The following is a 110,027-nucleotide window of genomic DNA, read 5'->3' on the forward strand; positions in this document are numbered from 1 at the left end:
TCGTATAACTGAACAGCTCGTTTTGTTTGAGGTCGAGTCCACGCATCGGCTTGGGCTGGCTTCGGCAGAAGAGGATGGCCGCCATTTTGCCAGAGCCACGCGGGCTCTGGCTTTTTTCAACGGCCTGCTAGAGCGGCCAGACCCAGAGGATGGTCGGGATCGCGCAGAGCACCACCAGGATCGACAGCGGCAGGCCCATGCGCCAGTAGTCGCCGAAGCGATAGCCGCCCGGCGCCATCACCAGCGTGTTGGACTGGTGGCCGATGGGGGTGAGGAAGGCGCAGGAGGCGCCGATGGCCACGACCATCAGGAACGGGTCCGCCGATGCGTCCATGCCATGGGCCAGGCTGATCGCGACTGGTGCCGCGAGTACCGCCGCCGCGGCGTTGTTGATCACGTTGGAAATCAGCATCACCGCGGTCATCAGCAGCGCCAGTGTCGCCGCCGGGGGCAGGGCCTGGCCCAGTTGCAGCAGGGCATCGGCGATCAGTTGCGAACCGCCGGTGCTTTCCAGCGCCTGGCCCACCGGCAGCATGGCGGCCACCAGCACGATCACCGGCATGTCGATGCTCTTGTAGATGCCACCCAGCGGAATCAGGCCGACGAGGATCATCACCAGCGCACCGCCCACCAGCGCCGTCGCGGCCGGCACCAGGCCGAAGGCGATCAGCGCCAGGGTGATGGCGAAGATGCTACTGGCCAGCAACACCTTGCGCGGGGTGGTGATGCTCAGCCCGCGGGAGGCCAGCGGCAGGCAGCCAAGCTCGTTCAGCGCCGCCTGCAAGGTGTCTTCGCCGCCCTGTAGCAGGAGGATGTCGCCGGCGGCGAAGCGGATCTTGCCGAGCCGCTGGCGCAGGCGCTGGCCTTGGCGGGCGACCGCGAGGACGTTCACGCCGTGGCGCTCGCGCAGGTCGAGGCCGGTGGCAGTGGTGCCCACCAGTCGCGAACCGGGGCTGACGATGGCCTCGGCAAGCTTCAGCTCGCCGTGCCGGCTCCTGGGCGTCTTCTCGGCCTTGTCGTCCGGCGCGGCCTCTCCGGGTCGCTCCCGCCCGGTCTCGTCCGCGGCTGGCGCCTTCTGTTCCTCGTGCTCGTCGACATTGGCCGCCAGCTCCACGCCGGTCACGTCGAGCAGCGCCTTGAGGCTGTCGGAATCGGCCTCCACCAGCAGGATGTCGTCTTCGCGCAGGACCTCGTAGGTGGACGGCAGGCGTTGGCGCTGCTCGCCGCGCACCAGGGCGATGACCTGGACATCGGCTTCGTCCTTCACCGCGCCGATCAGCGCGTGCAGCGTGCGGCCGGCATACTTGCACCCCCCCGGCACGCGCACTTCGGTCAGGTAGGCGCTGATCTCGAACAGCTCGCCGGCACTGTCCCGCTGCTGCCGTCCGGGCACCAGGCGCCAGCCGATCAGCGCGATGAACGACACGCCGGCGATGGTTATCGCGGCGCCCGCCGGGAGGAACGCGAACATGCCGAACGGTGCCTCGCCGGTCTGCGCGCGGTAGCCGGCGATGATCAGGTTCGGCGGTGTGCCGATCAGCGTCAGGGTGCCGCCGAGCAGCGAACCGAAGGCCAGCGGCATCAGCAGGAAGGAGGGCGGCAAGCCGCTCTGGCGCGACATCCAGATCGCCACCGGCATGAACAGCGCCAAGGCGCCGACGTTGTTCATGAAGCCCGAACTCAGGGCGACGATCCCGGTGAGCGTGGCCACCTGCAGCCACGGCCGGTCGCCCACCCGCATCAGCCGCCGTGCCACCGAGTCCACCACGCCGGCATTGAGCAGGCCGCGGCTGAGCACCAGTACCGCCGCCACCGAGATGACCGCCGGGTGGCCGAGCCCGGCGAATACCGCATCGGCCGGCACCAGCCCGCTGAGCGCGACCACCAGCAGCGCGCCGAGGGCGACCAGGTCATAGCGCCAGCGGTTCCAGACGAACAGCACGAGCGTCGCCGCCAGCACCCCGAATACGATCAACTGCTCGCCGCTCATGGCTTTCACTCCGGTCTGCCCGGCCCGCAACCGGGGTACAGGCCGAACCTTAAGGCAGCCGCCGGCCGGCCTCAACGCCTGGCGCGGCGGGACGGCGGCCGCGTTTCATGAACAGACCGTTTTCGTCGCTGCACGTGCGACTCGCGCTGTACCGGCAACTCGCCGCACGAGTGTTCTGGAAAAAAACACGCCCACCGGGCAAGGTGGCGGGACAATAACGCGAAGGCCTGCCACCCATGCCCGAACATCTCGTCCTGCACTGCCGCGATGGTTATCCGCTGGCCGCCCAGCTCTGGCGCCCGGCCGCGCAGGAGCGCGGCGCCGTCATCATCAGCAGCGCCACCGGCGTGCTGTCGCGCTACTACGCCCGCTACGCCGCCTTCCTCGCCGAACACGGCTATGCCGTGCTGACCTACGACTACCGCGGCATCGGCGGCTCGCGTCCGGCGCGGCTGCGCGAACTGAAGATGCGCTGGCGCGACTGGGGCGATTACGACTTCGATGCCGTTGTCCGCTGGATGCGCCAGCGCGACCCGCAGGGCCTGCTGGTGGCGGTGGGGCACAGTGTCGGCGGCTTCATGCCGGGCTTCGCCGAGGCGGCGCCGCAGGTCGACCGCTATCTCAACGTCGCCGGCCAGTACGCCTACTGGCGCGACTATGCCGCCGCACAGCGCTTGCGCATGCTCGGCAAATGGCACCTGTTCATGCCCGCCGTGACACGCTTGTACGGCTACTTCCCCGGCAGCCGGCTCGGCTGGCTGGAAGACCTGCCGGCCGGCGTCGCGCTGGAATGGGCCGGGCGCCGCGAACGGCTGGAGCACAGCTACCCTGCCCATGAGCGCGACGAATTGCTCCGGCGCTTCGCCGCGATCCGTGCGCCGATCCTGGCGGTGAGCACCAGCGACGACGCGTTCGCCACCCCGGCGGCCATGCGCCGCGGGCTGGGCTACTACCGCAACAGCCTGCGCCAGCGGGTGCAACTCAGCCCGGCCGAGCTGGGCTTCGAGCATGTCGGTCATTTCGACCTGTTCCACGACCGCCACCGCCAAGGCTTCTGGCGCTCGACCCTGGACTGGATCGGCGAAGGCCGCAGCCCCTGGGCGCCGGCCGAAATCGCCGAGCCGGGCATGCCGATGGGCGCGGGAGCGTGCTGAAAGCAGACGCGGCCATTCCCTTCGTCGTGGCGCCGGGCTATAAGCCTGGCCCATGAACAAGAGCGCCATTCGCCAGCAGATCATCGCCACCCTCGAAGCCGACCGCCAGGTCGCCCAAGCTGCCCTGGCCGCCTCGCACGAGGCGGCGACCCATGCCGAGAGCAAGGCCGAGAACAAGTACGACACCCGCGGGCTGGAAGCCGCCTACCTGGCCGACGGCCAGCGGCGGCGCCTGCACGAGATCGAGACGGCGCTCGCCGCCTACCGCAACCTGCCGTCCGGCGCTTGTCCCGATGGGGGCGCCCGGGTCGGCGCGCTGCTCTGCCTGGAACACGACGGCAAAATGCGCTGGTTCTTCCTCGGCCCCGACGCGGCCGGACTCAAGCTGCAGCACGAGGGCCGCGAGATCCTCGTCATCTCGCCCCGCTCGCCCCTCGGCCAGGCGCTGCTGGGGCGCGAGGTGGGCGATGAGGTGGAAATCCGGGTGAACGGCCAACTGCAGTGCTTTGCGGTGCTCGACGTGGAGTGAGCGCCGGGCAGGGCACCGAGCGCAGCGAAGCCCAACGGCGAGGCACCAGGCCACGCATGCGTCACGCCACCGGGTTTTCGAGGGGGCGGCGTTCACCTGGCTCCGGCGTGATGTTGGGCTTCGGCGCTCCGCGCCTCAACCGCAACCTACTGGAGTTCACCTTGGCCCTTGGGAACAGCATCCGACGCAACGCTCACTCCGCCGCCCGCGGTTTCCTCGTGCGCCGGCCGTTGGTCTTGCGCGTGCCACTGCGTTTCTTCTTCCACGGCTTGCCGCCGCGCCCGGCCGGGACGGGCGGGCCGCTGATGGTCAGGCGCAGGCCGGCGCAGCGTTCGACCAGCTTGCTCATCCAGGCCGACTGCTTGGCGACGAATTCCTCCAGCGGCATCTCGCCGTTCTGCACCATGTCCAGCGCCTGCTCCCAGATCGCCGTGGTGCCGGGGTCGGCGATCGGCCGTGGTACGGCGTCGATCAGGCCGAAGGCGGCCGGAGTGGCCGCCAGCGCCTTGCCCTGCTTGACCAGGTAGCCGCGCTCGAGCAGGCCCTGGATGATGCCGGCGCGGGTCGCCTCGGTGCCGATGCCGGTGGTGTCCTTGAGCTTCTGCTTGAGACGCGGGTCGTCCACCAGCTTGGCGACGTTCTTCATCGCCTTGATCAGGTCGCCTTCGGTGAAGGGCTTGGGCGGCTGGGTCCAGAGGTCCTTGAGGAGCAGGTCCCGGACCGCGCATTCCTGTCCCTCGCGTAGTGTCGGCAGGCTCTGTGGTGTGGGCGCTTCGCGGCCGTTGCGGGGTGCGGCGAGCGCCTCGGGCAGCGCGCGCTTCCAGCCCGGTTCGACGATGCGCTTGCCTACCGCGCGCAACGCCTGGCCGGCGCAGTCGAAGTCGGCCTGGGTGCGGTCGTATTCGTGGTTGGGCAGGAACTGCGCCAGGTAGCGCGCGCGGATCAGTGTGTAGACCGCGCGCGGCTTGCCCGCCAGGCGTTCGAAGGCCCGGGTCGCGGCAGTCGGGATGATGCCATGGTGGGCGCCGACCCGGGCGTCGTTCCAGGCGCGGGATCGGCGCCCGGTATCCAGGTGTTCGAGCAGGGCGTTCAGCGCCGGATCGGCCTGCGCCAGCGCCGCGACGATCGCCGGTGCCTCGCCGTGCTGGCTTGCCGGCAGGTAGCCGCAATCGCTGCGCGGGTAGGTGATCAGCTTGTGCGTCTCGTAGAGCGCCTGGGCGATGTCGAGGGTTTCCTGGGCGCCGAGGCCGAGCTTCTTCGAGCAGACTTCCTGCAGCGTGCCGAGATCGAAGGGTAGCGGCGCTGCCTCGCGCTGGCGCTCGGTCTTCAGCTTCACCAGCCGGGCGCTGGCCGCCTGGCGCATGGCCTCGGCCGCTTCTTGCGCACGGGCCTGCTGGAGGCAGCGGCCCTGGTCGTCGCAATGCTCGTCCGGCGCGTGCCACTGCGCGGTGAAGGGGACGCCGTCGGCCAGCAGCGTGACGTCGATGGCCCAGTAGGGCAGCGGGACGAAGTCGGCGATGCTGCGGTCGCGGTCCACCACCAGGCGCAGGGTGGGCGTCTGCACGCGGCCCACCGGCAGCACGCCCTGGTAGCCGGACTGGCGGCCGAGCAGGGTGAACAGCCGGCTCATGTTCATGCCGATCAGCCAGTCGGCGCGCGAGCGGCCGAGCGCGGCGTGGTAGAGGTTGAAGGTCTCGGCGCCGGGCTTGAGCGCCGCCAGCGCCTTGCGGATCGACGCATCGTCCAGCGCCGACAGCCACAGCCGGTGGATCGGCCCGCGGTAGCGGCAATGCTCGACCAGCTCGCGGGCGATCATCTCGCCTTCGCGGTCGGCGTCGGTGGCGATCACCAGCTCGCGACATTCGCCGAGCAGGCGCTTGACCGCCTTGAACTGGCTGGCGGTCTTCGGCTTGACCCGCATCTTCCAGCGCTCCGGCACGATCGGCAGGTCGGCCAGCACCCAGCGCTTGTAGCGCGGGTCATAGGCGTCCGGCGGGGCGGTCTCCAGCAAGTGGCCGATGCACCAGGTTACCGTTACCCCGGCGCCCTGCAGGCAGCCGTCGCCACGCCGGTTGGCGCCGAGCACCCTGGCGATGTCCTTGGCCTGGGAAGGTTTCTCACAGAGGAAGAGCCGCATGCTTGCCGTCGTTCGTTTCGCGATGGCGCAAAGCATGTGCACAAATCTGCGTCCAGGCAACGATTATATGTATATCCATACAGATAATTTGGCCGGGCCGGCGAAACTTGAGCGTGATCAAGTCCGTGCCGGAGCGCATTGCCTAGGCTGTCGCTATCGAAAAACCGGCCCGGGGCACGGCAATGGCCAAGAAGTTTCCACTCAACCCCCCACATCCCGAGCGCGTCTGCTGGGGCTGCGATCGCTACTGCCCGGCGACCTCGCTGGCCTGCGGCAATGGTGCCGACCGCACCATGCACCCGGCGGAGATGTTCGGCGAGGACTGGTACCTGGACGGCTCCGGGGAAATCGAGCCGGAGCTGATCGCCAAGTCCCGGGGCGAGCCGTCGTGATGGTGCCACCCACGGCGCTGCACGGCTTTTCGTAGGGTGATGCTCCGTTCGGCTGCTGATCGCCGGCAAGCTGGTTCCTGCAAGGGCAAGGTGCACACTCCTGTAGGAGCGAGCCATGCTCGCGAACGCAGGCGTTGCGGAACATCGCAGGCAGAGCCCGATGCGAGGTGCCGGCGATGCGCCGTCTGGCCCCGGATCGCCGGAAGCCGGCTCCTGCAAGGTGAGGTTTTTCCCTAGTCGCGGTCGGCGAAACGCTGCACCACCACACTGCCAATGATGTCGCCCTCGACGTTGACCGCCGTGCGCACGGTATCCAGCAAGCGGTCGATCGGCAGCAGGATCGCCACCGCCTCGGCCGGCAGGCCGACCGCCTGCAACACCATCACCATGGTCACCATGCCGGCGCTGGGAATGCCCGGTGCGCCGGTGGATGCGATCATCGCGGTGAAGAACACCACCGCCTGTTGCGCCAGGCTCAGCTCGATACCCATCAGATTGGCGACGAACAGCGCTGCTGCCGCTTCGTAGAGTGCGGTGCCGTCCATGTTCATGGTCGCGCCCAGCGGCAGCACGAAGCCGGCGATGCCGGGGCGCACCTTGAGGTTGTCCTCCGCGCAGCGCAGGGAGATCGGCAACGTCGCCGCGCTGGAGCTGGTGGCGAACGCCGTGATCAGCGCCTCGCGGGTGCCGCGGAAGAACCACAGCGGCGATCTGCCGGTCGTGAGAAAGAGAATGCCTGGCAGCACCACGATGCCGTGGAACAGCGTGGTAGCGAACACCAGCACGATAAAGCCGCCCACCGCACTGAGCAGCGCCACATCCTGCTCGGCCACCAGCTTGATCAGCAGGGCGAGGATGCCCAGCGGCGCCAGGCGCATGATCCAGCCAATGATGCGCATCATCAGCTCGAGAAATTCCTGCAGCACCACGAGGATATTACGGTAGCGGTCGCCGCCGGCCACCAGGGCGATGCCGATGAACATGGCGAACACCACGACGGCCAGGATGCTGCCATTGGCCAGCGCGGCGAAGGGATTCTGGAACAGGTTGGCGAAGAAGTGCAGGAAGAACTCGGGCAGCGTCAGCTGGCGCGCCGCGAAGTCGTTCATTGCCTCGGCGAACAGGTCCAGCGACAGCCCCGCGCCGGGCTTGAACAGGTTCGCCGCGACCAGCGCCACCAGCATCGCCGCACTGGTGGTGAGGGTGAAGTAGACCAGCGCGCCGCCCCACACCCGATGCACCTGGTGATGCGCCTGCAGGTTGGCCACACCGACGACGATGGAGGTGAAGATCAGCGGAATCAGCACCATTTTCAGCAGGCCGATGAAGATGCTGCCAAGCAGGGTGCTGGCGTAGAGCACGCCTTCGCGCACGGGCGCATCGGCCGGCAGCGTGCCGGTCAGCCAGCCGATGGCCACACCCAGGCAGGCCGCGATGAGAATCTGCAGGTTCAGGCTGGGCAAGGCGGGGGCTCCTCGGGTCGATGGCGGTGACGTCAAGCAAGAGAATAGAAAGGTGCGGCGAAAGTTCGCAGCAGCACGGCAGCATCATACAGGCCGAGCCGCCCGGCAGAAGCCGTCTCCTGGCGCTGGCCGGTAGCAGACAAACGCCGGCCGGCGGGTTTTCATGGTCGGGCTGGGACAAGAGAGGCAAGCGAACATGAGCGATCAGGACATCGAGCGGCGCATCGCCCGCGACATCGCCAAATGGCAGCGCGGCGTGCGCGACAAGGGCGAGCCGCTGCAGATCGACGAGGGCTGGCTGCATACCCCGCAGGGGTTGCGGTTGCCGTTCAGCGTGCTGAAGAGTGCCGGCGTGCCGCCGCGCGAGGTGGAACTGCTGGCCCGGCGCGCCGCCTTGCGTGAGCAGCTCGAGGCCTGCAGCGATGCGCAGCAGCGCGAGCGCCTGATGCACGAGCTGAGCGAGCTGGAGCAGAACATCGCCTTTCGCCTGGAGGCGCTGCAGCGCCTGGGGACAGGCAGGCCATAGGGTGGGTTGCCGAAAGCCGAAAGCTTGAAAAGCATCGCTCCGGGGGCGGGGCCACACGAACAGCCAGTGCACGCCGTTCCCCTGTGGGAGGCGCGACCCCGCGGCGATGCAGGCCGCAGGACTGCCTGAAGCCGATTGGGTGTATCGTCTGGGGCGTATTTCTTTCAAGGAGAACAGCATTGACTACAGCACGAATCGGTTTCTTGCCGGCGCTGCTCATCGCCGCGGCGGTGGCCTTCGCCGGCTGGTCGGTGGGGCAGGGCGTGGAACGGTTCCGCATGGGCGTCGCGCGATGTGGCGCTGCGCTTCAACGGCCAGGGGCAGGTGCTGGTCAAGTCCGAGCGCGTCGATGCCGTGGCCAAGGCGGCCAGTGCAGTCGATCCGCTGATCCAGGCCGGCGTGCAGCTGGATACCGAGGTCAATGGCTTCGCCGGGCCGCGCTATCAGCTGCGTGGGTTCAACGAGCTCAAGCCGCAGCTGCTCGAGGCCGCCACCGGCAACGCCCGTGAGCAGGCGACGCGCTTCGCCGAGGATGCCGGCGCCACGCTGGGGCGCTTGAAGAATGCCAACCAGGGGGTGATTCGGGTGATCGATGACGATGGCAGCGATATGGACAGTGGGCGGACCATCGGGAAGCGGTTGCGGGTGGTGAGTACGTTTGAGTACACCCTGGATTGAGAACGGGCTGAGCGCTGGGTGTCATTGCCGGCCTTCGTTCCTCGCTCGGCGTCCTGCCTCGCGTCCCCTTGCGCGCCGACCCTCGGAGCAGCGATGGGATGAGGGAAGTCTCGCGTAGCGAGACCCGGATGGCAGGGGCAAGACTTTTGGTTCATCGCGCTTTCTTGGGGAAGCAAGGATTGACACCGGACTGGCAAGTTTGGGTGTTGCTGCCATTTGGTTTGGGCTTGCGCCTTGGTGATCAGGGCGCTTACCGAGTGTGCTGACGCTTCTGGTTTCGGCCCCCCCGGCCGAGTCACTTTCTTGTTGCTTGCCCAACAAGAAAGTAACCAAAGAAGAAGGGCACCCGACATCCGGGTCTGTCCGCTACGCGGCCAGACTTCCCTCCTTCCGGTGCCGCTCCGGGGGCCGTCACGATGGGACGTCCCTGTCCCATCGCTCCTCGCTCGGCATCCATGCCTCGCGTCCCCCTGCGCGACACCTCCACTCGGCCTCCTGACGGGGGAATGGAGTCCGAGCCGTCTGAAAGGTCGTTGATGTTTGCCTTGAGCTTTTTTTTTGCACGAACCATCAGGCGACGCTCAACGCCCCTTCAGGAGGGTGAGCGGAATCGTTGCGTAGGGGGTTGAGCGGCATGGACGCCGCGAGAGACGCGAAGGGACAGGGACGTCCCTTCGCGGCGTGCCCCTGGAGCGGCGATGGAGAGAACGGACCCGGAGCGAAGCGCAGGGCCGGATGCAGGGGCAAGCGTTTTTGCTTACTTTTTTCGCGACTGAAAAAAGTGAGTCGCCCAGCAGGGCGAAACCAATCTCTCAAGCAACTCGTTAATCGCCAATGAAGGCAAAACTTTCATTCAGCACACCCAAACTTGCCAGTCCGGTGTCAAGCAGCCTGTCCCCATGAAATGCGAAGAACCTTTTTTTGGTTCCTTTTGGCGGGGCCGGTCATCCGGGCGACTACCAAAAGGAACTCGCCCAGCAGGGCGAAACCAAGCTCTCAAGCAACTCGCCAACTGGCCTGGTTCCGCGTAGCCAACCGGCCCGAAAAAAACTCAATGCCCCGGCTGCCAGGGCTGCCCCAGCGACACCGGCGCGTACAACCGCGTGCGGATCGCATCCCGCGACAGCAGCACCAGCACCAGAATGGTCGCCACATACGGCAGCATCGCCAGCAGGTTGCCGGGGATCGCCAGGCCGAGACCCTGGGCCACCAGGTGGAGGATGCTGGCCAGGCCGAACAGGTAGGCGCCGAGCAGGACGCGGCTCACCCGCCAGCTGGCGAACACCACCAGGGCCAGCGCGATCCAGCCACGGCCGGCGGTCATGTTTTCCGCCCACATCGGCGTGTACGCCAGCGACATGTAGCCGCCGGCAAGCCCGGCCATGGCGCCACCGAACATCACCGCCAGGGTGCGCACGCGCAGCACCGGCAGGCCCATGGCGCTGGCGGCGCTGGGGTTTTCGCCGACGGCCTGGATGATCAGGCCGATGCGGCTTTTCAGCAGCACCCAGGCCACCAGGGCGAACAGTGCGAAGGACAGGTACACCAGCAGATCCTGAGCGAACAGCATGCGGCCGATCACGGGGATCTCGCTGAGCAGCGGAATGGCGATCGGCTCGAAACCGGCCAGCGGCTTGCCGACCCAGCTGGCACCGACGAAGGACGACAGGCCGACGCCGAAGATGGTCAGCGCCAGGCCGGTGGCGACCTGATTGGCGTTGAAGCCCAGCGCCACCATGGCGAACAGCAGCGAGAGCAGCACGCCGGCCAGGCAGGCGAACAGCACGCCGAGCCAGAGGTTGCCGCTGGCGAAGGCGACGATGAAGCCGATCACCGCGCCGAACAGCATCATGCCCTCCTGGCCGAGGTTGAGTACGCCGGTTTTCTCGCACACCAGCTCGCCGAGGGCGACCAGCAGCAGCGGCGTACCGGTGCGGATCATGGCGTAGAAGATATTGGTCAGCAGATCCATGTCCATCGGTCAGGCCTCGAACTTCAAGCGGCAGGCAGCGGGTGAAAAGGGAAGTAGCGCAGCGCGGACGATCATGTGGCCGGCTCCTCTTTGGCGCTGACGAGCTGGGGCTTGCGTGCCCACAGCTTCAGGCGCGGGCGGTAGAGGATCAGCACGTCGCAGGCGAGCAGGAAGAACAGCACCATGCCCTGGAACAGCTGGGTGATGGACTGCGGCAGGTTGGCCGCCATCTGCGCGTTCTCGCCGCCGAGGTAGAGCAGCGCCATCAGCAGGCTGGCGAAGACGATGCCGATGGGGTTGAGACGGCCGAGGAAGGCCACGGTGATCGCCGCGTAGCCGTAGCCCGGCGATACCTGCGGCACCAGCTGGCCGATCGGCCCGGTGACTTCGGCGACACCGGCCAGACCGGCCAGGCCGCCGCTGATCAGCAGGGCGATCCACACCAGCTTCTTGTCGCGGAAACCGACAAAGCCGGCGGCGCGCCTGTCCAGGCCGAGCACTTTGATCTGGAAGCCGAGAAAGCTCTTCTGCAGCAGCACCCAGACCACCACCAGCGCCAGCAGGGCGAAGTAGAAGCCGGCATGCACCCGCAGCCCTTCGATCAGCTCGGGCAGCCGGGTGGCGTCGCCGAACATCGCCGACTCGGGGAAGTTGAAGCCTTCCGGGTCTTTCAGCGGGCCGTGCACGGCAAACAGCAGCAGGTTCAGCGCGATGTAGTTGAGCATGATGCTGGTGAGGATCTCGTTGGCGTTGAAGGCCGTCTTCAGCCAGGCGCAGAGTCCGGCCCAGGCAGCGCCGCCCAGCGTGCCGAGCAGCAGCGTCAGCACCAGCGCCCAGCGCGAGTCCCAGTCGATGATGTTGACCGCCAGCGCGCTGCCGGCCAGGGCACCGATGAGCAGCTGGCCTTCGGCGCCGATATTCCAGATGCGTGCGTTGTAGACCACCGCCAGACCCAGCGCGCAGAGCAGGATCGGCAGCGCCTTGACCAGCAGTTCGGAGACGCCGTAGAGATCGCCGAGCGGGTCGACCAGCAGCACCTTGAGGGTTTCCAGTGGTGGATGGCCGAGCAGGGCGAACAGCAGCGCGCCGCTCAGCAGCGTCAGCAGCGCGGCCAGCAGCGGGGAGCACCAGAGCATGGCCCGTGAAGCCTCGCCACGGGGTTGCAGGGATAACAGCATGATGGGTTCTCGTCAGGCGGCAGAGGTGGAAACGGGGGCGTCGCTGGTGTCGAACTGGCCGGCCATCCAGCGGCCGACTTCGACCGGACAGGTGCTGGCGGTGGCGCGCTGTGGCGACAGCCGGCCGTCGCTCAGGGCGGCGATGCGGTCGCTGATCTGGAACAGCTCCTCCAGGTCTTCGGAGACCACCAGAATCGCCGCGCCGGCATCGCGCAGTTCGATCAGCGCGCGATGAATCGCCGCCGCCGCGCCGACATCCACGCCCCAGGTCGGGTGCGCGGCGATCAGGAGTTTCGGCTGCTGCAGGATCTCGCGCCCGAGGATGAATTTCTGCAGGTTGCCACCGGACAGACTTGCCGCCGGGGTCTGTGCGTCCGGTGTCTTCACGGCGAAACGCTGAATGACCTGCTCGGCGAAGGCGCGCACCTTGCCGCGGCGGATCAGGCCGCGCTCGACCATGCCGGTCTGCTGGAAGGCAGTGAGCAGGCCGTTGTCGGCCAGGCTCATGCTCGGCACCGCGCCGTGACCGAGGCGTTCGGCCGGCACGAAGGCCATGCCGTGGCGACGGCGGGCGTCGGGGCGCAGGTGGGCGACATCGTCACCGAGAAAACGAATGCGCATGGCCTGTGCGGCCGGCAGGCGCTGTTCGCCACTGAGCAGGGCGAGCAGTTCGTCCTGGCCGTTGCCGGCGACCCCGGCGATGCCGACGATCTCGCCGGCGCGTACCTCCAGGTCCACCTCTTCGAGGGACACGCCGAACGGATCGGCGTTGTGCCAGGACAGCCGCTCCACGCGCAGGAACGGCGCGCGGCCCTCGCTCTTCGGGTATTCGGCTTCCAGCCCCTCGGCATCGCCGACCATCAGCCGCGCCAGTTCCAGGTCCGAGCATTCGGCGGGGATGCATTCACCGGACACGCGACCGGCGCGCAGCACCGTGGCGCTCTGGCACAGCGCGCGCACTTCATTGAGCTTGTGGCTGATGAACAGGATGCTGCAGCCCTCGGCCGCCAGCCGGCGCAGGGTGACGAAGAGCTCGTCGGCCTCCTGCGGGGTGAGCACCGAGGTCGGTTCGTCGAGAATCAGCAGGCGGATGTCCTGCATCAGGCAGCGGACGATCTCTACCCGCTGGCGCTCGCCGATGGACAGGCTGTGCACCAGCCGTTGCGGCTCCAGCGGCATGCCGTAGCGCTGCGAGACCTCGCGGATCTTCGGCTCCAGCTGCTTCGGCGTACCGGCCTTGGCGCCCAGCGCCAGGGCGATGTTCTCCGCCACCGAGAGCGTCTCGAACAGCGAGAAGTGCTGGAACACCATGCCGATGCCGCGTTCGCGGGCCTGGGCCGGGTCGCGCATGGTCACCCGTTCGCCCTGCCAGTGGATCGCGCCGGCGTCCGGCTGGGTGACGCCGTAGATGATCTTCATCAGGGTGCTCTTGCCGGCGCCGTTCTCGCCGAGCAGGGCGTGGATCTCGCCCGGCTGGATCGACAGGTCGATACGGTCATTGGCCAGGCAGCCTGGGTACTGTTTGGTGATGCCGCAGAGCTGGAGGCGCGCGGTCTGGGATTCGGGCATGGAGGCATCCGCTGGGTTCTTCATGGCCAGGGCTGTAGCAAAAAGCTGGCCAGGTAGTCAGGAAATTGATCGTGGCGCAGGGCGCCGCGGGTCAGCCCGGCAAGCGGTTTACCGGATGAGGGTAGCCGGTGCGTCGCTTTGGTGCTCGCGGCGCCGGATGGCGGGAGCGCGTGCACCCGTTCTGGGCGCCTGGGGCCGTTGGTAGCGAATGGTCGCGCCGGCTCTGCGAGACGGCGCACGGGCTGCTAAGCTGTCGGCCCTCCCTGCAACCTGACGGATCGAGCCATGAACCAGCCAGCTGTCGCCGCCGAGACGATCGCCCAGCGCGCCGCGCTGGCGCGCCTGATCGATGGCCTCGTCCGCGAGGACGGCATGCATCCCACCGCCATCGACGATCTCTTCCTGATCCGCTGCAGCGCGCCGAGCGATCTGGTGCACGGGCTGCACAAGCCGGCGCTGTGCATCATCGTGCAGGGCAGCAAGGAAGTGCGCCTGGGCGACGAACTCTACACCTACGATGCGCTGCACTATCTGGTGGTCTCGGTCACCGTGCCGGTGGCCGGTCGCGTGCTGGAGGCCTCGTCCGGCGAGCCGTACCTCTGTATCCGCCTGGATATCGACCCGGCGATGGTCGCCACCCTGGTGGCCGAAAGCGCGCCGTTGAGCCAGCCCGTGGAAGGGGCTGCACGCGGGGTCTATCTGGACCGCATCGATGCGCCGTTGCTCGACGCCACGCTGCGCCTGGTGCGGCTCTTGGCCAGCCCGCAGGACATCCCTGTGCTGGCACCGCTGGCCATGCGCGAGATCTTCTACCGCCTGCTCTGCGGTCGCCAGGGGCGGCACCTGCACGAGATCGCGGTGCGCGACAGCCAGGGCCATCGCGTCACCCGCGCGATCGAATGGCTGAACCGCAATTACGTCGAGCCGCTGCGCATCGAGGAACTGGCGCAGCGGGTCAACCTCAGCAGCTCGACGCTGCATCACCGTTTCAAGGCGCTTACCGCCATGAGCCCGCTGCAGTACCAGAAGCAGCTGCGCCTGCAGGAGGCGCGGCGGCTGCTGATCGCCGAGGGGCTCGATGTGTCCAGCGCCGGCTACCGGGTCGGCTACGAAAGCCCCTCGCAGTTCAGCCGCGAGTACAGCCGGCTGTTCGGCGCCTCGCCGGTGAAGGATCTTGCGCGGCTGCGCAGCACGGCTTAACTCAGCGTGGCGCCGGGTCCGGCACCTCGCGCAATGCCTGGGCGGCATCGATGGCGCGGGGAAAGCCGGCCGTCACGGTGGTCAGGTAGACCACCTCCTTCAGCTCCGCACGGCTGACGCCCAGGCGCAGCGCGTAGCCGGCGTGGATCTTCATGTAGGGCAGATTGCCCTGGGCGGCGAAGGCGGCGACCGCGGCCAGCTGGCGGGTGCGGTCATCCAGCTCGCTGCGTCCCCAGACATCGCCCAGCGCATAGCCGGTGATCCCCTCGGCGAGAAACGGATAGTCCTCGCGCAGTGCCTCGAGCACCGGTTGCCCGGCACCGCCGGACAGGTGCTCGATGACCGCCATGCCACGCTCGTGGCGCTCGTTGCCGGCGGCTTCCAGCGAGGCGAGGGTAAGCGAGCCGAACACGGCCAGGTACGCAGCGGCCAGGGTGTTGCTGGTATGAAGGCTCATGGCGGCGTCCTCAGTAGGGGCTGGCGGTGGGACGCACCACCAGCTCGCTGACGTCGACATCGGCCGGCTGGTCGATGGCATAGGCGATGGCGCGGGCGATGGCGTCGGCCGGAATGGCGATGCGGCGGAAGTCGTCCATGGCCGAGCGGGCGGTGTCATCGGAAATGCTCTCGGCCAGTTCCGATTCGGTGACGCCGGGCGAAACCAGGGTCACGCGAATATCGCCGCCGACCTCCTGACGCAGGCCCTCGGAGATGGCGCGCACCGCGTACTTGGTGGCGCAGTACACCGCCGCGGTCGGGCTCACCGCGTAGGCGCCGATGGAGGCGATGTTGACGAACTGGCCGGCGCGCTGGCGCTGCATCAGCGGCAGGCCGGCGGCGATGCCGTGCAGCACGCCACGGATGTTCACGTCGATCATGCGGTTCCACTCGTCGACCTTCAGCGCATCCAGCGGCGAAAGCGGCATCACCCCGGCGTTGTTGATGATCACGTCGACGCGGCCGAAGCGCTGTTCGGCGAAGTCGACGAAGGCCTGGGTGTCCTCGCGGCTGGTCACGTCCAGCGCGCGGCAGGCGGCGACGCCACCGCGTTCGCCGATCTCGGCGACCAGCTTTTCCAGCCGTTCGAGACGCCGCGCGCCCAGCACGACGGTTGCGCCCTGGGCCGCCAGCAGGCGGGCCGTGGCATCACCGATGCCGCTGCTGGCGCCGGTGATGAGTACGATTTTGCCGGTGATGTTCGACATGGGTTTGTCCTTCGCAGGTGGGTTCGGGCGACGTCGGTGACGCCGTGGTTCGAATACTGCGATGGCGGACGATGCCGGCGTTATGGCGATCCTGCCGGGCGCTTGCCTGATTCTGGCGCTGCCTACCAGATGCCTTCGTGCAGGGCGGCCGCCTCGTCCTCCAGCAGCGGGCCGAGCACCTCGACCTTGCGCTGGCCGGCGTCGAAGACGATGCGGCACGGCAAATCCAGCGTCGGGTTTTCCGGATGGTTGCCGGTGAGGTCCTTCAGGCTGCGCTCGGAAAGGCCGTAGACCACGCGCCCAAGACCGGCCCAGTAGGCGGCGCCGGCGCACATGGCGCAGGGTTCGGCAGAGGTGTACATGGTGCAGCGCGAGAGGAATTCCGGCGTGTAGCGGGTCGAGGCTCGGGTCATCAGCACCCGCTCGGCATGGCCGGTCATGTCGTGGTCGGGCATGTAGGCGTTGCCCTGTTCCAGCAGCACCTCCCCGTCCGGCCCGACCAGGATGGCGCCGAACGGATGGGTGCCGTTTTCCAGCGCGCGGCGGGCGACGTCGAAGCTTTTGCGCAGCAGGGCGAGATCGTCGAGAGGCATGGCGTTATCCAGACTGAGATGAAGAGGTGGTGGGCTTCAATGCCCGCCCTTGGGCAGGCTCCAGGGAAAGCAGATCTTCTGCAGCAGCCCGATCAGGTGGAACAGCAGCAGGCTGATCACCACCAGCATCATCAACGCGGCGAAGGCCTGCGGCACCTGGAACATCGAGGTGGAGAAGTTGATGAAGTAGCCCAGGCCTTTTTCCGCCGCGACGAACTCGGCGACCACCGCGCCGATCACCGCCAGGGTGATGGAGATGCGCAGCGCCGAGAACAGGTGTGGAATCGCATAGGGCAGGCGGATGTTGCGGTACTCGCGGGCCTTCGACGCGCCCAGCGAGCGCGACAGTTCCACCAGCTCCTCCGGCGTCGCCAGGAGGCCGGTGACGCAGGACACCACGATGGGGAAGAAGGCGATCAGGAAGGTGATGAACACCCGCGGCAGGTCGCCAGCGCCCATCACCACCACGATGATCGGCGCTACCGCGACGATGGGTGTGGACTGCACGATTACCAACAGCGGATAGAGCGTGCGCGACATCAGTCGCGAGGACGCCAGGGCGATGGCCAGCGGGATGCCGATCAGGATCGACAGGCCGTAGCCCATCAGCGTCACCCGCAGGGTGGCGAAGATGTGCTCGGCCCAGGCACCGAGGCCGACCTTCTGCGTCGCCGCGAGAATGGCGCTGGGCGAGGGCAGCACGAAGCTTGGCAGCTTGAGCAGGCGGCAGGCCGCCTCCCAGACCAGCAGCAGGACGATGAAGGCGAGCCAGGGCGCGAGGCGATCGGCCTGCGTCTTCAGGCGATGTGTCCTGGGCTTAATGGTCGGCATGGCGCGAGAAGACCTTGCGGCGGATATGGTTGGCGAGCTCATTGAAACGGGGCTCCGTGAGGGTCTGCATGGACCGCGGACGCGGCAGGTCGACGTCGATGATTTCCTGAACGCGGCCGGGGCGTGCCGACATCACCAGGATGCGGTCGGCCAGCAGCAGCGCTTCGGGAATCGAGTGGGTGATGAACAGCACCGTCTTCGGGCGCTGCGTCCAGATGTTGAGCAGCTCCAGGCTCAGCTCGTCGCGGGTCAGGGCGTCGAGTGCCGAGAACGGCTCGTCCATCAGCAGGATTTCCGGGTCGTGCAGCAACGCCCGGGCAATCGCCGCGCGCTGCTGCATGCCGCCGGAGAGTTCGTCCGGGCGCTTGTTGCCGAATTCCTTGAGCCCCACCAGTTCCAGCAGCTCCTCGCCGCGGGTGATCTCCTGGGCGGTGACGCGGCCGTACTTGTGGCGCATGGGAAAGGTCAGGTTGTCGCGGATGTTCAGCCAGGGCAGCAGCGTCGGCTTCTGGAAGACGATGCCGATCTCGTCGCGCGGGCCGTCCACCGGGCTGCCGTAGATGCTGACCTGGCCGTGGGTCGGTCGCACCAGCCCGGCGAGGATGCGCAACAGCGTGGACTTGCCGCAGCCCGAGGGGCCGAGCACGGCGATGAACTCGTGGCGGCCGATGTCGAAACTGGCGTTGTCCAGCGCCACCACCTCACTGCCATCGGAGGAGGTGAAGACCTGGCTGACCCGGTCGAAGCTGATGTTGGGGCGCGGCGTGGCGGGCAGGACGGCAGCGTTCATGGCTTCACTCGCTCAGGCTGGTGTCGATGGCGCTGGCCGGGTCGAGGGCATCAATCTGCATGCCCTGCGCCTTGGCGACCCATTCCCAGGTGGTGGCCAGCCGCTTGGCGTCGAAGCCCGGGCCCTCGGCATCGCTGATCTCGTTCTGCATCAGCGGCACCGAGGCGACGAACTGCTCTTCGGCCTGCTGCTGGTCGACTTCGGCAACCCTCTTTTTCAGCGCCGCCGCCGCTGCAGCCGGGTCGGCGATGGCGTTCTTCTGCGCCTGCCGGTAGGCCTTGACGAACTTCTTGGCGACCTCGGGATGGCTCTGCACGAAGCGCTGCGACGCTACCAGCGACAGGCCGTAGCCCTCGAAGCCGTATTCCGACCAGGGAATGGTCTTCAGCGTCTTGTCCGCCTCGCCGAGGGCACGGACGAAGCCGGGCGCGACGGTCAGCCAGTTGATGGTGGCGTCCACCTTGCCGGTGGCGAGCATCGGTGCCAGCGCGCCGGGGTCGAGCTTGAGCAGCTTGACGCTGGCCGGGTCGATGCCGTTGCGCTCCAGCAGCAGCGGCCAGACCACGTTGGAGGCGGAGAAGGTCGGGGTGGCGACCGTCTTGCCGACGATGTCCTTGAAGCTATCGATGCCCGAGCCTTCGGTGGTGAAGAAGGCGTCCGGCTGCTTGTTGTAGATCGGCGCCACCGCCACCACTGGCACCTCGCCCTGGGCCTTGGCCTGCAGCAGCGAGGCCAGGCCGGCCGAGCCGAAGTCGGCGCTGTTGGTGGCCAGCTTGGTCACCACGTCGCTGCCACCGCGGGCACTGGCGATCTCCACTTCGATGCCTTCGGCGGCGAACAGGCCCTGTTCGACACCGAGGTAGATCGCCGCCTTGTCGCCGGCCGGCAGCCAGTCGTTGAGCCAGCGCACCTTGTCGGCGGCCAGGGCGGATTGGCTGAACAGGGCCAGCAGGGCACTGGCGAGCAGGGTTTTGTTGAACATGGTGAAGCTCCTTGAAGGTTCGGCGTGATGAGCGCGATGCAATAAACGGGTCAGTGCACGGGATGTGGATGGCGCGCGAAGAAATCCAGCAGGGCGGCGAGCAGCGCGTCGGGGGCGGCCAGTTGCGGCGCATGGCCACAATCGAGCCTTACCCGCTCGGCACCCGGCACCAGCTGCTGCATGCGCTGCTGCACCCGCGGCAGCACCGAGCGGTCCTTCGTGGCTTCGATATACAGCCGCGGCAGGCGACCGAAACGCGCGGCCGTCCACTGTGCGGCGATATCGCGGCCGCCGTCGGGCTGCACCGTCAGGCGGCGCGCGGCAGTGATCGCGGCCTGTGCCGGTGCATCCTGAAAGAACAGGGCGCAGGCGGCATCGCCCGGTACGCGGCTGCCGCCGGGCGCGGCTTGGAGATAGGGTCCGATGCCGCTGACCTCGGGAAAGTCGCGGGCGAGCTCGGCACAGAGTTCGCCGAAGCCCATGCCGCTGGGCAGCATCATCCCGGCGACATAGGCGACCCCGGCGATGCGTTCGGCATAACGTTCGGCCACGGCAGTGGCGGTGATGCCGCCGCCGGAATGCGCGACCAGCTGAATCGGGCCGGGCAGCGTCTCGATCAGTGCGCCGACGTGCTCGACATAGCGCTGCAGCGAGACCTCGGCGAGCGGCGTGGCGTCGCTGCCGTTGCCTGGCAGGTCGACCGCGTGCGGTCGGTGCCCGGCATCGCGCAGGCCATCCTGCAGCGAATCCCAGACCCAGCTACCGGCCCAGGCCCCGTGGATGAGGACGATGTCAGCCATAGGTCCTCCGGTACATCTCGCGGTGGTGTTCTTCCACCGTCACCGCGGGGTAGCGCGGCGCCTCGCCGGGCGCGAGGCAGGTCGGCAGGCACTCGACCACATGGTCCGGGTTGCCGCTGAAGAAGAACGGCACGCTGTAGCGCTCGCGTCCGGACATGTTGACCACCCGGTGCAGCGTCGAACGGTACTGGTCGTTGGTCCAGCGGGCGATCATGTCGCCCAGATTGACCACATAGGTGCCGGGCACGGGCACTGCGTGAATCCAGCTCTTGCTGTGGCGATCCCAGACCTGCAGGCCGGGGTTCTCGTCCTGCAGCAGCAGCGTCAGCCCGCCGAAATCGGTATGCGCGCCACAGCCCTTTTCGCCGGGCGCGGAATTGGCCGGCTGCGGCGGGTAATGCAGCAGGCGCAGGGTGCTCATGGAGTCGCGGCAGAAGCCGGCGAAATGATCCTCCGGCAGTTGCAGCGACAGCGCGATGGCTCCCATCAGCCGATTCGCCAGCGCATTCATCGCGTCGCGATAGCGCTCCATGGTCGGGCGAAACGCCGCGAGCTCGCTCGGCCACTGGTTGGCACCGTGGTTGAAACGCCCGGCCAGTACCCGCGGGTCGTCCTCGGCCAGCTCCTCGCCGATGTAGAAGCCTTCCTTGAGATCGGCTGGCGCGCCGGCTTCCAGCACCTGCCCGCGCAACGGCTCGTAGCCGCGGTTGGCCCTGGAGTTGGCCTTGTCCAGGGTGCGCTTGGTCGTGTCCGGTTGGTCGAAGAAGGCCCGCGCCTGGGCGAATACCGCCTGCTGCAGCGCCGGGTCGACGCCATGGTTGGCGATGCAGAAGAAGCCGACCTCGCGACAGGCCGCGCCGATGCGTTCGGCCACGGCGACGCGCTCGTCGAGATCGGGAGAAAACAGCCCGGCGATATCGATCAGCGGCAGCGCGGCGGCTTCGACATGGCGGGCGGAAAGGGCATCGGTCATTTGCGTGGTTCCTGCTCGAACCGGCTGCGAAATGGCGGCCGGCGGGCGCAGTATCCGGCGCTCCGGCTGTGCGCAAAAGCAGAGAATATCGAGCATGCCGATGCCTTTTCGGCAGCAGTTGGCGCTGCCTTTTCACTGGGCATGAGGTGAGCCCGAATGGTGCGCCGGCAAGGGGGCGCCGTTGCTGGACAGGGAGGTTCGAATTCGCTGGAGGTGGTTTGGTTTTGCACCGTTCTGGCGCGCCGGTGGCGAGCTCCTGGCGTAACGATGCAACGCTGGCGTGGCAGGCTAAGGCGCCAGCGTGGTTCGGATACTCGCGTTATCGCGGCCGGTCGTTGTTGGTGATTGGCTTACCGGCATGGTAAACCGGTGCCTGCGTTGCCCCGCGGGGGTGCCCTCCGCTTACCCGTTCCCTGGATGAGCTCCCGCCGCTTCCAGCGCACGGACGAAACGAACTTTCTTGCCTGCCCGTTCAACGAGAAAAATATCGATGCAAAGCGAAGCCACACAGTTACTGGATGATCCGGATGAGCTTTCCGAGCGCGACCAGCGCGCGAACGTCTGGAGGCTTTCCATCGCACAGGCACTGGCCGGTGCCAACGCGGTGGTCATCTATGCCACCGGGGCCATCATCGGCAACGCGCTGGCCCCGGTGCCGGCGCTGGCGACCTTGCCAATCTCCATCTTCGTGGTCGGCATGGCCGCGTGCATCCTGCCTGCCGGGGCGATCGCCCGGCGCTACGGACGCCGGGCCGCGTTCCTCAGCGGGACCTCGGCGGGTGTGCTCACCGGCTTGCTGGCCATGCTCGCGGTCATCATGGGCTGGTTCTGGCTGTTCTGCCTGGCGACCTTCTTCGGCGGAAGCTATGCCGCCGTGGTGCTGTCGTTCCGTTTCGCCGCGGCCGATGGCGTGGCGCCCGAGCGACGGGCCCGCGCGTTGTCGCTGGTCATGGCGGGGGGCGTGGCCGCCGGGATCATCGGCCCCCAGCTGGTGACCTGGAGCATGCATCTGTGGCAGCCGTATCCGTTCGCTGCCACGTTCCTGGTGCAAGCCTTGGTCGCGGCCCTGTCGGCAGTCGTCCTGCTGGGGGTTCGCCTGCCCATGCCGACCGCGGCGGAAATCGCCGGCGGCCGATCGCTGCCGGCCATCCTGGCGCAGCCGCGCTTCATCGCAGCCGCAACCTGCGGTGCGGTCACCTACATGCTGATGAACTTCCTGATGACGGCCGCGCCGCTGGCGATGCATATGCACGGCCACACGCAGGAATCGTCCAACCTGGGGCTGCAGTGGCACGTGATCGCGATGTATGCGCCCAGTTTCTTCACGGGCGGCCTGATCACGCGCTTTGGCGCCGGCCGGGTTGCCGTCGCCGGCCTGTTGCTGACCGGCCTGTCCGCCGCCGTGGGGCTGGGTGGCGTGGACCTCATGCATTTCTGGTGGGCGCTGATCCTGCTCGGGCTGGGCTGGAACTTCGGTTTTCTCGGCGCCTCCGCACTGGTCCTGGAATGCCATCGGCCGGAGGAAAAGACCCGTGTCCAATCGCTCAACGACTTCATCGTGTTCGGCCTGATGGCCGCAGGTTCCTTCCTCTCCGGCAGCCTGCTGAGCGCGTACGGTTGGGATACGGTGCTCTGGGTGTCCTTCGGGCCGCTGCTCATCGCTGCCGTGGCGCTGCTCATGGCGAAAAGTCGCTACCAGCCGGTCTAGGGTCTGTTGACGTTTCATCGCGAGCCGCGTTGCAGCGTCAGATGGCGCCATGGTCGGGCGGCGTTCCGCAGGCGCCGGCGCGGCCGTGAATGAAACGTCAACAGACCCCGTGGGGGGGCGGGTGCAGCGTGATGCCGCGCCTGCCTAGCGCAGCGGTCGTGTCGCCAGTTCGAGCCCCAACAGCAGCAGGAACGACAGGAAGCAGGTGCGAAACAGCCGTGGGCTGATCCGCGTCCTGATTCGCTGCCCCAGCCACATGCCGGCGAGGGCGGGCACGACGGCCAGCATGGACAGGCCGAGCTGGCCGATGTGGAAGGCATCGTGCAGCGCCAGGCCGGCGGCGAGCGACAGCGTGGAGACCGTGAACGACAGGCCCAGGGCCTGGATCAGCTCTTCCTTGTCCAGCCGCAGGGCCTGCAGGTAAGGCACGGCCGGTATCGCGAACACCCCGGTGGCGCCGGTCACCAGGCCCGTGGCCAGGCCGACCAGCGGCGACAGCCACGGCTCGATGCGTGTCGGGACCTGCAGCGCCGGCGACACCAGCGCGTAACCGGCGTAGACCATCAACGCGATGCCCAGCGCCAGGCCCGACAGCAGCGGGTCTACCCGCGCCAGCAGCGCGGCCCCGGCGACAGTGCCCAGGACGACCCCCGCCATCATCGGCCACAGGCGCCGCAGCAAGGGCAGCAGCGCCGGTCCGGCGACGAGCTGCCATACGTTGGTCACCAGCGAAGGGATGACCAGCATGGCGGCGGCGCTGGCTGGCGCCATCAGCGCACCCAGCAACCCCATGGCCACGGGAGGCAGGCCCATGCCGGTGACGCCCTTGACCAGCCCGGCGGCGAGAAAGGTACCGATGAACAGCGCGAAGAGAAGAGGCGAGAGATCGTTCATGCCGGCATTGGACACGGGCGAGCGCTCGGGCACAATGCGGTTTTCTCCATCGAGCCTTCGGTAAATCCGAAGGCAAGGCGGGCTCATGCGGATCGACCTGACGGACCTGCAGCTGTTTCTCTGCATCGCCGATGCCGGCAGCATCACCCACGGCGCCGCCCGGGCCAACCTGGCACTGGCTTCGGCGAGCGAGCGGTTGCGCAATATCGAGGCCGATGCCGGCGTGCCACTGCTGCAACGCCACGCCCGCGGCGTGGTGACCACCGAAGCTGGCGAGGCCCTGGCGCATCATGCGCGGCTGATGCTGCACCAGCGAAGCCTGCTCCAGGGCGAGTTGCGCGATTTCGCCGCCGGGGCGCGGGGTACGCTGCAGCTGTACGCCAACACGGCGGCGCTTACCGAATACCTGCCACGCAAGCTCGCACCCTGGCTCGCCAGCCGCCCGCAGCTGCACGTGGACCTGAAGGAGCGCACCAGCGTGGAAATCGTCCGCGCGATCACTGCCGGGCTGGCCGAAGCCGGCATCGTCTCCGACGCCGTCGAGGCCCCGGGCTTGATCCGGCAAGCGGTTGCCGAGGACCACTTGGTACTGATCGTCCCCACCACTCACCCCCTGGCGAGCCGCCGCAGCGTCGCCTTCGCCGATGTCCTCGGCGAGCCTTTCGTCGGGCTCGCCGCGAACAGCGCCCTGCACGCCCACCTCGACGACCACGCCCGCGCCGCCGGCCGCGCGCTCACCCCGCGCATTAGCATGCATACCTACGAAGGCATCTGCGAGATGGTGGCGCACGGCATCGGCGTGAGCATCCTTCCACGGGGCGTCGCCAGGCGCCTGCGAGGCCGCCACGCCTACCGTATACGACCGCTCATGGACGGCTGGGCGCGTCGCCGGCTGTGTCTGTGTTATCGGGACTGGTCGGCACTGTCGGCTCCGATGCAGAGTCTGTTGCTGCATCTGGGGCAGGCGCAGGAGGCCTAGTCGATTCGACGCGGTCCTGACCTGCTGATAACACTGGCCAGAAGGGTGCGCTGCCGCGGCCTTCAGAGCGAAATCGAACCATCGATACAGGTAACGGCTTGCCCGCCGACCTTTATCGCATCGTCACTTATGCTGAGGTGGATGAAGCCCGCGCGGCCAACTTCGGCTCCCTGGCTGGCCAGAAGTGTCTTTCCAAAATGCCCGGTTTGCCCGGTGCGCCTGATGAACGCTGCCATGGCGCCGTTACCGCTGCCACACACTGGATCTTCGTTTACTCCACAGGCTGGAGCATACGCCCTGACTTCCACCCTGGCCGAGCCACCCTCCAGGTGTTCGCCGAAGATCACCACGCCGGTCGCCTTGGCGCGAATATTCCGGGTTTTCATGAGCTGCAGATCGGGACGGTTGGCCAATACGGTTCGTGCGTCAGGCAACTGGGCGACTATCCAGCGGGGGCCGACGTCTACCAGGCTGGGAGGAAAATCCCGAACGACAGGCGTGCCCAGGACGCCTTCCAGTTCATCGACCTCGGTATCGTTCAGCGGATGGATGGCAGCTTCTGGCAGTTCGAAAGCGATCCGTTGCGAGCCGGTATCGTCGGTCGACAGCTCCAGCCTGACGAGGCCTGCGCCACATTCCTGCACGAGCACGCCATCGGTTGGCTGGACGATGCCTGCTTCCACCAGGGCATGTGCGGTTCCTATGGTCGGATGGCCTGCGAAGGGCAGCTCCGAGAGGGGGGTGAAGATCCGCACCCGGTAGTCGGCCGCTGCGCTGGTCTTGCGGACGACGAAGGTGGTCTCGGACAGGTTCGTCCAATTGGCGATCCGCTGCATCTGCGCGTCCGTAAGCCCATCCGCCTCCAGCACCACGGCAACGGGATTACCCTTGAATCGCTCGGCGGTGAAAACGTCTACCTGCTTGAAGCTGACCTGTCTCATTTGCTGTCCTCGATCGGCGTTGACGAACCCTGAGCTTACAGGCGGCCTGTCAGGGCAAGACAGATTCAGTTGCCGGGCTCGCTCACAGGTACAGTTCCACCTGGGGGCGAAAATCCTTGCCGGCGATCATGTGGCCGGCCGGCGAGCGCTGGGGTCAGCTGCGATCGCAGGGTTGCGGATGCTCCGCGCTCTGACCGTACTGGCGCACATAGCGCTCGCGCAACAGGTCGTATGCCCAGTTGAAGCACAGGGTATAGGGCAGGAAGAACAGGATCAGGCTGATGTCCAGCAGGAAGGCTTCGAGCAGGCCGATCGACAGCCACCAGGCGGCCAGGGGCACCAGCAGCACGATCAGGCCGAACTCGAACAGGGACGCATGCAACAGGCGTGCGGCCAGCCCACGTTGGAACCCGATACGGGCCTGGGCCCTGTCGAAGAGCATGTTGAAGACCATGTTCCAGAGCATGGCAATGGCCGAGAACATCACAGTCAGCGCACCGACATGGGCGAGCGGCCGTTCCATCGCCCAGGCCAGCACGGGGGCGCAGATCACGACGGCGATGATTTCGAAGGCGGCGGCGTGGCCGGTGCGTTCGACAAGGCTGCGTTTGGCGGGAGTGCTGCTCATGACGGATTGGCCGATCGATGGGGTGGCGATATAGTCATCGCAATCTCCGGAACAAACCAATTAGCTGCCATCGGTTTCCCCGATATGAACCTTTCCCCGGAAGCACTCGAATCCTTCGTCCAGGCTGCCGCGTGCGGCTCCTTCAGTGCGGCAGCGCGACGCCTGGGCAAGAGCCAGTCCACCGTCAGCGAGGCGGTCGCACGGCTCGAGATCGATCTCGGCGTCGAGCTGTTCGTCCGCGGTGCCCGCCAGTTGCTGCCCACCGAGGCGGGGCGGATGCTGCTGAGCCACGCCCATGAGGTGTTGGCCGCCGCCGAACGCCTGCAGCGCCATGCCGCGATGCTCGCTGGTGGCCAGGAAACCCGGTTGACCCTGGCGCTCTCGGATGCCTATCAGCAGAGCCAGTACGAGGCGCGCCTGTGCGAACTGGATCAGCGCTATCCGGACCTCGAGTTCGAGTGCCTGATCGCCGAGCAGGCAGACGTACTGGACCTGGTCAACCAGGGCCGCGCGCACCTCGGGCTGCTCGCGGCCCAACCGCGCTATGAGCTGGAAATCGCTTATGCGCGCTTGCCCCACGGGACGGAGTTCGGTCTTTTCGTTCGCTGCGACCATCCGCTGGCCGGTAGACGGACGGTCGATGCGCAGGCGCTTGCACAGTGGCGCCGGTTGCGTTTGAAGACCGTGGTCGGCAGCGATACGAACGACGATGAGATGACCATCCTTGGCTCGCGCTGCTGGACCGCTCCGGACTACATGCTGTTGATGGAAATGGCCGCGCTGGGCTTCGGCTGGGCGATCCTGCCCAAGCCACTGGTACTGGCCTACGCGCTCGGGCGACTGGAAGAACTCTCGGTGGGTGGCTGGCCCAAGCAGGTGGCCGTCGATGCCGTCTGGTCTCGCCAGCGCCCGCTGGGGCCGGCCGCCGCCTGGCTGCTGGATCGTCTCATCCAGTGTTGATCGCGCGCCGCTCCAGTCGTGCGGCGGGCTCCGTCATCCGTCGGTGAGTGGCATTGGCCGGGCCGGTAGCGAGGCGGCGATTTCCGGATGGGTCTGCCCACGCAGGTCGACGTCCATCGCCAGGCGCGGGCGAGGCGGCAACAGGCTGCAACCATTGGCCCTTGGATCGCTGGCCGGGCTGCTCCATGATCGGCCTTTGCCTGCTGTGAGTGGTCTGCATGCCCCGATTCTCACGACCCTCGGCGTCGGCGCTGGGCCGCTTCCTGCAGTTGGGCGGCACCGGCGCGCGGATCGCCGGCAACCTGCTGGTGCAACGCATCACGCCGGGCAAGGTGCGCATCGACTGGCAACCGGTGGGCGAGCTGTTGGGTGATGCGCTGGGGCAGATGAAGGGGCCGGTGCTCAAGCTCGGGCAGCAGGCCTCACAATGGCAGGACCTGTTGCCCGAGCCGATCAGCAAGGCCCTGGCGCGCCTGCAGAACCAGGTGCCGTCGCTGCCGTTCGCGGCGCTGGAAGCCAACCTGCAGCGGCTCTATGACGGCCGCCTCTATGAGCTGTTCGAATCCATCGAGCCGACGCCCGCCGCGGCCGCTTCCCTGGGCCAGGTGCACCGTGCGCGGGACCGCCAGGGCCGGGCGCTGATCATGAAAGTCCAGTACCCCGGCATCCACGCCATCTGCGCGGCGGACCTGCGCCAGCTGCGCCGGCTGATGCCACTCGGGCGGCTGTTCGGTACGCCACCGGCGCGGCTGGAGGCGGTCTACACCGAGCTGCAGCGGGCCATCGGCGAGGAACTCGACTACGCCGCCGAACGCGACAACCTCGAAGCTTTCCGCGCGCACTTCGGCGACTGGCCCGGCATCGACATTCCCTTCGCCGCCAGCGAGCTCTGCCGCCCCGGCGTACTGGTGCTGGAAGACCGCCCCGGGCGCTCCATGGCCGAGGTTGAACAGGCACCCGCCGAAATCCGCCAGCGCCTGGCCGAAAGCCTCTGCCAGTGGCTCGCCGAGCAGGCGTTCGGCCTGCAGCGGCTGCACACCGATCCGCATCCGGGCAACCTGGCCTGGACCGAGCGCGGCGAACTGGTGGTCTACGATTTTGGCAGCGTGCTGCGCCTGGAACCGCGCCTGCTGGCCGGCTACGTGCAGATCTTCGAGGCGCTGCGCGGCACCTCCAGCGAGGCGCTGGAGGCGGGCTTCCAGATGCTCGGCGGGCGCCAGCCGGGCAGCATGCCGCCGCACGGGCTGTACCGGCGCATCCACCTGATGCTGCACCCTCTGCTGCAACCCGGCGCAAAGTGGGACTTCCGCGAAGCCGCGCTGCACCAGCAACTGACCGAACTCTTCCCCTTGCTGATGTCCGCCCTCGGCAGCCTGCAACCGGCGTCCGGCACACTGCTGATCAACCGCACCCTGGAGGGCCACTACTGGAACCTCTACCGCCTCGGCGCCCGCCTGCCCATCGCCGATATGCTTGCCGGGCATATCGAGCGCTGGCGCGGCGGGGCCGGCTAATGGGCGTCCCCTTTTCCATGTAGAACGTAGCCGTTCGGTTTCTGCGGATATAAGCGGGTTCGTTTCTATAGCGATGAACAGTTGCATCATCGGACATTCGAAAAAGGATGCTACACATTACTTCTACGATTCTGGGCGCTGGCAGCTGTTTGCAGTCTAAACATCGCGAACGGCGTTCAATCCGTCGGACGCCCAGTTCTTCGCTAAGGAGCATGGTCATGTCCTTCTCAAGCAAAAGCCAAACCACCAGCCGCGCGATCTTTATGGCGCGCGAAGCGCTCCATCGTTTCGCCCTGACGCTGTGCGTGACAGCGATGGCGCTGTTCACGACGCAGGCCTTCGCTCACCACGGCTGGGCCTGGGCGGAAGAAGAACAATCGGAATTGAGGGGTACGATTGCCGAAATCTCGATGGCTCCGCCTCATCCGACCTTGCGCGTAAAGGCAGAAGACGGCCGCATATGGCAGGTCGATCTGGGAAATCCGAACCAGACGAAACGTTCCGGCTTCACTGGCGATACCGCCAAGGTGGGAGATGAGATCACCGTACTCGGCAATCGCACCAAAGAGCCGAACGAAGCGCATATGAAAGCCGTACGCATCACCGTCGGCGGCAAGCAGTACGACATGTATCCGGAACGTATTGGGCAATGACGACACGGTGATGACGGTTTTCCTGCAGTCGCTTGCGGGCTGGCCCGGTGCCGTGTTCCTGCAGGAATACTGGGTCGCCTATCTCGTCGTCAACGCCGCTCACATCCTTGGCATAGGGCTACTCCTGGGCTCGATACTGCCGTTGGATGTGCTCCTTTTGCGGTCTGCGCACGGCCGGGATCTGTCGGTCCTCGGCCCCTTCCTTGTCCGAGCGGCGGCAACGGGCGTCACGCTGGCGGTGATGACGGGGCTCTGGTTGTTCTCGGTTAACCCCGTGGAGTATGCGGACAATCCAGCCTTCCTCTGCAAGGTCGCACTGCTCCTGCTGGCCATCTGCAACATTGCACTTCAGCATCGCGGCGAACACTTTCATGCCGCGCTGCGCGGCGGTCCGCCGGCGGTACGCGTTCGTGCTCTGGCCGCCACATCCGCCATTCTGTGGCTTTCCATACTGATCGCTGGCCGTTGGATTGGCTTTGTCTGAAACCCGGATAGCGCTGCAGTCGGTCGTAAGGCGTTCAAGAAGACCGCTGCGCCTGCTAACCGGTTTCCAACACCGGTATGACCCGCTCCAACCACGGACAAGCCCACTCCACGAACGCCCGCACCCGTGGCGACAGTTGCAGGCTGTGCGGGTAGACGAGCTGGATCGGCAGGTCCTTCGGTTCGTAATCCTTCAGTAGCCTGACCAGGCGGCCATCGGCCAGTTCGTCGGCGATCTGGTAGTGCATCAGCCGGGTGATGCCCAGGCCCTGGACGCAGGCGAGGCTGGCGCTGCGGATCTGGTTGCAGGTCAGGCGCGGGGTGATCTCTTCGGCCTGCTCCTTGTCGCCGTCGCGGTAGTACCAGTGCCGGCCCTGGGCGGCGAAGAGGATGCAGGCGTGCTCCTTGAGCGCGGCCGGGGTGTCGATCGGCGGGCTGCTGGCGAGGTAGTCCGGGCTGGCGCAGGTGACCAGCCGGGTGGTGCCGAGCGGGCGCGCGACGAGGGTCGAGTCGGGCAGGTGGCCGATGCGCAGGGCGAGGTCGAGGCGTTCGTCCAGCAGCGGGACGATCTGGTCGTTCAGGTTCAGCTCCACCTGTACCTGCGGGTGTTCCTTGAGAAAGGCATTCACCAGCGGCGCCAGGTAGCGCTGGCCGAACTCCACCGGGGCGGTGAGGCGCAGCAGGCCGCGAACGCTGCCGTCCTGCGCGTCCAGGCGCTGCTCGATGTCGGCGAACTCGGCCAGCATGCGCCGGCTCCAGGCCAGGTATTGCGCGCCTTCATCGGTGAGGGCCATGCGCCGGGTGCTGCGGTTGAGCAGGCGCACACCCAGGTGGCGCTCCAGCGCGGCCAGCGAGCGCACCACCGATGCCACGGACTGGCCGCTGGCGTCGGCCGCCGAGCTCAGGCTGCCGTTGTCGACGATCCTCACGAAATTGGCCATCGCCTTGAGCTTGTCCATTGCCACCTTCGATCTGTGCGATTGCTGCAGGGGTGTTGTCAGGTCCGCGGCATAGCTGGGATGCGCAGGGCGACGGACACTGTGCCGGACCGATGACTTCCGGAGTTTCGCACATGAACCCATCATCCAGCCCCGCTCGCATCCTCGCCTATGACCACATCGGCATCCGCGTCAGCGACCGCCGCCGCGCCATGGCCTTCTACCAGGCGCTGGGCTTCGTCGAGAGCGCCAGCTTCCCGCTGTTCGAGGCCAACGAGATGCTCAGCCCGGACGGCGTGCGCATCAACCTGATCTTCAACGGCGCACGCACCCGCGACGCGCACAACGTACTGCTGGACGCACCGGTCAAGCGCCCGGGCATGACCCATCCGGCGTTTATCGTCGATGACCTCCAGGCGCTGCAGCGCTGGCTGGGCGAGGAGGGCATCGTCATCACCGAGGGGCCGCATCCCATCGGCCCGCGGCGGATCGCGCTGTTCATCCGGGACCCGGACGGCAACGTTCTCGAATTCAATCAGCTCGTCGAAGGAGATGCGCAATGAAACTGTACGACCTGGAAGCTTCCGGCAACTGCTACAAGGTGCGCTTGTTCGCGGCGCTGGCCGGCATTGAACTGCAGCGGGTGCCGGTGGACCTCGCCAATGGCGCGCACAAGCAGCCGCCACTGTCCGACATGAACCCGCTGCGGCAGGTGCCGGTGCTCGAGGATGACGGCCATGTGGTACGCGATTCCCAGGCGATCCTGGTCTATCTCGCCGGGACCTACGGCGGCCTGGCCTGGTGGCCGGACCATGCCCGCGGGCAGGCCGAGATCGTGCAGTGGCTGTCCTTCGCGGCCAACGAGGTGCAGCACAGCCTGAGCGCCGCGCGGCTGGTGGAAAAGTTCGGCTACCCGCTGGACAAGGAAGCGGCGCTGGCCAAGGCGCCGGCGGTGCTCGCGCTGCTCGATGCGCATCTGGAAACGAACGACTGGCTGGCGATGGGGCGACCTACCATCGCCGATTGCGCGGTCTACCCTTACGTGGTGCTGGCGCCGGAGGGCAGCGTCGACCTCGGCCCGTATGGCAACGTGGCGCGCTGGATGACCCGGCTGGAAAGCCTGCCGGGCTACCTGCCGCGGCCCTGACCTGCCCTCAGGCTGGCTCTCGCCCCTCGGCCTTGAGGAAGTCGACGAAGGCCCGCAGCGGCGAGGGCATGTGGCGGCGGCCGTGGTAGTAGAGGAAGGGGCCGTCGAAGGACTGCCACCAGTCCTCGAGGATGGGCGTCAGGCGCCCATCGGCCAGCGGCTCGCGGATGAAGTCCTCGAAGGTGTAGATGATCCCGAGGCCGTTGATCGCCGCACTGGTCTTCAAATCATGCGAGGAAGTGGCCAGCTGGCCTTGCGGCGGGACACGCAAGGTCCGGCCGTCCTTCTCGAACTCGAACACGCCCAGCTTGCCGCTCTCGAAGCGATGGCCGAGCAGCTGATGCCCGGTCAGCTCGCCGGGGTGGCGTGGCGTGCCGTGGGCGGCGAGGTAGGCCGGTGCGGCGGCGGCCACGAAGCGTTGCCGGCGCGGGCCGATGGGGATGGCGATCATGTCCTTGGCCAGGCTTTCTTCGTAACGCACACCGGCGTCGTAGCCCGCCGCGATGACGTCGATGAAGGTGTTCTCCATCACCACCTCGACGTTCACCGCGGGGTAAAGCTTGAGGAAGCGGCTCAGCAGGTCCGGCAGCACGAAGCGCGCCACCGGGACCGGCACGTTCAGCTTGAGGGTGCCGACCGGGCGCTGGGATTCGTCGTCGAGGTCGTTGAACGCGGCGTGGATTTCTTCCAGCGCCGGGCGCAGGCGCTCGAGCAGGCGTTCGCCGGCTGTGGTCGGGGTGACGCTGCGGGTGGTGCGGTTGAGCAGGCGCAGGCCGAGGTCGCCCTCCAGCCGGCGCACGCAGTCGCTCAGCGACGAGGCCGACATGCCGCGGGTCTGCGCGGCAGCACGAAAGCCGCCGGCCTCGACCACGGCAGCGAACAGCGCGACGTCACTCAGATTGGGTTGGCGCATGGGTACTCCGCAAGCCATTTGGCTGTACGGATGATCGTACAGCCTGTCCATGTTTTCCCGGATTATCACTGGATTTCCGTACGCTGATAATCCTCGCGTCGGCCACCTCCATCGCAGGTCGGCCTGTTTGCAACGACGACGAGGACAGGATCATGACGCACAGAACCCCAACCGAGCCGGGCGGCCATGCCCGGCATCTGCTGAAGCTGGGCGGGACGCTGATCGCCGGGGTGGCAGTGGCTGGCGCGCTGACGGCCGAGGCGGCCAACCGTACCGCACCGAAGCCGGACTGGAGTCTGGCCGACATGCCGGACCAGGCTGGCCGCATCGTGCTGGTTACCGGCGGCACCAGTGGCATGGGCTACGAAGATGCGCTGGCGCTGTCGCGCGCCGGCGCCGAGGTGATCATCGCTGCGCGCAATGCCGAGCGCGGGCAGGAGGCGATCGAACGGATACGTGAGCAGGTGCCGGATGCCCGCGTGCAGTTCGAGGCGGTCGACCTGGCCAGCCGGGCCTCGGTGCGCGGCCTCGCTGAGCGCCTTCAGGAACGCTTGCCGCGCCTGGACGTACTGATCAACAATGCCGCGATCATGGCGCCGCCTGAGCGCGGCACCTCGGCCGATGGCCATGAGCTGCAGCTGGCGACCAACTACCTCGGCCCGTTCGCCCTGACCGCGTTGCTGATGCCGCTGCTGCTGGAAAGCGACGACGCCCGGGTGGTCAGCCTCTCCAGCATCGCGGCGGGGCGTGGCCAGTTGGACTTCGCGGACCTGCAGGCCGAGCAGCGCTACAACCCCTACGCCACCTATGCGCAGTCCAAGCTCGCGGTGCTGATGTGGGCCATGGAGCTGCAACGCCACAGTGACGCATCCGGCTGGGGCCTTCTCAGCATCGCCGCGCACCCGGGGGTCGCCGTCACCGAGCTGGTCGAGCGCGGACCCGGGTTGGACAGTGAGTTCGCCGCCAACTGGGCCAAGGACCGCGACAACTACCACTCCGCCGCCCAGGGCGCGCTGCCGACGCTGTATGCCGCCACTGCGCCTGACGCCATTGGCGGTGCCTACTACGGGCCGACCGGCGAGGAAGAAAAACGCGGGCCGCTGGGCTTTGCCAGAGTTCCCGACGCCGCCGCGAACCAAGCGGATGCCGCCCGGCTGTGGCAGCTGTCGGAACGCCTGACCGGCGTGCGTTACCCCTGAATCCTCGGGCGCGGCCTTGAGCTCGCGCCCTGTTCTCACTTCATTCTTCAGGAGCGCGCCTATGAGCACGCCATCCGTTGTGCATCGCCTGAGTGCCGTGATCAATGCCGAAGCGCATGAGCTGCGTCCGGCACTGAGTGGTTTCCTGCTGTTTTTCTGTCTGTTCGCCGGCTATTTCATGCTGCGCCCGATCCGCGAGTCGATGGGCATCGCCGCCGGCGTGGAGAACCTGCAATGGCTGTTCACCGCGACCTTCTTCGTCATGCTGGTGGCCGTACCGCTGTTTGCCTGGCTCAGTTCTCACGTACCGCGCCTGCATTTCGTCGATTGGGTGTACGGCTTCTTCTGCCTGAACCTGCTGGGCTTCTCCGTGCTGTTTCTGCTGCGGGGTGACAGCGCCTGGCTGGCGCGGGTGTTCTACGTGTGGATCTCGGTCTACAACCTGTTCGTCGTGTCCGTGGCCTGGAGCCTGATGGCGGATGTGTTCGACAGCGCCCAGGCCAAGCGGCTGTTCGCCTTCATTGCTGCCGGCGCGAGCGTCGGCGGGCTGGTCGGGCCGGCGCTCAGCGCGCTGTTGGTCGGCAGCCTGGGCGAGTCGGGGCTGATGCTGCTGGCCGCCTTGTTGCTGGGCGCGGCGCTGGCGCTCAAGTTCTCGCTGATGCGCTGGCGCGAAATCGGCGGAGCAGGGCGCCCCGGCGCGGCTCCGGCGGAGAGTACGCGTCGGCCGGTGCCCGGCAACCCCTTCAGCGGCCTGACCCGGGTGATGCAGTCGCCCTATCTGCTCGGCATCGCCGGTTTCGTGGTGCTGCTGGCTACCGTGACCACCTTTCTCTACTTCGAGCAGGCGCGCCTGGTGGCCGAGCTGTTCCCCGACCGCGCCGCCCAGGTTCGCGTGTTCGGCATCATCGATGTGGTCGTCCAGGCGGGCGCGCTGCTGTCGCAACTGTTCATCACCGGGCGCCTGGCGCAGAAACTCGGCGTACGTGTGCTGCTGGCCATCGTGCCGCTGCTGGTCGGCGTCGGCTTTATCGGCCTCGCGTTGATGCCCAGCTTCGCCGTGCTCGCGGCGCTGATGATCGTGCGCCGCATCGGCGAGTACGCGTTCGTCCGGCCCGGCCGCGAAATGCTCTTCGCGCCGCTGGATGCGGAGAGCAAGTACAAAGCGAAGAACGTCATCGACACCGTCGTCTACCGCGCCGGCGATGCCGTCAGCGGTTGGGGGAAGACGGCGCTGGACATGTTCGGGCAGGGTGCCGGCCTGGTCGCCGTGGCCGGCGCAATCTGCGCGCTGCTATGGGGCTACCTCGGCTGGCAGCTCGGCAAGCAGGCGGACAGGCGAACGGAGGTGGCTGGAGTGGTAGAAGCCACCTGTTGAGACGGCGGCGAGCGAAGCGCATCGCGATCGAGGGCTGGCGTCATGTCCAAACGGGCGAGCCGGCTAGTGAGCACCTCGATGCGACGCTAGCCGGCTCGCTTGTTCCAGATGCGCTTACTTTTCAACGAACGCCCGCTCGATGACGTAATCACCCGGTACGCCCTGGCTGGGCGAGGCCTGGAAGCCCAGGGCGTCGAGCTGGCCGGTGAGGGTGTCGAGCATCGCCGGGCTGCCACAGAGCATCACGCGATCGCTCTCGGGGTTCAGCCGCGGCAGGCCGAGATCGCAGGTGAGCTTGCCGGTCTCGATCAGCGTATTGATGCGGCCGGTGTGGCGGAACGCCTCGCGGGTTACCGTCGGGTAATAGAGCAGCTTGGCCCGCACCGCTTCGCCAAGGAATTCGTGCGCCGGCAGTTCCTCGGTGAGGTAGTCGTGGTAGGCCAGCTCGCTGACCTCGCGCACCCCGTGCACGAGCACGATCTTGTCGAAACGCTCGTAGGCTTCCGGATCGCGGATGATGCTCATGAACGGCGCCAGCCCCGTGCCGGTGCCCAGCAGGTAGAGGTGCTTGCCGGGCCTGAGGTCATGCATCACCAGGGTGCCGACCGGCTTGCGGCTGACGATGAGCGAGTCGCCGACCTTCAGGTGCTGCAGGCGCGAGGTCAGCGGGCCGTCTGGCACCTTGATGCTGAGGAATTCCAGGTGCTCGTCGTGGTTGGCGCTGACGATGCTGTAGGCGCGCATCAGCGGCTTGCTGTCGACTTCCAGGCCGATCATCACGAAATGGCCGTTCTCGAAGCGCAGCGCCGGGTCGCGGGTGGTGCGAAAGCTGAACAGGGTGTCGTTCCAGTGATGCACGGATAGAACGCTTTCGGTGCCGAGTGCAGACATGGGGCCTTCCTCTCTCGTTGGATTGAGTCGATCAGAACAGGATCAGCAGCAGGCTCGTCGCCAGCAGCAGCGCGGCGCTGAGCAGGGCCAGGTGGGCGAAGGGCTGCCAGCCCTGGGCAAACAGGTCGCCGACACGGGTGCGCATGCCGAGCGCGGCCATGGTCAGCAGCAGGCAGGCCTGCGAACCGGCGACCAGCGCCTCGCGCAGCCAGGCCGGCAGCCAGCCGAGGCTGTTCAGCGTGAACAGGCCGAGAAAGCCGAGCAGAAACAGCGGAAAGTCCGGGCTGCCCGGTTCCTGCCGACGCAGCAGCAGGCCGATCACCAGCACCAGCGGCGCGAGCAGGGCGACGCGCAACAGCTTGGTCAGGGTCGCGACGTCGCCAGCGGTCTCCGAGACGAGATATCCGGCACCGGCCGCTTGGGCGACGTCATGAATGCTGGCGCCGAGCAGCAGACCGCTGTCGAGCGCATCCAGCCCGAGCAGGCCGGTCAGCGGCGGGTAGAGCAGCATCGACAGCGTGCCGAGGGCCGTCACGCCGACCACCACGGCGAGCAGCCGACGCTCTTCCAGGCGCCCAGCCGGGATCACCGCCGCCACGGCAATCGCCGCAGACACGCCGCAGATCGCCACTGCCGCGCCCGCCACCAGGCTGTGCAGGATCGGCAGCCGCAGCAGCCGGCCGAGCAGCAGCGCCAGGCCGAGCACCAGCGGCACCGTGACGAGCACCAGCATCAAAGGCCGCGCACCGACCGCTTCCAGCTGCGCGACGCCAATGCGCGCGCCGAGCAGCGCCACGCCGATGCGCAGCAGTTGCCGGCTGCACAACGCGACGCCCGGCTGCATGCGTGCCTCGTTGCCCTGGCTGGCGAAACCCAGGCCGACCAGCAACACCATCAGCAGCGCGGGCGCGCCGTAGTGATCGGCAAGAAAGCTGCCGGCGAGTGCCAGCACCGCACACAGGGCCAGGCCCGGGTAGTGCTTGCGGCACAGCGCGACGGGCGGGGCGAGGACTTCGAGCCGGGCATTCATGCCGGATTGCCCAGATCACGTAGGTAGGCCCAGGGGTACAAGCCGCGAAAATGACCGTCGCTGAAATACAGCTGCAGACCGCTGATGCCGGACAGTTCCAGGCGGTTCACGCCGACCTCGGCGTCGATCAGCGTCAGCGCGCCGGTCTGCTGGAGGCGTTGGCAATTGGAGCAGGCGCAGGCCCGCCGCAGCGTCAGGCAGCTGATGCGGCTCTGCGCGCCATCCGGCCAGGTCAGTTCCAGCATGCGCTGCGCCTTGCGCAGGCGGATCTCGAGGGGTGGGTCGATCAGCCGCTGGGACTGTGCGATGTGAGTGGTGGCGTCGTGGTTCGATGCGGTGAAGGCGTTCATGAATCTCTCCGGGCTTGCGGCCTCTAGCGAATGAACGGCATGACAAGGTCGCGCGGCATGGGCGTCGGCCCACCGCTGACGAGCAGCGTGGGCGCTTCCGGGCTGCGCACGAAGCGTTCCGGCGTGTCCAGCGGGCGGGCGCTGCCGAGCGTGGCGGCACAGACCGTGACCAGGGCCAACACGCCGTGGCGCAACCCACTCGTCATGACAAGTTGGGGCATGCTTCAGCGCTCCAGAAAGGCCAACTTGCCGCTCTGGTCCACCCAGGTTTCGGCCTCGGCCAGCGGCGAGGCGCTCTGGGTGATCACCGGCCAGACTTCGGCCAGCTCGGCGTTGAGTTCGAGAAAGTGCTGTTGGCCTTCGGGCAAGGCGTTGTCCGCGAAGATCGCATCGGCCGGGCATTCCGGCGCGCAGAGGCTGCAGTCGATGCAGGTCTCGGGGTTGATGACGAGAAAGTTCGGGCCTTCGTGAAAACAGTCGGCCGGGCAGACTTCCACGCAGTCGGTGTATTTGCAGCGGATGCAGTTCTCTGTAACGACGTAGGTCATTTCGTTCTCCTCGAAACCACTGCGCTTGCGGATGCTGCGTTGAAGGCGGCGCGCGGGATGCTGATTTACGGCCTGTAAATTCCGCTCCCGCGCGCGACCTTCGCCTTGGCTGGGCGCCCCCGCCCCGCTGCGCTCGTGACGTTTCGGCTTCAAGTGCTGTGCAACACAAAGCGCGTAAAAATCAGGCCGCGGCGTCGAGTTTCGACATGGCCCAGCGGGCGAGCTTGCGGACGTCCGGGTCGGGGTCGTCCATGGCCAGTTCGACGAAGGGGCGGCCATCGTTGTGTGCGATGGCGCCCAGCGCGCCGATGGCCGCCTTGCGCAGGTTGCTCATCGGGTCGCGGGCGCAGACGCCGAGCGCCGGGATCGCGCCCACCGCACCGAGCTTGCCGAGCGCATCGACGGCCTTTTCTCGGACCTGCCAGAAACTGTCGTGCGTGGCCTCGACCAGGGGCTGCAGTGCGGCCTGGTAGTCGAGCTTGCCGATGCTCACCGCGGCCTCGACGCGCACCTGCCAGTGTTCGTCGCGCAGGATGCCGATCAGCGCCGGGCCGACCTGTTCGGGCGCGGCATAGACCAGCGCGCCGGTGGCGGCGCGGCGGACGTCGGCGTCGTCGTCGTGCTGCGCCCGCTCGATCAGCGCCGGCAGATTGGCCGGCTGCTTGAGCCAGCCGATCACCGCCACCGCTTCGCGGCGCACGCCCGGGTCCGCGTGCTGCATCCGCGCCAGGGCCGGCGCCTGCGCCTGTGGATGGCGCAGCGGCTTGAGCGCACGGAGGATGCCGGCGACGACGAAGGGATCGTCGCTGCCGGCCAAGGCTTCGAGCAGCGGCAGCGCGGCGGCGGGGTCCTTGAGGTCCGCCAGCGCGTGGGCGGCAGCGTTGCGCACCACCTCGTCGCTGTCCTGCAGGGCGGCGATCAGGGCGTCGGCGATGTCGGTGGCGTCGAACTCGTCGACCACCTTGGCCGCCTCCTGACGCACCGACGGGTCCGGGTCGTTCAGCGCCAGGATCAGCAGCTCGGCGGCTTCCGGTTCGCCGCTGTCGACCAGCTCGAGCACGGCCACGCGGCGGATGCCGGGGTCGCTCGAGGCCAGGTTGGTGGCGATGTCCTGCAGCAGTGGGTCGTCGTAGGTTTTCATCGGTCGGCCCTCAGCGCAGCAGGTAGGGAATGTTCACTGTCACCGCATCGGTCGGGCAGTCCGCCTCGCAGGGCATGCAGTACCAGCATTCGTCGTACTTCATGTGCGCCTTGCCGGTGTCCGGGTTGATCCACAGGACGTCCAGCGGGCAGACGTCGATGCAGACACGGCAACCCTTTTCGGCGATGCATTTTTCTTCGTCCACGATGACCGGGACGGCGGAACGGTGGGTGGCGACGGGCATGGTTGATCTCCTCGGTACGGTCGGCTCGGCTGCCGGCCTGTAGGGGCGAATTCATTCGCCCATGGCATCAGGTGTTGGGCGAACGAGTTCGCCCCCACGGTCAGGCATTGGCGGCCTTCTTCACGCGCAGGCGGTTGTAGGCGTCCTTCTCTTCGCCGAGCGGCACGATGTAGTCGGCGATGGGTCGCTTGCCGTGGGCCATCTGGCCGTTGGCGTCCTTGAACAGGCGGGTGTGGCAGAACCACTCGGCGCTGTTCTGCTCGGGGTGGTCGACGCGGTAGTGGTACAGCCCCCAGCGCGACTCGGTGCGGTACAGCGAGGCGCGGGCGGCCATCTCGGCACAGTCGATGATCGACTGCACTTCCAGCGCGCGGAGCAGTTCGTGCGGGTCTGCAGCGGCCAGCCGCGGGACGTCCTCGCGCACGGCGAGGATGCGTTCCAGGCCGATCTCCATCTTCTTGGTCACCTTCGGTGGCTGCAGGTAGTCGTTCACCAGGCGGCGGACCTTGTATTCCATCTGTTCCGGCGGGATGCCGTCGGTGACTTTCAGCGGCGCCTGGATGCGGGCGAGTTCGGCAGCGATGAAGGCTTCGTCCAGCTGGGGTTCGGCGCGGTCCTTGACGAAGGCCGCTGCGCTCTCGCCGCAGATCTGCCCGTAGACGAAGGCGCCGAGCATGTAGTTGTGCGGCACCGAAGCCATGTCGCCGGCGCAGAACAGCCCGGGCACGGTGGTCGCGCCGGTCTCGTCGGTCCACACGCCGGAGGCCGAGTGGCCCGAGCAGAAACCGATCTCGGAGATGTGCATTTCCACCATGCGCTGGCGGTAGTCGATGTGCCGGCCTTCGTGAAAGCGTCCGCGTGAAGGCCGCTCGTTGGTGTGCAGGACGGTCTCGATCTCTTGAATCGTTTCCTCGGCCAGGTGGTCGAGCTTGAGGAACACCGGGCCGGTGCCGGATTCGAGCTCCTTGAAGAACTCCAGCATCATCTGTCCGGACCAGTAGTCGCACTCGATGAAGCGCTCGCCGTAGGCGTTGGCGGTGAAGCCGCCGAGCGGGCCGGTGACATAGGCACAGGCCGGGCCGTTGTAGTCCTTGAGCAGCGGGTTGACCTGGAAGCACTCGAGGTTGGCCAGGTCCGCACCAGCGTGGTAGGCCATGGCGTGGCCGTCACCGCAGTTGGCCGGGTTCTCGTAGGTGCCGAAGAGATAACCCGAGTTCGGCAGGCCGATGCGCCCTGCGGCACCGGTGGCCATGATCACCGCTTTGGCACGGATGATGATCGGCTCGGCGGTGCGGGTGTTCACTCCGATCATGCCGGCGATGTTGCCGTCCGGGTCCTTCAGCAGGCGGGTGGCGATGAAGCGGTTCTCGATGTCCACGCGCACCCGGCGCAGGCGGCGGTAGAGGATCTTCTTGACGTTGTGGCCCTCCGGCATCGGCAGCACGTAGGTGCCGAGGTGGTGAACCTTCTTCATGTCGTAGTCGCCGGTCTCGTCCTTCTGGAAATGCACGCCCCAGGCGTCGAGCTGCTCGATCATCGAGAACGAGCGCGTGGCGTAGGCCATCAGCGCCGGCTGGTGAACGATGCCGTCGTTGGCGATGGTGATTTCCTTGACGTACTGCTCGGGCGTGGCGTGGCCGGGCACGACCGCGTTGTTCAGGCCGTCCATGCCCATGGAGATCGCCCCGGAGCGCTTGACGTTGGCCTTCTCCAGCAGCAGCACCTTGAGCGTCGGGTCCTGCTCCTTGACGGTGACGGCGGCCATCGGGCCGGCGGTGCCACCGCCGATCACCAGCACGTCGGTTTCGATGACGGGAATGTCGTGAATCGTGGTCATGGTGGTCTCCTCTATTTCCGGTCGACCCGGAACTGGTACTTGAAGGCGTCGCCGCGGTAGCACAGGTATTCGAAGTCGATCGGCCGACCGCTGCGGTCATGGGTCAGCCGCTCGACGCGCAGGATGGGTTCACCGGCCTTGAGGCCGAGGTAGGGCTGGTGTTCGTCGTCGGCCAGGGTGGCGTCGAGGCCGATGGCGGCATGGCCGAGGCCGATGCCGAAGCGGTTCTCCAGCAGCGGGAAGATGTCGCCGGACAGGTCCAGGCCGAACAGGCGCTGGCCGATGTCCAGGGGGAAGTAGCTGTGCTCCAGGCACACCGGGGCGCGGTTGAGAAAGCGCACGCGCTTGACCTCGACCACATCCGCGCCGGGCGCGAGGTTCAGCGCGGCAGCCGCCGGCTTGGGTGGCTTGCGCTCCTGAATCGACAGCAGCCGCGCGGTCGCCTCGTAGCCCTGGGCGGCCATGGCCTCGCCGAAGCCCTGCAGGCGCTGCACGTTCTGCACCGCCTTGGGCTTGCTGACGTAGGTGCCCTTGCCCTGGGCGCTGAACACCAACCCCTCGTTGTGCAGGTCGCGCAGCGCCTGGCGGATGGTGATGCGGCTGACGCCGAAGGCGGTCATCAGCTCGTTTTCCGAGGGCAGCCGTTCATGCACGGCATAGTCGCCCTCGAGGATCTTGCGTCTGAGGGTGTCGCGGATCTGCACGTACAGCGGCAGTGGCGACTGGCCCGGGGCGAGCGGTTCGAGGCGGCTCATGGGCGTGGCTCCAGCCTGTCATGACAGGTCATGTCGAGCGTGGGTGCAGGCAAGGGACGGGTATGCATGGCTCAGCCTCCGTTCTGCTGCTGGAAGGCGCGCAGGGTTTCCTGGCGGATCAGGTCCAGGCACTGGCGCTTGTAGTCGATGAAGGCCGGGTCGGTGAGCAGGCTCTGCTCGCGCGGTCGCGGCAGCTCGACGCGGATGTCGGCGATGATCCGCCCGGGGCTGGCGCTCATCACCACGATGCGGTCGGAGAGGAACACCGCCTCGTCGATGTCGTGGGTGACGAACACCACGGTGTTCCTGAACTCGCGCCAGATCTCCAGCAGGTTCTCCTGCATCATGATCCGGGTCTGCGCGTCCAGTGCGCCGAACGGCTCGTCCATCAGCAGCACGCTGGGGTAGTTGGCCAGCGCGCGGGCGATGCCGACGCGCTGCTGCATGCCGCCGGACAGGGTGCCGGGGTAGGCGTCCTCGAAGGCGGCGAGCCCCACCAGCGAAAGGAAGGTGCGCGCCACGCCGGTGGCCTCGTTCCGCGAGGCGCCGGCCATCAGCGGGCCGAAGGCGACGTTCTCGCGCACCGTTTTCCAGGGGAACAGCGAGTGCTGCTGGAACACCATGCCGCGGTCCGGGCCGGGTCCGGCGATGGGCTGACCGTCGACGGTCAGCTCGCCGCGGGTGGGTTTGACGAAGCCGGCGATGGCGTTCATCAGGGTCGACTTGCCGCAACCCGAGGGGCCGAGCAGGCAGACGAACTCGCCGGGGCGAATCTCCAGGCTGGCCTGTTGCACCGCGGCGCGCTTGCCGCCGGCGTGGTCGAATTCGATGGACAGCGCACGCACGCTGACATGGCCGCGCCCGTCGCCCTTGGCCGCGGCCTTGGCGCGCAGTCGGCTGTGATCGAGCACGGCGAGGCGGTTGTCGGAGACGATCGCATTCATGACCGGCCCCCCTGCTGCTGCCAGCGCAGCAGCGGCACGCAGGCCTTGCGCACGAGCAGCGTGCAGAGCGTGCCGAGCCCGCCGATGGTGAGCATGCCGATGATGATTTCCGGGTACTTGACCAGGGTGTAGCTGGTCCAGGTGAAGTAGCCGATGCCGTATTGGCCGCTGATGATTTCGCCGGCCAGCAGCGAGAACCAGGCTACGCCCATGCCGATCGCCAGGCCGGCGACGATGCTTGGCATCGCGCCGGGAATCACCACGTGCCAGAGGATCGCCCGGTCGCTGGCGCCCAGGCTGCGGGCGGCACGCACCAGCACGTCCGGCGTCTGCTCCACGCCGTGCACGGTGTTCAGCACGATGGGGAAGAAGGCGCCGAGAAAGGTGATGAAGACGATGCTCGACTGCTCGGTTGGCAGCATCAGGATCGCCAACGGAATCCAGGCCACCGCCGGAATCGGCCGGAACAGCTCGATGTAGGGCAGCAGGATGTCCTCGGCCCAGCGCGAACGACCGATCAGCACGCCGCAAAGGACGCCGAGCACCACGGCGTAGGCATAGGCCAGCGCGATGCGTTCCAGGCTGTGGACGATGTGCAGGTAGAACTCGCTGCTGCCCAGCTGCTGGATCAGCGTCTGGCCCACCAGCAGCGGTGCCGGCACGTTCTCGAAATTGATGAACAGGTTGAAGCCCGTGGTGGTCGCCAGGTGCCAGATCAGCAAGGCTCCCAGCAGCGCCAGCATGCGCACCAGGTAACGCCCGGCCATCGGCGGCAGGCGACGCGGCGCGGAAGGGGGGGCAACCGGCGCTGGCTGGGGCACCGGCGCAGCGGTCAGCAGCGGCCGGTCGGCTTCCGGCGTTGCCGGTTCGGTATCGAACAGGGGGGTCGGTTTGACGCTCATGCGGTCACTCCTCGGCTTGAGGCGGGCCCGTGGCACGGCCCGCGCAGGGGCTCAGTCCAGCATCGCCACGGGTGCATCGGTCAGCAGGGCGCTGCCGCCGTGCTGGGCGATGTGCTGCTCCGAGTCGCTTTTCTTCATGAAGGCCAGCACCTCGCCGCTGGTGTCCTTGACCAGGTAGGCCGCCTTGCCGAACAGCTTCAGGCCGGTGAGGTTGTCGTAGACGTAGGTGGCGTTGATGGCTTTGCCGGACGCCTTGGCGTCGGCTTCGGCGGCGAGCATGGCGGCGGTGCTGTCGTAGGCGACGATGCCCTGGTCCTGGAACCAGATCTCCGCCGGTTTGCGTCCTGGCGCGCGGGCGACCGGGCTGACCACGCTGGCGACCGCGGCGGCGTAGTCCAGGCCCATGTCGGCGTAGGCTTTCTTCAGGTAGCTGTCGTCGATCCAGGCGGCGAAATCCAGATCGGGGATCTGCATTTCCTGCTGCAGCAGGGCGTGGTCGTATTTCATCGCCTCGACCCACTGCGGCTTGATGCTCGCCTCCATGGTCGAAATGCCGCCCTGGCTGAAGTAGAGATAGAGCACCTCCTTCTCCACGCCGGTCCATTCGGCCACCTTTTCCGCGGCGCGCCGTGGGTCTTCGCTGATCCATTGCTGCGCGGCCAGGGTGGCCTTGAGCACGCCCTCGACCACCTCGGGGTACTGTCTGGCGAAGTCGTCGCGCACCACGATGCCGTGGAAGGTGGGGATGCCGGCCTCGCTGCCGTCGTAGATCTTCCGCGCGGTGCCGCGGAATTCCATGATCTCGGACCAGGGGCAGAAGTCGGCATGCGCGTCGATCTTGCCGGCGGCAATGTTCGCCGCGCCCACCGGGGGGCTCTGGTTGACCAGCGTCACCTTGTCGGACAGCCCGGCGTCGCGCAGCACCTTCAACGTCATGCCCCAGGCCGCACTGCCGACCGGCGTGGAGAGGTTCTTGCCGGCGAGGTCGGCGAGCGCCTGCACGGGGGAGTCCTTGGGCACCACGATGCCGTTGCCGGTGCCCTTGAGGTTGTAGCCGGTCACCGCGATGAAGCGCGTCTGCTGCTTGCCGGTGGCCTGGAACTTGGCGCCATTGACGATCAGCGGGTAGTCGCCCATGACACCGAAGTCGAGCTTGCCGGCGAGCATCTGGTTGGTGATCGGCGGGCCGGAATCGTAGTCGCGAAACTCGATCCGGTAGTCGGCGTCCGCGTACTTGCCCGTGTGCGGCAGGTGCTTGTCCAGCAGGTCGAGTTTCTCCAGCACGATGCCGCCGGAAACGGTGTTGGTGACCATGCTCTGATGGCCGATTCCGATGCGGATGGTTTCCGCTGCCAGCGGGCCGCTGAACAGCAGGATCGATCCGAGTAACGAGGTCGCAAGCAGGCTATTCCGGTTGTCCATTTGTCTTCACCTTGGCGGTTGAGCAACTTGTACTAACAGGGCATGACGCCTGCTTTTGAAGGTGCACCGGCTGTGCCAGAACGCCGCGGTCAAGAGCTATGTCGCTGTTTTGAAAATGTATTCGGCCGGCTGGTTGACTGCTTGATCAACTCAATGAAGACGTGCTGTGCGCTCGTCGATGGTGCGCATCCAAGCCCACCGTTCCAGCGCGGCGCAGTAGGCGACACGCTCGATAGAACAAGTGAAACAAGTCTGCGACGGGAGGCGACCCTCCCGCCAGTTTCGAAGGGCTTGGCTGGTAGATCATCGATCGGGTACGACGCCCGTATTCACGAGCGGCAGCAAAGCTGATTGGCACCGGTGGGCGGTGTGCAAGCCTGGTCAGGCGCTGGGTTGAGAGGAGGTTGCCGGTCCGCAAGCACTAAGATGTCCTGACTTCAGCGCTCAGCATCCACCTCGATATCGAACGCGATGCTCCAGTTGTGCAGCGGGTAGGGCTTGTCCACCAGCGCCTCGATGTTCGCTTCCTTGGGCATGAGTTCGGGCAGGTATTCGTAGCTGGCGTCGGCGCGCATGGGGTCGCTGTCGCGTAGCTGGCCGGCGCCGCCGACCTGGTAGCTGGCGTAGGTGATGCGCGGCTGGCCGCTCAGTTCGCGGCCGGCGCGCAGGCGGACGATGGTGTCGGCGGCGAGCTCCACCGCGGCGATGGGGACTTCGCCCTGGTCGTCGTAGAGCAGGAAGCCCCTGTTCTTCACCTCGCTGGCCGTGTGCCCGAGGTAGGGTTTGTCGAAGGCCAGCGGCGGGTGCGGGACGTGGAAGTCGATCAGCACGTCGCGGCCGTCCACGGTGGCCTGGCGCGGCGCCAGCGGCTGCCAGTTCTTTCGTTCGACGACGACGTGGTGGTAGACCTTGCCGAGCATCTGGCCGAACCAGCGGTAGCCATTCGCCGACAGGTGCACGCCCTTGTCGACGTAGGGGTAGACCGGGCCGGCAAGGAACCAGTTCGGCTCTTCCCGGGCCAGTTCCCATTGCGCCATGCCGACGGCGAGCGAGCCGTCCTTCACCGAGGACTTGGCGTCGGTCTGGTAGCTGATGAAGGCCGGCATCTGTGGCTGCCCGGTGAGGGCTCGCGTGTCCGCGTAGAGGTCATCGCGCAGCTGGCGCATCAGTTGTTTGTAGCGGGCCTTGTCGTTCACCCCGCCGTTGGTCTGCGAGTAGTCGTATTCGCCCTGCATCCAGAAGAAGGCGCTGACGGCGTAGCTGGCGTTCTCGGCGTCGGCGAGTGCCTTCGCCTGGTCCATGGCCTGCGTCACCCGGCGGTATTCGTGGGTGCCACCGCTCTTCGACAACTGGGTGATCGAGCGGCCGGAGGTCGAGGCGTTGCTGGCGACGAACAGGTGCTCGGGATCGGTATCGCTGCCGTGCTGGTGCAGGTACAGGCGCCGGGCCATGTTCAGCGCGCCGACGTCCACCGATTCGCCTTCCTCCTGGGCGTGCGCGTCCAGCTGCGCGACCTGGTCCCGTTCGAGGATGACCTGCGCATCGTCCTTGCGCTGCACCACCGCCCGCAGAGGGGCGAAGGCGGCCTCGCCGACCGGCTTGAACGCGGCGCCGCTGTAGGTCGCCGAGCGCACCGCCTGGCCGAGCATGAGGTTGTCGTAGCGCGGCTGGCTGGACAACGCCGGCCAGCCTTCGGCCGCCGAGGCGAGCGACTGGCCGTAGGTGATGATGTGGTTGTACTTCGCCGTCGGCGCGGCCGACAGCCGGTTCGGCTCCGCCATCAGCTGTGCGCTCAGGCGCTTGTTCTGCGCGTCGCGCTCGGCGAGTGGGCCGTTCGTCGCGAAGGCGGGCAGGGCAATGGTCGCCGCCAGCAGCGCGACGACTCCGCTGCGCAGGTATCCGCCACGTCGCGCAGGGCGCTTTCCTGCCCGGGGCAGGGCGCACGACACCATTGGTTTCTCGTCCCGTTTCGACCGCATTTCGGCTCCGTTTGCCTCTTGCTGGAAGCCGTTTCGACGATGACCCGCTGCAGAAGTTCGGTGTCACGTGGCCTTCGGCGATGGCTATTTGACACTTCGATCGGCTGCGCAAATCGCCTTGAAATAATTTGACGCATCTACGGCGTCTGGCTACATTCGCTGTCTTGATCGCAAATGATAATAATTCTGATTAAGTTTACTTAAGAGGAGGTCGCGGTGAACGCATGGGCTCACGCTGTACCCTCTGGCTCCCATCGGGGCCGCATATTCGCTCCCAGTTTCCGTTTCTATTCGCCGTCGGGCGGAGTCGAGGCCAGCGGCTGTTTCGCCACGCTGGCGACGCCGGCCGAGGAGGATGGCCAGGCGCTCGAACGTAGCGTGCAGCAGGCCTTGGGCGAGGCGCGCGCGGCGGGGCTGGGCAATCCCGCCGTGGTCGGCGTGATTCCCTTCGACAAGTGGCAGCCGTCGCAGCTGTTCGTACCGCGGCACCTGGCCTTCCTGCCGCCGGCGTCGCCGCCGACGTCGATCTGCGGCCTGCCTTGTGGTGCGGCGCGCAGTTGTATCGAGCAGCCGGGCCGCGATGGTTTTCGCCAAGCGGTCAACCAGGCGCTGGACCTGCTGCGCGCCGGCCGTATCGACAAGGCGGTGCTGTCGCGGCTGTTGCAGCTGGAGTTCGACGAGCCGCCGTGCGCGCAGACGATCTTCCAGGGCCTGCGCCAGCAGAATCCCGAGGCCTATCACTTCGCCGTCGAGCTGCCCGATGACGGCGTGCTGATCGGTGCCAGCCCCGAATTGCTGCTGCGCAAGCGCGGCCGGGCGTTTGCCAGCAACCCGCTGGCTGGCTCGGCCAGGCGCTCCGACGATCCGCTGGCGGACGAGTGGGCGGCGCGAGGACTGCTGGATTCGGCCAAGGACCAGCACGAGCACCGCCTGGTCATCGAGGAGCTGGCCGGCCAGTTGCGCCCGCTGTGCCGCAGCCTGAGCGTCCCGCTGGCGCCGACGCTGCTCAAGACCGCCAGGCTCTGGCACCTGTCCACCCAGATCGAAGGCGAGCTGGAGGACGAGCTGTCCGCGTTGCGCCTGGCCTGCCGGCTGCACCCGACGCCGGCGCTGTGCGGCTTTCCCACCGCCGCGGCGAAGCAGGTGATCGCCGAACTGGAACCGTTCGACCGTGGCGTGTTCGGCGGCATCGTCGGTTGGTGCGATGCCGCCGGCAACGGCGAGTGGGCGGTGGTGATCCGCTGCGGCATCATCCAGCAGACCCGCGTGCGCCTGTTCGCCGGCGCCGGCCTGGTCAGCGCCTCCTGCCCGGAAGCGGAGTGGCACGAGACCGGCACCAAGCTCGGCACCATGCTCGCCGCCTTCGGCCTCGACAAGGAGGCGGTGTGAGCCTGATTCCCTTCACCCGCTGGCCCGCCGCGTTCGCCGAGCGCTACCGGCAGGCCGGCTACTGGATCGGCGAGCCGCTCAGCCACATGCTCGCGGTCCAGGTCGAAACGCAGCCGGACGCCATCGCCGTGGTCTGTGGCGAGCGCGAACTGAGCTACGCCGAGCTGGATGCGCTGTCCAGCAACCTCGCCCGGCGCCTGGCCAACCACGGCCTCGGCCAGGGCGATCGGGCGCTGGTGCAGCTGGGCAACCAGGCCGAGCTGTACATCGTCTTCTTCGCCCTGCTCAAGGCCGGGATCGCGCCGGTCAACGCGCTGTTCAGCCACAGCCGGCTGGAGCTGCACGCCTATGCCGAACAGATCCGCCCGCGCCTGCTGATCGCCAGCCGCCTGCACCCGCTGTTCCGGAACGACGACCTGTTCCTCGCCGAGCTGCAGCAACGGGTGCCGGAGCTCGACACGCCGTTGCTGCACGCCGATGGCCAGGCGCAGCGCAGCCTGGCGGCCTGGCTGCAGCCGGTCGCGGCCGAGCGCGATTTCGCGCCGACGCCGGCGGACGAGGTGGCGTTCTTCCAGCTTTCCGGCGGCAGCACCGGCACGCCGAAGCTGATCCCGCGCACCCACGACGACTACTACTACAGCGTGCGCCGCAGCGTGGAGCTGTGCGGCTTCGACCGCGACACCCGCTACCTCTGCGCGCTGCCGGCGGCACACAACTTCCCGCTCAGCTCGCCGGGCGCGCTGGGCGTGTTCGTCGCCGGCGGGCGCGTGGTGCTGGCGCCCGATCCGGGCCCGGCCAGCTGTTTCCCGCTGATCGCCGCGCAGCGGGTCGACGTCGCCGCGCTGGTGCCGCCGGCGCTGTCGCTGTGGCTGCAGGCTGCGCCCGGCCACGAGGTCGAACTGGCGTCGCTGCGGCTGCTGCAGGTCGGCGGCGCCCGGTTGCCGGACGCGCAGGCGCGGCGCATCCCGCAGGTGCTCGGTTGTCGCCTGCAACAGGTGTTCGGCATGGCCGAGGGGCTGGTCAACTACACCCGCCTGGACGATGACGACGCGCACGTCTACCTGACCCAGGGCCGGCCGATGAGCCCGGACGACGAGGTCAGGGTGGTCGACCGCGACGGCCGTCCGGTGGCGCCGGGGCAGGTCGGTGCACTGCTGACCCGCGGCCCCTACACCATCCGCGGCTACTTCCAGAGCCCCGAACACAACGCCCAGGCCTTCGACGCCGAGGGTTTCTACCGCTCCGGCGACCTGGTGCAGCTGCGCGCGGACGGCTACCTGGTGGTGGTCGGGCGGATCAAGGACCAGATCAACCGCGGCGGCGAGAAGATCGCCGCCGAGGAGGTGGAAAACCTGCTCATGGCGCACCCGGCCGTTACCCACGCCGCGCTGGTGTCCATGCCCGACGAGACGATGGGCGAGAAGAGCTGCGCCTTCGTCGTCAGCGCCGACCCGGCGCTCAAGGGCGTCGCCCTGCGCAGATACCTGCGTGGCCTCGGGCTCGCCGACTACAAGCTGCCGGACCGCATCGAGCGGGTTGCCGCACTGCCCATGACGGCGGTGGGCAAGGTGGACAAGACCCGCCTGCGCCGCCACCTCGCCGAACGATTGACCGTTACCGAATAAGGACTTCGCATCATGGCTATTCCCTCTCTCACGCCTTACGCACTGCCGGCCGAATGGGCGGTGAACAAAGTCCAGTGGCCGGTCGAACCTGGCCGCGCGGTGCTGCTGATCCATGACATGCAGGACTATTTCTGCGATTTCTGGGGCGCGGACAGCCCCTTCGTCACCGCGCTGGTCGAGCGCCTGGCCGCCGTGCGCGAGCGCTGCAAGGCGCTGGGCATTCCGCTGGTCTACACCGCCCAGCCCGGCCAGCAGGCCGCCGGCGAGCGGGCGCTGCTCAACGACATGTGGGGCCCCGGCCTCACCCAGCACCCGGCGCGCCAGGGCATCGTCACCGGCCTCGCGCCGGCGGCGGACGACACGGTACTGGTCAAATGGCGCTACAGCGCCTTCCAGCGTTCACCGCTGGAGCACATGCTGCGCGAACTGGGCCGCGACCAACTGATCATCGGCGGCATCTACGGCCACATCGGTTGCCTGATGACCGCCTGCGACGCCTTCATGCGCGACATCCAGCCGTTCCTGCTGGCCGACGGCATCGCCGATTTCAGCCAGGCCGACCACCAGATGGCGCTGAACTACGTGGCCACCCGTTGCGGCCGGGTCATCGAATGCCGCGAGGTGCTCGAACTGGGCCGCGCGGCGCGCCTGGCGCTGACCCGCGAGGCCCTGCAGGCGCGCCTGCTGGGCATGCTCGACGAGATCGACGAGCCGTTCGACCCCGACGAGAACCTGCTGGACTACGGCCTGGACTCGATCCAGGTGATGGCGCTGCTCAGCGAATGGCGCGAGCAGGGGCTGGAACTGAGCTTCACCGACCTGGCCAAGACGCCGACCCTCAACGGCTGGTGGGCGCAGATCCAGCAGCACGGAGGTGCCGCATGAGGCCGCTGGGCAATGCGCAGCAGGGCCTGTGGTACGGCTACCTGCTCAACGAAGACCGCGCCATGTTCAACACCGCCGAATGCATCGCCTTCGCCGGCACGGTGCAGGCGCCGCTGCTGATCGCCGCCGTGCGGCGGGCGGTGGGCGAATGCGAGGCGCTGGCCGGGCGCTATGTCGTCGACGGCGAGGCGGTATTCTTCGAGCCCTGCGAACTGCCGCTGGACGTGGCACGGCTGGACGTGCCGGCGTTCGCCGATGCCGAGGCCTGGGTGCGCGACTGGGCGCTGGCCGACATCCGCCAGCCGTTCGACCTGGAGCGCGAGCTGGCCTGCCGCTTCGTGCTGCTGCAGGCCGCCGGGCAGGATTTCCTCTACAGCTGCGTGCACCACATCGCCCTCGACGGCTACGGCACCAACCTGCTCTACCAGCGCATCGCCGAACTCTACGGCGCCGCCGTGCGCGGCGAGCCGGCGCCAGCCTGCGGCTTCGGCCGCTACGCCGAGGTGCTCGCCGAGGACGCCGCGCGCGACGCCCAGGGGCGAACCGCCGCCGCGCGCGGCTACTGGCTGGAGGCCTTCTCGCGGCTGCCGGCGCCAGTCAGCTTCAGCGAGCGCAGCGCGCCGATCTCGGCGACCTTCGTCCGCCACGGCGCGCGCTTTCCGGCGCCGCTGTGGCAGGCGCTGAACGCCACCGCCCAAGCCCATGGCGTCGGCTGGGCCGACCTGCTGCTGGCCGGGCTCAGTGCCCAACTGCGCCAGGTCAGCGGCAGCGACGCCCAGGTACTCGGGCTGATGGTGATGAACCGCATCGGCTCGGCCGCGTTCAACGTGCCCTGTATGCAGATGAACATCGCCCCGCTGTGCCTGGAAACGGACGGTGGCGCCGACCTGATCGCCAGCGCCCGGAGCATCGCCAAGCTGCGCCGTGGCAGCCGCAAGCACCAGCATTACCGCTACGAAGCGCTGCGCCGCGACCTCGGGCGCGTCGGCGGGGAGCAGCGGCTGTTCGGCCCGCTGGTCAACATCATGCCGTTCGACCGCCCGCTGGCCTACGGCGAGCTGCCGGCGCGCACGCTGAACCTCAGCGCCGGGCCGGTGGAGGACCTGACCCTGGAGGTGCAGGTCGGCACCGACGGCATCCCGCAGCTGGACTACGACGCCAACCCGGCCTGCTACAGCGCCGCGCACCTGCAAGCGCTGCAGGAAGAATTGTTCGAGCTGCTCGGCCGCTGGCTGGCGGAACCCGAGGCGCCGCGCGACAGGCTGCTCGAGGCCTGGATGGCCGACTACCGGTTTCGCCAGCGGCTGAACGCGCCGCCAGCCGAGCAGGCGCAGCTGGGCGAGGTGCCCAGCGTGCTGGCGGCGATCCGCAGCCACGCCGAACGCCAACCGGAGCGCATCGCGCTGTGCCAGGGCGAGCGCCGGCTGAACTATGCCGCGCTGCTGGCGCGCGCCGAGGAAATCGCCGCGGCGTTGGCGGAGCAGGGCGTGCGGCCCGGCGAGCGGGTCGGGGTGATGCTCGCGCGTTCGCCCGAGGCGATCCTCGCCTTGCTCGGCGTGCTGCTGGCCGGCGCCGTCTACGTGCCGCTGGATGCCGAGCAGCCGGCCGAGCGCCAGCGGCTGATCTGCACCACCGCGCAACTGGCGCGGGTGATCACCGAGGCGGCCTACCGCCATCGCCTGGCGGACAGCTACACCGGGCCGATCCAGCTGCTCGGCCAGCTCGCCAGCCATGAGCGCCGGCATGCGCCGCGCAGCGGCGAGGCGGCGGCCTACCTGATGTTCACCTCCGGCTCCACCGGCGCGCCGAAGGGCGTGGAGATCAGCCATCGCGCGCTGGATCATTTCAGTGCGGCGGCGCGGCTGCGCTACGGCGTGACGGCGGACGACCGGATGCTGCAGTTCGCGCCGTTCAACTTCGACGCCAGCATCGAGGAAGTCTTCGTCAGCCTGAGCGCCGGCGCCACCCTGGTGCTGCGCACCGATGCGCTGCTGCAGTCGATCGATGCCTTCGTCGATGGGCTCCAGAAGCAGGCGATCGGTATCGTCGACCTGCCCACGGCGTTCTGGAACGAATGGGTGGTGGCGCTGCGCAGCGGCCAGGCACGGATTCCGGCCGGGCTGAAGACGGTGATCATCGGCGGCGAGGCGGTATTCCCCGAACAGCTGGCCGCCTGGCAGCGCGTGGCCGGGCCGCAGTTGCGGCTGATCAACACCTATGGGCCGACCGAGGCCACGGTGGTCGCCAGCAGCTGCGACCTGCAGCAGGTCGATGCCAGCGCCGCCTGCCTGCCCATCGGCCAGCCGCTGGCGACGGTGCAGGCGCTGGTGCTCGAACGCGGCGACCGCCCGGCCGCCGAAGGCGAGCTGGTGCTCTGCGGTCCGCAATTGGCCAACGGTTATCTCAACAGCGACTCCGCGGCCTTCGCCCGCCTGCGCATCGGCGCGCAGGAGGAGATGGTCTACCGCACCGGCGACCGTGTGCGCCACGTCGATGGCCAGCTGGTCTACCTCGGCCGGCTGGACAACGAATTCAAGATCAGCGGCTACCGCATCCAGCCCGGCGAAGTCGAGGCGCGCCTGCTGGCGCTGGACGGCGTCGACGAAGCCTGCGTGCTCGGCCTGGAACTGGGCGGCGGCCTGCGCCGGCTGGTGGCCTTCGTCGCCGGCCCCTGCGACGACCTGCGGGCGATCCGCCGCGCACTGGGCCAGGTGCTGCCGGCGGCGATGGTGCCGACCGACTACCGCCACTACCGCGCCCTGCCGCGCACCGGCAGCAACAAGCTCGACCGCAAGCGCCTGCAGGCCGAGTACCTGCAGGGCGCGACCACGCGGGCGCTGGACGATGCCACCCAGCAGCGGGTCAGCGCCATCTGGCAGCAGATCCTCGGCGTCGGCGGCATCCAGGCGCAGGACAACTTCTTCGAACTCGGCGGCCAGTCGTTGCAGACGATCCAGATCGTCAACCGCCTGGCCGCCGAGTTCGGCACCGCGGTGAAGGTCTCGGACGTGTTCGACAACCCCTGTCTGGCGGACTTCTGCCGCTTCCTCGACAGCCGCCTGCGGCAGGGGCAAGCGCAGGTGGAAACGGTCTGGTGAGGAGAGGCGGATGACACAGCAGATGGATTTTCACGGGCGGCGCATCTGGGTCACCGGCGCCGGCCAGGGCATCGGCCGCGCGGTGGCCGAGGGTTTCGCCCGGCTCGGCGGCGAGGTGCTCGGGCTGGACCGGGCCTTCCCGGAGTGCGACTACGGCTACCGCACCTGTGTGCTCGATGTCAGCGACGCCGCGGCGGTGCGCCGGGCCTGCGCCGAGCTGCTGGCGCCGGGGCAGGGCATCGACGTGCTCGCCAGTGTCGCCGGCATCCTGCGCCTGGGCGCGATCGAGGAACTGAGCCTGGCCGACTGGGACGACTCGCTGCGGGTCAACGTCTCCGGGCCGTTCTACCTGCTGCGCGAGCTGCTGCCGCGCTTCCGTGCGCAGCGCCGCGGCGCGGTGGTGGCGGTGAGCAGCAACGCGACCCGGGTACCGCGCATGCAGATGGCGGCCTACGCGGCGTCCAAGGCCGCGCTGAGCAGCCTGATCCGCACCGCCGGGCTGGAGCTGGCGGGCTTCGGCGTGCGCTGCAACCTGGTGTCGCCGGGCTCCACCGATACCGCCATGCAGCGCGGCATGTGGGCCGACGACAGCGGCCGGGCGCGGACCATCGCCGGCCTGCCCGAGCAGTTCAAGCTCGGCATCCCGCTGCAGAAGATCGCCACGCCCGAGGAGGTGGCCAACACGGTGCTGTTCCTCGCCTCGGACCTGGCCAGCCATATCACCCTGCAGGACATCGTCGTCGACGGCGGCGCCACCCTGGCAGCCTGAGAGGTAGCAGATGCACGACAACATCATCGGTCTGCTCCGGCAGCTCGCCGGGCAAGGCGTACACCTGGCGCTCAACGCCCAGGGCCAGCTGGTCTCGCAGTCGAGCCAGGAGGCGCTGACGCCCGAACTGGGCCAGCTGATCCGCGACCACCGCGACGCCATCGTCCGCTGCCTGCGGGCGCGCCAGGCGTTCGAGGCGCCCATCGAGCCGCGCCACGCCGAGGCCGGCCCGCTGTCCTCGTCGCAGAGCGGGCTGTGGTTCATCGAGCAGTACCAGGAGCACTCGCACCTGTACAACATGCCAGTGTTCTTCCGCCTCGACGGCGAGCTGGACGTGGCGGCGCTGGCGTTCGCCTTCGATGCCCTGGTGCAGCGCCACGCCAGCCTGCGCACGTGCTTTGTGCGCAATGCCGAGGGCAAGGGCGAGCAGCGCATCTTCGCCCATCGCGGCTTCGCCCTGGTCCACGAAGACCTCACCGGGCTGGAGGCGTCGGCCCGCGAGGAGCGGGTGGCCGAACGGGTGCGCGAGGAAATCGAGCGGCCATTCGACCTGACCAGCGGCGAGCTGACCCGCGTGCACCTGCTGCGCCTCGGCGCGCGCGAGCACGTGCTGCTGATCAACCAGCACCACATCATTTCCGATGGCTGGTCGGTGAAGAACATGTTCGCCGACCTCAAGACCGCCTTCCTCGCCTACCAGAACCGCCAGCCGCTGGACTGGGGCGAGCCGCCGCTGACCTTCATCGACTACGCGCACTGGTTCAACTCGCCGCTGTTTCGCGACTACCACGCCGAGTACAAGCCGTTCTGGGTCGAGCGCCTGGCCGGCATCCCCGAGGTGCACAGCCTGCCGCTGGACCGGCCGCGCCCGGCGCAGCAGACCAGCGGCGGCGCGCTGGTGTTCTCGACCATCGACAATGACCTGTGGACGCGTTTCAAGCAGCTCTGCCAGCGCCACAGCGCCTCGCCGTTCATCGGCCTGCACGCGCTGTTCGCGCTGCTGCTGGCGCGCCACAGCGGCGAGCGCGACATCGTGATCGGCACGCCGCTGGCCTACCGCGAGCGCCCGGACATCGAGGCGCTGGTGGGCTTCTTCGTCAATACCCTGGTGCTGCGCACGCAGCTGCCCGAGCAGCAATCGTTCAGCGACTACCTGCGCCAGTGCCGGCAGGACGACCTGGAAGCCTTCGACCACCAGCTGTACCGCTTCGAGGCGCTCGGCGAGGCGCTGGGCATGGACCGCCACACGGCGATCAACCCGATCTTCCAGATCATGCTGGTGTACCAGGCGCGGGTGGATTTCAACGACCTGATCCCCGGATGCAATGCGGTGGAGGAAACCTCCCCGGCGCTGCCGGCCAAGACCGATATCTCGGTGAAGGTCACCGAGCTGATGGACTCGGTGCGCATCGACTGGCTGTACGCCACCGCGCTGTTCGAGCGCGGCACCGTCGAAGGCTACGCCAGCCGCCTGCTGCGGCTGCTGCAGGCGGTGGTCGCCGACCCCGCGCAGGACATCTGGCAGTTGCCGCTGCTCGACGACGAACTGCTGCGCGCCACCGGCGAGCGGCTGGCGGCGCTACCGAAGGCCTACCCGCTTGGGCTGACGCCGCTGTCGCTGTTCGAGGGTTGGGCACGTCGACAACCGCAGGCCGTGGCGCTGCATGAGGGCGCAGGCGGTATCAGCTACGCCGAACTCGATGCGCGGGCCAACCGCCTGGCGCACTGGCTGCAGGCCGAGGGCTGCCAGCCTGGGGCGCTGGTCGGGGTGCTGGCGCGGCGCGAGAACGCCTTCGCCGTCGCCGCGCTCGCGGTGTGGAAGGCCGGCTGCGCCTACGTGCCGCTGGACCCGGACTACCCGGCCGAGCGCATCGCGCATATCGTCGCCGACGCCAGGCTCGACCTGCTGCTCGGTGCCGGCGCCGCGCCGTTCGCGCTGGGCGATCTGCGCTGGGTCGACCTGAGCGCCGCCGCGCTGTGCGCGCAACTGGATGCACAATCGCCCGCTCCGCCGCCGCGCCGCGACGAACCGCAGCAGCTGGCGCAGGTGATCTACACCTCCGGCTCCACCGGTTTGCCCAAGGGCGTGATGGTCGAGCACGGCGCGCTGGCCAACCTGCTGCTGGACCACGGCCGTCGCCTCGCCATCGGCCCGGGCGACCGCATGCTCGACTGCATGTCGCTGTCCTTCGATGCCGGCAACATGTGCGCGCTGCTGCCGCTGAGCCACGGTGCCTGCCTGCTCTGGGCCGACCCCGGCGAGGGGCTGCTGGACGAGATAGAGCGCACGCGCACCAGCCACATGATCTTCGCCACCGCGCTGCTGGCGACCCTGCCGGCGCGGCCGCTGCCGGCGATGAAGGCGATCGGCTTCGGCGGCGAGGCCTGCCCGCCGGCGCTGGCCGAGCGCTGGGGCCGGCAGTTCCGCCTGATCGACATGTACGGTCCGACCGAAGCCACCGTCACTGCGCTGACCAAGCTCATCGAACCCGGCGCGACGCCGAGCATCGGCCAGCCGATCGACGGTATGCAGGCGCTGGTGCTCGATGCGCACGGCTGCCTGTGCCCGGTCGGCGTACCGGGCGAGCTGTGCCTGGCCGGGCTGGGCCTGGCACGCGGCTACCTGAACCAGCCGCAGCGCAGCACCGCGGTGTTCCGCGAGCACGAGATCGCCGGGGTCAGGGTACGCCTGTACCACACCGGCGACCGCGCGCGCCTGCTGGGCAACGGCGAGTACCAGTACCTCGGCCGCATCGACGAGCAGATCAAGCTGCGCGGCTATCGCATCGAACCCGGCGAAATCGAGGCGCAGCTGGGCATCGGCTGCCCGGCGCTGCAGCAGATCAAGGTCATCGTCGCCCGCGAGGGCCGGCGCCAGGCTCTGCTGGCCTACGCCTCGGCCAAGCCGGGCGCAGCCGTGCCGGAGGCGGACGCCATCCTCCAGGACGTGGCGCGGCGCCTGCCGGAATACATGGTGCCAGTGCGGCTGATTCTGCTCGAACGCATGCCGCTGACCGCCAACGGCAAGCTCGACCTGCGCCGTCTGCCGCCGGTGGAGCTGGCCGAGGAGGCCGCCCCGGTAGCACCGGCCGATGCGCTGGAAGCCGAAGTGCTGGCGATCTGGCAGGGCGTGCTGGAGCGGCCGCTCGGGGTCGAGAGCGACTTCTTCGCCCTCGGCGGCGATTCGATCCTGAGCATCCAACTGACTACCCGCCTGCGCGATGCCGGCCATGCCTGCACGGTCAAGGAAGTGTTCGAGGCGCGCACCGTGCGCCGGCTGTGCCGCGTGCTCGGTCAGCCGCGTGAGAACGTGGCGATCCGTGCCGAGCAGGGCGTGCTGGCGGGCGAGGCATTCGCCCTGCAACCGATCCAGTGCTGGTTCTTCGAGCAGCCGTTCGCCAGCCCGCAACACTGGAACCAGGGCGTGGTGCTGCGCCTGCCGGCCGGCATCGAGGCCCTGCAGTTGATGGATTTCATGCGCCAACTGCTGCGCCACCACGATGCGCTGCGGCTGGCGGTGACTGCCGACGGCCAGCGCTACCTGGCGCATGTGGCGCTGAGCGAACCGGCGCGGCTGGACGCGGCGGCGCTCGGCGAGGACGGCTTGCAGCAGGCGCTGACCGGGCTGCAGGCGCACATGCAGCCGGAGCAGGGGCGCAGCCTGGCCTGGGCGCTGCTCGACAACCTCGCCGGCGGCATGTGCGGGCTGTTCATCGCCGTGCATCACCTGGTGATCGATGCGGTGTCCTGGCGCATCCTGGTCGATGACCTGCGCCGGCTGGCGCGCGGCGAGGCGCTGCCGGCCAAGACCAGCAGCTATCGCCAGTGGGGCGAGGGGCTGGCCGCCTATACCCGGCGTGCCGAGGCACAACTGCCGTACTGGCGGGCCGAACTGGCCGGCATGCCCGAGGCGCCGCCGGCGGGCTGGGCGGGCAGCGGCGCGCCACGCGAACAGAAGCTGGAACTGAGCGAGGCCGTGACGCGCCAGCTGCAGCAGGCCGCCCGGCATTTTGCCGTGGACCTGCGCGAGCTGCTGCTGGCCGCGCTGACCCGCGCGCTGCACGGGCTCGGGCTGGGCGAACGGCAGTGGATCATGCTCGAAGGCCACGGCCGCGAGGCCATCGATCCGGCGCTGGATGTCAGCCGCACGGTCGGCTGGTTCACCAGCATGTTCCCGCTGGCGCTGTGCGACCGGGCGGACTGGCCGCAGCTGCTGCGCCACGCCGCCGAACAGTTGCGCAGGGTGCCGGACAAGGGTGTCGGCTACCTGCCGCTGCGCGCCAATCCTGAGTTTCGGGCGCAGCTGCCGCTGCCGGCGGTGGCGCTAAACTACCTCGGCGTCTACCAGAGCGGCACGGACGACTGGCAGGCACTGCCCATCGCCCCCGGCCGGCCGAGCGCGGCGGACAACCCTTCGGCGGAGCTGATCAGCCTGCACGGCGGCGTATTCGACGGCCGCCTGACCCTACGCCAGATCGGCCGCCTGCGTGCCGAGCTGAACGATCAACTGCTGGCGTTGCTGCAGGCCAATCTGCTGGCGCTGGCCGAACACGCGGAGGTCAGCCATGAACACGCTTGAGCGGCACTTCACCGAGCAGTTCCAGCGTCATGCCGCTCGCCCGGCGCTGGGTTGCCTGGGTGACAGCTTCAGCTATGCGGAGCTGCAGGCGCGGGTCGCGGCCATCGCCATGCAGCTGCGCCGGTGCGGCCTGCGGGCCGGCGAGCGCGTCGGCATCCACCTGCAGCGCTCGCCGGACCTGGTCGCCAGCGTGCTCGCCTGCCTGCGCGAAGGGCTGTGCTTCGTGCCGCTGGAGCCGGAATTCCCCCTCGAACGGCTGCAGGGCATCGCCGCCGATGCGCAGCTGAGCCTGGTGCTGCAGGACCAGCCGGTGGCGTTCGCGCAGCCAACCTGGCAGCTGCGTCCCGGGCTGGCCGGCGAGCTGGAATGGCCCGAGCAGGACGAGCGCCTGCCGGCGTACATGATGTTCACCTCCGGCTCCACTGGCCGGCCCAAGGGCGTGGTGATCAACCGCGCCGCGCTGGCCAACTTCCTCGCCGCCGCGACCGCACGCCTGGACATCGGCCCGGCGACGCGCTGGCTGTTCACCACCACCCCGGCGTTCGATATCTCGCTGCTGGAGATGCTCGGTCCGCTCTGGCGCGGCGGCTATGTCGAGGTGATCTGCGCGCCGACGCACAAGGACCCGGTGGAGCTGCTGCAAGTGCTCGAGCGGCGCAGCGACCTCAACACCCTGCAGGCCACCCCGGCGTTCTGGCGCATGCTGCTCAAGGCCGGCTGGCAAGGGCGGCCCGGACTTCTGGCGCTGTGCGGCGGCGAGGCGCTGGATGCCACGCTGGCGACCCGCCTGGGTGGCTGTGTCGGCCAGCTGTGGAATTGCTACGGCCCGACCGAGGCCACCGTGTGGTCGCTGATGGCGCGCATCGATCTGCCGCTCGGCGAGGCCGGCGTGCTGCTGCGCCAGTCGCTCGACGGCTACCGCCACTGGCTGCTCGACGAGCACGGCGAGACGGTCGCGGTGGGCGGCGAGGGCGAGCTGTGTATCGAGGGGCCGTCGCTGGCCGACGGCTACTGGCGGCGCGACGACCTCAGCGCGCAGGCCTTCATCACCTGGCGGGGCCGGCGCCTGTACCGCACCGGCGACCGTGTGCGCCGCGTCGGCGAGGATGTCTACCAGTATCGTGGGCGGCGCGACGACCAGATCAAGCTGCGCGGCTTTCGTATCGAGCTGGGCGAGATCGAGGCCAGCCTGCGCCGGCTGGCCGGTGTGCAGGATGCCGCAGTGCGCCTGCATGGCGAGGGTGACGAGGCCTGCCTGGTGGGCTATGTCGAGTTGCGCGAGCCGGGCGTGCTGAGCCGGGTGGCGATCCGCCGCGCGCTGCAGCGCAGCCTGCCGCACTACATGGTGCCGGGGCGCATCGTGTTGCTGGGGTGTTTGCCGAAGACCGCCAGCGGGAAGATTGATCGTAAGCGGTTGCCCGAGCCGGTGTAAAAAGGATCTTCGCAACTTTCATGAGGCATGGAGCTTGATACTGGATTGGCAAGTTTGGGTGATGCTGGCATCTGGTCTGGGCTTGCACCTCGGTGATCAGGGCGCTTATTGAGTGTGCCTGATGCTTCTGGTTTCGGCCCCCCCGGCCGAGTCACTTGACTCGCTTCGCTCGCCCTTCGGGCCAGCCTGCAGCTGTTACTCCGCTATGCTCCGTATCTTGTTGCTTGCCCAACAAGAAAGTAACCAAAGAAGAAGGGCACCCGACATCCGAGTCTGTCCGCTGCGCAGCCAGACTTCCCTCCTTCCGGTGCCGCTCCGGGGGCCGTCACGATGGGACGTCCCTACCTCGGCGGCCCCGTCCATCGTTCCTCGCTCGGCGTCCTGCCTCGCGTCCCCCTGCACGACACCTCCACTCGGCCTCCTGACGGGGAATGGAGTCCGAGCCGCCTGGAAGATCGTTGATGCTTGCTTTGAGCTTTTTTTGCACGAACCATCAGGCGACGCCCAACGCCCCTTCAGGAGGGTGAGCGGAATCGTTGCGTAGGGGGTTGAGCGGCATGGACGCCGCGAGAGACGCGAAGGGACAGGGACGTCCCTTCGCGGCGTGCCCCTGGAGCGGCGATGGAGAGAACGGACCCGGAGCGAAGCGCAGGGCCGGATGCAGGGGCAAGCGTTTTTGCTTACTTTTTTCGCGATTGAAAAAAGTGAGTCGCCCAGCAGGCGAAACCAATCTCTCAAGCAACGCGCCAACCGCCATGAAAGCAAAACTTTCATTCAGCACACACTAACTTACCAATCCGATCTCAAGCTTTGCTTCCCCGAGAAAGCGCGATGCACGTGAAAAAAGGCCGATCGGCCTCGCCTCGATCCTAATCCCTGGCCACCGGTTCGGCACCCGCCTTGCCGAGCAGCGCTTCGACATCCTCGATCACCTGCAGCGCCGCCTGCGGCCCGCCGAGCGAGGTCCACAGCGAGCCGTCCACCGCGCCGAAACGCTTGGCCCGGATCGCCGACAACTGGCGGAACGCCGGGGTCTGCTCGGCCTGCTGCATGGCCTCGACCGCCTCGCCACTGGTGGCCAGGGTGCCGATCACCAGCCAGTCGGCATCGAGCAGTTCCAGCGACTCCAGGCTCAGGGCCATCGAGTGGGTATGACCGGGGTCCTGCTGGTGCGCTGGACGGACCAGGCCGATGTCCTCGACCACCGAGCTGGAGAAGGCGTCGAGGAACATGTACGACGGGCCCTTGGGGTTCCAGCGCACGATGCTCAGCGTCTCGCCCTGATGGCCCGCGAGGCGCTTGCGTGCCTCTTCGATGCGCGCCCAGTAGCGTGCCAGCACGGCCTTGGCCTCGGCCTCGCGGTTCAGCGCCTGGGCGGTGCGCTGCATGCTTTCCTGCCAGGGCCGCGCCCAGCTGAAGGTGATCACCGTGGGGGCGATCTCGTTGAGGATCGCCAGCTGCTCGGGTTTCACCGGGCCGGTGAGGATCAGGTCGGGCTCCAGTTCCAGCAGGGTTTCCAGGTTGGGATTGTCGATGTCGCCGACCACCTCGATCCCGGCCGGCAGCTTGCCGTCCAGGTAACGTGGCGGCGCCGCCTGGCCACGGCCGTTGATGGTGCCGACCGGGGTGACGCCGAGCGCCAGTGCGGTGTCCAGGTCGATCTCGCTGAGGGTGATGACGCGCTTGGGCGCGACGGGGACGCTTACCGTATTGCCGAAGGCATCCTGCACCTGGCGGGTTTCGGCCATGGCAGGCAGGGCGAGCAGGCCGGCCAGTAAGGTGGCGGCGAGGCGCCGGTAGATCGTGGGCATCATGGCGTAGCTTCCTTTTCGGTATGTTCGAGCAGTGCCTCGGCATGCGCGGCCAGGGCCCGGCGGCGACGCGGCACGATGACCGGGGCGCCGTCGCCGGGGGCGTGGAGGATGTCGACGTCGGTGTCGTAGAGGCGGTCCACCAGCGCCTTGGTCATCACCTCGCGGGCGGGGCCCAGGGCCTGGATGCGGCCGTCGGCCAGGGCGATCAGCTCGTCGCAGTAGCGCGCGGCGATGCCCAGGTCGTGGATCACGATGAGCACCGTGCGCCCGGCGACGGCGATGCCGTGCACGGCTTCCATCACCTCGGCCTGGTGGCCGATGTCCAGCGCGCTGGTGGGTTCGTCGAGCAGGATCAGGTCGGTGTCCTGCGCCAGGATCATGCCCAGCCAGGCCCGCTGCGCCTGGCCGCCGGAGAGCGAGGCGGCATTGCGTTGCCAGATGGCGTCGAGCTGCATCGCCTCGCGGGCGCGTGCCACCTGGCGGGCGTCTTCGGCGCTCCACTGGTTGAACCAGCCCTGGTGCGGATGGCGGCCGTACTGCACCAGTTGTTCGACGCGGATGCCCTCGGCGAGCACCGGGCGCTGCGGCAGGAAGGCCAGCTCGCGCGCCAGCGCCTTGAGCGAATAGTGGCCCAGCGGCTTGCCGTGGACTTCCACCGTGCCGCGCTGCAGCGGCAGCTGGCGGGCGAGCAGCTTGAGCAGGGTGGACTTGCCGCTGCCGTTGGGGCCGACGATGCCGATCAGCTTGCCGCGGGGCAGGCTGAAGGACAGGTCGTCGAGCACCACCTTGTCCTGGTAGGCGAAATGCAGGTTTTCTGCACGCAGGGCGGTCATCAGTCGGCTCCTCGTCTGTCCTTGATCAAGAGGCCGAGCAGCAGGATGCCGCCGAGCAGCCGCGTCATGATTCCGGTGGGGATTTCTTCGGGCTGGGCGAGCACGCGCACCAGCGTGTCGCTGCCGAGCAGCAGCACCGCGCCGCACAGCGCCGACAGCCAGATCGGCGCGAGGTTGTCACGTGCCAGCCAGGACGCCAGGATCGGCGCGGCCATGGCGATGAACACCACCGGCCCGCCGATCGCCGTGCCCAGCGCCGCCACCAGGATCGCCAGGGCGAGCACGCCGAGCTGGATCGCCGGCACGCGGATGCCGAGGTTCTGCGCGGTGGCGTCGCCGAAGCGCAGCAGTGCCAGCGGGCGGTTGAGCAGCGCCATCAGTGGGCAGAGCAGCACCAGCAACAGCGCGATGGGGCTGACCGTCTGGTAGCTGACACCGGCGAAGTGGCCCATGGTCCACAGGTAGATGCTGCCCAGGTGCACCAGCGGCTGGGTCGACATGGCGAAGTCGCCGATGGCGCCGATCAGTTCGGACAGCGCAATGCCGATGACGATGAACAGGTAGCCCTGCTCGCCGGGGCGCCGGCACAGGGCGAACAGCGCGGCGGCGGCCAGCACGGCGCCCAGCGGCGACGCCCACCAGGGCCAGTTGCCGAGGGTGAGGTAGAGGGCGAAGACGACCACCGCCAGCGAGGCGCCCTCGTTGACGCCGATCATGTCTGGCGTGGCCAGGCGGTTGCGCACCAGGGTCTGGATCAGGCAGCCGGCCATGCCCATCGCCAGCCCGGCGACGATCGCGGCGGCGACGCGCGGCAGGCGGATCTTGAACACCATGATCTCCTGCAGCTTGCCGCCCTGGCCGGCCAGGGTGGCGAGTACGTCGCGCAGGCCCAGGTTGCCGCTGCCGAGGCTGATGGCCAGCACCGCCAGGGTGGCGAGCAACGCCAGCAGCGCCAGCGAAACCAGCCAGGTGCGGCGATGCAGCAGCAGGCTCAGGCCGCCGATGCGCAGCGTCCAGACGCCGGAGGGGGAGGGCAGGGTCGTCATCGGGCTACCTCACCGTCAGCAGGGCACGGAAGCCGCCGCGCAATACGATGGCGATCAGCGTCGGCGCGCCGAGTGCCGCCAGCAGGGTGCCGACCGGCAATTCGAAGGGCTGGATCAGCCAGCGTGCGAGCACGTCGGCGGCGAGCAGGAAGAGCATGCCGAACAGCGTCGAGAACAGCAGCTGGCGCAGCAGCGCCACCGGCTCGACGAGCCGCGCGCAGTAGGCGGCGAGGAAGCCAAGAAAGCCCACCGGGCCGGCCAGGGAAATGGCGCAGGCGGTCAGCAGGGTCGAGGCCGCCAGCACGCCGAGGCGCACCCAGGTGGTGTGGATGCCCAGCGCACGGGCCTGGCTGTCGCCCATCTGCATCAGGGTCAGCTGGCGGCAGAGGAACGCCGCCAGCAGCAGGCCGAGCACGGCGAGCGGGCTGACCGTGGCGACGGCATCCAGGCGCGAGGCCGACAGCGAACCCAGGTTCCAGAAACGAAACTGCTCCAGCGCCACGCGGGTGGACAGCAGCATGAAGTTGGCCAGCCCGCCGAAGATGGCGCCGAGCGCCACGCCGGCGAGGATCAGCTTGAGCGGACTGGCCTGGCCGAGCATCAGGCCGACGCCCAGCACGATCAGGTTGCCCAGCAGGGCGCCGAGGCCGGACCAGAGCAGATAGCCCTGGGTGGATTCGACGCCGAAATGGATCAGGCCGATCACCAGCCCGAGCACCGCGCCGGCGTTCACCCCGAGCAGGCCGGGTTCGGCCAGGGGATTGCGCGTGGCGCTCTGCAGCAGCGAGGCGGCGATCGCCAGGCTGCCGCCGACCACCAGCGCCGCGAGGGTGCGCGGCAGGCGCAGGGTGTCGACGACCATGGCGAGCTTGTCGTCGGCCAGGCGCTCCGGCTGCCCGAGCAGGTAGCCGAATACCGCGTCGGCGCCATAGACGCCGGCACCAGTGGCCAGCGACAGCGCCAGCAGCGACAGCAACAGGCCGCCCGCGCCGGCGAGGACGGCCTTCTGCAGGGCCGGCATGGCGTGATCAGTGCGTGGCATGGTTCATGTGCAGCGCTCCGGTTGCGCCCGGCGGCCCGTGCCGCCGGGCATGGGCGGATCAGATGTCGTAGCTGAAGCCGACGAACAACGTGCGACCCATGAGGATGTTGTCGATCGACTGGGCGACGTCGTCGCGTTTTTCGTTGGTCAGGTTGTTGAGGCCGCCGTTGAGCGTCAGCTCCCGGGTGGCCTTGTAACGGGCGCCGAGGCTGACGGTGTGGAAGGCACCGGTCTCGACTTCCGGTTGGGCGGCCGAGACGTAGACGTACTGGCAGCCGGTGTACTGGTAGTCCAGGTTCAGGGCGAGATTGTCCAGGGCCTGCCAGTCGAGGCCGATGTTGGCCATGTGCTGCGGCGTGTTGCGCAGGGGCTCGTCGGTCTCGCGGTTCTCGGCGTCCGCATAGGTGTAGTTGGCGCGCAGGCCGACGGCATCGTTGAAGGCGTAGCGGCCCTGCAGCTCGTAGCCCCTGACCCGCGCCTTGTCGACGTTGGTGTAGGTCATCACGCTTGGCCGGTAGCCCGCGCGCCAGCTGTCGGTGTAGATCATGTCCTCGATTTCGTTATCGAAGAACATGATGCCGGCCTCCATGCGCTGGTCCTGGTAGAGCGTGCCGAGCTCGTAGCTGGTGGCGGTTTCCGGTTTCAGGTCGGGGTTGCCGACCAGGGTGCACATGCCGCGGCAGGCCAGCACGCCGTAGGTCTCGTCGAACTGGTAGATGCTCGGCGCCTTGAAGGATTTGCCGGCGCCGCCCTTGATGACCCAGTTGTCGGTCAGGTTGTAGACGCCGTAGGCGCGCGGGCTGAACTCGCCGCCGAAGCTGTCGTGGTCGTCCCAGCGGCCGCCCAGGGTCACGTCGAGCCGGCCGATGGAGAATTCGTCCTGCAGGTAGACGGCCTTCTGGTCGACTTCGGTATCCGAACCCAGGTTCTGGTTGTGTGACAGTTCGATGCGGCGGAACTCGCTGCCCAGGGTGAGCAGGTGGTTGCCGAGGAAGGCGCTGACCTGGCCGTCGACGGTGTGGTTCTTCTGCTGCACGTCGCCCTTCACGCCCCGCAGGTTGGTCATGATCTCGGAGTCGTCCATCAGCTCGACGTCTTCGTAGTAGTAGCGCAGGCGGGTGTTGAAGCCGTCCCAGTTGCCGTTGTGCGCCAGGCCCAGGGTCCAGCGGTCCATTTCCTGGATGTTGGTGGGGAAGGACACGCCGGAGTTGTTCCAGATCGCCTTGCGGTCGTCGCTGCGGTAGCTCATGTCCAGGTCGATGCTCTGGCGCTCGTCCAGCAGCCAGTTGAGGGTGCCGAAGGCGCTGCCGTTCTGGCGTTTCTCGACCGCATCGGTGTTGGCGAAGACGGTCTGCTCGGAGCCCCAGGCCGCCTGGTCGGTGGTTTCGACGATCAGGTTGCCGCGCAGCTTGTTGTCGATCAGCGCGCCGCTGAGGTAGCCGCTGGCCTTGTGGCTGTCGCCGGAGTCGCCTTCGGTCGGGTGTTCGTAGCCGTAGGCGATGCCGGCTTCGGTCTTGTCCGTCGGCTGGCGCAGGATCACGTTGACCACACCGCCCAGGGCATCGGCGCCGTACAGCGAGGACATCGGCCCGCGGATCACCTCGATGCGCTCGATGGCGGCCATGGGGATCGACGACAGGTCGAAGTCGTTGGCGTAGTTGGAGGTCAGCGCCTCGCGGGAATTCACCCGGCGGCCGTTGACCAGCAGCAGGGTGTAGTCCGAATCCATCCCGCGCAGCTTGATTTCCTTGCGGCCGTAGGTGGAGGACGGGCTGATATGCACGCCGGGCAGGTATTTCACCGCGTCGGCGAGGTTGTAGACGGGGTATCTGTCCAGCTCGTCGCGGGTCACCACCGACACGCTGGCTGGTGCGCTGAGTTCGCTGTGGGCGGTCTGGGTGGCGGTGATGACCTGGGTTTCCAGGGTGGTAGCCGGGGTGTCGGCCAGCGCCGCGAACGGCAGCAGGCTGCCGAGCAGGGTCAGGGACAGGTGCCGCGGACGGCCGATTGTTCGTACAGGTTGCATTGCAGACTCCATTGCCGATTGGTTGCAGAACTGATCACGATTCCCCGGCAGGTTGCGTCCCGCCTTGTGTTTTTGCGTCGCGCTGCCCGAGGCCGCGCAGCAGGCACAACACGCCGATACCGGTGGCTGTTCCGGCGCCGGCATACAGCCAGGCCAGATCGTCGAAACCGATCAGGCGGCCACCGGCGCCCGCGCCCAGGTAGGCCGCCGAGAACAGGCTGCCGAGGCCGCAGGCGACGTTCGAAACGGTGCCCTGCAGGGCCATGAAGGCCGCACGCTGCTGGGGCTGCGGAATGCCGGCGGCGATGGTGAGGGTGCTGCTGGTGCGCACCGCCCCCAGCGCCATGAACAGCGTGAACACCAGGAACGGCGAAAGCCCTGGCACCAGCACGAAACCGAGCAGGGTGATGGCCGCCAGCAGGCCGCTGCTGAGCAGGACGACCGCCACCGCGTTGCCGCGGTCGATCAGCACGCCGCCCAGGTGCATCGCCGCCAGGCTGGCGAGGCCGCCACAGAGGTAGAGCAGGCCGATGTGCTCGCGCGCAAAGGCGAGGTTGAACTGGAAGTAGTTGGAGAAATGCGGCACCAGCAGGAAGTGGCCGAACATCTGCAGCGCGACGATGGCCAGGGCGCCCAGGCACAGTGGCGAACGCAGCAGCGGCCGGATGCTGCCGGCCGCGCGTATATGTGGCGGCGGTGCGGGAAAGGACAGCTGGCAAAGCATGGCGAGCAGCACTCCAGCTGCGCCGAACAATACGAAGGGGGCTTGCCAGCCGCCGCGCGCGGCCAGTTCCAGCGCCGCCGGCGTCACCACGATGGCCGCCAGCGAATAGCCCATGGCGACGTAGGCGAGCCGGCGCCCGCGCTCGGCCGGCGGGATCAGGTCGAGCATGGCCGCCATCAGCACCGCCCCCATCGGTCCCGCTACCAGGCCGGAGAGCACGAACAGGCCGATCAGCTGTGCGGGGTCGCTGGCCAGCGCGCAGCTCAGCAGCAGGGCGAAGCGCAGCGTCAACAGGGTGACCAGGGTCCGCTTGCGGTCCAGGCGGTCGAGCCAGGCGGCAGCCAGTGCCGCGCTGAGGGCCGATGCCAGGGTGGCGCCGCCGGCGATATAGCCGATGTGGCTGGCCTGTATGCCCAGCGCGCGAACGAAATCCGGACCGAGCGGCATCACCATCATCAGGCTGCCGATCGACAGCATGTTGATGAGCATGGCCAGGTGCACGGCGGCTTTCGGTTGTCGAGCTGCATCCATATGCATCGCGCGCTTGAGTGGCTGAAGGCGGCTGCATCTTATGCAATGGTAAATGCTATTTCAAATACTAATCGTTCTCATTAGTGGATTGTGACTGAAAGTTTGCAATCCGGCCGCCTGCCGGGCGAGGGGGCTCATGCCCACCGCCGATGGCCGTTGTGACCCGGGTAGCGCCAGCCAGCGCTGCCGTGCCGGCGGATCGTTTGCTTCCCCGCGTGTGCAGCGAGCCGCGACGCTTTGCCGCAATCGCTCGCTTTGCCGCAACGGTCGGCCGGCGCTGCTAGAATGCCGCGCCCCACGCCTGACCGAATATGCCCATGCACGCCGACGCGCTCGCCATCCTGCAACAGCACCTGCTTCGCGGCCTCGACCCGGCCCCCAGCGAAACCCGCCGGTTGTTCCATGGCCGTGGTCGCTGCTGGCAGGGGCTCGAACAGATCACCGTCGACTGGCTGCAGGGCGTGCTGCTGGTCGCGCTGTTTCGTGACCCCGGCGCGGCGGAACTGGAGGCGCTGAAGCGGATGCTGCGAGCGCTGGCCGAATCCCCGGCATGGCGGCAGCTCCAAGTTCAGCACCTTCTACTGCAGCATCGCTACCTGCCGGAGGCGACGACCGAGGCGTTGCTGGGCGATGTGCTCGCCGAGTGGCAGATCGACGAGAACGGCTTGCGCTACACGCTGGACCTGGGCCGCAAGCAGAACAACGGCCTGTTCCTCGACATGCGCCATGGGCGTGCCTGGGTGCAGGAAAACGCGCAAGGCAAACGCGTGCTCAACCTGTTCGCCTATACCTGCGGCTTTTCGGTCGCGGCGCTTGCCGGCGGCGCCGAGCATGTAGTGAATCTGGACATGGCCAGCGCGGCGCTGAGCCGCGGGCGCGAGAACCACCGCCTGAACGGCCATGAGCTCAGCCGGGTCAGCTTTCTCGCCCACGAGCTGTTCAAGTCCTGGGGCAAGGTGAGGAAGCTCGGTCCCTACGACCTGATCGTCATCGACCCACCATCGTTCCAGAAGGGCAGCTTCGCGCTGAGCCGCGATTACCGGAAGATCCTGCGCCGCTTGCCAGAACTGCTGAATCCGGGAGGCCAGGTGCTGGCCTGCGTCAACGATCCGGATGTCGCTCCAGCCTTCCTGGTCGAGGGCATGGCCGCCGAGGCCCCGCAGTTGCGCTTCGAGCGGCGCCTGGACAACCCCCCGGAATTCCCCGACGTGAACCCGGACAGCGGCCTGAAGGCGCTGGTGTTCGTCCGCTGAACTCCGGCGCGCGTGCGTTGGGCTTCGCTTCGCTCAACCCAACCTGCCCGGTTTGCACGTAGGTTGGGTTGAGCCGCGAAGCGGCGAAGCCCAACACCCGGCCGAAGCTGCGGCTGATATTGCACTCGTTGGGCGCCGCGCCACTTACGTTCCCGTGGCTTCCTGCGCCTCACGCGCGGCGATTTCCTCACCCAGGGCGCGGACGAAGGCGTCCACTGCCACTGGCAGATAGCGCGAGCTGCGCACGTAGACGCCGAGATCGCTGAACACCGCGCCGCCGTCGTTCAGGGGTACGTGCACCAGCGTGCCGCTGGCCAGTTCCGCCTCGATGCCGATGCGCGTCTGGAAGGCGACGCCGGCGCCGCGCTTGGCCATCTGCAGTGCCAGTTCCACCGAGCCGGTTTCCAGCGCGGCCTTGTGCCGCAATCCGGTGCGCGCCAGTAGCGGGCCGAGCAGGTGGTGGATGGACAGTTCGCTCTTGGCCAGGATCAACGGGTGCTCGGCGCAGGTGGCGAAACTCACCTCGCGGCGCCCGGCTAGCGGATGTTCGGGGGCGACGATGGCGCCGAGGCGGAAGTGGCCGACGCTCAGTTGCTGCAGCTCGGCGGTGCGCGGCAGGGCGAAGGCCAGGCCGATGTCCGCCTGGCCACGGGTGACCGCCTCGGGAATCGCCTGCGAGCCCAGGCTGGTGACGCCCACGGTGATGCGCGGATAGCGCTCGCGCAGGCGCTGCAGCACGCAGGGCAGCAGGTCGGAGGTGACGCCCGAGATCGTGGCGATTTCCACGTGGCCGGTGCGCAGGCCCTGCAGCGCGTCCAGCTCGGAGCGCACCCGCTCGGTGTCCTGCAGCACGACGATGACGTGACGGGCGAAGATCTCGCCGGCGGCGGTCAGCCGCAGCCCGCCGGGCAGGCGCTCGAACAGCGGCGTGCCGACCTCGTCCTCGAGCTTGAGGATCTGCCGGTTCACCGCCGAGGAGGCGACGTTGAGCCGCCGCGAGGCCTCGCGGATGGACTGGCAGCGGCGCACCATGTCGAAGTAATGGATCGCCGGCGAATGGATGCGCAACCGGGACGGCACGGGTGCCTCAGCGGCGGCTGTCGGTCGGCAGGGCGAGCCCGCAGCCCTTGAGGATGACTTGGATCAGGTTGTCGCTGGCCCGGGCGTAGTCGGCCTTGGTCATGCGTCTGTTGGTGATCCGCCGGATCTGGTCGGAGAAGTCCGCGTAGTGCTGGGTCGCGCTCCAGATCAGGAAGATCAGGTGCATGGGGTCGACCGGGTCCATCTTGCCGGCTTCGATCCAGGCATCGAACACCGCCGCACGGCCGCGGAACCAGTTGCGGTAGTCCTGGTTGAAGTGCTCGGACAGGCATTCGCAACCGCTGATGACCTCCATGGCGAAGATCTTCGAGGCCTGCGGATGGCGGCGGGAGAACTCCATCTTGAGGCGGATGTAGTCGGCCAGCGCGCTGGCCGGGTCGTCATCGACGGTAAGGTCGTCGAAGGCGGTGTCCCAGAGTTCGAGGATGTGCCGCATCACCTCGACGTACAGCCCCAGCTTGCTGTTGAAGTAGTAGTGCACGTTGGCCTTGGGCAGCCCGGCGCGGGTGGCGATGGCGTTCATGCTGGTGCCCTTGAAGCCGTAGCGGGCGAACTCCTCCGCCGCTGCGTTGAGGATGGTCTCCTCGTTCTTCTGGCGGATGCGGCCGGCGGGCTTGCCCGTGGCGGTGTAGAGCGGCTGGGGTGCTTCGTTCTTGTTCATAGTCCCTTATCCGAAGAGCGCGGTGACGTGCGCCACTACAGTGGGCTCAGGCCTGGTGCGCGTGGGCGACGATGCTGGGCTCGGGCCGTACGCGCGGCGGCAGGTCCGGCAGGATGGCCGTGCAGGCCGCCGCAGTGATGGCCGAGCCGGACAGATTCTGCACGAGTTTCGGCATTCGATGCAGCAGTTCCGCTTGCGCTGCAATACCCAGGCCCATCCTCCAGCGAATTGGCAACGGTCGGCAGGGCGCGCCGGTTCGCAGGGCCCATGAAGGCGGCAGCCGACGGCGGGCCGTAGCTCAGGTCGGCGGAGGGATGGTCGTGCATGGCCGCTCCTCGGGCCCGGTGCCCGTCTCGAATGCCCGGAGCCAGTGCAAGAACCTGACCCGTTGATTAGCTTTGCGCGTGTTCTGGCACCAGCGGCCAGGCGACGTGCGACTTCGGCCGGGCAGCGGCGTGGCGCGCGGGAGATGCTTGCACCAAAGGCGAACAGGTTCGGGGCACGGCGTTTGCCGCTGGTGCGTGGGCGGGAAGGACCGCCCGGCGAGGCCGGGCGGCAGGTGCGTCAGAAATGCGCCTTGACGATGAAGTTGGTGACGTTGTTGTCGGTGTTGAAGGCGCTGCTGTCCTCGATACCGTACTTGTTGGTCCAGTAGTCGTATTCGATACCGACGTAGAGCTTGCCCGGCGTGTAGTCCAGCGCCTTGCCCAGGTCGTACTTGACCTGCGGGTTGAAGTGGAAGTTCTTGGCGAGGTAGTTGCCCTTGGACTTGGAGCCGGCGTCGTTGACGACCCAGTCGATGTAGCCGTCGAAGAGGATGTCGGACTTGCCTACCGGGATGGTGATTGCCCAGGTGGGGGTGAGCTGCCACTGGCCGCCCGGCTTGCCGGTGATGCCGTCGGGCTCGCGGTAGTAGGTGTTGAGGGCGAAGCGATCGAAACCGGGAATGGCCAGGTCGACGGCCGGGCCGAGCAGATAGTTGCGGTTGCGCCCTTCGCCGCGTTCGTAGGTCGCGGAGATCAGCACGTCCTTGACCGGCCCGAAGGACAGGTCGGCGCCGCTGATCTTGCCCAGCGACAGGCGCGGGCTGAACTCGCCGTAGTAGGTGTGGCCATCGCTGCCGGAGATGCCGTTGTACCACTTGTTGTCGACGAACAGGAACATGTCCCCCCAGGTCCAGCCACTGGCATGTTCGAAGGTGATGGTCTGCTGGATGGCGCCTTCCTTGCCGCCGGCCGAATCCACGGCGAAGTTCTTGCCATACAGGTAGGTGAGGCTGTTGTTCTGCCAGAACATGGGGCTCGCCATGGCTTCGCTACTGAGGATCAACCCGGCCGCGAGGGCTGCGCTGGTAAGGCTGCGTTTCATCTGTTTACTCCTTGCTGCATGTGAGAGTGCTTGTATTAGTTGTCCAAGTGGTCAGGCTTCGCTCACATAGCAAGGCGCGAGCCAACCCCGTAGGGTGACTGTGGTTATTATTCAAGTAATTGATTTTAAAGATTATGTTTTTTGATGATCGGCATGTTGTGGACGCTTTTGGCGCGCCGCCGCACGAATTGCGTATCGGTGCGAGCTGACCGATTCGTCAGGTTGCTCCGGTTTGGGGCGTGGCCGATGGCCATCTGCTCCATGTTGCAACGGAAATGCCGCGGGCGGGGTCGTAGCCAGGGAGCGTTCAAATCGACGAGGCAGGCCATGAACCTGAGTGAAAAACAGAAGATGCTCACCGGGCAGCTTTACCTGGCAAGCGATGCCGAACTCATGGCCGAGCGGGAGAGGGCCGGGGCATGGCTGGCGCGCTACAGCGGCGCGACAGGCGCGGAGCGGGACGTCCTGCTGGCCGAAGGGCTGGGGACGGTGGGGCGTGGCGTGGAGGTCCGGGCGCCGTTTCACTGCGACTACGGCTACAACATCCACCTGGAAGATGGCGTGTTCCTCAATTTCGGCTGCGTGATCCTGGATGTCTGTAGCGTGCATATCGGCGCGGGCTGCCAGGTCGGCCCCGCCGTGCAGATCTATACCGCGGACCATCCACGCGATCCGCGGCAGCGCAGGGCGGGCCTGGAATACGGCAGGCCGGTGGTGATCGGCAAGAATGCCTGGATCGGTGGCGGCGCGATCATCCTGCCGGGCGTGGTGGTGGGCGATGACGCCATCATCGGGGCCGGCAGTGTGCTGACCCGCGATGTGCCGGTGGGGGCCACGGTGCTGGGCAATCCCGCGCGCCCCCGCTGACTGCCGCCCATGCAATGCGGGCGGCTTCAGCTCCCGGTGCGTTTCACGGCGTCGCCTCGCCAGTGTGGGCGAGCACCAGGGAGGCCCCCTGGGCCCGGTTGCTGGCGCCCAGCTTGCGCAGGGCGTTGTGCACATGGCTCTTGATGGTGTGGGTGCTCAGGTGCAGTTTTTGCGCGATGGCCGAGTTCGAGAGGCCATGTCCGGCCAGGGCGAGGATCTGCTTCTCGCGCAGGGTCAGCTCGTCGATGACCTGGCTGGAGTGGGTCAGTTGCCGGTAGCGGCACAGGAGCTTTTCCATCAGCGCTCGCGGCAGCCAGTCGCCGCCGGCGAGCATGGCCTGCACGCCGCGGATGAAATTGCTGCGCGGGGTCGAACGGTAGAACACGCCGCGAATCCAGGGGTGCATCTCGATCAGCAGGCGCGCCTGATCGGGCTGGGCGTTGATCAACGCGACCGGCATGTCGCCGAACTGGCGCAGCAACTGCAGGCACTGGTCGTGGGAATAGCTGCCGAGGTCCAGGAGCGCCAGGGCGAACCGTGCATGTTCCGGGCGCAGCGTCCCGGCGCGATGCAGGACGCAAGCGGGGCAACCTTCGAGGTATTGGTGCAGCGCGCTGTCGAGGAATTCGCTATGGGAAAGCAATAGCAGGCGCGACGGGGCCGGCGTAATAGCCGATACGGCATCATCTTTCATTCGCATGTCCTTTGCTGAATGGCGGATCTGGGAGAGGGATGGGCCCGTCTCCGATCCATGGAAGTCCGGCGTTCTGCACGCCGAACCGAAACGGTAGCCCAGCTTTGCGACAAAAAAAAGTCGAAACAATAAAAATATGTCAGTTTGTCGACGACGTGTCTTCCGGGCGTTTCCCTGGCGAAGACCAGGTTGCCCATCTACAGTGTCGTTCCCGGCTCTATCTTCAATCCCATGAGTGGCTCTGGCGGAAAAGGCGATGGGTGATCCTCTGTTCTGGTTGGTGTTCTTCTCGGCGGCGCTGGCGCTGAATCTTTCGCCCGGCCCGGACCTGCTCTACGTGCTGTCGCGAACCTTCTCCGGTGGGCGGCGCATCGGGGTGATTGCCGCTTGCGGCGTGTGCAGCGGGGCGCTGGTGCACGTGCTATTCGCCGCGCTGGGGATTTCGGCGATTCTCGCCACCTCGGCGCTGGCTTTCACGCTGGTCAAGTACGTCGGTGCGGCCTATCTGCTCTACCTGGGCATCCAGGCGCTGCGTTCGGCCGGCAGCGGCGCCGCGCTGGAGTTCAAGGCCGGGCCGCGTACCACGGCGTGGCGGGCGTACCGCCAGGGCGTGCTGGTGGATTTACTCAACCCCAAGGCGGCGATCTTCTTCATGGCCTTCCTGCCGCAGTTCGTGCGGCCCGAGCATGGCGCGGTGCCGCTGCAACTGCTGCTGCTCGGCGTTCTGGTGGTGCTGGTGGCGATCATCGTCGAGTGTGGCCTGGTGCTGCTGGCGGCGCGTGCCCGTACGGCGTTGCGCAACAATCGGACCCTGAGCCAGTGGCTCGACCGGGTACTGGGTTCGATCCTCAATCGGCCTGGGGATTCGCCTGGGGCTCAGCGAGCGTGTCTGACGGGGAATTGATCGGCTCGGCGCCGCTCTCAATACCGAGGGCCTGCCACCCGGCGGCCCGCTGATCGGAGCTGCCTATGCCTCAGCAAAGCAAGAACACCACCGCCACTCTGATCCCCTGCCTGCGCTATCGCGACGTGGCGGCGGCCATCGACTGGCTGTGCCGCGCCTTCGGCTTCGAGCGGCAGCGCGTCTACCGGGACGAGCTGGTCGGCATCATCCACGCTCAGCTCGGTTTCGGCAGCGGCATGCTGATGGTCGGGCCGGTGGTCGATTCGGCGTACGGTCGCCAGTTGCGCCAGCCGGACGAACTCGGCGGCGTTTCGACCCAGGGCATCTATGTCATCGTCAATAGCGCCGATGCGCTGTATACCCAGGCCAAGGCCGCCGGTGCGCGGATCGTCGTCGAATTGAAGGACGAGGACTACGGCGGCCGCGGCTTCAGCTGTCGCGACCTGGAAGGCCACCTGTGGAGCTTCGGCACCTACGACCCCTGGGCGGACGCAGCCGCCGGCTCCGTGGAGCAGGCCTGATGCGCGCTTTCAGCATGATCGACGGCGGCCGCGTCCCACCGATCGGCCAGGGCACCTGGCACATGGGCGAGGACCCGGCCGCGCGCCCGCGCGAGGTGGCGGCGCTGCGCCTGGGCATCGAACTGGGCATGACGCTGATCGACACCGCCGAGATGTACGGCGAGGGTGGCGCCGAGGCGGTGGTGGGCGAAGCGATCCGCAGCCGCCGCGAGCGGGTCTTCCTGGTCAGCAAGGTCTATCCGCACAACGCCAGCCGCAAGGGTATTCCCGCGGCCTGCGAGCGCAGCCTGCAGCGGCTGGGGACCGACTTCATCGACCTCTACCTGTTGCACTGGCGCGGGCAGTATCCGCTGGCGGAAACCGTCGAGGCCTTCGAGCGGCTGCAGGCGGCCGGCAAGATCCGCCACTGGGGCGTTTCCAACCTCGATCTCGACGATATGCGGGAACTGCCGCAGGTGCAGGATTGTGCCACCAACCAGGTGCTGTACAACCCGGCCGAGCGCGGCATCGAATTCGATCTGCTGCCCCGGTGCCAGGCCCAGGGCATGCCGGTCATGGCCTATTGCCCGCTGGGGCAGGGCGGCGGGCTGTTGCACAGTCCCGCCCTGCTCGAAGTGGCGCGCCGCCACGGTGCGCAGCCGGCGCAGGTCGCGCTGGCCTGGGCGCTGCGCCAGCCGGGTGTATGGGCGATCCCCAAGGCCAGCGACCCCGCGCACCTGCGTGCCAATGCCGCGTCCGTCGACGTGCAGCTGGGCGCCGAGGACCTGGCGATCATCGACCAGGCTTTTCCGCCCCCTTCGCGCCGGCAGCCACTGCAGATGGTGTGAACTCCGACTGCCGGCGGGAATGAATGCCGCGCCGCCGCTGTCAGCTGAGCAATGACGGTGAATCCGGAGGATCGGGCATGGGCAAGGCGACTCTCGATGGCGCGGTGGTGGTGATCACCGGCGCATCCAGCGGCATCGGCCGCGCGGCGGCACAGGCTTTCGCCCGTCGCGGCGCACGCCTGGTGCTGGCGGCACGGGACGCCGAGGCCCTGCGCGAAGCCGCCGACGAATGCCGCAGTTTCGGCAGCGAGGCCATCGCCGTGCCGACCGATGTGACCCATGGCGACGAGGTGGAAAACCTCGCCAGCGCCGCGGCGGCGTTCGGCCAGGGACGCATCGACGTGTGGATCAACAATGCCGGGATCGGCGCGGTCGGCGCCTTCGACGAAACCCCGCTGGATGCCCATGAGCAGGTGGTGCAGACCGACCTGCTCGGCTACCTGCGCGGTGCCCATGCGGTGTTGCCGTATTTCAAGCAGCAGCGGGGCGGGGTGCTGATCAATACGCTGTCGATGGGCAGCTGGCTGGCGCAGCCTTATGCGGTGGCCTATTCGGCGAGCAAGTTCGGCCTGCGCGGCTTCTCCCAGGCGCTGCGTGGCGAACTGGGGGCCTGGCCGGGGATTCATGTCTGCGACGTCTATCCTTCGGTGGTGGATACCCCCGGCTTTCGCGACGGCGGCAACTATGCCGGGCGTTCGCTGCAGCCACCGCCGCCGCTGTACGACCCGCGCCGGGTGGCCGATGCCATGGTCAGCCTGGCGCTGCATCCGCGCCATACCACCTCGGTCGGTGCGGTGGCGACGCTGCTGCGCCTGGTGCATTTCCTCACACCCGGCTTCGATCGCCTGAACGGCCTGCTCACCGGCACGGCGTTGCAGCGTGCGCGCCGGGTGCCGACCTCCTCGGGCAACCTGTTCCATCCGTCACTGGGACAGCGGCGCATCGATGGCGGCTGGCGCGGCGAGGCGCACGACACGGGCAGATGGCTGCTGGTCGGCAGCCTGGCGGTGGGGCTGATCGGGCTGTGCCTGCGCCGCCATCGCCGTTAGGCCGGCGGTGTGGGTTGGGTTGAGCGAAGCGAAGCCCAGCCAGCGGAACGCCAGCCAGCGCGGGTCACGACTTCGGCGAACCGTTGGGCGGGCCAGCTCGCTGGTGTCAGCGCGGCTTGGCCGCGGCGCTGACGCCTTCCAGCGTGGCGAAGGAGGTGTCCTTGGCGGTGAGCAGGAAGTCGCGCATGAACGGCGAATCCAGCATATCGGCGCGGATGCCGGCGAACAGCGTGGCGAACAGACCCTTCTCGCCGAGCCGCTTGGCGGTCACGTAGCCGCGCGCGCTGTATTCGTGCAGCGCCCAGTTCGGCAGGCAGCAGACGCCACGCCCCGACGCCACCAGCTGCATCATCATCACCGTCAGCTCCGAGGTGCGCACCTGCGCCGGCTCGACGTCGGCGGGCTCGAGAAAGCGGGTGAACACATCGAGACGGTCGCGCTCCACCGGATAGGTGATCAGGGTCTCGCTGGCCAGGTCCTCGGGGCGGATGTACGGCCGTGCCGCCAGCGGGTGCTGGTTGGCCACCGCCAGCAGCGCCTCGTAGGTGAACAGCGGCACATAGGTGATGCCCGGCAGTTCCAGCGGGTCGGAGGTGACCACCAGGTCGAGATCGCCGCGCGCCAAGGCCGGCAGCGGGGCGAAGGAAAAGCCCGAGGCGAGGTCCAGCTCGACTTCCGGCCAGGCATCGCGGAACTGATCGATGGTGGGCATCAGCCACTGGAAGCAGCTGTGGCATTCGATGGCCATGTGCAGGCGCCCCGCGGTGCCACCGGCCAGGCGGGCCAGGTCGCGTTCGGCGCTGCGCAGCTGCGGCAGCACCGCGTCGGCCAGCTGCAGCAGGCGCAAGCCGGCGCTGGTGAAACGCACCGGCCGGGTCTTGCGCACGAACAGCTGCAGGCCGAGGCGCTCTTCCAGCTCCTTGAACTGATGGGATAGCGCCGACTGGGTGAGATGCAGGCGCTCGGCGGCTTCGACCAGGCTGTCCGTCTCGCGCAGTGCATGAAGTGTCTTCAGGTGTCGAATTTCCAGCATGCCGGGCTCCCAGCAATCGTGAGCGGTCGAGCCTGCATGAGAGAGGCAGTCGATCGGAAGAAAAGCGTGCTGCATGAGCTTTGCTCATCGAATGAACGAAGTGTGTCGCACCGGGGCGAAGCTGTCGAGGGGCTGGAAAGGGGCGGCGCTGCCGGCTCTCACAACCAGAGGCGGGCGGTCATGTAGGCCAGGCCGAAGAAGCACAGCAGCGCCACCACGACCATCGCGCCGTCACGCGCCATCATGCCCAGCCCGAGCACGCTCAGCCCCGCCCCGGCGATGGAATTGGCGAAGGGGATCAGCTCCAGCGGCGGCATGGTGGCGGCGATCAACAGGCAGAGCAGGGCATTGAGGCGGATCGCCAGGCCACGGGTGAGAAAGGTCAGCCGCCGGCGCAGCAGGTGGTCGATGAACCCGGAAAGGCGCTGCAGGAAGGCGATCGCCTTGTCGTACTTGCTGCGCGAAGTGCTGCGCCTGAGCAGCCACTTCGGCAGCCAGAACCGCGTGCGCCCGATCAGCAGCTGTATCGCGATCAGCGCCACCATCACCGCCACCATGCTGGGCAATCCGGGAATGCCGGACAGCGGCGATAGCACCAGCAGCCCCGGTATCAGCAGCAGGGCGCCGAAGCTGCGCTCGTCGGTTACTTGCAGCATGGATTCGATGGTCACCGGCTGGTCGGCCTCGCCCACCTGCTCCAGGCGCTGCAACAGGTCCTCGAGGTTCTGCGGCGGTTCGTCGGGGGTCATGGCTACGCCTTTGCATGGGGGCTCAGCTTAGAGCGCCGGTCCTGGCAAAAGCTCCAACATGAATATTTCTACATATCAAATGAAATTACATGAGTTTGTTTCATTGGAAACCGGCACGCAGAATCGTCGCATTCATGCAGAACGACATTCGGAGTGAAAAATGGCTGTAGCGCATAACCTCGGGTTCCCCCGCATCGGTGCCGACCGCGAATTGAAAAAAGCGCTGGAGGCGTTCTGGAGGGGCGAGCTGGACGAAGCGGGATTGCGCCAGGTCGGGCGCGCGCTGCGTGCGGAACATTGGCGGGTGCAGGCCGAGGCCGGCATCGAGCTGCTGTCGGTGGGCGATTTCGCCTGGTACGACCAGGTGCTGACCCACTCGCTGATGTTCGGCGTGATCCCGCCGCGCTTCCGGCCTGCCGACGGCCAGCCGACCCTGGACACCCTGTTCGCCATGGCGCGGGGCGTGGCGAAAAGCTGCTGCGGCGGCGCACAGGCGCAGGAAATGACCAAGTGGTTCGATACCAACTATCACTACCTGGTCCCGGAATTCACTGCCGACCAGCAGTTCCGGCTGTCCTGGACCCAGCTGTTCGAGGAAGTCGAGGAAGCGCAGGCGCTGGGATACGCCATCAAGCCGGTGCTGATCGGCCCGCTGACCTCTCTCTGGCTGGGCAAGCTCAAGGGCGAGGTCGATTTCGACAAGCTGGAGCTGCTCGAACGCCTGCTGCCGGTGTACGGCGAAATCCTCGAGCGGCTCGCGGCGCAGGGCGTCGAGTGGGTGCAGCTCGACGAGCCGATCCTCGCGCTGGACCTGCCGCAGGACTGGAAGAACGCCTTCGAGCGGGCCTACAACCTGCTGCAGCGCGCGCCGCTGAAGAAGCTGGTCGCCACCTATTTCGGCGGCCTGGAGGACAACCTCGGCCTGGCCGCGACACTGCCGGTGGACGGTCTGCATATCGACCTGGTGCGCGCACCGGAGCAGTACCCGGTGATTCTCGACCGGTTGCCGGCCTACAAGGTGCTGTCGCTGGGGCTGGTCAATGGTCGCAACGTCTGGCGCTGCGACCTGGACAAGGCGCTGGAGGTGGTGCGGCATGCCGCCGAGCGCCTCGGCGAGCGCCTGTGGCTGGCGCCGTCCTGCTCGCTGCTGCACAGCCCGGTGGACCTGCAGCGCGAGGATCGGCTCGACGACGAGCTGAAGAGCTGGCTGGCCTTCGCCGTGCAGAAGTGCGCCGAAGTCGCCACGCTCGCCCGTGCCGTCGATGCGCCGCAGGATGCCGGGGTCCAGGCGGCGCTGGCGCAAAGCCGCGCGGTGCAGGCGGCGCGGGCGCAGTCGCCGCGTATCCACAAGCCCGCGGTGCAGGCACGCCTGGCCGCCATCGAGTCGCGGCACAGCCAGCGGACTTCGCCCTTCGCGGTGCGGATCGAACAGCAGCGGGCGCGCCTCGATCTGCCGCCATTCCCCACCACCACCATCGGTTCGTTCCCACAGACGCCGGCGATCCGCCTGGCGCGCCAGGCCTACAAGCAGGGCAAGCTGTCGCTGGGCGACTACAGCGAGGCGATGCAGGCGGAAATCCGACATGCCGTGGCGGTGCAGGAGCAGATCGGCCTGGACGTGCTGGTGCATGGCGAGGCGGAGCGCAACGACATGGTCGAGTATTTCGCCGAGCAGCTCGACGGCTATGCCTTCACCCGCTTCGGCTGGGTGCAGAGCTACGGCTCGCGCTGCGTCAAGCCGGCGGTGATCTACGGCGACCTGAGCCGGCCGCAGCCGATGACGGTGGAGTGGATCCGCTACGCCCAGCAGCAGACCGGCAAGGTGATGAAGGGCATGCTCACCGGCCCGGTGACCATGCTGATGTGGTCGTTCGCCCGCGAGGACGTGCCGCGCGAAGTGCAGGCCCGGCAGCTGGCGCTGGCGATCCGCGACGAGGTCTGCGACCTGGAGGCCGCCGGCATCCGCATCATCCAGATCGACGAGGCGGCGTTCCGCGAAGGCTTGCCGCTGCGCAAGGCCGACTGGCAGCACTATCTGGACTGGGCCGTGGAGGCGTTCCGCCTGTGCGCCAGCGGGGTGCGCGACGAAACCCAGATCCATACCCACATGTGCTACAGCGAGTTCAACGACGTGATCGAGTCGATCGCCGCGATGGATGCCGACGTCATCACCATCGAGACCTCGCGCTCGCAAATGGAGCTGCTGGAAGCCTTCCGCGCCTTCGACTATCCCAACGACATCGGCCCGGGCGTCTACGACATCCACTCGCCGCGGGTGCCGGATACCGCGGAGATGGTGCAGTTGCTGGAGAAGGCCGCCGAGCGCATCCCGGCCGAGCGCCTGTGGGTCAACCCCGATTGCGGGCTGAAGACACGCGGCTGGGCGGAGACCGAAGCGGCGCTGGTGAACATGGTGGCGGCGGCGCGGCGGTTGCGGGGCTAGGCCGAGAGCGCATTAGCGTGGTGGTGCGCTGCACCTGTAGGCGCGAGCTTGCTCGCGATCAGCGGGCAGGATCGCCAGCAAGCCGGCTCCTACGGGTAATGCCTTTCAGCCCTGGGCGACCCGTTCGAATGTCGTCAGGCGGTCAGCGGAACGCCCGTCCAGGTAGCGCTGCAGGCGTTCGCACTCGTCGGGCTGCATGAACAGCCCGAGCTTGCTGCGGCGCCAGAGGATGTCGTCCAGGCTCAAGGCCCACTCCTCGACGATCAGGTAGTCCACTTCGCGAGCGTACAGGCCGGCGCCGAAGCACTCGCCGAGGTCTTCCAGCCCTTGCGTGCCCTTGAGCAACAGCCAGCTGCGGCTGCCGTAGCTGCGCGCCCAGCGCCGGGCGATCGGCCCCGGCAGCCAGGGATAGCTGGTGCACAGGGCATCGGCGAGGCTGGCGGGATCGCTGAGGTTTTCCCCGCCGGGCAATGGCGCATCCCGCGTCCAGGCCGGCTGCATTTCCGGGAACAGCGGTGCCAGCTCCGCCAGCGCGGCTTCGGCGAGCTTGCGGTAGGTGGTCAGCTTGCCGCCGAACACCGAAAGCAGCGGCGCTTCGCCCGGCTGCATGCTCAGCGCCAGGGTGTAGTCGCGGGTGATGGCCGAAGGCTGGTCGGACTCGTCGTCGCACAACGGCCTGACGCCGGCATAGCTGTGGCGGATGTCGGCGCGTGTCAACGGATGCCGGAAGTGGGCGTTGACGATGGCCAGCAGGTAGTCGATCTCGTCGTCGGTGATCTTCACCCGGGCCGGGTCGCCGCGGTATTCGTGATCGGTGGTGCCGATCAGGCTGAACTGGCCGAGATAGGGGATCACGAAGACGATGCGCCGGTCCTCGTTCTGCAGGATGTAGGCGTGTTCCCCCTCGTAGAGCTTCGGGACCACCAGGTGGCTGCCCTGGATCAGGCGGATGCCGTGGGCTGGGACCTGCCTGAGTTCGTCCCGGATGAATTGTGCGACCCAGGGGCCGGCGGCGTTCACCAGCGCGCGGGCACGGATGGAGAGGCGGCTGCCGTCCATCCGCTCCAGATGCAGATGCCAGAGGCCCTTGCTGCTGCGCGCGCTGACACAACGGGTGCGGGTGTGGATGTGCGCACCGTGCTCGCGGGCGGCCATGGCATTGAGTACCACCAGCCGGGCGTCGTCGACCCAGCAATCGGAATACTCGAAGCCTTGGCTGATCTCGGCCTTGAGCGGGCTGTCGGCGGCGAAACGCAGGCTGCGCGAACCGTCCAGCCTTTCCCGCTTGCCGAGGTGGTCGTAGAGAAACAGGCCGGTGCGGATCATCCACGACGGGCGCAGGTGCGGGCGGTAGGGCAGCACGAAGCGCAGCGGAGTGACGATGTGCGGAGCCTTGGCCAGCAGCACTTCGCGCTCGGCCAGCGCTTCGCGCACCAGCCGCAGGTGGTAGTGCTCCAGGTAGCGCAGGCCGCCATGCACCAGCTTGCTGCTGGCCGAGGAAGTGTGCCCGGCCAGGTCGCCCTGCTCGCAGAGAAACACCGAGAGGCCACGGCCGGCGGCATCCGCGGCGATTCCGGCGCCATTGATGCCGCCGCCGACCACGGCCAGGTCGTAGACTTCCGCGAGCGGAGCGAGAGGAGGATGATTCATGAGCGCTGCTAACCACCGATTCGTTGGCCTGCCAGGGTCCGTTCCCGTCTCGTTCGCGGCTTGCGACGAAACGGGAACAGCCCCTAAGGTACAGGCATTCATCACCACTCGTACTACAAAGCAATGACACCCGCCATCGACCTGCTGAAGAAAGCCCGTGCCGAACACCGCGTGCACGCTTACGAACATGACCCCAAGTCCGCCTCCTACGGCCTGGAGGCGGCGGAAAAGCTCGGCCTGGAGCCGGCCCGGGTCTTCAAGACGCTGCTGGCCTGCAGCGAGAAGAACGAGTTGCTGGTGGCCGTGGTGCCAGTGGCCGGAACGCTCGATCTCAAGGCCCTGGCGCAGGCGGCGGGGGTGAAGAAGGCGGAGATGGCCGATCCGCTGGTGGCCCAGCGTGCCACCGGCTACCTGGTCGGCGGCATCAGCCCGCTGGGGCAGAAGAAACGCCTGCGAACCTTCATCGACAGTTCCGCACAGGCGCAACCGACCATCCATGTGAGCGCCGGCCGCCGGGGGCTCGAGGTGGAACTGGCGCCGGCGCTGCTGGCCGAGCATACCCGGGCGGTTTTTGCCGATATCGGGCGTGGTTGACGCCGGGGCGTCGAGCCAACCTGTCGGTATCGCCCACAATGATGGCGCCGAGCTATATTGAAGGCCATTCCGGTCCTGAAGAGCGGGTGCGCTCGTGAACCCTTCTGCCGTACTCCCCAAGCCGGGGGCGTCCTTCGCCCGGCGTGCGTTCTACCCGCGTGCCATCGGCCTGGCGGTGGGATTCTTCTGCGTCGCCGCGGTGTTCTGGTCGCGCGAAACGCCCCTGTGGCTGTGGGGACTGCTGATCGCCTTCTGCTACCTGTGGCCGTCGGTGGCGCTCTATCTTTCCCGGCGCTCGCGTTCGACGTCGCTTCTCGAAAAGCGTTTCGTGCTGTTCGACTCGCTGATGGGCGGCTTCTGGATCGCCACCATGCAATTCAATGTGCTGCCCTCGGCGGTGCTGCTGTCGATGCTGGCGATGAACAATACCGCGACCGGCGGTGCGCGCTTCGTCCTGCAGGGGCTGGTGGTGCAATTGCTGGGCATGCTGGTCTCGGTGCTGCTGCTGGGCTTCGGTTTCTCCCCGCAAACCAGCCAGGCGCAGCTGTATGCCTGCCTGCCGATGCTCATCGTCCATCCGCTGACCATCGGCATGGTGCTCTATCGCCTGGCCTATCAGTTGGGCGAGAACAAGCGGGCGCTGCGTAGCCTGAGCCGCACCGACAGCCTGACCGGGCTGTTCAATCGTGGCTACTGGAACGAACTGCTGCAGCTGGAGTTCTCCCACTGCAAGGGGGCCGGAGGCGTCGCCAGCCTGGCGCTGATCGACCTGGACAACTTCAAGCACGTCAACGACCGCTATGGCCATGTCCTCGGCGACGAGTTGCTGCGTCAGGTCGGCCAGTGTATCCGTCGCAACCTGCGTGCCGAGGATATGCCCGGCCGTTACGGCGGCGACGAGTTCTGTGCGGTGCTGCCAGGGGCGCGCGCCCGGGATGCCTGGGAGGTGCTGGAGCGCCTGCGCGACGAGATCGCCGAACTGGACTTCCCCCTGGCACCCAAGCTGAGCGTCAGCCTGAGCATCGGCATCGCGGAGTTCGATCCAGGCATGGACGATGCGCTCGGCTGGCTCAAGGCGGCCGACCAGGCGCTTTACGAAGCCAAGCGCCAGGGGCGCAACCGGATCGCCATCGCCGAGTGGCAACGGCCGCCCGAATTGACGCTGGTCGCCGACTGATCGGCCCGCTGCCCGGCGCCGGAAGCTGCGCTAGCCGACGATGCGCCGCAGCTGCGCCTGGGTATCCAGTGCGCCCATCATGGTTGCCGCGGCCAGTGGCGTGGCGCCGCCGGCGTCCGTGGCGCGCGGATCGGCGCCCTGGGCGATGAGGTATGCGACGATTTCCGTGCGGTTGAACATGGCGGCCATCATCAGTGCGGTCTTGCCGTCTTCGCAGCGGCCCTCGACGTCGGCGCCGTGCTCCAGCAGCAGCTCGATCATCGCCAGGTCGCCCTTGAAGGCCGCGCCGGCCAGTGGTGTGTGGCCACGGTGGTTGCACAACTGCGGGTCGGCGCCGTACCCCAGCAAGGTGCGGACGGCCTCCCGATGGCCGTGGTAGCTGGCGAGCATCAGCAGGCTGTCGCCGGCATGATTGCGCAGGTTGGCCGGCATGCCTTGTACCAGCAGCTCGCCGAGGCGGGCGCTGTCACCGCTGCGCGCGCTGTCGAAGACCTGCTCGGCGAAGGCCAGTGTGGCGTCATCCAGTTCCGGGGTGTGCTTGGGGGCTTGCGACATCGCGGCTTCTCCGTTGGCAAGGTGGCGAATGCTTTCGCCGTGTCGGTCGCCATTGTCTTTCCGGCGACCGGGGCGTGCCAGCGAAGCCTTTCTATGCGCGGCATAGGCGGGCTTTATCCGGCGCCCGGAGCGGACGCCGGATATCGCGTTCAGAGGGTGCGCAGGAAGGCGACCAGGTCGGCCTTCTCCTGCTGGTTCAGGTTGCGCTGCAGGACCAGGTTGAAGAATTCCACGGTGTCTTCCAGGGTCAGCAGGCGACCGTCATGCAGGTACGGCGGCGACTCCTTGATGCCGCGCAGGGGGAAGTTCTTGATCGGCCCGTCGCCAACCGCCATGACGCCGTTGTATTCCTGCGGCTCGTAGAAACGCTCGGTCTTCAGGTTGTGCATCAGGTTGTCGGTGTAGTAGGGCGGTACATGGCAGCCGGCGCAGGCACCCTTGCCATGGAAGATCTTTTCGCCGCGCAGCTCCTGTTCGCTGGCCTTGGCCGGATCGAGGCGGCCGTCGACGTTGAGCTTGGGCGCTGGCGGAAAGTCGAGCAGTGCCTGGAACTCGGCCATGAAGTGCACCTGGCTGCCGCGTTCGAGAATGTTCACCCCCTTCTTCGTCGCCAGCACCGGATCGCCATCGAAGTAGGCGGCGCGCTGCTCGAACTCGGTGAAGTCCTCGACCGATTTCAGCGCCCGCTGGGAGCCGAAGATCTGCTGGATGTTCACGCCGCGCAGGGTCGGGGTGTCGATGCGGTGGCGGAATTTCTGTGGGCGCACGTCGCCGGCCAGGTGGGTGGCGGCATTGGTATGGCCGTTGGCGTGGCAATCCAGGCAGGCGACGCCGGTGTGCGGGTGCTCGCTGCGGCGGTCGTCGGTGGCATTGAACTGCTGCTGCGGGAACGGCGTCACCAGCAGGCGCAGGCCTTCGAGCTGCTTGGGATTGAGGATGCCGTTGAACAGCTCGAAGAAGTTGCGGATGTTCACCAGCTTGCCCTGGGAGACGTCGCCCAGGTCCGGCCGGGTGGTGAGGAAGATCGGCGCCGGGAATTCGGGGAGGAAATGGTCCGGCAGGTCGAAGTCCAGGTCGAAGCGGGTGAGGTCGCGCCCCTCGATCTGCTTCACCTCGTCGATGTGGAACTGCGGAAAGACCATGCCGCCCTCGGGATGATTGGGGTGGGGCAGCGGCATGAAACCGAGGGGGAAGCGCTTCTGCTGGCGGATGTCCTCGGGGCTCAGCTTGGCCAGGTCATCCCAGCTCGTACCGCTCGGCAGCTTGACCCGCACGCCGCCCTGGATCGGCTTGCCGCGGCTCATCTGCAGGCCCTCGACGGGCTTGTCCGCAAGGTCGTAGCGCTGCTCCAGCAGGTCCTGGTGCTTTTTCAGAATGCCGTCCTTGTCGGCCGACATGCGTTGCATGATCGTCTCGAACTTCTCGGTGATCACCACGGGGGAATAGCTGGTGGGGACCTCGTCGTCGGCGGCTTGGGCGCCGGAACACGTGAGGGCGATGCCGAGCGCGACGGCGAGGCAGGCCCCGGATTGAGGTGCAGTCATCTTGTTCTTCTCCTCGGTGGAAGGGCTTACGGACGGACGAGCCGTAAGACAGGCCTAGGACAGAACCGCCGAGGGAGAAAATAGAGACAAACTATCGGATGGATTGATTTTTCAAGCGAACCGGGGCTGCCATCGGGAAGGGCCCTGACATGGGCCTTCGCGGCTGTCGTGGCGCATTGCTTTATAACGATGTCTTTTCAAGGCGGGCCGTTTATCTACCAATCGGTAAAAGGCAATGCGCCATCTTCCCGGCCATCGGCTGCCGCGGCTGTGGCACCATGCGCGGCTGGACCCTGCCACGCATTCGTTCATGAAACCCGAAGACCTCCAACGCCTGCTCACCCAGACGATGCCCTATGGCAAGTACAAGGGACGCCTGATCGCCGACCTGCCCGGACATTACCTCAACTGGTTCGCCCGGGTCGGCTTCCCGCCCGGCGACCTCGGCCGCCTGCTGGCACTGATGCAGGAGATCGACCATAACGGCCTGTCGCCCCTGCTGGAGCCGCTGCGGCGAAATGCCGGCAGGGGGTAGGTTGTCTGCGCCTGGCGGACGCGTTGGGCTTCGCGGTGCTCAACCCAACCTACGTGTGCAATGGCCGGTAGGTTGCGGTTGAGGCGCGCAGCGCCGAAGCCCCGGGTCTGACTCCACGCTCGTCGGGCTTCGCGGCTCCCCCGATCTACGACTCCGCGCGCAGCGCTTCGAGCGACGGTGCGGCATAGATGCCCACCTCCACCGCCAGTTGCAGCACCCGTTCCAGGTCGCAGGTGTAGACCAGCACTGCCTGCAGTTCGTCGTCCAGTGGCTCGCTGAAGTCCACCAGCACGTAGCCGCCTTTCTCCGGATAGAGACTGCTGAGCTGGACCTGGATGCGGTTCAGCGCCTTCAGTGGCTCGGTCTTGGCAAGCTGCTTGGCCTTGAGCACGAAGGCAACGTCCTTGCCGAAGGAGGCGACGATCTGGCTGAACAGCTGCTCGTAGTCGTCGCCCTGGAACAGCACGGTGTCCGGCAGGCTGCCGACCACCACCCATTCGCCGAGCGGGATCGGGAAGTCGTCGTCGTAGTTGATATCGGGATTGGCCAGCAGGAAAGCCTGCGGGTCGGCATAGGCCTGGGCCGCCTCGTCGGCTATCCGGCTGATTTCCTCCTCCGTCATGCAGCCCGAGCTGATGAGCGTGAGCAGTTCGAGGAGTGGGGCTTTCATGGGGAGATCCTGCGGGAGAGGGCGCACAAGCATAACCAAGGAGCGACTCGGCACGCACGCGCGGCACGGCATTGTCGCAGTGTTTTGCTGGGTTATATTCGAATGAGTTCTAAGCTTATTCTTTTTCTGGAGGTCGGGCGGAATGCTGTGATAGCTTCCATCGGTGCGACAAGTCGCCACGGCCGTTTCGCCGAGAGCATCGAGCGAAGCGATGCCAAGGCGGGCGACACGATAATAACGACAGCGCTGACGAGGCTTTCTTACATGACATTTCCCCGCTGGCCCCTGGCAGGCGTGGCTGCATTGTTGCTGGCGATGCAGGCACAGGCTGCCGATGGACAAAAGATCTACACACAAGGAGGTGCCAATCCCGCCGCCATGGCTTGTGGCACTTGCCATGGCGCCGATGGGATGGGCATGGCGGCCGGTGGTTTTCCGCGCCTGGCCGGTCTCGCGGCTGGCTACAGCACCAAGCAGCTCGCGGATTTCCGTTCGGGGAGCCGGGCCAATCCGATCATGCAGCCGATCGCTGCGGCATTGAGCGACGAGGAGATTCAGGCCGTTACCGCGGCGCTGGCGGCGATGCCCGTGCCGCCCATGGCCGGTGTCGGGCGTGGCGAGAAAGCCGAAGGCGCCGGTGAGGTCCTGGCCCTGCGCGGCGCCTGGGAGCGCAACATCCCGGAATGCGTCGCCTGCCACGGCCCCGGGGGCGTCGGTGTCGGCGAGAGCTTCCCGCCGCTGGCCGGGCAGTCCGCGCAGTACCTTCGGGCTCAGCTCGATGCCTGGCGCCAGGGAACCCGCAAGAACGACCCGAATGACCTGATGGGCCATATCGCCCGCTCGATGACCGATGCCGAGGTTCAGGCCGCATCCGACTATTTCGCCGGCCTGGGGCGCAAGGAGGCCAGCCAATGAAAGCCGTGATGTCCGCACTCCTGGCCATGACTGTTGGCGGCTCGCTGCACGCCGCCGAGATCAGCATGGACGACCAGTCGCAACTGACGCAGAAAGCCTCCAGGACGGCAGGCGAGGCGTATTTCCAGCCGCCGCAGGAAAAAGACCTGCCGGCCAATGCCTATGGTGAGCTGGTGAAGCAGGGCCGGGCGATCTTCGTCGATACCCAGAAATACGCAGCGGAATATGTAGGCAACGGCATGAACTGCACCAACTGCCATATCGAGCAGGGGCGCAAGGCCAATTCCGCGCCGCTCTGGGGTGCCTATCCGATGTACCCGGCGTACCGGAAGAAGAACGACAAGGTGAACAGCTATGCCGAGCGCATGCAGGGCTGCTTCCAGTTCAGCATGAATGGCACGCCACCGGCGGCCGACAGCCATGTGATCAACGCGCTGACCGCCTATTCCTACTGGCTGTCCAGCGGCGCGCCGACTGGCCAGGAACTGCCGGGGCGTGCCTATCCGGAAGTGCCGCAGCCCAAGGGCGGCTTCGATATCGCCAAGGGACGGCAGATCTATGCCGAGCAGTGTGCGGTCTGCCACGGTGACGATGGCCAGGGGCAGAAGGCTGGTGACACCTACGTGTTCCCGCCGCTGTGGGGCCGGGACTCGTTCAACTGGGGCGCCGGGATGCACCGCATCAACACGGCGGCGGCCTTCATCAAGGAAAGCATGCCGCTGGGCAAGGGCGGCACGCTCGGCGACGACGAGGCCTGGCACGTGGCGGCCTACATGAACAGCCATGAACGGCCGCAGGACCCGCGTCTGGTCGAGGGGTCGGTGGAGAAGACCCGGCTTCGCTACCACGCCAACGATGGCGTCAATCTGTACGGCCAGAAGGTCGATGGCGTCGTGCTGGGGCAGGGGATCGAGTGACCCGCCAGGCAGCCTGATGCAACGCGAGGGCGCCTGGGGCGCCCTCTTTGCATTTCAGACTGTACGGTCACTGAACAATGTGCCTGACGATTCGGCTCCTTGGCCCATCAAACTGCGCAATGTTACGGATTCTTTCGGCTTTTCGTGCACAATAGCCGCCATAAGAAGGCGCTGGAATGATCGGGATTGGCTCTGGGCCAACGCTCCATCCCAACGTCAGTACGATCAGCCAATATGCGAGAGGAACGACCGTGCATAACGTCGTCATCAGCGGTACCGGCCTTTACACCCCTGCCAGCAGTATCTCCAACGACGAGCTCGTGGAGTCTTTCAATACCTACGCTCATCGCTTCAACAACGCCAACGCCGCCGCCATCGAGGCCGGCGAGATCCAGCCGCTGCCCGAATCCAGCTCGGCCTTCATCGAGAAGGCCTCGGGCATCAAGAGCCGCTACGTCACCGACAAGGCCGGCATCCTCGATCCCGAGCGCATGGTCCCGCGGATTCCCGAGCGCGGCAACGACGAGTGGTCGATCCTCTGCGAGATGTCGGTCAAGGCCGCCGAGCAGGCGCTGGCGCGCGCGGGCAAGACCGCGGCCGACCTGGATGGCGTGATCGTCGCCTGTTCCAACCTGCAGCGTCCCTATCCGGCCATCGCCATCGAGGTGCAGGCGGCGCTCGGCATCAAGGGCTTCGGCTTCGACATGAACGTGGCCTGCTCCTCGGCCACCTTCGGCATCCAGAACGCGGCCAACAGCGTCAAGCTCGGCCAGGCGCGGGCGATCCTGATGGTCAACCCGGAAATCTGCACTGGGCACATGAACTTCCGCGACCGCGACAGCCATTTCATCTTCGGCGACGCCTGCACCGCGGTGATCATCGAGCGCGCGGACCTGGCGACTTCCGCCCATCAGTGGGATGTGGTCAGCACCAAGCTGGTGACCGAATTCTCCAACAACATCCGCAACAACTTCGGCTTCCTCAACCGCGCCGCCGAAGAACACATGAACGACCCGGACAAGCTGTTCATCCAGGAAGGCCGCAAGGTGTTCAAGGAAGTCTGCCCGATGGTGGCGCAGCTGATCGGCGAGCACCTGGGCGAGAACGGCATCGCGGTGGAGTCGGTGAAGCGCTTCTGGCTGCACCAGGCCAACCTCAACATGAACCACCTGATCGTGCGCCGGCTGCTGGGCCGCGACGCCACCGAGCAGGAGGCGCCGGTGATCCTCGACAGCTACGCCAACACCAGTTCGGCCGGTTCGGTGATCGCCTTCCACAAGCACCAGGACGACCTGCCCAGCGGCAGCCTCGGGGTACTCAGCTCGTTCGGCGCCGGCTATTCGATCGGTAGCGTGATCCTGCGCAAGCGCTGATTTCCGGGTCAGCGTTGCCCGGTCAGTTCCTGCATGCGTTGCAGCACGGCGTTCATGCCGTTGCTGCGCGACGGCGAGAGCTGCCGCGACAGGCCGAGGCGGGCGAACCAGTCGGCCACGTCGACCGCCGCCAGCGTGCCGGCATCCAGGCCATCGACCCGCGCCAGCAGCACGGCCAGCAGGCCGCGCAGCAACCGGGCGTCGCTGGTTGCGCGGAAATGCCAGCGACCGCCCTCCTGCTCGCCGAGCAGCCAGACGCGGCTCTCGCAGCCCGCGACCAGGTTGGCGTCGCTGCGTTCGTCGTCGGCGACCGGCTCCAGCCGCTCTCCCCACTGCATCAGCAGGCGCGCACGCTGCTCCCAGCCGGGCGCCTGGTCGAATGCCGCCAGGGCTTCGCGGGCGACTTGTGGCAATTCGTTCATCGCAGCAGCTCCAGGGCCTGGTCCAGCGCGGCGAAGAAGCGTTCGAGGTCCGCGCCGTCGTTGTACAGCCCGAGCGAAACGCGGGTCGCGCCCTCAAGGCCGAGGTGCTTCATCAAGGGCATGGCGCAATGGTTGCCGCTGCGTACGGCGATGCCCTGTTCGGTGAGCAGGTGGCCGAGGTCCGCATGATGCACGCCGTCGACCACGAAGCTGGCCAGCGCCGCCTGCGGTGCGCCAAGCAGACGGATGCCGGCGCGTGCTTCGAGGCCAGCAAGCAACTGGGTATGCAGGGCCTGCTCGTGCGCGCCGACGGCGATGCCATCGAGGCTCGCCAGGTAGTCCAGCGTGGCGCCGAAAGCGATCACTCCGGAAATCGGCGGCGTGCCGGCCTCGAAGCCCAGTGGCGCGGCATGGAACTCGGCGCTCTGGTAGTCGGCGATCCGCACCATCTCGCCGCCGAACTGCCAGTGGTGCAGCTGCAGCAGTGATTCGCCGCGGCCATAGAGGGCGCCGACGCCGTCCGGGCCGTAGAGCTTGTGGCTGGACAGCACGTAGAAATCACAGCCCAGCGTGGCCATGTCGTGGCGGCCATGGACCACGCCCTGGGCGCCGTCGACGACGGTCAGCGCACCCCGGGCCTTGGCCAGGGCCAGCAAGCGCACGAGCGGCTGCCAGCTGCCGAGCACGTTGGACAGCTGGCTGACGGCGAGCAGGCGGGTACGCGGGCCGATCAACTCGGCTGCCGCGTCGAGATCGATGCGCCCGGCGGCGTCGATCGGCAGTACCACGAGGCGCGCGCTGCGGCGCCTGGCCAGCTGCTGCCAGGGCAGCAGGTTGGCGTGGTGTTCGAGGGCGCTGATGACGATTTCGTCACCGGCTGCGATCAGGTGCTCCAGGCCATAGGCGAGCAGGTTCAGCGCCTCGGTCGCGCCGCGGGTGAAGACGATCTCGGTCGGGCTGGCGGCGTTGAGCCACTTGGCCAGCTTGATCCGTGCATCCTCGTAGGCGCGGGTGGCGCGTTCGGCGGGCTGGTGCTGGGCGCGGTGCACGTTGGCGGCGCCGCAGGTGTAGTAGCCGGTCAGGGCGTTTATCAGCGCCTGCGGCTTCTGCGCGGTGGCGGCGCTGTCGAGATAGGTCTGGCCCTGCGCTTCGAGCACGGCCAGCGCGGGGAAATCGGCGCGCCAGGGGGAAACAAGCATAGCGGTAAGCCTGAAGCTGGAAGCTGGAAGTCAAGACAGCTCGCTGTTACTTCCAGCTTCTAGCTCATGGCTTCCAGCTTGCGATCAGTTATGCGCGTGCAGCGCCTCGTTCAGTTCGATGGCCGACTTGTGGGTCTTGCACTCCACGGCGCCGCTCTGCGAGTTGCGGCGGAACAGCAGGTCGCTCTGGCCGGCCAGTTCGCGGGCCTTGACCACCTTCACCAGCTGGTCGTTCTCGTCGAGCAGGCTGACCTTGGTGCCGGCGGTGATGTACAGGCCCGATTCCACGGTGTTGCGGTCGCCCAGCGGGATGCCGATGCCGGCATTGGCGCCGATCAGGCAGCCTTCGCCGACGGAAATGACGATGTTGCCGCCGCCGGAGAGGGTGCCCATGGTCGAGCAGCCGCCGCCCAGGTCCGAACCCTTGCCGACGAACACGCCGGCCGAGACGCGGCCTTCGATCATGCCCGGGCCTGCGGTGCCGGCGTTGAAGTTGATAAAGCCCTCGTGCATCACCGTGGTGCCTTCACCGACATAGGCGCCGAGGCGCACGCGGGCGGTATCGGCGATGCGCACGCCGGCCGGCACCACGTAGTCGGTCATCTTCGGGAACTTGTCCACCGAGAACACTTCCAGCAGATCGCCCTTCAGGCGGGCTTCCAGCTGGCGCTCGGCCAGTTCGCCGAGGTCCACCGCGCCCTGGGTGGTCCAGGCGACGTTGGGCAGCAGCGGGAAGATGCCGGCCAGGTTCAGGCCGTGCGGCTTGACCAGGCGATGGGAGAGCAGGTGCAGCTTGAGGTAGGCCTCGGGCGTCGAGGTCAGCGCCGTGTCCTCGGCCAGCAGGGTGGCCACCAGCGGCCGCTGGCTTTCCGCCAGGCGGGTCAGCAATGCATGCTGGGCGGCATCCAGCGGTTTCAGCGCATCGGCCAGTTGCGCGGCCTGGGTAGTGGTGATGGCGATCGCCTGGTTGCCGCCGGCATAGCCCAGCAGCGGCGCGATGGCGGCGACCAGTTCGCCGGCCGGCTGCAGCAGCGGCTGCGCGTAGAACACTTCCAGCCAGTCGCCCTGGCGGTTCTGGGTGCCGACGCCGAAGGCGAGGCTGAAGAGAGTTGCAGACATGGGATTATCCTTTTTAGTGGCCGCGCCGACGCTGCGGGCGGCTGTCAGTTCGGGGTTGCCAGTGCGGCAGCGTAGAGATCGGGCTTGAAGCCGATCAGGGTTCTGTCGCCCAGGTCGAGTACCGGGCGCTTGATCATCGACGGCTGGGCCAACATCAGCTCGATGGCCCTGGCCTGGTCAAGATCGGCCTTCTGCGCGTCGTCCAGCTTGCGGAAGGTGGTGCCTGCACGGTTGAGTATGGTCTGCCAGCCGTGTTCCTCGCACCACGCTTCGAGGTGGGCGCGGTCGATGCCGACGCTCTTGTAGTCGTGGAAGTGATAGCTCTGCCCGTGTTCGTCGAGCCAGTTACGCGCCTTCTTCATGGTGTCGCAGGCCTTGATGCCGTAAAGGCGCAATCCCTGGTTTTCTTCGGACATAGAACGACTCTCCAAGACTCCTGCAAAACTGGACGGCGGATTATGCCATGGGTGGCCGGCCAGTGCCGCCGCCTTCGCCCGCTCAATGTTTGCCTGCCTCGCCCAGGGCCTGCTCGACGGCGCGCTCACTCTCCGGGCGCACCACGCGCGCGAGTTCCTGGCCCTTTTCCAGCAGAATCAGGGTCGGCCACAGCTTGACCCGGAACGAACGCCCCAATGGCCGGCCGGGGCCATCTTCGATCTTCAGGTGGCGGATGCCCGCGCGACCGGCCAGCGCGGCGGCCAACAGCGGTTGCGCGGCGCGGCAGTGACCGCACCAGGGCGTGCCGAACTCCAGCAGCACGGGGCCGTCCATGGCATCCACCTCGGCGCGGGTCGGTTCGATTGGTGCGTAGTGTTCATTCATGACCATGTGAACTCTCCTGGTTGCCCATGAAACGTCAGAGCGTCCTTCGAGTGGGTCGGTTCAGGCAAGGGCTTCGACCTTTTACACGGGTGTTGTTGTCCATTGATGACAATCGCAACGGTGAGGTGGCGGGTATGGCACGCAAGCATTTCGAGAACTTCGAGGCGATCTCCTCGGCGGTGCCGGCCGGGGATGCATTCGAGGCGGTGATCGCCCTCAAGCGACGCGACGGTGACGAGCACCTGCATATCTTCAAGGTCGCCAACGGCCGCACCTATGCACTGGCATCGGAGGCCGAGGCGATTGCCGAGGCGGCTTTGACTAAAGTGATAGAAGTCAGCGACGAGGGCCAGCTGATCTGGGAAGAACACGCCATCTGACCAAGGAGGCGCAGCATGAGCGAACATGACGAGCGTATCGACGAGCAACACGGCGACGACCAGCCAGCGCCTTGCGACCAGCACCAGGGCGCGGACGTGCCGGAGCACATGAAACCGGAAAACCTGGAAAAGCTACGCGATTACGGCAAGGACGGGATTCCGCCCGGCGTTGCCTGAGCCGGCGTGAACCGGACGCCGGGGCGTCCGGTTCACGCCGGGCTTGTCAGAGGCTGGCGACGAAGGCGCGGATACGCTGCGCGGCCTCGATGCATTCGGCCAATGGCGCGACCAGCGCCATGCGCACGCGCCCGGCGCCCGGGGAGAAGCCATCCACTTCGCGCGACAGGTACGAGCCGGGCACCACGGTCACATGCTCGCGGGCGAACAGCTCACGGGTGAACTGCTGGTCGTCCATGGGCGTTTTCGGCCACAGGTAGAAGCCGCCGTCCGGGCGTTGCACGTCCATGACCGGCGCGAGAATCTCCAGCACGGCATCGAACTTGGCGCGATAGAGCTCGCGGTTGGCGCGCACGTGGATCTCGTCGTTCCAGGCGGCGATGCTGGCCAGCTGCGTCTGTACCGGCATGGCGCAACCATGGTAGGTGCGATAGAGCAGGAAGGCCTTGAGGATGTCGGCATCGCCGGCGACGAAGCCCGAGCGCAGCCCCGGCAGGTTCGAGCGCTTGGACAGGCTGTGGAAGACCACGCAGCGCTTGAAATCGTTGCGGCCCAGTGCGGCGCAGGCGCTCAGCAGGCCCGCCGGGGGATTGGCTTCGTCGAAATACAGCTCGCTGTAGCACTCGTCCGCGGCGATGACGAAGTCATGCTCGTCGGCCAGCGCGATGAGCGTCTGCAAGGTCTCCAGCGGCACCAGCGCGCCGGTCGGGTTGCCGGGCGAGCAGAGGAAGAGGATCTGGCAGCGCTGCCAGACGTCGGCCGGCACCGCGTCGAAGTCCGGGTTGAAGCCGTTCTGCGCCAGGCACGGCAGGTAGTGCGGCGTGGCGCCGGCGAGCAGCGCCGCGCCTTCGTAGATCTGGTAGAAAGGGTTGGGGCTGATCACCAGGCCGTCGCGTTCGCGCTCGACCACGGCCTGGGTGAAGGCGAACAGCGCTTCGCGCGTGCCGTTGACCGGCAGTACCTGGCGCGCCGGGTCCAGCGCGCCTTCGGCCAGGCGGAAACGCCGCTCGCACCAGCCGGCGATGGCCTCGCGCAGCGCCGGCAGGCCGAGCGTGGTCGGATAAACGGCCAACTGGTCGAGATTGTCCGCCAGTGCCTGGGCGACGAAATCCGGCGAGCGGTGCTTGGGCTCGCCGATCGACAGGGCGATCGGGCGCTTGTCGGCCGGTGGCTGGATGCCGGCGAGCAGGCCGCGCAGTTTCTCGAAGGGGTAGGGGTGCAGCAGGTTCAGGGCGTTGTTCATGGATACTGTTCTTTCAGGACAGGTGACGCGCGGCGAACGCCCCGCATTGGTGAATTCAGTCGTCGCGCGCGCCGCCGTAGTACGCGCAGCCGCGCAAGGTCTGGCCACCCAGGCGCAGTTCCGCCGTCAGATGGCTGATGGTGCCGCTGGCGCTGTCGACGCAGCGTTGCGGCGCGACCCAGAACTCCAGCTGCAGGCCGTTGGCTTCGCTGCTGAGGCTGAGCTGGCCGCCGGGCAGTTGCTCTTCCAGGTAGGGCAAGGCTACCGGCGGTTGGCCTTGGCGCGCGAGTAGCAGGCCGCGCGTGGTCGCGTTCAGCATCCAGCCCGGCTCGTTGCCGCTGGCCCGTAGCAGCAGATGCTTGAAGTCTTCATCGTTGCAGCCATGGCCTTCGCGCTGCAGGCGGTACACACGGCTCAGTGCCAGTTGACCGTCGATGCCCGGGCCCGGCTGGCGGAGCGTGCCGCGCAGATCGGCGAACAGGCGATCGTCGCTGCCGACCATCAGCGCCAGTGCGTCATCCGGCAGGCCGGTGGCGGCCGGGTCCAGCAGTTTCAGCGTGCGCTGCCCCTGGCAACTGCGAAACTGCAACTGGCCGTCGACCAGTCGTACCTCGCCCTGCAGCCGTTCGGTGGGCGGCGAGGTGGGGGTGCGCTCGGCGAAGAACGACTGGCAGCCCGCCAGAGGCAGAAGCAGGACGAGCAGCAGGTTGCGGGAAAGGGCCATCGAAGCACTCGGCGATTTAGAACGAAACGGCAGCCGTGGAAGGCTGCCGGGAGGATCAGTTGCCTTTGACGGCCTTGCCGCCGACGCTGCCCTCTTCGAGCATGATCTGGTATTCCTTGCCGTCCTTTTCCACCTGGTGCAGGCGGACCAGCAGGTAGTCCCAGTCCTTGGCGAACCAGAGGATGGTTTCGCGCTTGCTCTGGGTCGGATCGCGTACACGCTCGACCTTGATGGCGTCGACCTGGCCGGCCCTGGTGCTGACCTTTTCTTCGCCGAGGACGCGGAAATCGTAGGTCTCGATCTCGTCGCCATCGACCACCTGGTAGCTCATGCTCTGCTTGCCGGCCGCCACTTCATGCTGCAGTGCCAGCTGATAGGTGGATTTGTCCAGCAGGCCGCGGTGCAGCGGCAGGTTGACCGGATCGCCCCGATCGTTGCCTTCGACCTGCTTGCTTTCCCAATCGAAGCGCTGTTCGACGCGCTTGCCCTTGCCGAGGCCGCTGCGCTTGAGGCGGTAGGATTCCGGCAGGAAGGTGTCGCCTTCGGTGCGGAAGGTGCTGCGCTCGTTGAAGCTGGCGACCAGCATGGAGGCCTCGAAATCCAGGCGCCACAGGCCGTTGTCCAGTTGCTCCAGGCTGCGCTCGGCGGTGCCGCTGACCGGAACCTGTTTCCAGTCGGCGGTATAGCTGGCGGTAAAGGGCTTGAGCTCCAGGGCATGTGCCGGCAGGGTCAGCACGGCGAGGGCGAGCAGCAAGGCGCGACGCATGGTATCTCCTAGGTTCTGATCGGATAGCCTGAGGCCGGTAGGACGGCGCCATCCAGCATCGCGCCTTGTTCGGCGAGGCGCAAGCGCCCTTCGGCGAACCAGCGCATGGCGAGTGGGTAAATCTGGTGTTCTGCGGCATGTACCCGCTGGGTCAGGCCGTCGAGGGTTTCTCCGGGCTCGATCGCCAGCGTCGCCTGGATCGCCACCGGGCCGCCGTCCAGCTCCTCGGTAACGAAGTGCACGCTGCAGCCATGTTCGCGGTCGCCCGCTTCGAGGGCGCGCCGGTGGGTATCCAGGCCCTTGTACCGGGGCAGCAGCGACGGATGGATGTTCAGCAGGCGGCCGTGGTAATGACGGACGAAGCCGGGGGTGAGGATGCGCATGAACCCGGCCAGCACCACCAGGTCGGGCTGGTGGGCATCGATGGCCTCCATCAGCGCGGCATCGAACGCCTCGCGATCGGTGAAATCCCGGTGCGACAGCACCTGGGTGGGGATGCCTGCCGCCTGGGCCCGCTGCAGGCCGTAGGCGTCGATGCGGTTGGAGATCACCGCGCGGATGCGGGCGGGATGGTCTTCATTCTGGCTGTCGATCAGGGCCTGCAGGTTGCTGCCAGACCCCGAGATCAGGACGACGACGTTGCAGGCCATCAGTGGGCTTTCAGGTTGTTCAGCACGACGCGCTCGGCCTGTTCCGTCGCAGCGGCGATCCGGCCGATGACCCAGGGCGCTTCGCCGGATGCGCGCAGGTTGGCGAGGGCGGCGTCGACCTGCTCCTGGGCGACGCAGATGACCATGCCGACACCGCAGTTGAGCACGCGGTGCATCTCGTGCTCGTCGACGTTGCCCTGTTCCTGCAGCCAGTCGAACACCGCCGGGCGCGTCCAGCTGGCCACGTCGATCACCGCCTGGGCGCCTTCGGGCAGCACGCGCGGGATGTTGTCGAGCAGGCCGCCGCCGGTGATGTGGGCCATGGCCTTGACCGCGCCGGTGTCCTCGATCAGCTTGAGCAGCGGCTTGACGTAGATGCGCGTCGGCGCCATCAGCAGTTCGGTCAGCGGCTTGCCGTCGAGCTGGATGTTCTCGATGTCGGCGCCGGCGACCTCGATGATCTTGCGGATCAGCGAGTAGCCGTTGGAGTGCGGGCCGGAGGAGGGCAGGGCGATCAGCGCGTCGCCGGCCTGCACCCTGGAGCCGTCGATGATCTCGCTCTTCTCCACCACGCCGACGCAGAAGCCGGCCAAGTCGTAGTCTTCGCCCTCGTACATGCCCGGCATTTCGGCGGTTTCGCCGCCGACCAACGAGCAGCCGGCCAGTTCGCAACCGGCGCCGATGCCGGTGACCACGGTGGCGGCCACGTCGACGTTGAGCTTGCCGGTGGCGTAGTAGTCGAGGAAGAACAGCGGCTCGGCGCCGCACACGACCAGGTCGTTGACGCACATGGCGACCAGGTCCTGGCCGATGCTGTCGTGCTTGTTCAGGTTCAGCGCCAGGCGCAGCTTGGTGCCCACGCCGTCGGTGCCGGACACCAGCACCGGCTGCTTGTAGCCCGCCGGGATTTCGCACAAGGCGCCGAAGCCGCCCAGGCCACCCATCACTTCAGGGCGCGCGGTGCGTTTGGCCACGCCTTTGATGCGTTCGACCAGCGCTTCGCCTGCATCGATGTCGACGCCAGCGTCCTTGTAGCTGAGGGAGGGTTGCTTGCTCATAGAATCCGGACCTGTGAAAGGAATGCGGGTGTCGACCGGGCAGAGACTGCATCCAGCACCTGTGCGAGGCGCTGATTCGCCGGGCTTGGACAAGCGCCGGGACCGGTCCGCGGAAAGCGCGCGATTTTATCAGGCTTGCGACATAGCGGCCATCCCGCTGGAGGGGCGACGGCCGAAGCGGGTGATCGCCTGTGAGGATAGGGGAACTGTGAGCCGGCTCCCTGCCTGGCGGTTGCCGTGCCCAGGCCGCCTGTTTAAGGTGTAGCCCCTTATTTCGAATTTCATGGCCGGAAGCTCTGGCCTGCCTGCGAGAATCGACCATGCGCCTCATTTCCCGCTTCGTCATCCTGTGCTTCGCGTTGGCGGCTCTGCCCAGCCTGGCGGCGCCGCTCGGCGACCTGTACCAGGTGCGTGAGCCTGTCTCCGGCCAGCAGTCCGGAGGCCAGACCGAGGCGCTGCAGCGTGCCTTCGATACCTTGCTGTTGCGTCTGACCGGCGATGCCGAGGCTGCCAAGCAGCCGGCCGTCGCCGCGTTGCGCGAAGATCCGCAGCAACTGATCAGCAAGTACGGCTACGAGGACGAGCACATCGTCGTCGAATTCGACCCCGGCACCACCGAGCGCAGCCTGCGCCGTGCGGGCGTCTCGCTGTGGGGGGCGAACCGCCCGACGCTGCTGGCCTGGTGGCTGATCGAGCGCCCGGACGGAGCGCAGCTGGTCGGGGATGGCCAGGACAATGCCGCCATTTTGCGCGCCGCTGCGCAGCATCGCGGCCTGCCGCTGCGCCTGCCCCTGGCCGATCTGTCCGAGCAGTTGCTGGCAACGCCGCAGACCTTCGCCGGCGATGGCCGTGAAGCCCTGCGCGAGCCCTCCGAGCGCTACGATGCCGATGTCCTGCTGGCTGCCCATGCGCAGGAAACGGATGCCGGCTGGCAGGCCGAATGGAAGGTCTGGCTCGACGACGAGCAGCGCAGTGGCAAGGCCCAGGGCGAAAGCCCCGAGGCGCTGGCCGACGCGGTGATGCTGGCGGTCAGTCAGTACCTGGCGCCGCGCTACGTGGTTGCGCCCGGCGCGGCGTCGGACATCACCCTGGAAATCCTCGGCGCCGATGTGGCGCGTTTCGCCGAGCTGGAGCGCTTGCTTGAACCGTTCGGCGGCCGTTTGCTGCGGGTGGACAGCGATCGTCTGGTCTATCGCGTGAACGCCAGCCCCGAGCAGTTGCGTGCGCAGCTGTCGCTGGCGCGCCTGCAGGAAGTGACGGCCGACGAGCTGCCGCTGGATGCCGAACAGCCCCTGCCTGGCCCTGACGAAACGGGCAGCCCGGCCAGCGAGCCGCCGGCGCCTCGAGAGGAGCCCGGTACAGTGTTGCGCTACCGCTGGTGATCGCTGTTCCCGTATCGCTCCGTTCCGCAAGCAAGGGCTTGACCCATGACCATCACTGATTCGAATCGCTGGCTCTGGCTGGCCGGGCTGCTGCTGTGCGTCTGGCTGGTGTATCTGCTGACGCCGATCCTGACGCCCTTTCTGATCGGCACGCTGCTGGCCTACCTGGGCGATCCGCTGGTCGACCGCCTGGAGCGCTGGCGGCTTTCGCGTACCTGGGGCGTGATCGCGGTGTTCGGTCTGTTCAGCCTGTTGCTGCTGTTGATGCTGCTGGTGTTGCTGCCGATGCTCGGCAAGCAGTTGTTGCACCTGTACCAGCTGGCGCCGCTGGCGCTGGACTGGCTGCAGCAGCAGGCACTGCCCTGGGTGCAGGCGCAGTTCGGGCTGGAAGAGGACTTCTGGCGTTTCGACCAGCTCAAGGCCGCGTTTTCCGCGCACCTGGGCAGCACCACCGACGTGCTCGGAATGGTCCTCAGCCGGGCCACCGCCTCCAGCCTGGCGCTGCTGGCGTGGATCGGCAATCTGCTGCTGATACCCGTGGTGAGCTTCTATCTGCTGCGTGACTGGGACCTGATCATGGCCAAGCTGCGCAGCCTGCTGCCACGCCGGCGCGAAGGCATGGTGGTACGCCTGATGAGCGAATGCCATGAGGTGATCGGCGCCTTCCTGCGCGGCCAGCTGCTGGTGATGCTGGCCCTGGCGGTCATCTATGCGAGCGGCCTGATGCTGGTAGGGCTGGAACTCGGCCTGCTGATCGGCGTGCTGGCCGGGCTGGCCAGCATCGTGCCCTACATGGGCTTCGTCGTCGGCATCGGCGCGGCGGTGGTGGCGGTGCTGTTCCAGTTCGGCCTGGACCCCTATCCGCTGCTGGGGGTGGCCGCGGTGTTCACGGTCGGGCAGATGCTCGAGGGCATGCTGCTGACGCCGCTGCTGGTGGGCGACCGTATCGGCCTGCATCCGGTGGCGGTGATCTTCGCGGTGCTCGCCGGCGGCCAGCTGTTCGGTTTCACTGGTGTGCTGCTGGCGTTGCCGGTGGCGGCGGTGATCATGGTTCTGCTGCGCCACGTGCACGATCTGTATAAACTCTCGGACCTTTATGCCGAGCCTGCCGGCGCGCCGGCCGAACCACCCAGCCAGCCATGAAACCCATCCAGCTCCCCCTGGGCGTCCGCCTGCGCGACGACGCCACCTTCGCCAACTTCTATCCTGGCGCCAACGCCGCGGCGCTCGGCTATGTCGAGCGCCTGTGCTCGCCTGCCGCGGGCTGGTCCGATGAGTTGATCTATCTCTGGGGGCAGGCCGGGGTTGGCCGTAGCCACCTGCTCCAGGCAGCTTGCCTCAGGGTGGAGGAGCGCGGCGAACTGGCGGTCTATCTGCCGTTGGCCGAGGTGGCCGAGTACGGCCCGGCGCTGCTGGACAATCTCGAGCAGAGCGAGCTGGTGTGCCTGGACGATCTCGACGCGGTGGCGGGCGACCCGGTGTGGGAGGAGGCGCTGTTCCATCTGTTCAACCGCCTGCGCGATGCCGGCCGGCGCCTGCTGCTGGCTGCGGACGCGTCGCCGCGGGAGCTGGCGATCCAGTTGCCCGACCTCCAGTCGCGGCTGAGCCTGGCGCTGGTCTTCCAGCTGCAGCAGCTGTCCGACGAGGACAAGCTGCGCGCCCTGCAACTGCGCGCCTCGCGCCGCGGGCTGACCCTGCCGGACGACGTCGGCCGCTTCATCCTCACCCGTGGCGCGCGCAGCATGAACGCGCTGTTCGAATTGCTCGACCGGCTCGACCAGGCTTCGCTGCAGGCGCAGCGCAAGCTGACCATTCCCTTCCTCAAGGAAACCCTCGGCTGGTAGGGGCGGATCTCGCAGCGCCTTGTGCGGTTTTCGTAGCAGGCGCCGAGTCATGCCCGCGAGAGGCTTTCGCATCGGCGGCATTCGCGAGCATGGCCCGCGCCTACGGTGTGCGGGATCCGGCGTGTTTCAGCTTTCCCCCGCGGCCTTGCGTTCGTACTGATAACCCCAGCGGGTGTAGAGCAGGGCGGCGATGAACAGCGTCAGGCTGATCGTGGCTTGCAGCCAGCCATAGAGCATGCGCGCCGGGTCGATGGCGGCCAGTACGCCCTGGATGAAGTACAGGTTGACGATGAAGCAGGTCCAGGCGTGCGCGCGCGGGCTGCCGGCGATGATGCCGGGGGCGACCAGCAGCAGCGGGACCAGCTGGATGCTGAGTACCACCCAGGTACGGGCGCCGTGCAGGTCGGCGAAGGTCAGGTTCCAGACGACCAGCAATGTGGCCAGGCCGAGAAAGCTGGCAAGGCCGATCACACGACTGAGTTTGAGCCGGGGCTTGAGCCAGTCCAGGGAGGGCAGCGGTTTCGGCTTCTTAGCCACGGGGAGCCTCCAGGCGCTGGGCGGTTTGCGCCAGCCGCTGGCCAAGGGCTCGGCAGAGGGCGATTTCATGTTGATCGAGCAGGCGCTTGCCGTCGGCTCCGGCGTGATGGCTGGCGCCGTAGGGCGTGCCGCCGCCCCGGGTTTCCAGCAGGGCGTTTTCGCTGTAGGGCAGGCCGAGCACCAGCATGCCGTGATGCATCAGCGGCAGGAGCATCGATAGCAGGGTGCTTTCCTGGCCGCCGTGCAGGCTGGCGGTGGAGGTGAACACGCAGGCGGGTTTGCCCACCAGTTCGCCGGTGAGCCAGAGATTGCTGGTGCCGTCGAGAAAGTATTTCAGCGGGGCGGCCATGTTGCCGAAGCGCGTCGGGCTGCCGAGGGCCAGGCCGGCGCAGTTCTTCAGGTCGTCGAGGGTCGCATACGGCGCACCGGAGTCGGGAATCGCCGGGGCTACCGCCTCGCATTCCGTGGAAACCGCCGGGACCGTGCGCAGGCGTGCTTCCAGGCCGGTTAGCTCCACGCCCCGGGCAATCTGCCGGGCCATTTCCGCGGTGGCGCCGTTCCGGCTGTAGTACAGCACTAGAATGTAAGCGCCGCTCACGGCAGGATCTCCAGCACTTTTTCCGGCGGTCGGCCGACGATCGCCTTGTCGCCGGCGATCAGGATGGGGCGTTCGATCAGGCGAGGGTGCCCGGCCATGGCGTCGATGAGCTGTTCGTCGCTGAGGGCGGGATCGGCCAGGCCGAGGCTTTGGTACTCATCCTCGCCGGTGCGCAATAACTGCCTCGGTGCGAGGCCGAGCTTGTCCAGCAGGGCCTTGAGCTCGGCTGCGCTGGGCGGGGCTTCCAGATAGCGCACGATCTCGGGTTTCAGGCCGCGGGCCTCCAGGAGTTCCAGGGCGCCGCGCGATTTGGAACAGCGTGGGTTGTGATACAGGATGAGTTCGGTCATTGATAGTTGCGTCTCGCCGGTTGAGGTGGCCATTCTAACCCCCTTCGGGGTGCCGACCGAAATGCGGCGTCCCGGTTGGCCGGAAGGAACCATGCCCACCTGCTTGGGCCATATGACGGAGACCGCTTATCGGCCCCGTTCGTTTAAGGAGAACGGATGCAGCAGCGCATCGACAACATGCTGGAATTCGCCCGCTTCCTGGTCAGGCGCTTCCTGACCGATCAGGGGCCGCACAGCGCGGCGGCGCTGACCTATACCACGCTGTTCGCCGTGGTGCCGATGATGACCGTGACCTTCGCCATGCTGTCGGCAATTCCTGCGTTCAAGGGCGTCGGCGAGCAGATCCAGTTCTACATCTTCAACAATTTCATCCCTTCCACCGGGGCGGCCATCCAGGAATACCTGGTGGCCTTCACCAGCCAGGCGCGTCAGTTGACCTGGTTCGGCGTCGGTTTCCTGATGGCGACGGCACTGATGATGCTGCTGACCATCGAAAAGGCCTTCAACACCATCTGGCGGGTGCGCCAGCCGCGTAGAGGCGTGTCCAGCTTCCTGCTGTACTGGGCGATTCTCAGCCTGGGCCCGCTGTTGCTGGGAGCCGGGTTCGCCACCAGTACCTACATCGCTTCGCTGTCGCTGATTTCCGGCCCCAATGCGGTGATCGGTGTGGGCGCGGTCATCAAGATGATGCCGCTGCTGCTCAGCGTGGCGGCATTCACCCTGATCTACGCCGCGGTGCCGAACACCCGCGTACCGTTGCGCCATGCCTTGGTGGGCGGCGTGTTCACCGCGGTGCTGTTCGAGGCGGCGAAGCAGTTGTTCGGCCTGTACGTCAGCTTCTTTCCCAGCTACCAGCTGATCTATGGTGCCTTCGCCGCGGTGCCGTTGTTCCTGTTGTGGATCTATCTGTCGTGGATGATCGTGCTGTTCGGCGCCGAGCTGGTCTGCGGAATGTCGTCATCGCAGCAGTGGCGCCGCCGCCCCCTGCCGCGACTGCTGGTCATGCTGATGCTGCTGCGCAATCTGCATCAACGCCAGCAGGAGGGGCGCGAGCTTCGTCTGCATGATCTGCACAAGGCGGGACTGCGCCTGCCGGAGGACGAGTGGGATGAGATCCTCGAGTTCTTCGAGCGCGAGCAACTGGTCTGCCGTACGGGGGCGGGGGGCTGGGTGCTCTGTCGCGATCTCGCTCATTACAGCCTGGACCAGTTGCTGCGCAGCAATCCCTGGCCGCTCTCGGCGCGCGTGCAACTGCCCGATCAGCTCGACGAGCCGTGGTATCCGACGCTGCGTCGTTCGCTTGAGTTGCTGCAGAAGGAGCAAGCCAACCTGTTCGGTGGCAGCCTGGGCGACTGGCTGCAGGTGAACGGTGACAAAAATGGTCAGTAAGGGAGTGAATGCGTAGGCTTTTTGAGGCACTTTGCTATTACTGGCCGCGCGCCAGGCCGGTATGACGGGGTGCCGACCGGGTTTGCAGCGTATGGCACGCTTCTGGCTATGTCAGCCTTGCGACTGGAAAGGACAGCGTGATGAACGGTAAGCGCAGCACCATTGTTTATTTGCACCAGCGGGCGCCTGATGCCGCGCTCGCATCGTTGAACCGCCTCACTGGCCTGTGTTTCACTCAATGGCCCGAATCGCTTGTACAACGGGCAGGAACGCCGGATACGCAGCAGCCCATCGAGGGCGAGCCGCTGCCGAAGGCGAAAGGGATGAATAGCTGAGAGGTGTTCCGAGCGGATCGCCGCTTAGGCCTGGGCCGTTTTCCTGTCGGCTGCAACGGGCTCGACCGGATGCACGAACAGTTCATCCACGTTGATCGCCGTCACCGCAGCAGCGGGGCGCAGATGGACCTGCAGGTCTTCGATCTTGTGCCTGACCAGCAACCGGGCGACTCCCGAAAGCAGGATCTTGCCGGCAGCGTCGGTTCGTCCGTGATCTACCGCGGCTTCGCGCCGCTGCTGACCATCGCGGTACTTGACCACTAGCGATACCGATAGCCCCCCATGGCCTTGCACTTGCAGCCAGCTGGCGACGTTGAACTCCGCTACGCGGCCTTCATACGAGGTCAGGGCGATGGTGGCTTGCTCGACAATGCGCGAGGGGACGGTACCGATCAGTTTGTCATGGAGTTTGGGCATGGCTTCGCTACTGGCTATCGGTGGTGGTGCCGAATTATAGGCAGTGCCGTTCCGGCAAAACTGTGCGCTTGAGCGCCGCCGTACGTGACCGGACTCGCAGATCGATGAAAATGCGCCGGTTCCTTGGCAGCTTTCCATGTCGGCGACGGAATGCGATGAAGCTCCGCGCCTGTGCCATGAACCTGGGGAAGCGGTATGCTGCCGCATCTGTGCCGTGGGGACCCATGACTATGACCAAACCGTTCGCTGCGTTGCTCGCTCTGCTCGCCTGCCTGTTGCTGGCCGGCTGCGAGGAGGATTGGGGCGTCGACCAGCACGGGCGTGCCGTTACCGGCACTCAGCTCGAGGGGCGCTGGCTGCTGATCAATTATTGGGCCGAGTGGTGCGCCCCCTGTCGTAGCGAGATTCCGGAGCTCAACGCGTTGGCCGAGACGCAGCCGGATATCGAGGTGCTTGGCGTCAACTTCGACGAACTGCGCGGCGAGGAGCTGGCCCAGGCCGCCGAGGCGCTGGGGATTCGTTTCCGCGTGCTCAGCGACGATCCGGCCGAGCGCCTGCAGCTTCCGCGCAGCGCCGTATTGCCGGTGACCTATCTGGTGGACGGGGACGGTCAGGTGCGCGAGCGCCTGGTGGGCGAACAGACCGCCGAGGGTATTGCCGGGCACCTGGCGAGGCTGAAAGGAGGCTAGCCCTCGCTACTTCGTGCGCTGGGGCTGGCCCCAACCCAACTCCCAACCCAACTACGGTTGCGATGGTGCGTAGGTTTGGGTTGAGGCACGTAGTGCCGAAGCCCAACGTTGCAGGTGAGATGCATGCCGACGTGATGGCCGATACTCCGCTCGTTGGGCTTCGCTTCGCTCAACCCAACCTACGATTGTGCGATGGTGCGTAGGTTGGGTTGAGGCACGTAGTGCCGAAGCCCAACGTTGCAGGTGAGGTACATGCCGACGTGGTGGCCGATACGCCGCTCGTTGGGCTTCGCTTCGCTCAACCCAACCTACGATTGTGCGATGGTTCATAGGTTGCGGCTTCGGCGCATGGCGCCGAAGCCCCGCACGCGTTTACGGCCTGACGTACCAGAAATCCTGCCAGAAGCCGATCACCTTCGCCGGGTAACGATTCTTGCCCAGGCTGCCGTTGTAGCGCGCCAGCGCCCGGTTGATGTCGCCGTTTTCCTTTCTCAGGTAGTAGCTGAGGATGGTGCAGCCGTAGCGCAGGTTGGTGGCGTTGTCGGTGAGGTTGTCCTGCGGGCGGCCCAGTTCCGCTTTCCAGAAGGGCATCACCTGCATCATCCCCTGGGCCCCGACGCTGGAAATGGCGAAGCGGTCGAAATGGCTCTCGGCATGAATCAGCGCCAATATCAGTTCGGGCTTCAGACCGGCTCTGCTCGCCTCGCCATGAACCAGCCTGAGCAGTGTCAGGCGTTCCTCCGCGCTGGACAGATAGGGTTCGAGCCGCCCGGACATGTCGACCAGCCAGACTTCGGCATCGAAGCGATCCTGAAAGCTGTCCGCCTCGGCCACGGTACGTTGCAGCAGCTCGCGTAGCTCGGGTTCCGGGGCCTGGCGGATGCTGGCTGCCGCGGGAAGCGCGACGGCCAGCAGCACTGGCAGCAGGAAATCGCGCACCCTCATCGGGCTTCAGTTCCCGCGGTCGGCGCCCAGGGTGGCACCGTCGAGCAGGCTGCGCAGGAATTGCTGCTGCAGCTCCGGGTCGTTGCGAGTCAGCTCGATCAGGCTTTGCTCGAGTTCGCTGGCTTCTTCCTCCAGGCCCAGTTCGGACAGGCGTTTGACCCGATGCACCCATTGCGCCACGTCGTCGCCCTCGAGGTCGTCGAAGATCAGCTCATGCGCTTCCTGCAGTTTGCCGCGCAGCTTGTGGCTGACCAGCAGGGCCGCGTCGGCCCGGGTGCCATCCTGCTGATCCTCGACGCTCAACAGCAGCTTGCCCACCTGGGTGATGTCCTGGTCGGCGAAGGTCCCATCGAGCAGGTTCAGGCGCAGAACGCCGTTGCGGTCGGTGGCGAGTTCGTGGGTATTCGGACCGGCGACGACGGTGACCGGGCGTTCGGCCCATGGCAGGCTG

At 67.3% G+C, this 110,027-nt stretch carries 108 protein-coding genes and 1 pseudogene (1 of these 109 running past the window's edge); 44 read left to right on the top strand and 65 right to left on the bottom strand.

The annotated features are described in order from the left end of the window. Positions 1-127: 127 nt before the first annotated feature. Positions 128-1,990 (bottom strand): SLC13 family permease, encoded by a 1,863-nt coding sequence (locus CXK94_RS14335; RefSeq protein WP_102894861.1) that lies wholly within the window; start codon positions 1,988-1,990, stop codon positions 128-130. A 236-nt stretch (positions 1,991-2,226) separates the two neighbouring features. On the opposite strand from CXK94_RS14335, the gene CXK94_RS14340 reads away from it, so the two are divergent. Beyond that, entirely contained in the window at positions 2,227-3,144 is a 918-nt protein-coding gene (locus CXK94_RS14340; RefSeq protein ID WP_102894862.1) for an alpha/beta fold hydrolase, read from the top strand. Positions 3,145-3,196: 52 nt separating this feature from the next. Further along, the gene (locus CXK94_RS14345) at positions 3,197-3,673 is read left to right on the top strand and encodes a GreA/GreB family elongation factor (protein WP_102894863.1); all 477 of its coding nucleotides are present in this window, start codon (positions 3,197-3,199) and stop codon (positions 3,671-3,673) included. A gap of 193 nt (positions 3,674-3,866) precedes the next feature. Here CXK94_RS14345 and CXK94_RS14350 read toward each other — a convergent pair whose 3' ends face one another. Then, positions 3,867-5,810, bottom strand: coding sequence for a DNA topoisomerase III (locus tag CXK94_RS14350; protein WP_102894864.1), 1,944 nt, complete (start codon positions 5,808-5,810; stop codon positions 3,867-3,869). A gap of 182 nt (positions 5,811-5,992) precedes the next feature. On the opposite strand from CXK94_RS14350, the gene CXK94_RS14355 reads away from it, so the two are divergent. Then, a complete protein-coding gene (locus tag CXK94_RS14355; RefSeq protein WP_037043709.1) occupies positions 5,993-6,202 on the top strand; it encodes a DUF3079 domain-containing protein in 210 nt (69 codons plus the stop codon). A gap of 233 nt (positions 6,203-6,435) precedes the next feature. Here the strand turns inward: CXK94_RS14355 and CXK94_RS14360 are convergent, their stop codons facing one another. After that, on the bottom strand, positions 6,436-7,665 hold the full coding sequence (locus CXK94_RS14360; protein WP_102894865.1) for a dicarboxylate/amino acid:cation symporter: 1,230 nt from the start codon (positions 7,663-7,665) through the stop codon (positions 6,436-6,438). Between the two features lie 196 nt (positions 7,666-7,861). Here CXK94_RS14360 and CXK94_RS14370 point away from each other — a divergent pair, with 196 nt between their 5' ends. Beyond that, positions 7,862-8,191, top strand: a complete 330-nt coding sequence (locus tag CXK94_RS14370; protein ID WP_102894866.1) for a hypothetical protein — start codon at positions 7,862-7,864, stop codon at positions 8,189-8,191. 294 nt (positions 8,192-8,485) lie between these two features. After that, complete coding sequence (locus CXK94_RS14375; RefSeq protein ID WP_256046311.1) at positions 8,486-8,869, top strand: SIMPL domain-containing protein; 384 nt, start codon at positions 8,486-8,488, stop codon at positions 8,867-8,869. Between the two features lie 1,051 nt (positions 8,870-9,920). Here the strand turns inward: CXK94_RS14375 and CXK94_RS14380 are convergent. From CXK94_RS14380 to CXK94_RS14390, 3 genes are all read right to left on the bottom strand, one after another. Continuing rightward, complete coding sequence (locus CXK94_RS14380) at positions 9,921-10,847, bottom strand: ABC transporter permease (protein ID WP_102894867.1); 927 nt, start codon at positions 10,845-10,847, stop codon at positions 9,921-9,923. A gap of 65 nt (positions 10,848-10,912) precedes the next feature. Next, entirely contained in the window at positions 10,913-12,019 is a 1,107-nt protein-coding gene (locus tag CXK94_RS14385; protein WP_014597323.1) for an ABC transporter permease, read from the bottom strand. A gap of 12 nt (positions 12,020-12,031) precedes the next feature. Beyond that, positions 12,032-13,588 (bottom strand): ABC transporter ATP-binding protein, encoded by a 1,557-nt coding sequence (locus CXK94_RS14390; protein WP_102894868.1) that lies wholly within the window; start codon positions 13,586-13,588, stop codon positions 12,032-12,034. A gap of 285 nt (positions 13,589-13,873) precedes the next feature. Between CXK94_RS14390 and CXK94_RS14395 the strand changes: the two genes are divergently transcribed. Further along, entirely contained in the window at positions 13,874-14,788 is a 915-nt protein-coding gene (locus tag CXK94_RS14395; RefSeq protein ID WP_102894869.1) for an AraC family transcriptional regulator, read from the top strand. A gap of 1 nt (position 14,789) precedes the next feature. Here the strand turns inward: CXK94_RS14395 and CXK94_RS14400 are convergent, their stop codons facing one another. From CXK94_RS14400 to CXK94_RS14435, 8 genes are all read right to left on the bottom strand, one after another. Further along, complete coding sequence (locus tag CXK94_RS14400) at positions 14,790-15,245, bottom strand: carboxymuconolactone decarboxylase family protein (protein WP_102894870.1); 456 nt, start codon at positions 15,243-15,245, stop codon at positions 14,790-14,792. 10 nt (positions 15,246-15,255) lie between these two features. After that, positions 15,256-15,993, bottom strand: coding sequence for an SDR family oxidoreductase (locus CXK94_RS14405; protein ID WP_102894871.1), 738 nt, complete (start codon positions 15,991-15,993; stop codon positions 15,256-15,258). A gap of 122 nt (positions 15,994-16,115) precedes the next feature. After that, positions 16,116-16,586 carry a nucleoside deaminase gene (locus CXK94_RS14410; protein ID WP_102894872.1) on the bottom strand — a complete coding sequence of 157 codons (471 nt, stop codon included), beginning with the start codon at positions 16,584-16,586 and terminating at the stop codon, positions 16,116-16,118. Between the two features lie 36 nt (positions 16,587-16,622). Continuing rightward, on the bottom strand, positions 16,623-17,417 hold the full coding sequence (locus CXK94_RS14415) for an ABC transporter permease (RefSeq protein WP_102894873.1): 795 nt from the start codon (positions 17,415-17,417) through the stop codon (positions 16,623-16,625). Beyond that, positions 17,404-18,207, bottom strand: coding sequence for an ABC transporter ATP-binding protein (locus CXK94_RS14420; protein ID WP_013983528.1), 804 nt, complete (start codon positions 18,205-18,207; stop codon positions 17,404-17,406). The genes CXK94_RS14415 and CXK94_RS14420 overlap by 14 nt, the downstream gene beginning before the upstream one ends. A 4-nt stretch (positions 18,208-18,211) precedes the next feature. Further along, positions 18,212-19,189 carry an ABC transporter substrate-binding protein gene (locus CXK94_RS14425; protein WP_102894874.1) on the bottom strand — a complete coding sequence of 326 codons (978 nt, stop codon included), beginning with the start codon at positions 19,187-19,189 and terminating at the stop codon, positions 18,212-18,214. A gap of 50 nt (positions 19,190-19,239) precedes the next feature. After that, complete coding sequence (locus CXK94_RS14430) at positions 19,240-19,989, bottom strand: alpha/beta fold hydrolase (protein WP_102894875.1); 750 nt, start codon at positions 19,987-19,989, stop codon at positions 19,240-19,242. Further along, positions 19,982-20,962 carry an isopenicillin N synthase family dioxygenase gene (locus tag CXK94_RS14435; RefSeq protein ID WP_102894876.1) on the bottom strand — a complete coding sequence of 327 codons (981 nt, stop codon included), beginning with the start codon at positions 20,960-20,962 and terminating at the stop codon, positions 19,982-19,984. Before CXK94_RS14435 ends, CXK94_RS14430 begins: the two co-directional genes overlap by 8 nt. 490 nt (positions 20,963-21,452) lie before the next feature. On the opposite strand from CXK94_RS14435, the gene CXK94_RS14440 reads away from it, so the two are divergent. Further along, positions 21,453-22,670 carry an MFS transporter gene (locus CXK94_RS14440; RefSeq protein ID WP_102894877.1) on the top strand — a complete coding sequence of 406 codons (1,218 nt, stop codon included), beginning with the start codon at positions 21,453-21,455 and terminating at the stop codon, positions 22,668-22,670. A 144-nt stretch (positions 22,671-22,814) separates the two neighbouring features. On the opposite strand, the gene CXK94_RS14445 is transcribed toward CXK94_RS14440, so the two are convergent. Next, positions 22,815-23,564, bottom strand: coding sequence for a sulfite exporter TauE/SafE family protein (locus tag CXK94_RS14445; protein ID WP_102895030.1), 750 nt, complete (start codon positions 23,562-23,564; stop codon positions 22,815-22,817). Positions 23,565-23,649: 85 nt separating this feature from the next. Between CXK94_RS14445 and CXK94_RS14450 the strand changes: the two genes are divergently transcribed. Beyond that, complete coding sequence (locus CXK94_RS14450) at positions 23,650-24,543, top strand: LysR family transcriptional regulator (RefSeq protein ID WP_102894878.1); 894 nt, start codon at positions 23,650-23,652, stop codon at positions 24,541-24,543. Between the two features lie 62 nt (positions 24,544-24,605). Here CXK94_RS14450 and CXK94_RS14455 read toward each other — a convergent pair whose 3' ends face one another. Then, positions 24,606-25,484, bottom strand: coding sequence for a PhzF family phenazine biosynthesis protein (locus tag CXK94_RS14455; RefSeq protein WP_102894879.1), 879 nt, complete (start codon positions 25,482-25,484; stop codon positions 24,606-24,608). A 154-nt stretch (positions 25,485-25,638) separates the two neighbouring features. Continuing rightward, complete coding sequence (locus CXK94_RS14460) at positions 25,639-26,112, bottom strand: multidrug/biocide efflux PACE transporter (RefSeq protein ID WP_102894880.1); 474 nt, start codon at positions 26,110-26,112, stop codon at positions 25,639-25,641. 84 nt (positions 26,113-26,196) lie between these two features. On the opposite strand from CXK94_RS14460, the gene CXK94_RS14465 reads away from it, so the two are divergent. The 4 genes from CXK94_RS14465 (at position 26,197) to CXK94_RS14480 (ending at position 29,723) form a co-directional block, all read left to right on the top strand. Next, positions 26,197-27,072, top strand: a complete 876-nt coding sequence (locus tag CXK94_RS14465) for a LysR family transcriptional regulator (protein WP_102894881.1) — start codon at positions 26,197-26,199, stop codon at positions 27,070-27,072. A gap of 218 nt (positions 27,073-27,290) precedes the next feature. Continuing rightward, a complete protein-coding gene (locus tag CXK94_RS14470; protein ID WP_102894882.1) occupies positions 27,291-28,586 on the top strand; it encodes an ABC1 kinase family protein in 1,296 nt (431 codons plus the stop codon). A gap of 218 nt (positions 28,587-28,804) precedes the next feature. After that, the gene (locus CXK94_RS14475) at positions 28,805-29,239 is read left to right on the top strand and encodes a DUF6152 family protein (RefSeq protein ID WP_256046200.1); all 435 of its coding nucleotides are present in this window, start codon (positions 28,805-28,807) and stop codon (positions 29,237-29,239) included. Beyond that, positions 29,229-29,723, top strand: a complete 495-nt coding sequence (locus CXK94_RS14480) for a DUF2214 domain-containing protein (protein WP_256046199.1) — start codon at positions 29,229-29,231, stop codon at positions 29,721-29,723. The genes CXK94_RS14475 and CXK94_RS14480 overlap by 11 nt, the downstream gene beginning before the upstream one ends. 55 nt (positions 29,724-29,778) lie before the next feature. On the opposite strand, the gene CXK94_RS14485 is transcribed toward CXK94_RS14480, so the two are convergent. Next, on the bottom strand, positions 29,779-30,681 hold the full coding sequence (locus CXK94_RS14485) for a LysR family transcriptional regulator (protein ID WP_102894883.1): 903 nt from the start codon (positions 30,679-30,681) through the stop codon (positions 29,779-29,781). Between the two features lie 113 nt (positions 30,682-30,794). Between CXK94_RS14485 and CXK94_RS14490 the strand changes: the two genes are divergently transcribed. Both CXK94_RS14490 and CXK94_RS14495 read left to right on the top strand, forming a co-directional pair. Beyond that, positions 30,795-31,223, top strand: a complete 429-nt coding sequence (locus tag CXK94_RS14490; RefSeq protein WP_102894884.1) for a VOC family protein — start codon at positions 30,795-30,797, stop codon at positions 31,221-31,223. Beyond that, positions 31,220-31,807 carry a glutathione S-transferase family protein gene (locus tag CXK94_RS14495; RefSeq protein WP_102894885.1) on the top strand — a complete coding sequence of 196 codons (588 nt, stop codon included), beginning with the start codon at positions 31,220-31,222 and terminating at the stop codon, positions 31,805-31,807. The genes CXK94_RS14490 and CXK94_RS14495 overlap by 4 nt, the downstream gene beginning before the upstream one ends. Before the next feature lie 7 nt (positions 31,808-31,814). Here CXK94_RS14495 and CXK94_RS14500 read toward each other — a convergent pair whose 3' ends face one another. Further along, positions 31,815-32,720, bottom strand: coding sequence for a LysR family transcriptional regulator (locus CXK94_RS14500; protein WP_102894886.1), 906 nt, complete (start codon positions 32,718-32,720; stop codon positions 31,815-31,817). 152 nt (positions 32,721-32,872) lie between these two features. On the opposite strand from CXK94_RS14500, the gene CXK94_RS14505 reads away from it, so the two are divergent. Continuing rightward, positions 32,873-33,919 carry an SDR family oxidoreductase gene (locus CXK94_RS14505; RefSeq protein ID WP_102894887.1) on the top strand — a complete coding sequence of 349 codons (1,047 nt, stop codon included), beginning with the start codon at positions 32,873-32,875 and terminating at the stop codon, positions 33,917-33,919. 61 nt (positions 33,920-33,980) lie between these two features. Then, a complete protein-coding gene (locus tag CXK94_RS14510) occupies positions 33,981-35,294 on the top strand; it encodes an NTP/NDP exchange transporter (RefSeq protein ID WP_102894888.1) in 1,314 nt (437 codons plus the stop codon). A 114-nt stretch (positions 35,295-35,408) separates the two neighbouring features. On the opposite strand, the gene CXK94_RS14515 is transcribed toward CXK94_RS14510, so the two are convergent. The 13 genes from CXK94_RS14515 to CXK94_RS14575 all read right to left on the bottom strand — a co-directional run bounded on the left by CXK94_RS14515 (position 35,409) and on the right by CXK94_RS14575 (position 47,310). Further along, positions 35,409-36,185 (bottom strand): ferredoxin--NADP reductase, encoded by a 777-nt coding sequence (locus CXK94_RS14515; RefSeq protein WP_102894889.1) that lies wholly within the window; start codon positions 36,183-36,185, stop codon positions 35,409-35,411. 31 nt (positions 36,186-36,216) lie between these two features. After that, complete coding sequence (locus CXK94_RS14520; RefSeq protein WP_102894890.1) at positions 36,217-37,215, bottom strand: YeiH family protein; 999 nt, start codon at positions 37,213-37,215, stop codon at positions 36,217-36,219. Next, a complete protein-coding gene (locus tag CXK94_RS14525) occupies positions 37,212-37,565 on the bottom strand; it encodes a DUF971 domain-containing protein (RefSeq protein ID WP_102894891.1) in 354 nt (117 codons plus the stop codon). Before CXK94_RS14525 ends, CXK94_RS14520 begins: the two co-directional genes overlap by 4 nt. A gap of 23 nt (positions 37,566-37,588) precedes the next feature. After that, complete coding sequence (locus tag CXK94_RS14530) at positions 37,589-37,786, bottom strand: hypothetical protein (protein ID WP_079327268.1); 198 nt, start codon at positions 37,784-37,786, stop codon at positions 37,589-37,591. Positions 37,787-37,789: 3 nt separating this feature from the next. Next, entirely contained in the window at positions 37,790-38,113 is a 324-nt protein-coding gene (gene fdxA / locus CXK94_RS14535) for a ferredoxin FdxA (RefSeq protein ID WP_014597291.1), read from the bottom strand. 181 nt (positions 38,114-38,294) lie between these two features. Beyond that, the gene (locus CXK94_RS14540) at positions 38,295-39,254 is read right to left on the bottom strand and encodes a HEAT repeat domain-containing protein (RefSeq protein WP_102894892.1); all 960 of its coding nucleotides are present in this window, start codon (positions 39,252-39,254) and stop codon (positions 38,295-38,297) included. Between the two features lie 10 nt (positions 39,255-39,264). Beyond that, complete coding sequence (locus CXK94_RS14545; protein ID WP_014597289.1) at positions 39,265-39,498, bottom strand: 4Fe-4S dicluster domain-containing protein; 234 nt, start codon at positions 39,496-39,498, stop codon at positions 39,265-39,267. 100 nt (positions 39,499-39,598) lie between these two features. Next, positions 39,599-41,335 (bottom strand): fumarate reductase/succinate dehydrogenase flavoprotein subunit, encoded by a 1,737-nt coding sequence (locus CXK94_RS14550; RefSeq protein ID WP_014597288.1) that lies wholly within the window; start codon positions 41,333-41,335, stop codon positions 39,599-39,601. A gap of 11 nt (positions 41,336-41,346) precedes the next feature. Next, positions 41,347-42,090 (bottom strand): GntR family transcriptional regulator, encoded by a 744-nt coding sequence (locus CXK94_RS14555; protein ID WP_003301428.1) that lies wholly within the window; start codon positions 42,088-42,090, stop codon positions 41,347-41,349. A gap of 71 nt (positions 42,091-42,161) precedes the next feature. Beyond that, complete coding sequence (locus CXK94_RS14560; protein WP_082041992.1) at positions 42,162-43,034, bottom strand: ABC transporter ATP-binding protein; 873 nt, start codon at positions 43,032-43,034, stop codon at positions 42,162-42,164. Beyond that, the gene (locus CXK94_RS14565; protein ID WP_102894893.1) at positions 43,031-43,936 is read right to left on the bottom strand and encodes an ABC transporter permease; all 906 of its coding nucleotides are present in this window, start codon (positions 43,934-43,936) and stop codon (positions 43,031-43,033) included. The genes CXK94_RS14560 and CXK94_RS14565 overlap by 4 nt, the downstream gene beginning before the upstream one ends. Positions 43,937-43,987: 51 nt before the next feature. Continuing rightward, positions 43,988-45,358 carry an ABC transporter substrate-binding protein gene (locus CXK94_RS14570; RefSeq protein WP_102894894.1) on the bottom strand — a complete coding sequence of 457 codons (1,371 nt, stop codon included), beginning with the start codon at positions 45,356-45,358 and terminating at the stop codon, positions 43,988-43,990. Positions 45,359-45,795: 437 nt separating this feature from the next. Further along, positions 45,796-47,310 (bottom strand): sialate O-acetylesterase, encoded by a 1,515-nt coding sequence (locus CXK94_RS14575; protein ID WP_102894895.1) that lies wholly within the window; start codon positions 47,308-47,310, stop codon positions 45,796-45,798. 243 nt (positions 47,311-47,553) lie between these two features. On the opposite strand from CXK94_RS14575, the gene CXK94_RS14580 reads away from it, so the two are divergent. From CXK94_RS14580 to CXK94_RS14610, 7 genes are read left to right on the top strand one after another with little or no spacing between them, the layout of a single operon-like run. Then, on the top strand, positions 47,554-48,726 hold the full coding sequence (locus CXK94_RS14580) for an isochorismate synthase (protein WP_180984429.1): 1,173 nt from the start codon (positions 47,554-47,556) through the stop codon (positions 48,724-48,726). Continuing rightward, positions 48,723-50,351, top strand: a complete 1,629-nt coding sequence (locus tag CXK94_RS14585) for a (2,3-dihydroxybenzoyl)adenylate synthase (protein ID WP_102894896.1) — start codon at positions 48,723-48,725, stop codon at positions 50,349-50,351. The genes CXK94_RS14580 and CXK94_RS14585 overlap by 4 nt, the downstream gene beginning before the upstream one ends. Before the next feature lie 12 nt (positions 50,352-50,363). Next, positions 50,364-51,236, top strand: a complete 873-nt coding sequence (locus CXK94_RS14590; protein WP_102894897.1) for an isochorismatase family protein — start codon at positions 50,364-50,366, stop codon at positions 51,234-51,236. Further along, positions 51,233-54,334, top strand: coding sequence for a non-ribosomal peptide synthetase (locus CXK94_RS14595; RefSeq protein WP_102894898.1), 3,102 nt, complete (start codon positions 51,233-51,235; stop codon positions 54,332-54,334). The genes CXK94_RS14590 and CXK94_RS14595 overlap by 4 nt, the downstream gene beginning before the upstream one ends. Positions 54,335-54,344: 10 nt before the next feature. Beyond that, positions 54,345-55,103 (top strand): 2,3-dihydro-2,3-dihydroxybenzoate dehydrogenase, encoded by a 759-nt coding sequence (gene dhbA / locus CXK94_RS14600; RefSeq protein ID WP_102894899.1) that lies wholly within the window; start codon positions 54,345-54,347, stop codon positions 55,101-55,103. Positions 55,104-55,113: 10 nt separating this feature from the next. After that, positions 55,114-59,682, top strand: coding sequence for a non-ribosomal peptide synthetase (locus CXK94_RS14605; protein ID WP_102894900.1), 4,569 nt, complete (start codon positions 55,114-55,116; stop codon positions 59,680-59,682). Next, on the top strand, positions 59,669-61,114 hold the full coding sequence (locus CXK94_RS14610) for an amino acid adenylation domain-containing protein (RefSeq protein WP_102894901.1): 1,446 nt from the start codon (positions 59,669-59,671) through the stop codon (positions 61,112-61,114). The genes CXK94_RS14605 and CXK94_RS14610 overlap by 14 nt, the downstream gene beginning before the upstream one ends. Positions 61,115-61,983: 869 nt before the next feature. Here the strand turns inward: CXK94_RS14610 and CXK94_RS14615 are convergent. Genes CXK94_RS14615 through CXK94_RS14640 form a run of 6 tightly spaced genes read right to left on the bottom strand, consistent with a single transcriptional unit; the run spans position 61,984 to position 69,136 of the window. Further along, positions 61,984-62,928, bottom strand: a complete 945-nt coding sequence (locus tag CXK94_RS14615; protein ID WP_102894902.1) for an iron-siderophore ABC transporter substrate-binding protein — start codon at positions 62,926-62,928, stop codon at positions 61,984-61,986. Further along, entirely contained in the window at positions 62,925-63,761 is an 837-nt protein-coding gene (locus tag CXK94_RS14620; protein ID WP_102894903.1) for an ABC transporter ATP-binding protein, read from the bottom strand. Before CXK94_RS14620 ends, CXK94_RS14615 begins: the two co-directional genes overlap by 4 nt. Next, the gene (locus CXK94_RS14625; protein WP_102894904.1) at positions 63,761-64,807 is read right to left on the bottom strand and encodes a FecCD family ABC transporter permease; all 1,047 of its coding nucleotides are present in this window, start codon (positions 64,805-64,807) and stop codon (positions 63,761-63,763) included. The genes CXK94_RS14620 and CXK94_RS14625 overlap by 1 nt, the downstream gene beginning before the upstream one ends. A 4-nt stretch (positions 64,808-64,811) precedes the next feature. Further along, complete coding sequence (locus CXK94_RS14630) at positions 64,812-65,849, bottom strand: FecCD family ABC transporter permease (protein ID WP_272868032.1); 1,038 nt, start codon at positions 65,847-65,849, stop codon at positions 64,812-64,814. Between the two features lie 58 nt (positions 65,850-65,907). Then, on the bottom strand, positions 65,908-67,875 hold the full coding sequence (locus CXK94_RS14635; RefSeq protein ID WP_102894906.1) for a TonB-dependent receptor domain-containing protein: 1,968 nt from the start codon (positions 67,873-67,875) through the stop codon (positions 65,908-65,910). A 34-nt stretch (positions 67,876-67,909) separates the two neighbouring features. Continuing rightward, positions 67,910-69,136, bottom strand: a complete 1,227-nt coding sequence (locus tag CXK94_RS14640; protein WP_102894907.1) for an MFS transporter — start codon at positions 69,134-69,136, stop codon at positions 67,910-67,912. Positions 69,137-69,447: 311 nt separating this feature from the next. Between CXK94_RS14640 and CXK94_RS14645 the strand changes: the two genes are divergently transcribed. Next, a complete protein-coding gene (locus tag CXK94_RS14645; protein ID WP_102894908.1) occupies positions 69,448-70,383 on the top strand; it encodes a class I SAM-dependent methyltransferase in 936 nt (311 codons plus the stop codon). 144 nt (positions 70,384-70,527) lie between these two features. Here the strand turns inward: CXK94_RS14645 and CXK94_RS14650 are convergent, their stop codons facing one another. The 4 genes from CXK94_RS14650 to CXK94_RS14660 all read right to left on the bottom strand — a co-directional run bounded on the left by CXK94_RS14650 (position 70,528) and on the right by CXK94_RS14660 (position 73,513). Further along, positions 70,528-71,463 (bottom strand): LysR family transcriptional regulator, encoded by a 936-nt coding sequence (locus CXK94_RS14650; RefSeq protein WP_102894909.1) that lies wholly within the window; start codon positions 71,461-71,463, stop codon positions 70,528-70,530. Positions 71,464-71,470: 7 nt separating this feature from the next. Next, positions 71,471-72,145 carry a TetR/AcrR family transcriptional regulator gene (locus CXK94_RS14655; RefSeq protein WP_102894910.1) on the bottom strand — a complete coding sequence of 225 codons (675 nt, stop codon included), beginning with the start codon at positions 72,143-72,145 and terminating at the stop codon, positions 71,471-71,473. A gap of 46 nt (positions 72,146-72,191) precedes the next feature. After that, a complete protein-coding gene (locus CXK94_RS22655; protein WP_256046046.1) occupies positions 72,192-72,320 on the bottom strand; it encodes a hypothetical protein in 129 nt (42 codons plus the stop codon). 389 nt (positions 72,321-72,709) lie between these two features. Beyond that, positions 72,710-73,513 (bottom strand): outer membrane protein OmpK, encoded by an 804-nt coding sequence (locus CXK94_RS14660; protein WP_102894911.1) that lies wholly within the window; start codon positions 73,511-73,513, stop codon positions 72,710-72,712. A gap of 327 nt (positions 73,514-73,840) precedes the next feature. On the opposite strand from CXK94_RS14660, the gene CXK94_RS14665 reads away from it, so the two are divergent. Continuing rightward, complete coding sequence (locus tag CXK94_RS14665; RefSeq protein ID WP_102894912.1) at positions 73,841-74,380, top strand: sugar O-acetyltransferase; 540 nt, start codon at positions 73,841-73,843, stop codon at positions 74,378-74,380. Between the two features lie 43 nt (positions 74,381-74,423). On the opposite strand, the gene CXK94_RS14670 is transcribed toward CXK94_RS14665, so the two are convergent. Next, the gene (locus CXK94_RS14670; protein ID WP_102894913.1) at positions 74,424-75,074 is read right to left on the bottom strand and encodes a helix-turn-helix transcriptional regulator; all 651 of its coding nucleotides are present in this window, start codon (positions 75,072-75,074) and stop codon (positions 74,424-74,426) included. A 256-nt stretch (positions 75,075-75,330) separates the two neighbouring features. On the opposite strand from CXK94_RS14670, the pseudogene CXK94_RS14675 reads away from it, so the two are divergent. From CXK94_RS14675 to CXK94_RS14690, 4 genes and pseudogenes are all read left to right on the top strand, one after another. Further along, a pseudogene (locus tag CXK94_RS14675) lies at positions 75,331-75,967 on the top strand (LysE family translocator). Positions 75,968-76,043: 76 nt separating this feature from the next. After that, positions 76,044-76,499, top strand: coding sequence for a VOC family protein (locus CXK94_RS14680; RefSeq protein WP_102894914.1), 456 nt, complete (start codon positions 76,044-76,046; stop codon positions 76,497-76,499). Further along, positions 76,499-77,326, top strand: a complete 828-nt coding sequence (locus tag CXK94_RS14685; RefSeq protein WP_102894915.1) for an aldo/keto reductase — start codon at positions 76,499-76,501, stop codon at positions 77,324-77,326. The genes CXK94_RS14680 and CXK94_RS14685 overlap by 1 nt, the downstream gene beginning before the upstream one ends. Positions 77,327-77,403: 77 nt before the next feature. Then, on the top strand, positions 77,404-78,375 hold the full coding sequence (locus CXK94_RS14690; RefSeq protein WP_102894916.1) for an SDR family oxidoreductase: 972 nt from the start codon (positions 77,404-77,406) through the stop codon (positions 78,373-78,375). A 106-nt stretch (positions 78,376-78,481) separates the two neighbouring features. On the opposite strand, the gene metR is transcribed toward CXK94_RS14690, so the two are convergent. Both metR and CXK94_RS14700 read right to left on the bottom strand, forming a co-directional pair. Further along, entirely contained in the window at positions 78,482-79,408 is a 927-nt protein-coding gene (metR, locus tag CXK94_RS14695; protein ID WP_102894917.1) for a transcriptional regulator MetR, read from the bottom strand. 158 nt (positions 79,409-79,566) lie between these two features. Then, positions 79,567-80,157 (bottom strand): exopolysaccharide biosynthesis protein, encoded by a 591-nt coding sequence (locus CXK94_RS14700; RefSeq protein ID WP_102894918.1) that lies wholly within the window; start codon positions 80,155-80,157, stop codon positions 79,567-79,569. Positions 80,158-80,317: 160 nt separating this feature from the next. On the opposite strand from CXK94_RS14700, the gene metE reads away from it, so the two are divergent. Continuing rightward, complete coding sequence (gene metE / locus CXK94_RS14705; RefSeq protein ID WP_102894919.1) at positions 80,318-82,600, top strand: 5-methyltetrahydropteroyltriglutamate--homocysteine S-methyltransferase; 2,283 nt, start codon at positions 80,318-80,320, stop codon at positions 82,598-82,600. 105 nt (positions 82,601-82,705) lie between these two features. Here the strand turns inward: metE and glpD are convergent, their stop codons facing one another. Further along, the gene (gene glpD, locus CXK94_RS14710) at positions 82,706-84,250 is read right to left on the bottom strand and encodes a glycerol-3-phosphate dehydrogenase (RefSeq protein WP_102894920.1); all 1,545 of its coding nucleotides are present in this window, start codon (positions 84,248-84,250) and stop codon (positions 82,706-82,708) included. Positions 84,251-84,373: 123 nt separating this feature from the next. On the opposite strand from glpD, the gene ybaK reads away from it, so the two are divergent. Both ybaK and CXK94_RS14720 read left to right on the top strand, forming a co-directional pair. Continuing rightward, the gene (gene ybaK, locus CXK94_RS14715) at positions 84,374-84,844 is read left to right on the top strand and encodes a Cys-tRNA(Pro) deacylase (RefSeq protein WP_102894921.1); all 471 of its coding nucleotides are present in this window, start codon (positions 84,374-84,376) and stop codon (positions 84,842-84,844) included. 94 nt (positions 84,845-84,938) lie between these two features. After that, entirely contained in the window at positions 84,939-86,021 is a 1,083-nt protein-coding gene (locus tag CXK94_RS14720) for a diguanylate cyclase (RefSeq protein WP_102894922.1), read from the top strand. Positions 86,022-86,051: 30 nt separating this feature from the next. Here the strand turns inward: CXK94_RS14720 and CXK94_RS14725 are convergent, their stop codons facing one another. Both CXK94_RS14725 and CXK94_RS14730 read right to left on the bottom strand, forming a co-directional pair. Next, complete coding sequence (locus CXK94_RS14725) at positions 86,052-86,576, bottom strand: ankyrin repeat domain-containing protein (RefSeq protein WP_102894923.1); 525 nt, start codon at positions 86,574-86,576, stop codon at positions 86,052-86,054. A gap of 149 nt (positions 86,577-86,725) precedes the next feature. After that, positions 86,726-88,120, bottom strand: coding sequence for a cytochrome B6 (locus CXK94_RS14730; RefSeq protein ID WP_102894924.1), 1,395 nt, complete (start codon positions 88,118-88,120; stop codon positions 86,726-86,728). A 310-nt stretch (positions 88,121-88,430) separates the two neighbouring features. On the opposite strand from CXK94_RS14730, the gene CXK94_RS14735 reads away from it, so the two are divergent. Continuing rightward, positions 88,431-88,655 (top strand): DUF3820 family protein, encoded by a 225-nt coding sequence (locus CXK94_RS14735; protein WP_102895034.1) that lies wholly within the window; start codon positions 88,431-88,433, stop codon positions 88,653-88,655. Positions 88,656-88,800: 145 nt separating this feature from the next. On the opposite strand, the gene CXK94_RS14740 is transcribed toward CXK94_RS14735, so the two are convergent. Beyond that, a complete protein-coding gene (locus CXK94_RS14740; RefSeq protein WP_102894925.1) occupies positions 88,801-89,325 on the bottom strand; it encodes a hypothetical protein in 525 nt (174 codons plus the stop codon). A gap of 264 nt (positions 89,326-89,589) precedes the next feature. Here CXK94_RS14740 and CXK94_RS14745 point away from each other — a divergent pair, with 264 nt between their 5' ends. The 3 genes from CXK94_RS14745 to CXK94_RS14755 all read left to right on the top strand — a co-directional run bounded on the left by CXK94_RS14745 (position 89,590) and on the right by CXK94_RS14755 (position 92,530). Next, entirely contained in the window at positions 89,590-90,240 is a 651-nt protein-coding gene (locus CXK94_RS14745; RefSeq protein ID WP_102894926.1) for a c-type cytochrome, read from the top strand. Beyond that, positions 90,237-91,157 (top strand): c-type cytochrome, encoded by a 921-nt coding sequence (locus CXK94_RS14750; protein ID WP_102894927.1) that lies wholly within the window; start codon positions 90,237-90,239, stop codon positions 91,155-91,157. Before CXK94_RS14745 ends, CXK94_RS14750 begins: the two co-directional genes overlap by 4 nt. 251 nt (positions 91,158-91,408) lie before the next feature. Next, positions 91,409-92,530 carry a beta-ketoacyl-ACP synthase III gene (locus tag CXK94_RS14755; RefSeq protein ID WP_102894928.1) on the top strand — a complete coding sequence of 374 codons (1,122 nt, stop codon included), beginning with the start codon at positions 91,409-91,411 and terminating at the stop codon, positions 92,528-92,530. Between the two features lie 8 nt (positions 92,531-92,538). Here CXK94_RS14755 and CXK94_RS14760 read toward each other — a convergent pair whose 3' ends face one another. The 5 genes from CXK94_RS14760 to CXK94_RS14780 form a co-directional block, all read right to left on the bottom strand. Next, positions 92,539-92,952, bottom strand: a complete 414-nt coding sequence (locus tag CXK94_RS14760) for a SufE family protein (RefSeq protein ID WP_102894929.1) — start codon at positions 92,950-92,952, stop codon at positions 92,539-92,541. Then, complete coding sequence (locus CXK94_RS14765) at positions 92,949-94,151, bottom strand: aminotransferase class V-fold PLP-dependent enzyme (RefSeq protein ID WP_102894930.1); 1,203 nt, start codon at positions 94,149-94,151, stop codon at positions 92,949-92,951. Before CXK94_RS14765 ends, CXK94_RS14760 begins: the two co-directional genes overlap by 4 nt. Before the next feature lie 84 nt (positions 94,152-94,235). Continuing rightward, entirely contained in the window at positions 94,236-95,270 is a 1,035-nt protein-coding gene (gene dapD, locus CXK94_RS14770) for a 2,3,4,5-tetrahydropyridine-2,6-dicarboxylate N-succinyltransferase (protein ID WP_102894931.1), read from the bottom strand. Between the two features lie 44 nt (positions 95,271-95,314). Then, positions 95,315-95,686: an ArsC family reductase gene (locus CXK94_RS14775; RefSeq protein ID WP_037038267.1), complete on the bottom strand. Its 372-nt coding sequence runs from the start codon at positions 95,684-95,686 to the stop codon at positions 95,315-95,317. 82 nt (positions 95,687-95,768) lie between these two features. Next, positions 95,769-96,098 carry a thioredoxin family protein gene (locus CXK94_RS14780; protein WP_102894932.1) on the bottom strand — a complete coding sequence of 110 codons (330 nt, stop codon included), beginning with the start codon at positions 96,096-96,098 and terminating at the stop codon, positions 95,769-95,771. 128 nt (positions 96,099-96,226) lie between these two features. Between CXK94_RS14780 and CXK94_RS14785 the strand changes: the two genes are divergently transcribed. After that, positions 96,227-96,472 carry a hypothetical protein gene (locus CXK94_RS14785; protein ID WP_037038272.1) on the top strand — a complete coding sequence of 82 codons (246 nt, stop codon included), beginning with the start codon at positions 96,227-96,229 and terminating at the stop codon, positions 96,470-96,472. A 15-nt stretch (positions 96,473-96,487) separates the two neighbouring features. Further along, complete coding sequence (locus CXK94_RS22440; RefSeq protein WP_164838426.1) at positions 96,488-96,649, top strand: hypothetical protein; 162 nt, start codon at positions 96,488-96,490, stop codon at positions 96,647-96,649. Between the two features lie 46 nt (positions 96,650-96,695). Here the strand turns inward: CXK94_RS22440 and dapC are convergent, their stop codons facing one another. The 5 genes from dapC to purM are packed head-to-tail and all read right to left on the bottom strand — an operon-like array spanning position 96,696 to position 101,090. Further along, entirely contained in the window at positions 96,696-97,892 is a 1,197-nt protein-coding gene (gene dapC, locus CXK94_RS14790) for a succinyldiaminopimelate transaminase (protein ID WP_102894933.1), read from the bottom strand. Positions 97,893-97,947: 55 nt separating this feature from the next. Further along, the gene (locus tag CXK94_RS14795; protein WP_102894934.1) at positions 97,948-98,616 is read right to left on the bottom strand and encodes a COG3650 family protein; all 669 of its coding nucleotides are present in this window, start codon (positions 98,614-98,616) and stop codon (positions 97,948-97,950) included. 55 nt (positions 98,617-98,671) lie between these two features. Continuing rightward, on the bottom strand, positions 98,672-99,382 hold the full coding sequence (locus CXK94_RS14800; RefSeq protein WP_102894935.1) for a DUF3108 domain-containing protein: 711 nt from the start codon (positions 99,380-99,382) through the stop codon (positions 98,672-98,674). Positions 99,383-99,390: 8 nt separating this feature from the next. Continuing rightward, the gene (gene purN / locus CXK94_RS14805) at positions 99,391-100,032 is read right to left on the bottom strand and encodes a phosphoribosylglycinamide formyltransferase (protein ID WP_102894936.1); all 642 of its coding nucleotides are present in this window, start codon (positions 100,030-100,032) and stop codon (positions 99,391-99,393) included. After that, positions 100,032-101,090, bottom strand: coding sequence for a phosphoribosylformylglycinamidine cyclo-ligase (gene purM, locus CXK94_RS14810; protein ID WP_102894937.1), 1,059 nt, complete (start codon positions 101,088-101,090; stop codon positions 100,032-100,034). Before purM ends, purN begins: the two co-directional genes overlap by 1 nt. Before the next feature lie 320 nt (positions 101,091-101,410). Between purM and CXK94_RS14815 the strand changes: the two genes are divergently transcribed. Genes CXK94_RS14815 through hda form a run of 3 tightly spaced genes read left to right on the top strand, consistent with a single transcriptional unit; the run spans position 101,411 to position 104,316 of the window. Next, entirely contained in the window at positions 101,411-102,472 is a 1,062-nt protein-coding gene (locus tag CXK94_RS14815) for a DUF2066 domain-containing protein (protein WP_102894938.1), read from the top strand. Positions 102,473-102,517: 45 nt separating this feature from the next. After that, positions 102,518-103,615 (top strand): AI-2E family transporter, encoded by a 1,098-nt coding sequence (locus CXK94_RS14820; RefSeq protein ID WP_102894939.1) that lies wholly within the window; start codon positions 102,518-102,520, stop codon positions 103,613-103,615. After that, entirely contained in the window at positions 103,612-104,316 is a 705-nt protein-coding gene (gene hda / locus CXK94_RS14825) for a DnaA regulatory inactivator Hda (protein WP_102894940.1), read from the top strand. Before CXK94_RS14820 ends, hda begins: the two co-directional genes overlap by 4 nt. A gap of 126 nt (positions 104,317-104,442) precedes the next feature. On the opposite strand, the gene CXK94_RS14830 is transcribed toward hda, so the two are convergent. From CXK94_RS14830 to arsC, 3 genes are read right to left on the bottom strand one after another with little or no spacing between them, the layout of a single operon-like run. Then, a complete protein-coding gene (locus tag CXK94_RS14830; RefSeq protein ID WP_102894941.1) occupies positions 104,443-104,853 on the bottom strand; it encodes a DUF2069 domain-containing protein in 411 nt (136 codons plus the stop codon). Further along, complete coding sequence (wrbA, locus tag CXK94_RS14835; RefSeq protein ID WP_102894942.1) at positions 104,846-105,451, bottom strand: NAD(P)H:quinone oxidoreductase; 606 nt, start codon at positions 105,449-105,451, stop codon at positions 104,846-104,848. The genes CXK94_RS14830 and wrbA overlap by 8 nt, the downstream gene beginning before the upstream one ends. Next, on the bottom strand, positions 105,448-105,801 hold the full coding sequence (gene arsC, locus CXK94_RS14840; protein WP_102894943.1) for an arsenate reductase (glutaredoxin): 354 nt from the start codon (positions 105,799-105,801) through the stop codon (positions 105,448-105,450). Before arsC ends, wrbA begins: the two co-directional genes overlap by 4 nt. Positions 105,802-105,957: 156 nt before the next feature. Here arsC and CXK94_RS14845 point away from each other — a divergent pair, with 156 nt between their 5' ends. Together CXK94_RS14845 and CXK94_RS14850 are read left to right on the top strand one after the other, a co-directional pair. After that, complete coding sequence (locus CXK94_RS14845) at positions 105,958-107,190, top strand: virulence factor BrkB family protein (protein ID WP_102894944.1); 1,233 nt, start codon at positions 105,958-105,960, stop codon at positions 107,188-107,190. A 140-nt stretch (positions 107,191-107,330) separates the two neighbouring features. Further along, complete coding sequence (locus CXK94_RS14850) at positions 107,331-107,525, top strand: hypothetical protein (RefSeq protein WP_102894945.1); 195 nt, start codon at positions 107,331-107,333, stop codon at positions 107,523-107,525. 24 nt (positions 107,526-107,549) lie between these two features. On the opposite strand, the gene CXK94_RS14855 is transcribed toward CXK94_RS14850, so the two are convergent. Then, positions 107,550-107,942 (bottom strand): hypothetical protein, encoded by a 393-nt coding sequence (locus CXK94_RS14855; protein WP_037038286.1) that lies wholly within the window; start codon positions 107,940-107,942, stop codon positions 107,550-107,552. Positions 107,943-108,172: 230 nt separating this feature from the next. Here CXK94_RS14855 and CXK94_RS14860 point away from each other — a divergent pair, with 230 nt between their 5' ends. Continuing rightward, positions 108,173-108,631 (top strand): TlpA family protein disulfide reductase, encoded by a 459-nt coding sequence (locus CXK94_RS14860; RefSeq protein WP_037038287.1) that lies wholly within the window; start codon positions 108,173-108,175, stop codon positions 108,629-108,631. Positions 108,632-109,003: 372 nt separating this feature from the next. Here the strand turns inward: CXK94_RS14860 and CXK94_RS14865 are convergent, their stop codons facing one another. Together CXK94_RS14865 and CXK94_RS14870 are read right to left on the bottom strand one after the other, a co-directional pair. Beyond that, complete coding sequence (locus CXK94_RS14865) at positions 109,004-109,576, bottom strand: lytic transglycosylase domain-containing protein (RefSeq protein ID WP_102894946.1); 573 nt, start codon at positions 109,574-109,576, stop codon at positions 109,004-109,006. 6 nt (positions 109,577-109,582) lie between these two features. Beyond that, a protein-coding gene (locus CXK94_RS14870; RefSeq protein WP_102894947.1) for a hypothetical protein crosses the window boundary here: on the bottom strand, positions 109,583-110,027 show its 3' portion. It continues 503 nt past the right edge of the window; the window shows 445 of its 948 coding nt (coding positions 504-948); its start codon lies beyond the right edge, outside the window; its stop codon occupies positions 109,583-109,585.

The organism is Stutzerimonas stutzeri (assembly GCF_002890915.1).
GTDB lineage: Bacteria > Pseudomonadota > Gammaproteobacteria > Pseudomonadales > Pseudomonadaceae > Stutzerimonas > Stutzerimonas stutzeri_AF.

Coding starts and splice junctions, on each gene's coding strand:
- CXK94_RS14500 (WP_102894886.1), bottom strand. CDS start 32,720: ATGCGCCAACCCAATCTGAGTGACGTCGCGCTGTTCGCTGCCGTGGTC.
- CXK94_RS14645 (WP_102894908.1), top strand. CDS start 69,448: ATGCACGCCGACGCGCTCGCCATCCTGCAACAGCACCTGCTTCGCGGC.
- CXK94_RS14750 (WP_102894927.1), top strand. CDS start 90,237: ATGAAAGCCGTGATGTCCGCACTCCTGGCCATGACTGTTGGCGGCTCG.
- ybaK (WP_102894921.1), top strand. CDS start 84,374: ATGACACCCGCCATCGACCTGCTGAAGAAAGCCCGTGCCGAACACCGC.
- CXK94_RS14520 (WP_102894890.1), bottom strand. CDS start 37,215: ATGAATGCCCGGCTCGAAGTCCTCGCCCCGCCCGTCGCGCTGTGCCGC.
- CXK94_RS14665 (WP_102894912.1), top strand. CDS start 73,841: ATGAACCTGAGTGAAAAACAGAAGATGCTCACCGGGCAGCTTTACCTG.
- CXK94_RS14405 (WP_102894871.1), bottom strand. CDS start 15,993: ATGTCGAACATCACCGGCAAAATCGTACTCATCACCGGCGCCAGCAGC.
- CXK94_RS14730 (WP_102894924.1), bottom strand. CDS start 88,120: ATGACTGCACCTCAATCCGGGGCCTGCCTCGCCGTCGCGCTCGGCATC.
- arsC (WP_102894943.1), bottom strand. CDS start 105,801: ATGACCGAACTCATCCTGTATCACAACCCACGCTGTTCCAAATCGCGC.
- purN (WP_102894936.1), bottom strand. CDS start 100,032: ATGGCCTGCAACGTCGTCGTCCTGATCTCGGGGTCTGGCAGCAACCTG.
- CXK94_RS14655 (WP_102894910.1), bottom strand. CDS start 72,145: ATGAACAAGAACGAAGCACCCCAGCCGCTCTACACCGCCACGGGCAAG.
- purM (WP_102894937.1), bottom strand. CDS start 101,090: ATGAGCAAGCAACCCTCCCTCAGCTACAAGGACGCTGGCGTCGACATC.
- CXK94_RS14395 (WP_102894869.1), top strand. CDS start 13,874: ATGAACCAGCCAGCTGTCGCCGCCGAGACGATCGCCCAGCGCGCCGCG.
- CXK94_RS14470 (WP_102894882.1), top strand. CDS start 27,291: ATGCCCCGATTCTCACGACCCTCGGCGTCGGCGCTGGGCCGCTTCCTG.
- CXK94_RS14525 (WP_102894891.1), bottom strand. CDS start 37,565: ATGAACGCCTTCACCGCATCGAACCACGACGCCACCACTCACATCGCA.
- CXK94_RS14440 (WP_102894877.1), top strand. CDS start 21,453: ATGCAAAGCGAAGCCACACAGTTACTGGATGATCCGGATGAGCTTTCC.
- CXK94_RS14545 (WP_014597289.1), bottom strand. CDS start 39,498: ATGCCCGTCGCCACCCACCGTTCCGCCGTCCCGGTCATCGTGGACGAA.
- CXK94_RS14760 (WP_102894929.1), bottom strand. CDS start 92,952: ATGAACGAATTGCCACAAGTCGCCCGCGAAGCCCTGGCGGCATTCGAC.
- dhbA (WP_102894899.1), top strand. CDS start 54,345: ATGACACAGCAGATGGATTTTCACGGGCGGCGCATCTGGGTCACCGGC.
- CXK94_RS14670 (WP_102894913.1), bottom strand. CDS start 75,074: ATGAAAGATGATGCCGTATCGGCTATTACGCCGGCCCCGTCGCGCCTG.
- CXK94_RS14590 (WP_102894897.1), top strand. CDS start 50,364: ATGGCTATTCCCTCTCTCACGCCTTACGCACTGCCGGCCGAATGGGCG.
- CXK94_RS14740 (WP_102894925.1), bottom strand. CDS start 89,325: ATGAAAGCCCCACTCCTCGAACTGCTCACGCTCATCAGCTCGGGCTGC.
- CXK94_RS14795 (WP_102894934.1), bottom strand. CDS start 98,616: ATGGCCCTTTCCCGCAACCTGCTGCTCGTCCTGCTTCTGCCTCTGGCG.
- CXK94_RS14490 (WP_102894884.1), top strand. CDS start 30,795: ATGAACCCATCATCCAGCCCCGCTCGCATCCTCGCCTATGACCACATC.
- metR (WP_102894917.1), bottom strand. CDS start 79,408: ATGCTGGAAATTCGACACCTGAAGACACTTCATGCACTGCGCGAGACG.
- CXK94_RS14465 (WP_102894881.1), top strand. CDS start 26,197: ATGAACCTTTCCCCGGAAGCACTCGAATCCTTCGTCCAGGCTGCCGCG.
- glpD (WP_102894920.1), bottom strand. CDS start 84,250: ATGAATCATCCTCCTCTCGCTCCGCTCGCGGAAGTCTACGACCTGGCC.
- CXK94_RS14415 (WP_102894873.1), bottom strand. CDS start 17,417: ATGCCGACCATTAAGCCCAGGACACATCGCCTGAAGACGCAGGCCGAT.
- CXK94_RS14850 (WP_102894945.1), top strand. CDS start 107,331: ATGAACGGTAAGCGCAGCACCATTGTTTATTTGCACCAGCGGGCGCCT.
- CXK94_RS14385 (WP_014597323.1), bottom strand. CDS start 12,019: ATGCTGTTATCCCTGCAACCCCGTGGCGAGGCTTCACGGGCCATGCTC.
- CXK94_RS14700 (WP_102894918.1), bottom strand. CDS start 80,157: ATGACCCCCGACGAACCGCCGCAGAACCTCGAGGACCTGTTGCAGCGC.
- CXK94_RS14495 (WP_102894885.1), top strand. CDS start 31,220: ATGAAACTGTACGACCTGGAAGCTTCCGGCAACTGCTACAAGGTGCGC.
- CXK94_RS14410 (WP_102894872.1), bottom strand. CDS start 16,586: ATGCCTCTCGACGATCTCGCCCTGCTGCGCAAAAGCTTCGACGTCGCC.
- CXK94_RS14595 (WP_102894898.1), top strand. CDS start 51,233: ATGAGGCCGCTGGGCAATGCGCAGCAGGGCCTGTGGTACGGCTACCTG.
- CXK94_RS14555 (WP_003301428.1), bottom strand. CDS start 42,090: ATGAGCCGCCTCGAACCGCTCGCCCCGGGCCAGTCGCCACTGCCGCTG.
- CXK94_RS14680 (WP_102894914.1), top strand. CDS start 76,044: ATGCCTCAGCAAAGCAAGAACACCACCGCCACTCTGATCCCCTGCCTG.
- CXK94_RS14355 (WP_037043709.1), top strand. CDS start 5,993: ATGGCCAAGAAGTTTCCACTCAACCCCCCACATCCCGAGCGCGTCTGC.
- CXK94_RS14350 (WP_102894864.1), bottom strand. CDS start 5,810: ATGCGGCTCTTCCTCTGTGAGAAACCTTCCCAGGCCAAGGACATCGCC.
- dapC (WP_102894933.1), bottom strand. CDS start 97,892: ATGAACAACGCCCTGAACCTGCTGCACCCCTACCCCTTCGAGAAACTG.
- CXK94_RS14475 (WP_256046200.1), top strand. CDS start 28,805: ATGTCCTTCTCAAGCAAAAGCCAAACCACCAGCCGCGCGATCTTTATG.
- CXK94_RS14785 (WP_037038272.1), top strand. CDS start 96,227: ATGGCACGCAAGCATTTCGAGAACTTCGAGGCGATCTCCTCGGCGGTG.
- CXK94_RS14815 (WP_102894938.1), top strand. CDS start 101,411: ATGCGCCTCATTTCCCGCTTCGTCATCCTGTGCTTCGCGTTGGCGGCT.
- CXK94_RS14660 (WP_102894911.1), bottom strand. CDS start 73,513: ATGAAACGCAGCCTTACCAGCGCAGCCCTCGCGGCCGGGTTGATCCTC.
- CXK94_RS14635 (WP_102894906.1), bottom strand. CDS start 67,875: ATGCAACCTGTACGAACAATCGGCCGTCCGCGGCACCTGTCCCTGACC.
- CXK94_RS14430 (WP_102894875.1), bottom strand. CDS start 19,989: ATGGCTGACATCGTCCTCATCCACGGGGCCTGGGCCGGTAGCTGGGTC.
- CXK94_RS14445 (WP_102895030.1), bottom strand. CDS start 23,564: ATGAACGATCTCTCGCCTCTTCTCTTCGCGCTGTTCATCGGTACCTTT.
- CXK94_RS14400 (WP_102894870.1), bottom strand. CDS start 15,245: ATGAGCCTTCATACCAGCAACACCCTGGCCGCTGCGTACCTGGCCGTG.
- CXK94_RS14510 (WP_102894888.1), top strand. CDS start 33,981: ATGAGCACGCCATCCGTTGTGCATCGCCTGAGTGCCGTGATCAATGCC.
- CXK94_RS14340 (WP_102894862.1), top strand. CDS start 2,227: ATGCCCGAACATCTCGTCCTGCACTGCCGCGATGGTTATCCGCTGGCC.
- CXK94_RS14455 (WP_102894879.1), bottom strand. CDS start 25,484: ATGAGACAGGTCAGCTTCAAGCAGGTAGACGTTTTCACCGCCGAGCGA.
- CXK94_RS14345 (WP_102894863.1), top strand. CDS start 3,197: ATGAACAAGAGCGCCATTCGCCAGCAGATCATCGCCACCCTCGAAGCC.
- CXK94_RS14560 (WP_082041992.1), bottom strand. CDS start 43,034: ATGAATGCGATCGTCTCCGACAACCGCCTCGCCGTGCTCGATCACAGC.
- dapD (WP_102894931.1), bottom strand. CDS start 95,270: ATGTCTGCAACTCTCTTCAGCCTCGCCTTCGGCGTCGGCACCCAGAAC.
- CXK94_RS14800 (WP_102894935.1), bottom strand. CDS start 99,382: ATGCGTCGCGCCTTGCTGCTCGCCCTCGCCGTGCTGACCCTGCCGGCA.
- CXK94_RS14780 (WP_102894932.1), bottom strand. CDS start 96,098: ATGGTCATGAATGAACACTACGCACCAATCGAACCGACCCGCGCCGAG.
- CXK94_RS14370 (WP_102894866.1), top strand. CDS start 7,862: ATGAGCGATCAGGACATCGAGCGGCGCATCGCCCGCGACATCGCCAAA.
- CXK94_RS14450 (WP_102894878.1), top strand. CDS start 23,650: ATGCGGATCGACCTGACGGACCTGCAGCTGTTTCTCTGCATCGCCGAT.
- CXK94_RS14820 (WP_102894939.1), top strand. CDS start 102,518: ATGACCATCACTGATTCGAATCGCTGGCTCTGGCTGGCCGGGCTGCTG.
- CXK94_RS14605 (WP_102894900.1), top strand. CDS start 55,114: ATGCACGACAACATCATCGGTCTGCTCCGGCAGCTCGCCGGGCAAGGC.
- CXK94_RS14610 (WP_102894901.1), top strand. CDS start 59,669: ATGAACACGCTTGAGCGGCACTTCACCGAGCAGTTCCAGCGTCATGCC.
- CXK94_RS14435 (WP_102894876.1), bottom strand. CDS start 20,962: ATGACCGATGCCCTTTCCGCCCGCCATGTCGAAGCCGCCGCGCTGCCG.
- CXK94_RS14425 (WP_102894874.1), bottom strand. CDS start 19,189: ATGTTCAACAAAACCCTGCTCGCCAGTGCCCTGCTGGCCCTGTTCAGC.
- CXK94_RS14460 (WP_102894880.1), bottom strand. CDS start 26,112: ATGAGCAGCACTCCCGCCAAACGCAGCCTTGTCGAACGCACCGGCCAC.
- CXK94_RS14640 (WP_102894907.1), bottom strand. CDS start 69,136: ATGCATATGGATGCAGCTCGACAACCGAAAGCCGCCGTGCACCTGGCC.
- metE (WP_102894919.1), top strand. CDS start 80,318: ATGGCTGTAGCGCATAACCTCGGGTTCCCCCGCATCGGTGCCGACCGC.
- CXK94_RS14745 (WP_102894926.1), top strand. CDS start 89,590: ATGACATTTCCCCGCTGGCCCCTGGCAGGCGTGGCTGCATTGTTGCTG.
- CXK94_RS14335 (WP_102894861.1), bottom strand. CDS start 1,990: ATGAGCGGCGAGCAGTTGATCGTATTCGGGGTGCTGGCGGCGACGCTC.
- CXK94_RS14565 (WP_102894893.1), bottom strand. CDS start 43,936: ATGAGCGTCAAACCGACCCCCCTGTTCGATACCGAACCGGCAACGCCG.
- CXK94_RS14690 (WP_102894916.1), top strand. CDS start 77,404: ATGGGCAAGGCGACTCTCGATGGCGCGGTGGTGGTGATCACCGGCGCA.
- CXK94_RS14845 (WP_102894944.1), top strand. CDS start 105,958: ATGCAGCAGCGCATCGACAACATGCTGGAATTCGCCCGCTTCCTGGTC.
- CXK94_RS14570 (WP_102894894.1), bottom strand. CDS start 45,358: ATGGACAACCGGAATAGCCTGCTTGCGACCTCGTTACTCGGATCGATC.
- CXK94_RS14615 (WP_102894902.1), bottom strand. CDS start 62,928: ATGATGCCCACGATCTACCGGCGCCTCGCCGCCACCTTACTGGCCGGC.
- CXK94_RS14865 (WP_102894946.1), bottom strand. CDS start 109,576: ATGAGGGTGCGCGATTTCCTGCTGCCAGTGCTGCTGGCCGTCGCGCTT.
- CXK94_RS14515 (WP_102894889.1), bottom strand. CDS start 36,185: ATGTCTGCACTCGGCACCGAAAGCGTTCTATCCGTGCATCACTGGAAC.
- CXK94_RS14485 (WP_102894883.1), bottom strand. CDS start 30,681: ATGGACAAGCTCAAGGCGATGGCCAATTTCGTGAGGATCGTCGACAAC.
- CXK94_RS14685 (WP_102894915.1), top strand. CDS start 76,499: ATGCGCGCTTTCAGCATGATCGACGGCGGCCGCGTCCCACCGATCGGC.
- CXK94_RS14620 (WP_102894903.1), bottom strand. CDS start 63,761: ATGACCGCCCTGCGTGCAGAAAACCTGCATTTCGCCTACCAGGACAAG.
- CXK94_RS14765 (WP_102894930.1), bottom strand. CDS start 94,151: ATGCTTGTTTCCCCCTGGCGCGCCGATTTCCCCGCGCTGGCCGTGCTC.
- CXK94_RS14775 (WP_037038267.1), bottom strand. CDS start 95,686: ATGTCCGAAGAAAACCAGGGATTGCGCCTTTACGGCATCAAGGCCTGC.
- CXK94_RS14625 (WP_102894904.1), bottom strand. CDS start 64,807: ATGACGACCCTGCCCTCCCCCTCCGGCGTCTGGACGCTGCGCATCGGC.
- CXK94_RS22440 (WP_164838426.1), top strand. CDS start 96,488: ATGAGCGAACATGACGAGCGTATCGACGAGCAACACGGCGACGACCAG.
- hda (WP_102894940.1), top strand. CDS start 103,612: ATGAAACCCATCCAGCTCCCCCTGGGCGTCCGCCTGCGCGACGACGCC.
- CXK94_RS14860 (WP_037038287.1), top strand. CDS start 108,173: ATGACCAAACCGTTCGCTGCGTTGCTCGCTCTGCTCGCCTGCCTGTTG.
- CXK94_RS14575 (WP_102894895.1), bottom strand. CDS start 47,310: ATGGTGTCGTGCGCCCTGCCCCGGGCAGGAAAGCGCCCTGCGCGACGT.
- CXK94_RS14380 (WP_102894867.1), bottom strand. CDS start 10,847: ATGGACATGGATCTGCTGACCAATATCTTCTACGCCATGATCCGCACC.
- CXK94_RS14735 (WP_102895034.1), top strand. CDS start 88,431: ATGAAACCCGAAGACCTCCAACGCCTGCTCACCCAGACGATGCCCTAT.
- CXK94_RS14530 (WP_079327268.1), bottom strand. CDS start 37,786: ATGCCCCAACTTGTCATGACGAGTGGGTTGCGCCACGGCGTGTTGGCC.
- CXK94_RS14505 (WP_102894887.1), top strand. CDS start 32,873: ATGACGCACAGAACCCCAACCGAGCCGGGCGGCCATGCCCGGCATCTG.
- CXK94_RS14540 (WP_102894892.1), bottom strand. CDS start 39,254: ATGAAAACCTACGACGACCCACTGCTGCAGGACATCGCCACCAACCTG.
- CXK94_RS14420 (WP_013983528.1), bottom strand. CDS start 18,207: ATGAACGCTGCCGTCCTGCCCGCCACGCCGCGCCCCAACATCAGCTTC.
- CXK94_RS14725 (WP_102894923.1), bottom strand. CDS start 86,576: ATGTCGCAAGCCCCCAAGCACACCCCGGAACTGGATGACGCCACACTG.
- CXK94_RS14855 (WP_037038286.1), bottom strand. CDS start 107,942: ATGCCCAAACTCCATGACAAACTGATCGGTACCGTCCCCTCGCGCATT.
- fdxA (WP_014597291.1), bottom strand. CDS start 38,113: ATGACCTACGTCGTTACAGAGAACTGCATCCGCTGCAAATACACCGAC.
- CXK94_RS14630 (WP_272868032.1), bottom strand. CDS start 65,849: ATGCCACGCACTGATCACGCCATGCCGGCCCTGCAGAAGGCCGTCCTC.
- CXK94_RS22655 (WP_256046046.1), bottom strand. CDS start 72,320: ATGCCGAAACTCGTGCAGAATCTGTCCGGCTCGGCCATCACTGCGGCG.
- CXK94_RS14390 (WP_102894868.1), bottom strand. CDS start 13,588: ATGCCCGAATCCCAGACCGCGCGCCTCCAGCTCTGCGGCATCACCAAA.
- CXK94_RS14550 (WP_014597288.1), bottom strand. CDS start 41,335: ATGACCACGATTCACGACATTCCCGTCATCGAAACCGACGTGCTGGTG.